Source organism: Nonomuraea sp. NPDC048826 (assembly GCF_043198225.1).
Classification (GTDB): Bacteria; Actinomycetota; Actinomycetes; order Streptosporangiales; family Streptosporangiaceae; genus Nonomuraea.
Map to the genome: position 1 here is coordinate 1088198 of NZ_JBICUQ010000001.1, position 84720 is coordinate 1172917.

General features: G+C 71.2%; 89 protein-coding genes and 1 tRNA gene (1 of these 90 running past the window's edge). 66 read left to right on the plus strand and 24 right to left on the minus strand.

All coding sequences use genetic code 11. The annotated features are described in order from the left end of the window. Positions 1-1460, plus strand: the 3' portion of a protein-coding gene (locus ACGFI7_RS05320) for a glycosyltransferase (protein WP_393399357.1). Its footprint begins 169 nt before the window's first position; the window shows 1460 of its 1629 coding nt (coding positions 170-1629); its start codon lies off the left edge, out of view; the stop codon is at positions 1458-1460. 12 nt (positions 1461-1472) lie between these two features. On the opposite strand, the gene ACGFI7_RS05325 is transcribed toward ACGFI7_RS05320, so the two are convergent. Continuing rightward, positions 1473-2924, minus strand: a complete 1452-nt coding sequence (locus ACGFI7_RS05325; protein ID WP_393399359.1) for a glycosyltransferase — start codon at positions 2922-2924, stop codon at positions 1473-1475. 166 nt (positions 2925-3090) lie between these two features. Between ACGFI7_RS05325 and thrC the strand changes: the two genes are divergently transcribed. From thrC to ACGFI7_RS05435, 22 genes are all read left to right on the plus strand, one after another. After that, on the plus strand, positions 3091-4149 hold the full coding sequence (thrC, locus tag ACGFI7_RS05330; protein ID WP_393399361.1) for a threonine synthase: 1059 nt from the start codon (positions 3091-3093) through the stop codon (positions 4147-4149). 223 nt (positions 4150-4372) lie between these two features. Then, entirely contained in the window at positions 4373-5278 is a 906-nt protein-coding gene (gene thrB, locus ACGFI7_RS05335) for a homoserine kinase (protein WP_393399363.1), read from the plus strand. 457 nt (positions 5279-5735) lie between these two features. Continuing rightward, entirely contained in the window at positions 5736-7745 is a 2010-nt protein-coding gene (rho, locus tag ACGFI7_RS05340) for a transcription termination factor Rho (protein ID WP_393399366.1), read from the plus strand. Positions 7746-7961: 216 nt separating this feature from the next. After that, positions 7962-8180: a 50S ribosomal protein L31 gene (gene rpmE, locus ACGFI7_RS05345; RefSeq protein WP_148033924.1), complete on the plus strand. Its 219-nt coding sequence runs from the start codon at positions 7962-7964 to the stop codon at positions 8178-8180. Positions 8181-8266: 86 nt separating this feature from the next. Beyond that, positions 8267-9319 (plus strand): peptide chain release factor 1, encoded by a 1053-nt coding sequence (prfA, locus tag ACGFI7_RS05350; protein WP_393399368.1) that lies wholly within the window; start codon positions 8267-8269, stop codon positions 9317-9319. Beyond that, positions 9316-10170: a peptide chain release factor N(5)-glutamine methyltransferase gene (gene prmC / locus ACGFI7_RS05355; protein ID WP_393399370.1), complete on the plus strand. Its 855-nt coding sequence runs from the start codon at positions 9316-9318 to the stop codon at positions 10168-10170. The genes prfA and prmC overlap by 4 nt, the downstream gene beginning before the upstream one ends. Positions 10171-10269: 99 nt before the next feature. Beyond that, a complete protein-coding gene (locus ACGFI7_RS05360; RefSeq protein WP_393399372.1) occupies positions 10270-10917 on the plus strand; it encodes an L-threonylcarbamoyladenylate synthase in 648 nt (215 codons plus the stop codon). A gap of 86 nt (positions 10918-11003) precedes the next feature. Then, positions 11004-13292 carry a hypothetical protein gene (locus tag ACGFI7_RS05365; RefSeq protein ID WP_393399375.1) on the plus strand — a complete coding sequence of 763 codons (2289 nt, stop codon included), beginning with the start codon at positions 11004-11006 and terminating at the stop codon, positions 13290-13292. Continuing rightward, positions 13292-13666: a hypothetical protein gene (locus tag ACGFI7_RS05370; protein WP_393399377.1), complete on the plus strand. Its 375-nt coding sequence runs from the start codon at positions 13292-13294 to the stop codon at positions 13664-13666. The genes ACGFI7_RS05365 and ACGFI7_RS05370 overlap by 1 nt, the downstream gene beginning before the upstream one ends. 76 nt (positions 13667-13742) lie before the next feature. Further along, positions 13743-15008: a serine hydroxymethyltransferase gene (glyA, locus tag ACGFI7_RS05375; RefSeq protein WP_393399379.1), complete on the plus strand. Its 1266-nt coding sequence runs from the start codon at positions 13743-13745 to the stop codon at positions 15006-15008. 57 nt (positions 15009-15065) lie between these two features. Then, positions 15066-16355 (plus strand): glycosyltransferase family 4 protein, encoded by a 1290-nt coding sequence (locus tag ACGFI7_RS05380; RefSeq protein WP_393399381.1) that lies wholly within the window; start codon positions 15066-15068, stop codon positions 16353-16355. A 130-nt stretch (positions 16356-16485) separates the two neighbouring features. After that, positions 16486-16908 (plus strand): hypothetical protein, encoded by a 423-nt coding sequence (locus ACGFI7_RS05385; RefSeq protein WP_393399384.1) that lies wholly within the window; start codon positions 16486-16488, stop codon positions 16906-16908. Positions 16909-16972: 64 nt separating this feature from the next. After that, complete coding sequence (locus ACGFI7_RS05390; protein ID WP_187281350.1) at positions 16973-17188, plus strand: AtpZ/AtpI family protein; 216 nt, start codon at positions 16973-16975, stop codon at positions 17186-17188. Positions 17189-17255: 67 nt separating this feature from the next. Next, a complete protein-coding gene (atpB, locus tag ACGFI7_RS05395; protein ID WP_393399387.1) occupies positions 17256-18050 on the plus strand; it encodes a F0F1 ATP synthase subunit A in 795 nt (264 codons plus the stop codon). Between the two features lie 72 nt (positions 18051-18122). Next, positions 18123-18353 carry an ATP synthase F0 subunit C gene (gene atpE, locus ACGFI7_RS05400; RefSeq protein ID WP_148033915.1) on the plus strand — a complete coding sequence of 77 codons (231 nt, stop codon included), beginning with the start codon at positions 18123-18125 and terminating at the stop codon, positions 18351-18353. A 35-nt stretch (positions 18354-18388) separates the two neighbouring features. After that, entirely contained in the window at positions 18389-18946 is a 558-nt protein-coding gene (locus ACGFI7_RS05405; protein ID WP_393399390.1) for a F0F1 ATP synthase subunit B, read from the plus strand. Beyond that, entirely contained in the window at positions 18946-19755 is an 810-nt protein-coding gene (locus tag ACGFI7_RS05410; RefSeq protein ID WP_393399393.1) for a F0F1 ATP synthase subunit delta, read from the plus strand. The genes ACGFI7_RS05405 and ACGFI7_RS05410 overlap by 1 nt, the downstream gene beginning before the upstream one ends. A 23-nt stretch (positions 19756-19778) precedes the next feature. After that, positions 19779-21428, plus strand: coding sequence for a F0F1 ATP synthase subunit alpha (atpA, locus tag ACGFI7_RS05415; protein ID WP_393399395.1), 1650 nt, complete (start codon positions 19779-19781; stop codon positions 21426-21428). A 3-nt stretch (positions 21429-21431) separates the two neighbouring features. Then, positions 21432-22334, plus strand: coding sequence for a F0F1 ATP synthase subunit gamma (locus ACGFI7_RS05420; RefSeq protein ID WP_393399397.1), 903 nt, complete (start codon positions 21432-21434; stop codon positions 22332-22334). 1 nt (position 22335) lies between these two features. Continuing rightward, a complete protein-coding gene (gene atpD, locus ACGFI7_RS05425) occupies positions 22336-23784 on the plus strand; it encodes a F0F1 ATP synthase subunit beta (protein WP_393399399.1) in 1449 nt (482 codons plus the stop codon). Between the two features lie 67 nt (positions 23785-23851). Further along, positions 23852-24253, plus strand: coding sequence for a F0F1 ATP synthase subunit epsilon (locus ACGFI7_RS05430; RefSeq protein ID WP_393399401.1), 402 nt, complete (start codon positions 23852-23854; stop codon positions 24251-24253). A gap of 24 nt (positions 24254-24277) precedes the next feature. Continuing rightward, a complete protein-coding gene (locus ACGFI7_RS05435) occupies positions 24278-24652 on the plus strand; it encodes a DUF2550 domain-containing protein (RefSeq protein WP_393399403.1) in 375 nt (124 codons plus the stop codon). 5 nt (positions 24653-24657) lie between these two features. Here ACGFI7_RS05435 and ACGFI7_RS05440 read toward each other — a convergent pair whose 3' ends face one another. After that, positions 24658-25248 (minus strand): cob(I)yrinic acid a,c-diamide adenosyltransferase, encoded by a 591-nt coding sequence (locus ACGFI7_RS05440; RefSeq protein ID WP_393399405.1) that lies wholly within the window; start codon positions 25246-25248, stop codon positions 24658-24660. A gap of 126 nt (positions 25249-25374) precedes the next feature. Between ACGFI7_RS05440 and ACGFI7_RS05445 the strand changes: the two genes are divergently transcribed. Genes ACGFI7_RS05445 through ACGFI7_RS05460 form a run of 4 tightly spaced genes read left to right on the plus strand, consistent with a single transcriptional unit; the run spans position 25375 to position 28905 of the window. Then, on the plus strand, positions 25375-26271 hold the full coding sequence (locus ACGFI7_RS05445) for an ABC transporter ATP-binding protein (protein ID WP_393399407.1): 897 nt from the start codon (positions 25375-25377) through the stop codon (positions 26269-26271). A gap of 5 nt (positions 26272-26276) precedes the next feature. Then, positions 26277-27377, plus strand: a complete 1101-nt coding sequence (locus ACGFI7_RS05450) for an ABC transporter permease (protein ID WP_393399616.1) — start codon at positions 26277-26279, stop codon at positions 27375-27377. Then, entirely contained in the window at positions 27377-28549 is a 1173-nt protein-coding gene (locus ACGFI7_RS05455; RefSeq protein WP_393399409.1) for a sensor histidine kinase, read from the plus strand. Before ACGFI7_RS05450 ends, ACGFI7_RS05455 begins: the two co-directional genes overlap by 1 nt. A gap of 38 nt (positions 28550-28587) precedes the next feature. Beyond that, positions 28588-28905, plus strand: coding sequence for an STAS domain-containing protein (locus ACGFI7_RS05460; RefSeq protein WP_393399411.1), 318 nt, complete (start codon positions 28588-28590; stop codon positions 28903-28905). 40 nt (positions 28906-28945) lie between these two features. Here ACGFI7_RS05460 and ACGFI7_RS05465 read toward each other — a convergent pair whose 3' ends face one another. The 3 genes from ACGFI7_RS05465 to nucS form a co-directional block, all read right to left on the minus strand. Beyond that, a complete protein-coding gene (locus ACGFI7_RS05465; RefSeq protein ID WP_393399413.1) occupies positions 28946-29485 on the minus strand; it encodes a TetR/AcrR family transcriptional regulator in 540 nt (179 codons plus the stop codon). Between the two features lie 143 nt (positions 29486-29628). After that, positions 29629-31101, minus strand: coding sequence for an aldehyde dehydrogenase family protein (locus ACGFI7_RS05470; RefSeq protein WP_393399416.1), 1473 nt, complete (start codon positions 31099-31101; stop codon positions 29629-29631). A 49-nt stretch (positions 31102-31150) separates the two neighbouring features. Then, positions 31151-31813, minus strand: coding sequence for an endonuclease NucS (gene nucS / locus ACGFI7_RS05475; RefSeq protein ID WP_393399418.1), 663 nt, complete (start codon positions 31811-31813; stop codon positions 31151-31153). Positions 31814-31849: 36 nt separating this feature from the next. Here nucS and ACGFI7_RS05480 point away from each other — a divergent pair, with 36 nt between their 5' ends. The 5 genes from ACGFI7_RS05480 (at position 31850) to ACGFI7_RS05500 (ending at position 35991) form a co-directional block, all read left to right on the plus strand. After that, positions 31850-33298: a 3-hydroxyacyl-CoA dehydrogenase family protein gene (locus ACGFI7_RS05480; protein WP_393399421.1), complete on the plus strand. Its 1449-nt coding sequence runs from the start codon at positions 31850-31852 to the stop codon at positions 33296-33298. Further along, complete coding sequence (locus ACGFI7_RS05485) at positions 33295-33585, plus strand: ATP/GTP-binding protein (RefSeq protein ID WP_393399423.1); 291 nt, start codon at positions 33295-33297, stop codon at positions 33583-33585. The genes ACGFI7_RS05480 and ACGFI7_RS05485 overlap by 4 nt, the downstream gene beginning before the upstream one ends. 27 nt (positions 33586-33612) lie before the next feature. Next, on the plus strand, positions 33613-34317 hold the full coding sequence (locus tag ACGFI7_RS05490; RefSeq protein ID WP_393399426.1) for an alpha/beta hydrolase: 705 nt from the start codon (positions 33613-33615) through the stop codon (positions 34315-34317). A 40-nt stretch (positions 34318-34357) separates the two neighbouring features. Further along, entirely contained in the window at positions 34358-35116 is a 759-nt protein-coding gene (locus tag ACGFI7_RS05495; RefSeq protein WP_393399428.1) for an SDR family NAD(P)-dependent oxidoreductase, read from the plus strand. 80 nt (positions 35117-35196) lie between these two features. Next, positions 35197-35991, plus strand: coding sequence for an alpha/beta fold hydrolase (locus ACGFI7_RS05500; protein ID WP_393399431.1), 795 nt, complete (start codon positions 35197-35199; stop codon positions 35989-35991). Here ACGFI7_RS05500 and ACGFI7_RS05505 read toward each other — a convergent pair. The 3 genes from ACGFI7_RS05505 to mce form a co-directional block, all read right to left on the minus strand. Next, complete coding sequence (locus ACGFI7_RS05505; protein ID WP_393399434.1) at positions 35951-37174, minus strand: AI-2E family transporter; 1224 nt, start codon at positions 37172-37174, stop codon at positions 35951-35953. The genes ACGFI7_RS05500 and ACGFI7_RS05505 overlap by 41 nt on opposite strands. A 119-nt stretch (positions 37175-37293) precedes the next feature. Next, the gene (locus tag ACGFI7_RS05510; protein WP_393399436.1) at positions 37294-38586 is read right to left on the minus strand and encodes a DivIVA domain-containing protein; all 1293 of its coding nucleotides are present in this window, start codon (positions 38584-38586) and stop codon (positions 37294-37296) included. Positions 38587-38778: 192 nt separating this feature from the next. Then, on the minus strand, positions 38779-39201 hold the full coding sequence (mce, locus tag ACGFI7_RS05515) for a methylmalonyl-CoA epimerase (RefSeq protein ID WP_393399439.1): 423 nt from the start codon (positions 39199-39201) through the stop codon (positions 38779-38781). A gap of 84 nt (positions 39202-39285) precedes the next feature. On the opposite strand from mce, the gene ACGFI7_RS05520 reads away from it, so the two are divergent. Beyond that, positions 39286-40476 carry an acetyl-CoA C-acetyltransferase gene (locus tag ACGFI7_RS05520; protein ID WP_393399442.1) on the plus strand — a complete coding sequence of 397 codons (1191 nt, stop codon included), beginning with the start codon at positions 39286-39288 and terminating at the stop codon, positions 40474-40476. A gap of 167 nt (positions 40477-40643) precedes the next feature. Here ACGFI7_RS05520 and ACGFI7_RS05525 read toward each other — a convergent pair whose 3' ends face one another. The 3 genes from ACGFI7_RS05525 to ACGFI7_RS05535 all read right to left on the minus strand — a co-directional run bounded on the left by ACGFI7_RS05525 (position 40644) and on the right by ACGFI7_RS05535 (position 42994). Next, positions 40644-40796: a hypothetical protein gene (locus ACGFI7_RS05525; RefSeq protein WP_393399444.1), complete on the minus strand. Its 153-nt coding sequence runs from the start codon at positions 40794-40796 to the stop codon at positions 40644-40646. A gap of 121 nt (positions 40797-40917) precedes the next feature. After that, the gene (locus ACGFI7_RS05530) at positions 40918-41589 is read right to left on the minus strand and encodes a DUF4230 domain-containing protein (protein ID WP_393399446.1); all 672 of its coding nucleotides are present in this window, start codon (positions 41587-41589) and stop codon (positions 40918-40920) included. 25 nt (positions 41590-41614) lie between these two features. Further along, positions 41615-42994, minus strand: coding sequence for a hypothetical protein (locus ACGFI7_RS05535; RefSeq protein WP_393399448.1), 1380 nt, complete (start codon positions 42992-42994; stop codon positions 41615-41617). A 232-nt stretch (positions 42995-43226) separates the two neighbouring features. Between ACGFI7_RS05535 and ACGFI7_RS05540 the strand changes: the two genes are divergently transcribed. The 5 genes from ACGFI7_RS05540 (at position 43227) to ACGFI7_RS05560 (ending at position 47836) form a co-directional block, all read left to right on the plus strand. Further along, positions 43227-43778, plus strand: coding sequence for a MarR family winged helix-turn-helix transcriptional regulator (locus ACGFI7_RS05540; protein ID WP_393399451.1), 552 nt, complete (start codon positions 43227-43229; stop codon positions 43776-43778). Further along, positions 43762-44694, plus strand: coding sequence for a tetratricopeptide repeat protein (locus ACGFI7_RS05545; protein WP_393399453.1), 933 nt, complete (start codon positions 43762-43764; stop codon positions 44692-44694). The genes ACGFI7_RS05540 and ACGFI7_RS05545 overlap by 17 nt, the downstream gene beginning before the upstream one ends. 9 nt (positions 44695-44703) lie before the next feature. Then, entirely contained in the window at positions 44704-45333 is a 630-nt protein-coding gene (locus ACGFI7_RS05550) for an AAA family ATPase (protein ID WP_393399455.1), read from the plus strand. A 56-nt stretch (positions 45334-45389) separates the two neighbouring features. Next, positions 45390-46799, plus strand: a complete 1410-nt coding sequence (locus ACGFI7_RS05555; RefSeq protein WP_393399457.1) for an NAD-dependent malic enzyme — start codon at positions 45390-45392, stop codon at positions 46797-46799. A 422-nt stretch (positions 46800-47221) separates the two neighbouring features. Continuing rightward, positions 47222-47836 (plus strand): TetR/AcrR family transcriptional regulator, encoded by a 615-nt coding sequence (locus ACGFI7_RS05560; protein WP_393399459.1) that lies wholly within the window; start codon positions 47222-47224, stop codon positions 47834-47836. Between the two features lie 3 nt (positions 47837-47839). Here the strand turns inward: ACGFI7_RS05560 and ACGFI7_RS05565 are convergent, their stop codons facing one another. Then, on the minus strand, positions 47840-48349 hold the full coding sequence (locus tag ACGFI7_RS05565; protein ID WP_393399461.1) for a hypothetical protein: 510 nt from the start codon (positions 48347-48349) through the stop codon (positions 47840-47842). 121 nt (positions 48350-48470) lie between these two features. Between ACGFI7_RS05565 and ACGFI7_RS05570 the strand changes: the two genes are divergently transcribed. After that, positions 48471-49049, plus strand: a complete 579-nt coding sequence (locus ACGFI7_RS05570) for a YqgE/AlgH family protein (protein ID WP_393399464.1) — start codon at positions 48471-48473, stop codon at positions 49047-49049. Here the strand turns inward: ACGFI7_RS05570 and ACGFI7_RS05575 are convergent. Beyond that, on the minus strand, positions 49046-49654 hold the full coding sequence (locus ACGFI7_RS05575; protein ID WP_393399468.1) for a TetR/AcrR family transcriptional regulator: 609 nt from the start codon (positions 49652-49654) through the stop codon (positions 49046-49048). The two genes, ACGFI7_RS05570 and ACGFI7_RS05575, sit on opposite strands and share 4 nt — an antisense overlap. 132 nt (positions 49655-49786) lie before the next feature. Here ACGFI7_RS05575 and ACGFI7_RS05580 point away from each other — a divergent pair, with 132 nt between their 5' ends. From ACGFI7_RS05580 to ACGFI7_RS05615, 8 genes are all read left to right on the plus strand, one after another. Then, positions 49787-51391 carry a DHA2 family efflux MFS transporter permease subunit gene (locus tag ACGFI7_RS05580; protein ID WP_393399470.1) on the plus strand — a complete coding sequence of 535 codons (1605 nt, stop codon included), beginning with the start codon at positions 49787-49789 and terminating at the stop codon, positions 51389-51391. Positions 51392-51479: 88 nt separating this feature from the next. Next, positions 51480-51752: a DUF3039 domain-containing protein gene (locus ACGFI7_RS05585; protein ID WP_393399473.1), complete on the plus strand. Its 273-nt coding sequence runs from the start codon at positions 51480-51482 to the stop codon at positions 51750-51752. Positions 51753-51800: 48 nt separating this feature from the next. Further along, positions 51801-53192 carry an MFS transporter gene (locus tag ACGFI7_RS05590; RefSeq protein WP_393399475.1) on the plus strand — a complete coding sequence of 464 codons (1392 nt, stop codon included), beginning with the start codon at positions 51801-51803 and terminating at the stop codon, positions 53190-53192. Between the two features lie 68 nt (positions 53193-53260). Next, positions 53261-53896 carry a hypothetical protein gene (locus ACGFI7_RS05595; RefSeq protein ID WP_393399477.1) on the plus strand — a complete coding sequence of 212 codons (636 nt, stop codon included), beginning with the start codon at positions 53261-53263 and terminating at the stop codon, positions 53894-53896. 124 nt (positions 53897-54020) lie between these two features. Next, entirely contained in the window at positions 54021-55769 is a 1749-nt protein-coding gene (locus ACGFI7_RS05600; protein WP_393399479.1) for a DEAD/DEAH box helicase, read from the plus strand. 164 nt (positions 55770-55933) lie between these two features. After that, positions 55934-56296: an STAS domain-containing protein gene (locus ACGFI7_RS05605; protein ID WP_393399481.1), complete on the plus strand. Its 363-nt coding sequence runs from the start codon at positions 55934-55936 to the stop codon at positions 56294-56296. Between the two features lie 60 nt (positions 56297-56356). Further along, positions 56357-56953 carry an RNA polymerase sigma factor gene (locus ACGFI7_RS05610; protein ID WP_393399484.1) on the plus strand — a complete coding sequence of 199 codons (597 nt, stop codon included), beginning with the start codon at positions 56357-56359 and terminating at the stop codon, positions 56951-56953. Further along, positions 56946-57764: a hypothetical protein gene (locus tag ACGFI7_RS05615; protein WP_393399486.1), complete on the plus strand. Its 819-nt coding sequence runs from the start codon at positions 56946-56948 to the stop codon at positions 57762-57764. The genes ACGFI7_RS05610 and ACGFI7_RS05615 overlap by 8 nt, the downstream gene beginning before the upstream one ends. Before the next feature lie 61 nt (positions 57765-57825). On the opposite strand, the gene ACGFI7_RS05620 is transcribed toward ACGFI7_RS05615, so the two are convergent. Both ACGFI7_RS05620 and ACGFI7_RS05625 read right to left on the minus strand, forming a co-directional pair. Then, a complete protein-coding gene (locus ACGFI7_RS05620) occupies positions 57826-58395 on the minus strand; it encodes a nicotinamidase (protein ID WP_393399489.1) in 570 nt (189 codons plus the stop codon). Positions 58396-58410: 15 nt separating this feature from the next. Then, a complete protein-coding gene (locus tag ACGFI7_RS05625; protein WP_393399618.1) occupies positions 58411-59694 on the minus strand; it encodes a nicotinate phosphoribosyltransferase in 1284 nt (427 codons plus the stop codon). A 40-nt stretch (positions 59695-59734) separates the two neighbouring features. Here ACGFI7_RS05625 and clpS point away from each other — a divergent pair, with 40 nt between their 5' ends. The 5 genes from clpS (at position 59735) to ACGFI7_RS05650 (ending at position 62362) form a co-directional block, all read left to right on the plus strand. Further along, entirely contained in the window at positions 59735-60034 is a 300-nt protein-coding gene (clpS, locus tag ACGFI7_RS05630; protein ID WP_378525232.1) for an ATP-dependent Clp protease adapter ClpS, read from the plus strand. A 10-nt stretch (positions 60035-60044) separates the two neighbouring features. Beyond that, complete coding sequence (locus tag ACGFI7_RS05635; protein WP_393399492.1) at positions 60045-60569, plus strand: DUF2017 domain-containing protein; 525 nt, start codon at positions 60045-60047, stop codon at positions 60567-60569. 10 nt (positions 60570-60579) lie between these two features. Continuing rightward, entirely contained in the window at positions 60580-60981 is a 402-nt protein-coding gene (locus ACGFI7_RS05640; protein ID WP_393399494.1) for a Mov34/MPN/PAD-1 family protein, read from the plus strand. Positions 60982-61140: 159 nt separating this feature from the next. Next, positions 61141-61413 carry a MoaD/ThiS family protein gene (locus ACGFI7_RS05645; protein WP_393399496.1) on the plus strand — a complete coding sequence of 91 codons (273 nt, stop codon included), beginning with the start codon at positions 61141-61143 and terminating at the stop codon, positions 61411-61413. Between the two features lies 1 nt (position 61414). Beyond that, a complete protein-coding gene (locus tag ACGFI7_RS05650; RefSeq protein WP_393399498.1) occupies positions 61415-62362 on the plus strand; it encodes a PLP-dependent cysteine synthase family protein in 948 nt (315 codons plus the stop codon). Positions 62363-62498: 136 nt separating this feature from the next. Here ACGFI7_RS05650 and ACGFI7_RS05655 read toward each other — a convergent pair whose 3' ends face one another. Together ACGFI7_RS05655 and ACGFI7_RS05660 are read right to left on the minus strand one after the other, a co-directional pair. Continuing rightward, the gene (locus tag ACGFI7_RS05655) at positions 62499-64247 is read right to left on the minus strand and encodes a DUF3352 domain-containing protein (RefSeq protein WP_393399500.1); all 1749 of its coding nucleotides are present in this window, start codon (positions 64245-64247) and stop codon (positions 62499-62501) included. 182 nt (positions 64248-64429) lie between these two features. After that, positions 64430-64756 carry a hypothetical protein gene (locus tag ACGFI7_RS05660; RefSeq protein WP_393399502.1) on the minus strand — a complete coding sequence of 109 codons (327 nt, stop codon included), beginning with the start codon at positions 64754-64756 and terminating at the stop codon, positions 64430-64432. Between the two features lie 109 nt (positions 64757-64865). On the opposite strand from ACGFI7_RS05660, the gene ACGFI7_RS05665 reads away from it, so the two are divergent. The 8 genes from ACGFI7_RS05665 to ACGFI7_RS05700 all read left to right on the plus strand — a co-directional run bounded on the left by ACGFI7_RS05665 (position 64866) and on the right by ACGFI7_RS05700 (position 72681). Continuing rightward, on the plus strand, positions 64866-65657 hold the full coding sequence (locus tag ACGFI7_RS05665) for a thioesterase family protein (protein WP_393399504.1): 792 nt from the start codon (positions 64866-64868) through the stop codon (positions 65655-65657). A gap of 92 nt (positions 65658-65749) precedes the next feature. Then, a complete protein-coding gene (murI, locus tag ACGFI7_RS05670; RefSeq protein WP_393399506.1) occupies positions 65750-66616 on the plus strand; it encodes a glutamate racemase in 867 nt (288 codons plus the stop codon). Beyond that, positions 66570-67322, plus strand: coding sequence for an MBL fold metallo-hydrolase (locus ACGFI7_RS05675; RefSeq protein ID WP_393399508.1), 753 nt, complete (start codon positions 66570-66572; stop codon positions 67320-67322). Before murI ends, ACGFI7_RS05675 begins: the two co-directional genes overlap by 47 nt. A 44-nt stretch (positions 67323-67366) precedes the next feature. Further along, positions 67367-68086, plus strand: a complete 720-nt coding sequence (gene rph, locus ACGFI7_RS05680) for a ribonuclease PH (protein ID WP_393399510.1) — start codon at positions 67367-67369, stop codon at positions 68084-68086. After that, positions 68083-68673 (plus strand): RdgB/HAM1 family non-canonical purine NTP pyrophosphatase, encoded by a 591-nt coding sequence (gene rdgB, locus ACGFI7_RS05685; protein ID WP_393399512.1) that lies wholly within the window; start codon positions 68083-68085, stop codon positions 68671-68673. Before rph ends, rdgB begins: the two co-directional genes overlap by 4 nt. A 47-nt stretch (positions 68674-68720) precedes the next feature. Continuing rightward, positions 68721-70346: a molybdopterin-dependent oxidoreductase gene (locus ACGFI7_RS05690; protein ID WP_393399514.1), complete on the plus strand. Its 1626-nt coding sequence runs from the start codon at positions 68721-68723 to the stop codon at positions 70344-70346. 1151 nt (positions 70347-71497) lie between these two features. Beyond that, positions 71498-72415, plus strand: coding sequence for a toxin glutamine deamidase domain-containing protein (locus tag ACGFI7_RS05695; protein WP_393399517.1), 918 nt, complete (start codon positions 71498-71500; stop codon positions 72413-72415). Beyond that, positions 72412-72681, plus strand: coding sequence for a hypothetical protein (locus ACGFI7_RS05700; RefSeq protein WP_393399520.1), 270 nt, complete (start codon positions 72412-72414; stop codon positions 72679-72681). Before ACGFI7_RS05695 ends, ACGFI7_RS05700 begins: the two co-directional genes overlap by 4 nt. Before the next feature lie 127 nt (positions 72682-72808). On the opposite strand, the gene ACGFI7_RS05705 is transcribed toward ACGFI7_RS05700, so the two are convergent. The 4 genes from ACGFI7_RS05705 to ACGFI7_RS05720 all read right to left on the minus strand — a co-directional run bounded on the left by ACGFI7_RS05705 (position 72809) and on the right by ACGFI7_RS05720 (position 78006). Continuing rightward, the gene (locus ACGFI7_RS05705; protein ID WP_393399523.1) at positions 72809-75289 is read right to left on the minus strand and encodes an ABC transporter permease; all 2481 of its coding nucleotides are present in this window, start codon (positions 75287-75289) and stop codon (positions 72809-72811) included. A gap of 1 nt (position 75290) precedes the next feature. Next, positions 75291-76043, minus strand: coding sequence for an ABC transporter ATP-binding protein (locus ACGFI7_RS05710; protein ID WP_393399526.1), 753 nt, complete (start codon positions 76041-76043; stop codon positions 75291-75293). Between the two features lie 108 nt (positions 76044-76151). Next, a complete protein-coding gene (locus tag ACGFI7_RS05715) occupies positions 76152-76790 on the minus strand; it encodes a response regulator (protein ID WP_393399620.1) in 639 nt (212 codons plus the stop codon). Between the two features lie 40 nt (positions 76791-76830). After that, complete coding sequence (locus tag ACGFI7_RS05720) at positions 76831-78006, minus strand: sensor histidine kinase (protein ID WP_393399529.1); 1176 nt, start codon at positions 78004-78006, stop codon at positions 76831-76833. Positions 78007-78152: 146 nt separating this feature from the next. Between ACGFI7_RS05720 and ACGFI7_RS05725 the strand changes: the two genes are divergently transcribed. Genes ACGFI7_RS05725 through ACGFI7_RS05735 form a run of 3 tightly spaced genes read left to right on the plus strand, consistent with a single transcriptional unit; the run spans position 78153 to position 80888 of the window. Further along, positions 78153-78605, plus strand: coding sequence for a hypothetical protein (locus ACGFI7_RS05725; protein WP_393399531.1), 453 nt, complete (start codon positions 78153-78155; stop codon positions 78603-78605). Positions 78606-78665: 60 nt separating this feature from the next. Next, positions 78666-79874 (plus strand): NAD(P)-dependent oxidoreductase, encoded by a 1209-nt coding sequence (locus tag ACGFI7_RS05730; protein ID WP_393399533.1) that lies wholly within the window; start codon positions 78666-78668, stop codon positions 79872-79874. A gap of 33 nt (positions 79875-79907) precedes the next feature. Further along, a complete protein-coding gene (locus ACGFI7_RS05735) occupies positions 79908-80888 on the plus strand; it encodes an HNH endonuclease (RefSeq protein ID WP_393399536.1) in 981 nt (326 codons plus the stop codon). 4 nt (positions 80889-80892) lie between these two features. Here the strand turns inward: ACGFI7_RS05735 and ACGFI7_RS05740 are convergent. Both ACGFI7_RS05740 and bcp read right to left on the minus strand, forming a co-directional pair. Continuing rightward, positions 80893-80975, minus strand: a tRNA-Leu gene (locus ACGFI7_RS05740). Positions 80976-81057: 82 nt separating this feature from the next. Beyond that, a complete protein-coding gene (gene bcp / locus ACGFI7_RS05745; RefSeq protein WP_393399537.1) occupies positions 81058-81531 on the minus strand; it encodes a thioredoxin-dependent thiol peroxidase in 474 nt (157 codons plus the stop codon). Between the two features lie 111 nt (positions 81532-81642). Here bcp and ACGFI7_RS05750 point away from each other — a divergent pair, with 111 nt between their 5' ends. Next, positions 81643-81972, plus strand: a complete 330-nt coding sequence (locus ACGFI7_RS05750) for a DUF3618 domain-containing protein (RefSeq protein WP_393399540.1) — start codon at positions 81643-81645, stop codon at positions 81970-81972. A gap of 5 nt (positions 81973-81977) precedes the next feature. Here the strand turns inward: ACGFI7_RS05750 and ACGFI7_RS05755 are convergent, their stop codons facing one another. Further along, a complete protein-coding gene (locus ACGFI7_RS05755) occupies positions 81978-83168 on the minus strand; it encodes an amino acid deaminase/aldolase (protein ID WP_393399542.1) in 1191 nt (396 codons plus the stop codon). 138 nt (positions 83169-83306) lie between these two features. On the opposite strand from ACGFI7_RS05755, the gene ACGFI7_RS05760 reads away from it, so the two are divergent. Both ACGFI7_RS05760 and ACGFI7_RS05765 read left to right on the plus strand, forming a co-directional pair. Further along, positions 83307-83906 carry a DUF6286 domain-containing protein gene (locus ACGFI7_RS05760; protein ID WP_393399545.1) on the plus strand — a complete coding sequence of 200 codons (600 nt, stop codon included), beginning with the start codon at positions 83307-83309 and terminating at the stop codon, positions 83904-83906. 142 nt (positions 83907-84048) lie between these two features. After that, positions 84049-84558, plus strand: a complete 510-nt coding sequence (locus ACGFI7_RS05765; protein WP_393399546.1) for a hypothetical protein — start codon at positions 84049-84051, stop codon at positions 84556-84558. Positions 84559-84720 lie beyond the last annotated feature (162 nt).

The following is an 84720-nucleotide window of genomic DNA, read 5'->3' on the forward strand; positions in this document are numbered from 1 at the left end:
TCGTCGACAACGGCAGCACCCCGCCCCTGCGGCTGCCCGCCGACTGCCCGCCGCACACCCGGATGATCCGCTGCGAGGCCCCCGGCCGCGGCAACGCGCGCAACGCCGGGCTGGCCGAGGCCCGGGGCGACGTGATCCACTGGCTCGACTCCGACGTCGTGCCCACCGCCGGCGCGGTCATGGCGCACATGCGCTGGCACCACGCCGCCCCCTACCTCGCTGTCACCGGTTACCTGCGCTTCTCCGAGGCCCCGCTGCCCGAGAAACTGCCCGACGACCTCGAGGCGTACTTCGAACCCGCCGAGCCGCACGCCTGGATCGTCCGGCTGGTCGAGCGGACCGGCGGGCTCACCGACAACCACGAGCGGCCCTTCAGCCTGCACGTCGGCGGCGCCACCTCCGTGAACGCCCGGCTGGTCGAGGCCGCCGGGCCGATGGACGGCGAGCTGATCCTCGGCCAGGACACCGAGATGGGCTACCGCCTCATGCAGGCCGGGGCCGTGTTCGTGCCCGAGCCGGAAGCCCGCGCCTACCACCTCGGCCCCACCATGCGGATGCGCCACAAGGAACGCATCGACCGGGTCAGCTACGCCTTCGTCGGCGACCGCATCCCCGCCTACCGCTGGCTGCGCCGCCATCCCGACCGGCAGTGGAAGATCCCGTACGTGGAGGTCCTGGTCGACGGGACCGCCGGGTACGACTCCGTGCGGGCCACCGTGGACGCGGTGCTCGCGGGCACCGCGCACGACCTGCGGGTGGTGATCGTCGGACCCTGGGACACGCTCGAACGCGACCGCCGCGCCCCCCTCCGGGACCCGAACCTGGAGCTGGTGCTGGTCCACGGGCACTACGAGTTCGAGCCCCGGGTGCGGCTGGCCACCTCCGGCCACGTCGACCCCGCCGTGCCGTACGTGCTGCGGCTGCCGCCCGGCTGGGCGCCCGGCCAGGACTCCGTGGCCGCGCTGCTCGAACGCGCCAGAACCGAAGGGCTCGGGCTGGTCAACGTGCTGCTCGACGAGACGGCCGACGGGGTGGTGTCCGCGCGGCTGGAGCGCACGTCGGCCTTCGCCAGGGCCCGCCTGCTGGCCGGGCCGGAAGAGGACCTCGACGACGTGGTGGACGAGGTGTCCGGCGTCGTCTGGGTGGCCGGCGAGACCTGCGGATTCGCCACCGAACAGCCCGAGCCGCAGGGCCGCCGGAGCGCGTACCGGGCCGGGCTCAAGGCCAAGGAGGAGGCCGAACGCCTGGTCAAGGAGTCGGAGCGGCTGCGTGGCGAGGTGACCAGGTGGCGCGACGAGGCGGGCAAGTGGCGCAAGAGCGCCGTCGAGTACCGCCGGGAGATCGCCGCGCTCCGCAAGGAGGTCGCGGGCCTGCGCCGTGACCTCGCCGCCGCCGACCGCCGCCAGCGCACCCTGCCCGCGGCGCTCTCGGCCAGGGTGAAGCGGGCCCTCCGCAAGTAACGGACCCTCGGCTCAGCCGGGGCGGAGCGCGGACTTCAGGCGGGCCAGGAGGGTCCGGTCCGGGGCCGGGATGGTGACCGGGGCCGGGGCCTGCTCCTTCGGCCTGGGCCAGTAGCGGTCGGGGGCGACGTGACGCACGCCGTGGGTGATGCCGATGACCGCGTCGAGGTCCTCGCCGGGACCGGCCAGCAGGCGGGCGCGGGCGAGCGCCGACGTGCGCTCCAGCCGGGCCTCCCGGCCGTCCGGCAGGTCCACCACCAGGACGCCCGTCAGGTCCTTCTGCACCGTCTCGATCATGCGTTCCAGCGTGGCCCGGTGCAGGGGCACGTCCACCGGCCCCCGGTAGCGGAACGGCGCCGGGGCCGGGGTCGGCGCGGCCTCGTCGATGAGCCGGACCCGGTCGTCGTACCCGAACAGGTCACGCAGCAGCCACAGCTCGAAGCACGGGTCCGACAGCACGGACCGGCGGCCCTCCCGCAGCCGTGACCACGGCCCGACCAGCGTCACCACCACGTCGTGCAGCTTGCCGTCGAGCGCCGCCGACACCGCCTCCCGCACGACCGGCTCCGCGGTGTCGGTGACGTCCAGCACCACCTCCACGTACGGCACCAGCCACCGCCGCCCCCGGTCCTTACGCAGGTCGCGGCGGAGCGGGACGCGGTGCGCGAGGTAGGGCCCGACGGCCCGCACGGCGCGTTCCCGGTCGCGGTGCTGCGCGGGCAGCCCCAGGTGGACGGCCTGCGCTTCCATCTCCGGTACGAAGACCACGCCGTGCATCGCCAGCCGGTAGGCGAACTCGGTGTCCTCGCCCCGCAGCACGTGCGGGTCCAGGCCGCCGACGGCGTGGAAGACCTCGCGCGGCAGGGCGACCGTCGGCCCGGTGCACACGTGGTAGGGGTTGCGGCTCCGGCGCAGCCCGTCGGTCTTGGCGATCGTCGCCTCGGTCGAGCTGGCCACGGCCTTGTCGAGGTCGAACAGCTCGTCCAGACGCCGGGCCTCGAACACCTCGCGGGCGGTGAGCGGCGGCGCCTCGACGAACTTCTTCATGCCGATCGTGACCAGATAGTCGGTCACGTGATGCCAGCGGGCCATCGCCTCGATGTGCTCGCGGCAGGGCACCATGTCGGCGTCCAGGCGCTGGATGATCTCGCCGTCGGCGGCCTTGACGCCGGTGTTGACGGCGTTCGCGATGCCCCAGCCGGAGGCCGGCCGGACGATCCTGGTGTTGTCCGGGCGGAGCTCCGGCAGCTCGATGGGCGGCTCGCTGCCGTCGTCCACGACCAGGACCTCCATGAGGTGGCCCGGGTACGTCTGCGCCGCCAGCGCGGCGAGCGTCAGATCCAGATGAGGCCCGCCGCGGGCGGGTATCACGACGCTCACGGACAGGGCCGGAGACCAGGAGCCGAGCTCGGGCGGCGACACGGCCGAATAGTCGTTCTGCGGCAAAGCAGGACGCGCGTTCATGTGGATGACCCCCTGCGGAGACCCTATCGGGAGATGCTGGGAATTTGCTGAATAATGGACATGTGACGGCGTCTTGTCAGAGCCTTGACAGCTCGGCCCCGAGCGCCTCGCACACCCTGCCCACCCCGTACACTCGGTGCGGAACATCGCAGGTAGGGAGACAGTCATGAGCAGGTCCTGGCGTGGCCTCATCGAGGAGTACCGCGAGCGTCTTCCGGTCACCCCCAAGACGCCCGTCGTCACGCTGCTCGAAGGCGGCACGCCGCTGGTGCCCGCGCACCGCGTCTCCGCCCTGACCGGATGCGAGGTCTACCTCAAGGTCGAGGGCGCCAACCCGACCGGCAGCTTCAAGGACCGCGGCATGACCATGGCCATCAGCAAGGCCGTGGAAGAGGGCGCCAAGGCCGTCATCTGCGCCTCCACCGGCAACACCTCCGCCTCGGCCGCCGCCTACGCCGTCCGCGCCGGTCTCACCTGCGCCGTCCTGGTGCCGCGCGGCAAGATCGCGATGGGCAAGCTGGCCCAGGCGCTCGTCCACGGCGCGACGCTGCTGCAGGTCGAGGGGTCGTTCGACGACTGCCTGGAGATGACCCGCAAGCTGTCGTCCAACTACCCGATCGCGCTGGTCAACTCGGTCAACCCGTTCCGCCTCCAGGGGCAGAAGACCGCCGCCTTCGAGATCGTCGACACGCTCGGCGACGCCCCCGACATCCACTGCATCCCGGTGGGCAACGCCGGCAACATCTCGGCCTACTGGATGGGCTACCAGGAGTACGCCGACGACAAGGTGTCGACCAGGCGGCCGCGCATGTTCGGCTTCCAGGCCAGCGGTGCCGCGCCCATCGTCGACGGCGCCCCCGTGACCCGCCCGCACACCATCGCCACCGCCATCCGCATCGGCAACCCCGCCTCCTGGCAGCTCGCCACGGCCGCCAGGGACGAGTCCGGCGGCCTGATCGACAAGGTGACCGACCGGCAGATCGCGGCCGCCTACAAGCTGCTGGCCCAGGAAGAGGGCGTCTTCGTCGAGCTCGCCTCGGCCGCCAGCGTGGCGGGCCTGCTCCAGGCGCACACCGAGGGCCTCGTCGACCCCGGGCAGCGGATCGTCTGCACGGTCACGGGCAACGGGCTCAAGGACCCCGACTGGGCGATCTCCGGCGCTCCGGCCCCGGTCACCATCCCCATCGACGTCCACGCGGCCGCCTCGGCCCTCAACCTGGCCTGATCCTGGGTGACCCCCGCGTGCGCGGGGAGATCGGGCATGCGGCAGGCTGGGCATCGGCGGTGTCCGAAAGGCGCCGTCTGCGACGGGCGCCGCTCGCACGCGCGGGCTCCTGCGGGGGCCTGGCGGGGACAGGTACGAGGGGCGTGAAAGGCCGTCGCGTTCCGGGGCTCACAGCGTTCACGGGGTTTCCGGGACTCCCGGGTTTCACGGGGAAAGGTGAAGAATGAGAACCGTCGAGGTACGGGTGCCGGCCACGTCCGCCAATCTCGGGCCGGGATTCGACACCCTCGGGCTGGCACTCACGCTGTACGACGACGTCGAGGCCACGGTCACCGACGAGCCGGGCGTGACGGTCGAGATCGAGGGCGAGGGCGCGGGCCAGGTCGACACCGGTGAGGGCCACCTGGTCGTCAAGGCCATGCGCAGGACGTACGACCTGATGGGCGTGACCCAGCCGGTCGGCATCCGGCTGCGGTGCCGCAACCGGATCCCGCACGCGCGGGGGCTCGGCAGCTCGTCCGGGGCCATCTGCGCGGGCATCCTCGCGGCGCGGGCGCTGGCCGGCGTCGAGTTGAGCGACGAGGCGGTGTTCGCGCTCGCCACCGAGATGGAAGGCCACCCCGACAATGTGGCTCCGTGCCTGGCCGGAGGCCTGACCATCGCCTGGAGCGAGCATGACGGCGCACCGCGTATGGTGAAGCTGACACCCGACGCGGCCATCCGTCCTGTCGCGATCGTCCCGCCGACGAGGCTCGACACGGAGACCGCCAGGGGGTTGCTGCCGAAGGACGTGCCCCACAAGGACGCCTCCTTCAACACCGGCCGGGCCGCGCTGCTGATCGCGGCGTTGACCCAGCGGCCGGAGCGGGAGTTTCTGCTCGCCGCCACCGAGGACCGGCTCCACCAGCCCTACCGCGCGCCTGCGATGCGGGAGAGCGCTGATCTGGTAGAACGGCTCCGTGCAGTGGGCGTGCCCGCGGTCGTCTCGGGAGCGGGTCCCACGGTCCTTGCGTTTTCGACCTCGGATCCGCAGGATTTGATCGCGCCAGAAGTGGGTACTGACTGGCACATCCAGCTAATGGACGTCGACCCGATTGGTGCGAACGTTCAGTTCCCCGAGACACGCTGATGCCTCTCTAGACCTTCAGGGAATAGCCGTGTGCGCTGGTGATGTTAGGCTGATAGCCGCACCAGGTGCCCCCTTGTTGGGTGCGTGCTTGTCAGCCACACATCGCTGCATCATGCTTCACGTCGCGAGGCGTGAGCAGCGCGGCTGTCTCCCCGGAATCCGTCGCCTCCGGTTGGCCCACACCCGGTTGGCCCGACGTGAGGCGGCGTCGACGGGGACCTGCGCGTTCGATCACCTCGGCATCTGGTCGTCGGCAGCAATCTGGGGGGTGTCATCCACGCGCCACCGTCCTGTGGCGACCTGGACGAGCCCCTTGCCTAGAGTGGCGACCGTCCCCAGCGGCGGCCGAAGATCGCAAATGTGCACCCCGACCCGGTCTGTCCCGCCGGATCGCAAGCACCTCCGGGACGCCCGGCCGAATGAAGCCGGCGCCCGACCCCTGGGAAGGACCTTTTAGTTGAGCGACACCACCGAACTCCTCTCCGACGCACCAGGCACAACTGCGGCGTCCGGCGACACCCCCACTCGCGCCGCGGCCAAGCCCCGCGCGCGTCGCTCCGGCACCGGCCTGTCCGCCAAGGTGCTGCCCGAGCTGCAGAAGATGGCTGCTGAGCTGGGCATCAGCGGGACCGGGCGGATGCGGAAGAGCCAGCTCATCGCGGCCATCCAGGAGAAGCAGGGTGGCGGTTCCGGAGAAGGCGCGGCGGCCCCGGCCGCCGAGGCGCCCGCCGTGGCGGACGCGACGCCCGCCGTGGAGCGCCCCACCCGGGCGCGCAGGGAACGTTCCCGCGCCAAGGCCGCCGAGGAGCCCGCTCCGCAGGCCGCCGAGCCGGTGGCCGAGACGGTCGCCGTGACCGCTCCCGCCGAGCCCGTCGTGGCCCCGGCCGAGCCCGTCATCGAGCAGCCCGCCGCGGACACCCAGCAGGGCGACCCGCGCGGCGAGCGCGGTGAGAGCCGGCGCGAGCGCCGCAGCCGCGGCGAGCGCCGCGACCGCGGCGGTGACCGTAGCGGTGACCGCGGCGGCAACGACCGCGGTGAGCGCGGCGACCGCGGCGACCGTGGCGAGCGTGGCGGCAACGACCGCAGCAACGACCGTGGCAATGACCGCGGCAACGACCGCGGGGGCGACCAGCGCGCCGCCGACGCGGGCAGCCGCTCCGACCAGCGTGGCAATGACCAGCGCGGTAACGACCAGCGTGGCAACGACCAGCGGGGGAGCGATGGCGACGACGACCGCGGTGGTCGTGGCCGCCGGGGCCGCTTCAGGGAGCGCAACCGCGGCCGCGGCCGTGACCGCTTCGACAGCAGCGAGCCCGTGATCGGCGAGGACGACGTCCTCATCCCGATCGCCGGCATCCTCGACATCCTCGACAACTACGCCTTCGTCAGGACCAGCGGCTACCTGCCGGGCAGCAACGACGTGTACGTCTCGCTCGCCCAGATCCGCCGCAACGGCCTGCGCAAGGGCGACGTCGTCACCGGCGCCGTGCGTCAGCCGCGCGACGGTGAGAGGCGCGAGAAGTTCAACGCCCTGGTCCGCCTCGACACCGTCAACGGCATGGACCCGGAGCAGGCTCGCAACCGGCCCGACTTCAACAAGCTCACGCCGCTCTACCCGCAGGAGCGCCTGCGCCTGGAGACCGAGCCGAACATCCTCACCACGCGGATCATCGACCTCGTCTCCCCGATCGGCAAGGGCCAGCGCGGTCTCATCGTCTCGCCGCCGAAGGCCGGCAAGACGATGGTGCTGCAGGCGATCGCCAACGCGATCACCCGCAACAACCCCGAGTGCCACCTCATGGTCGTGCTCGTGGACGAGCGGCCCGAAGAGGTCACCGACATGCAGCGTTCGGTCAAGGGCGAGGTCATCCACTCGACCTTCGACCGTCCCGCCGAAGATCACACCACGGTCGCGGAGCTGGCGATCGAGCGCGCGAAGCGCCTGGTGGAACTCGGCCATGACGTGGTCGTCCTGCTCGACTCGATCACCCGCCTCGGCCGCGCCTACAACCTGGCGGCCCCGGCGTCCGGGCGCATCCTGTCGGGTGGTGTCGACTCCACGGCCCTCTACCCGCCCAAGCGCTTCTTCGGCGCCGCCCGCAACATCGAGAACGGCGGCTCGCTGACGATCCTCGCCACGGCCCTGGTCGAGACCGGGTCCAAGATGGACGAGGTCATCTTCGAGGAGTTCAAGGGCACCGGCAACATGGAGCTCAAGCTCAACCGGTCCCTGGCCGACAAGCGCATCTTCCCCGCGGTGGACGTCGACGCGTCCGGCACCCGTAAGGAAGAGATCCTCATGGCGCGCGAGGAGCTTCAGGTCGTCTGGAAGCTGCGCCGGGTGCTGCACGCGCTCGACATGCAGCAGGCGCTGGAGCTGCTTCTCGACCGGATGAAGGACACGAAGTCCAACGCGGAGTTCCTGCTCCAGGTCCAGAAGACCACGGTCAACAACGACCGCGACTAGCGGCCGACCACCGGCAGGCGGCGGGGGCGACCCCGCCGCCTGTTCGCGTTCTCGACTCCCGGGCGTCGTCGAGATCGACGGGAATGCCGGGCGGCGCTGGACGGTTGAACGATCTGGCACACTGGTAGCTGACCGATTTTCGCGGTACCGGCTCCCGCCCTCTGCGCTCCGTCGCACTCTTCTGGCGACCCGGCGACCGCACCCGAAAGGACAGCCATGAAGCGCGACATTCATCCTGACTACCACGTGACGCAGGTGACCTGCTCCTGCGGCAACACGTTCACCACCCGCAGCACCGCCAAGAACGGCGTGATCCACGCCGACGTCTGCTCTGCCTGCCACCCGTTCTACACCGGCAAGCAGAAGATCCTCGACACCGGTGGCCGGGTGGCGCGCTTCGAGAAGCGCTTCGGCAAGAAGGCCTCGGGCAAGTAGCTTCACCGACGCCGGCCCGACGCACGACCGTGCGGCGGGCCGGCGTTCTTGGTTCGGACACAGCCCACACGACGAAGGACCCGACGGTGAACCTCGACGAGTTGCTCAAGGAATACTCCGAGCTGGAGCTGCAGCTCGCCGATCCCGCCGTGCACGCCGACCAGTCCAGGGCCCGTACGCTCGGCAAGCGCTACTCCCAGCTGACCCCGATCATCGCCACCTACCGGGAGCTGGAGGCGTCCCGCGACGACCTGACCGCGGCCAAGGAGCTCGGCGGCGAGGACGAGGCGTTCGCGGCCGAGGCGGCGGAGATCGAGGAACGCATCCCCAAGCTGGAGGAGCGGCTCAGACACCTGCTGATCCCGCGTGATCCCAACGATGACAAGGACATCATCATGGAGATCAAGGCGGGCGAGGGCGGTGAGGAGTCCGCGCTGTTCGCCGGCGACCTGCTGCGCATGTATCTCCGCTACGCCGAGCGCATCGGCTGGAAGACCGAGATCATCGACAGCCAGCCGTCCGACCTGGGCGGCTACAAGGACGTCACGGTCGCGATCAAGGCCAAGGGCGACGAGGGCGTGTGGTCCAGGCTCAAGTACGAAGGCGGCGTCCACCGCGTGCAGCGGGTGCCCGTCACCGAGTCGCAGGGCCGCATCCACACGAGCGCCGCCGGCGTGCTGGTCTACCCGGAGGCCGAGGAGGTCGACGTCCAGATCGACCCCAACGACCTGCGCATCGACGTCTACCGCTCCAGCGGCCCCGGCGGGCAGAGCGTCAACACCACCGACTCGGCGGTCCGCATCACCCACCTGCCGACCGGCGTGGTCGTCTCCTGCCAGAACGAGAAGAGCCAGCTCCAGAACAAGGAGTCGGCGCTGCGCATCCTGCGCGCCCGCCTGCTGGCCGTGGCGCAGGAGCAGGCCGAGGCCGCCGCCCAGGCCGAGCGCAAGTCGCAGGTGCGCACCGTCGACCGCTCCGAGCGGATCCGCACCTACAACTTCCCGGAAAACCGCATCTCCGACCACCGCGTCGGCTTCAAGGCGTATAACCTCGACCAGGTTCTCGACGGAGAGCTCAACGCCGTCACCCAATCCCTCATCGACGCCGAGATGGCGGAGAAGCTCGCACAGCACTCATGACATTTCTGATGGACGAGATCGCCCTGGCCACCGCCCGGCTGGCGGAGGCGGGGGTGCCGTCACCCCGCACCGACGCCGAAGAGATCGCGGCGTTCGTCCACGGCGTACGCAGGAGCGAGCTCCACACCGTCAAGGACGCCGACTTCGACGCGCTGTTCTGGGAGGGCGTCGCGCGGCGTGAGGCGCGTGAGCCGCTCCAGCACATCACCGGCCACGCCTACTTCCGCTACCTCGACCTGGCCGTCGGCCCCGGGGTCTTCGTGCCGCGCCCGGAGACCGAGGTGATGGCCGGCTGGGCCATCGAGACGCTGCGCGCGATGGACGTGACCGCGCCGCTCGTCGTCGACCTCGGCACCGGCTCCGGCGCCATCGCGCTGTCCATCGCGCAGGAGGTGGCGCTGTCCGAGGTGCACGCGGTCGAGGTCGACCCCGACGCCTACACCTGGGCCAAGCGCAACATCTCCGAACACGGTCAAGGCCGCACCCACCTGCACCCGGAGGATCTGGCCGAGGCCCTGCCCGAGCTCAACGGCAAGGTCGACCTGGTCATCTCCAACCCGCCCTACATCCCGCCCGGCGCCGTGCCGCGCGACCCCGAGGTGCGCGACTACGACCCGGTCCGTGCCCTCTACGGCACCGGCGACGACGGGCTCGGCGAGGTGCGGGCGGTCGAGCGCACCGCGCGCCGCCTGCTGCGGCCCGGCGGCTGGGTCGCCGTCGAACACGCCGACGAGCAGGGCAGGGCCGTCTACCTGCAGTTCTCCGAAGACAACGGCTGGCGCGACGTACGGCTGCGCCAGGATCTCACCCGCAGAGATCGATTCGTCACCGCAAGGCTCGGCCAGGACTAGGATGCACGCCAGCGACGCTGCCTTCTCCGGACGACGCCGAACCAGGGAAGGAGGAGGCCTCCGACGAACCGCCCGCGGGCGGAGTGAGGCAACGAGACCGTGACCAAGCGTTTTGACTGCAGCGACCTCGACCAGCGGGCGGAGGGCCTCCAGGAGGCGGCCGCCGCCGTCCGGCGCGGCGAGCTCGTCGTGCTGCCGACCGACACGGTGTACGGGATCGGCGCCGACGCCTTCACCCCGGCGGCCGTCACCGCGCTGCTGACGACCAAGGGCCGCGGGCGCGAGATGCCGCCGCCCGTCCTCGTCGGCACCGTACGCGCCGCCAACGCGCTCGTCGAGGACCTCGGACCGTACGGCCAGGACCTGATCGACGCGTTCTGGCCGGGGCCGCTGACCCTCGTCTGCAAGGCCAACCGCGCACTGTCGTGGGACCTCGGCGACACCAAGGGCACGGTCGCGCTGCGCATGCCGCTCCACCCGGTCGCGCTCGACCTGCTCAAGGAGACCGGCCCGATGGCCGTCTCCAGCGCCAACCGCTCGGGCTCGCCGGCCGCCGTCACCGCGGCGGAGGCCGAGGAGCAGCTCGGCGACGCCGTCGCCGTCTACCTCGACGGCGGCAAGACCGCCGACGACACCCCGTCGTCGATCCTCGACCTGACCACCGCCGTGCCCCGCCTGCTGCGCCGCGGCGCCATCCCGGTCGAGAAGCTGCGCGGCATCATCGGGTACGTGGCCACCGACGGCTGACCGATACCGTCTGCTTATCCCGCCTGCGCGGTGGGTGGCGGCGTGCGTACGGTGAGACCCGGAGCAGCGACGTCCGGGAGTGGCCCATGGGCAAGTTCGACGGCATGGATCCGCAGCTGGTCCGTGAGTTGCTGGCGGAGACCAAACGGGCGGCCGTCGACATGCGGGAGACGGAAGGGCGCGTCTCACGGCTGATGTCCAGGGCGGGCCTGTCCCTCCAGACCACCCACCGGCCCGTGCAGATCGCGGATGCGGCGGACCGGATGGTCAAGGACGTCTCCGCCCGCCTGGAGCTGTTGGAGAAGCGAGCCGCCGGCGAGAACCGCCGCACCGACCCACCCACCGACGACACCCGCGACCCCGCCCCCCGCACCGACAACCCGGACAAGGACCGGGACGGTAAGCCGGAGGGTGAGAAGCCCGAGAAGGATCGGCCGGAGGATCGGGACGGTAAGCCGGGTGGTGAGAAGCCCGACGCTGATGCGCGGGATGGGAAGCCGGACGGGGACAAGCCCGACAAGGATCGGGACGGTAAGCCCGAGGGGGAGAAGCCCGATAAGGATCGGCCTGAGGATCGGGACGGTAAGCCGGGTGGTGAGAAGCCCGACGCTGATGCGCGGGATGGGAAGCCGGACGGGGACAAGCCCGATAAGGATCGGGACGGCAAGCCCGAGGGCGAGAAGCCCGAGAAGGATCGGGACGGTAAGCCGGGCGGTGAGAAGCCCGACGCTGATGCGCGGGATGGGAAGCCGGACGGGGACAAGCCCGACAAGGACCGGGACGGCAAGCCCGAGGGCGAGAAGCCCGACAAGGACCGGCCCGAGGATCGGGACGGGAAGTGTGACGAGGACGCCCGGGCTCGTGAGGACAAGCCGGACGCCGACACCCCCGAGAACAAGCCTGAGGGCGACGCGCGTGGTGAGAAGCCCGACGCCGAGGCCCGGGATGAGAAACCGGACGATGATCGGTCCGGGTCGAAGCCTGAGGGGGATGGCGAGCGGGACGGGAAGTGTGACGACGACGCCCGGGCTCGCGAGGACAAGCCGGGGGCGGACAAGCCGGACGCCGACACGCCTGAGAACAAGCCTGACAGCGACGCGCGTGGTGAGAAGCCCGACGCCGAGGCCCGGGATGAGAAGCCGGACGCGAATCAGGAGAAGCCGGACGCCGACCGAGAGACGCCGGACGCCAGGGACCAGGGGAAACCCGACGTGGGGGACCAGGGGACCACGGACGAGGACCGGTCCGCGACCAGGCCGGCCGAGGACGGCAGGCAGGACGGGGTGTGCGACGACCGGCCCGGGACCGAGAAACCCGACGTCGGCGAGCCCCGGGACGGATCCAGCCAGAACGTCGCCGACACCCCGCGCAAGGATCATCCGGACGACATCGAAACCACCAGGCCGCGGGTCGTCGAGGTCGACGGGGTCAAGGTCATCCAGGTGCCCCTCGACCCACCCACCGCGAACGAACTGGAGAACCTGCTCGACAACCTCGACCAGGCCGAGCCCGCCGACATGCCCGTCGTCGACGGCACCCCCGCCGGCGGCACCGCAAATGGCTCCCCGATGGGAAACCCCGCACCTACCGGCGACTCGACGTACGGTGCCCCCGCTGACAACTCCCCGACCGATGGCTCCACGAACAACCCCGCCACCGGCGGCTACGGCGACGCCTCAGGCGGCAATCACGGGAACAGCGCGTCTGCGGGCGGCGACTCCGCGGGTAGCGGCTATGGCAATGGCGGGTCTCCAGGCGGCGACTCTGCGGATGGAGGGGGTACTGGGGGCGCCTGCGACGGTGGGTCCCAGGACACCCGTCCTTCAGGTGAGGGACGCGCCGCCTCCGGCACGCCTGGGACCGGCCAGGATGCCGCCTCGCGAGACACTGGCACCGGTCTGGTGGTTCCGCCTACCCCGGCCCCTGACAACGGCGCCACGACCACTGTGAGTGCCGGTGTCTCACTCCCCGACAGCATGACCTCGTACCGCGACACGCCGTTCCCTGAAGGCCCACGCCCTGATGGGGTGCGTCCGGACGGCGGAGGTGGCGTGGGGGAGGTCTCGTACGGGGATGTACCGCGCTCCGACGGGGTGGGTCCGGGTGTCGTGCGGGATGTGACGTATGGGGAGGGGCCGCGCTCTGATGGCGTGCGTCTGGATGGTGAAGGTCGGGGGCGGGACGGGGATGGGGTGGGGGAGTACGGGGGTGTGGTGGCTCGGGACGGGGTCACGCCCGACGTGGACGAGTTGCGTGCGTTGATCGAGAGGGCCGCTGACGGCGTGTCCGGTGAGCGGCCGGGGCCCGATGGGCCGCCTGGGCAGGTCGAGCCCGAGGGGCCTCGGCGTGGTGACGACGATGGGAGGAGCGCTTGATGTACGTGGATCCGCCCGCGCCGCGTCCTCGCGAGCTGGGCGAGATGCCGCCGTCCACCGCGACGGGTCCGCTCGACGCGGAGCCCCGGGTCTGGGAGTTCAATCCCGAGTACCAACGGCTGGTCACCGCCTGGCAGGAGGCGCTGCCGCTGCTCGACATGCTGACGACCACCGTGGACAAGGTCTACGGCCGGGCGAGGAGCCCGCAGACCTGGGACGCGCCGGTGGGTTCGCGCTATGTGGAGGACATCGGCCAGTGGCGGTCCCGGCTGGCGCTCTACCGGCAGGCGGTGCTGACGGCCATCAGCGACGAGGCGGCCGACACGCCTCGGTGGATCCCCGCTCCCGCCGGGGCGCCGCACGCCTTCTCCTGAGGACTCCTGAAAGGGACCGAGCACCAGCGGCGACGCCAAACTAGGACAAACAGGTACGTCGCCGTACAGTGGGGTCATGGGTGCAGGACCCTTCTACGGCCCGGACTTCGGGATCCTGGAGGAGCGGGACCCGGAGCTGGCCCGCGTGCTGCTCGACGAGGTCGAGCGGGTGCGCGGCGGTGTCCAGCTCATCGCGAGCGAGAACCTCGCCTCGCCCGCCGTGCTGGCGGCGCTCGGTTCGACGTTGAGCAACAAGTACGCGGAGGGCTATCCGGGCAACCGCTACTACGGCGGCTGCGAGGTCGTCGACCGGGCCGAGCGGCTGGCCGTCCGGCGGGCGCGCGAGCTGTTCGGCGCCGACCACGCCAACGTGCAGCCGCATTCGGGCGCGTCCGCGAACCTCGCCGCCTACGCGGCGCTGCTGCAGCCGGGTGATCGGATGCTGGCCATGGCGCTGCCGCACGGCGGCCATCTGACGCACGGCTCGCGGGCCAACTTCTCCGGCCGGTGGTTCGACGTGGCCTCGTACGGGGTGCGGCGCGACACGGAGCTGATCGACTACGACGAGGTCAGGGACCTGGCGCTGCGGCATCGGCCCAAGGTGATCGTGTGCGGCGCGACGGCCTATCCGCGGCTGATCGACTTCGGGGTGTTCCGGGGGATCGCCGACGAGGTGGGGGCGTGGCTGATGGCGGACGTGGCGCACCCGATGGGGCTGATCGCGGGCGGGGCGATCCCGTCGCCCGTCCCGTACGCGGACATCGTCACCTTCACCACCCACAAGACGCTGCGCGGGCCGCGCGGCGGCGGCATCCTGTGCACGGACGAGCTGGCCGCGCGGGTCGACCGGGCGGTGTTCCCGTTCACGCAGGGCGGGCCGATGATGCACGCGGTGGCGGCGAAGGCGGTGGCGTTCGGTGAGGCGCGGCGGCCGGAGTTCGCCGCGTACGCCCGGCAGGTGATCGCCAACGCGCGCGCACTCTGCGCGGCGCTGGCCGCGGCGGGCATGCGCCCGGTCGCCGGCGGCACCGACACCCATCTGGCGCTGATCGACGTGCGCGGGCTCGGCGTCACGGGCGCGGAGGCCGAGCTCCGATGCGCGGCGGCCGGCATCACGCTGAACAGGAACGCGATCCCGTACGATCCCGAGCCGGCCCGGGTGACCTCGGGCGTCCGGGTGGGCACGCCGTGCGTCACCACCCAGGGTCTCGGCCCCCGGGACCTGGAGGAGATCGGCGCGCTGGTGGCGCGCGCGGTGGGCGAGCCGGAGTCGGCGGCGGACGTCCGGGAGAAGGTGCGGGCGCTGTTGGCCATACATCAGCCTTATGCGCCCCAAATATAAGCTGGTCTGTGTCGTTTTCCGGTCACAGATGGCCGGAGCATCCGGGAAACTAGGTTCGTGCGCGAATACCTGTTCATGGCACTCATCGCGGCAGCGGTGACATATCTGCTGGTCCCGCTGGTGCGCCGGTTCGCCATCCGCATCGGCGCCGCCCCCGAGATCCGCGAACGTGACGTGCACACCACGCCCACGCCCCGGCTGGGCGGCCTGGCGATGTACGGCGGCCTGGTCGTCGGGCTGCTGGTGGCCGGTCGGCTGGCCAACACCGGTGAGGCGCTGTCCACCTCCGACGGCGAGCCGGTCGTGGCCCTGATCGTGGCGGGCGGCCTGATCACCGTCACCGGCTTCCTCGACGACTGGTGGGGCATGGACCCCTTCATCAAGCTGGCCGGGCAGATCGCCGCCGCCGGGGTGCTGGTCCATTTCGGCCTGCGGCTGACCTACCTCCCGCTGCCGAAGGACTGGGGCGGCTCCACCAGCCTCGACTACACGCTGAGCACGATCATCACGATCCTCGTCGTGGTGGTGGCGATCAACGCGGTCAACTTCGTCGACGGGCTCGACGGCCTCGCGGCCGGGATCGTCTGCATCGCCGCCATGGCGACCTGGGCCTACTCCATCTATCTCGGCCAGAACATCAGCGGCGACCGCATCACCACGGCCGCGGCCATCTCCGCCGTGCTCATCGGCGCCTGCATCGGCTTCCTGCCGCACAACTTCCATCCGGCCAAGATCTTCATGGGCGACACCGGTGCGATGCTCATCGGGCTGGTGCTGGCCTCGTCGCTCGTCACCGTGATGCCGGTCGACCCGTCGGTCGTCGAGGGCATCAACCGGTTCGGCGTGCTGCTGCCGCTGCTGGTGCCGGCCGCGGTGCTGGTGCTCCCGCTCATCGATCTCATAACGGCCGTGGTCCGCCGCACCTCTTACGGGATGTCGCCGTTCGCGCCCGACCGGGGCCACCTGCACCACCGGTTGATGGACATCGGCCACTCCCACCGCCGGTCCGTGCTGATCATGTACGCCTGGACGTTCCTGTTCGCGTTCGGCATCTTCGCGATGTCCGTGGTCAGCGTGCCGGTCCTGGCGTTCCCCGTGGTGATTCTCCTCGCCATCGGCGTGCTGGTGCTGATGGCCCTGCCGCGCTGGCGTGGCCGGGGCGGCGCGCACGCCTCGAAGGGCAGGCCGTCGAGCGACGACGATGACGACGGCCCGCCGACCGGCCCGATGCCGCCGGTCAGGCCGGAGTTCGAGGCCGGTCGGCGGATGCCGCCGTACGGCCCGACGCAGGAACGGACGGGCACCGAGCCGAAATCGGTCATTCCCCTCTATCCGGGTCGTTCGTGATCGCGAACTAGAAACGGCAGGTAAAAGCGGTCTTCCGTGAGCTTGTGATATCTTTCACGAGCAGGGCCTCCAGACCCGTAGGTTCTGGAGGTAGCAAACGCTCGCTTGATAACTGCCTAATGGAGCACCGATGCAGGCCAACGACGTGCGCGTACTCAAGAGCGCCGCGCTTCCCACCCTCGGGGTCGGAGCGATCGCCCTGATCGCGGCCTTCGTCCTGGCCGGTGGCAAGGGAGCGCTGGGCGCGGCGATCGGCGTGCTCCTGGTGTGCGTCTTCTTCAGCGTCAGCGTGGTGGCCGTGTCGTACGCGGCCCGGGTCTCGCCCCAGCTGATGGCCATCGCCGCGATGGGCAGCTACCTCGTGAAGGTCATCGTCATCATGCTGATGCTGGCCACGTTCGGTGACACCACGCTGTGGAATCCGCAGGCCTTCGCCTGGACCGTGGTGGTCTGCACGATCGTCTGGACGGCCTTCGAGGTCCGCGCCTTCCTCAAGACCAAGATGCTGTACGTCGACCCCGACGCCAAAGTCCCCGGACAGGGCGACCGATGAGCCTGGTAAAACACGGGGTCCGATATGACTAGTCCTCTGCCCGCCTGCTATCGTCAGGGCCGCGATGAGCGAACAGGAACGCCGACCGGAGACAGACGGTCGCGACTTCGCCGACGCCATGTGGTCGGTCCCCAGCTATCTTCTCGCCGGGATGGCGGTCTACGGCGGCATCGGCTGGTTGCTGGACCGCTGGCTCGACCTGTCCGCGTTCTTCCCCATAGGCATCGTCCTGGGGCTGGTGCTGGCCGGCTACGCGGTCTACCGACGGCACGGTCGCTAGCCCCACACCGCGACCGCTTCGCCGAGGAAACTCCTGTGATCCACTACGACGTTGAAGGGAACGCCGCGTGAGTGCGCTGACGGTCCTAGCACCACCCGGTGACCAGTTCCGGGCGCCGACGCCCGACGAGCTGTTCAACCTGGGTCCCATCGCCGGCATTGCCTGGCTGACGAAGCCGGTGCTGCTCGCCATCCTGAGCTCCATCCTGGTGATCGGCTTCTGCTGGGCGGCCTTCGCCAAGCCCAAGCTCGTGCCCAGGGGAGTGCAGAACGTCGCCGAGTACGGCTACATGTTCGTCCGCGACCAGGTCGCCCGGCCCTTCCTGGGCAAGGACGCCGACCGGTGGATGGGCCTGCTCGTCAGCGTCTTCTTCCTGGTGCTGGTCTGGAACATCATGGGTGTCATCCCGTTCATCCAGTTCCCGGTCGCCTCGCACATCGCGTTCCCGTTCGTGCTCGCGATCTCGATCTACATTTTGAAGATCTACCTGGGCGTCAAGCACCAGGGCGGCATCGGCTACTTCAAGAACATGATGTTCCCTCCGGGGCTGCCGAAGCCGATCTACCTGCTGCTGGCCCCGATCGAGTTCCTCTCGAACATGATCATCGCGCCGTTCACGCACGCCGTGCGACTGTTCGCGAACATGTTCGCGGGCCACATGCTGCTCGCCTTCTTCAGCATGGTGGGCTTCTGGTTCCTCATCGAGAAGCTGACCCTGCCGGGCTCGACCATCGGCATCCTCGGTGTGGTGATGACCGTCATCCTCACGGGCTTCGAGATGTTCATCCAGTTCCTGCAGGCATTCCTCTTCGCGATGCTGGCCGCGATGTACATCGGTGGCGCGCTGCACGCGGAGCACTGAGAACCACATACCGGAATATCCATGACCGGTGAGACTCCACTTCACCGGCCGTCCAGTAAAGGAATAAGAGCAATGGGTCTTCTCGCTGAGGTCTCCGGCAACGTCACCGCCATCGGTTACGGTCTCGCCGCCATCGGCCCCGGCATCGGCGTCGGCATCATCTTCGGTCAGGGCGTGCAGGCCATCGCGCGTCAGCCCGAGGCCTACGGCCTGATCCGCCAGAACATGCTCCTCGGCTTCGTCCTCACCGAGGCCCTCGCCCTGATCGGTCTGGTCGCGCCGTTCATCTTCCAGGCTCTCTGACGACCAGAAGAATCCCCTGACGAAAGGCTGCATCCATGAACTTGGCAGCTACGCTCCACGCGGTGGTGGCTGAGGAGGGCGCCAACCCTCTTCTTCCGCACACTTACGAGCTCATCGTCGGTATCTTCGCGTTCCTGGTCGTCGTCGGCGTCGTCGGTAAGATCCTCGTCCCCCGCGTCCAGAAGACGCTGGCCGAGCGGACCGACGCCATCGAGGGCGGCATCAAGAGGGCGGAAGAAGCCCAGGCCCAGGCCCAGGCTCTGCAGCAGCAGTACGCCGAGCAGCTCGAAGAGGCGCGGCGCGAGGCGGGCCGGCTCCGCGAGGAGGCTCGCGAGCAGGCCGCGCAGATCAAGGCGGAGCTCCGCGAGGAGGCGCAGGCCGAGGCCCGTCGTCTCGTCGAGGCCGCGCACGCCCAGATCGAGGCCGACCGCCAGGCGGCGTTCGCCCAGCTCCGCACCGAGGTCGGCCGCCTGTCGACCGATCTGGCCGGCCGCATCGTCGGCGAGTCGCTGGAGGACGAGGCCCGGCAGAGCCGCATCGTCGACCGGTTCCTCGACGAGCTGGAGAGCTCCAACGCGCAGGCGGTGCGCTAATGCGTGGCTTGAGCAGGACGTCTCTCGCAGAGGTCGAGGAGCGCTTCAACGCGGTCGCCGGCAGCGCCGACCTCGGCACGCTCTCCGACGAGCTGTTCGAGATCGCGGACCTGCTCGACCGTGAGCACGGCCTGCGCCGGGCGCTCTCCGACCCGGCCAGGCCCGCCGAGCAGAAGGCGCAGACCGTGCGCGTGCTGCTCGAGGGCAAGGTCAGCGAGGCGGCGGTCGCCACCACCGAGGCGGCGGTCTCGGCCCGGTGGTCGCGCGTCGGCGACCTGGCCGATGTGCTGGAGCGGCTCGGCGTGATCGCCGCCGCCGCCGAGGCGGAGAGCCGGCGACGGCTCGGCGACGTGGAGGACGAGCTCTTCCGCTTCGGCCGCATCGTCGCCGCCACCCCGGAGCTGCGCCGCGCGCTCAGTGACGCGGCGGCCCCCCAGGAAGGCAAGCGCGAGCTGCTGCGGTCCCTGCTCGACGGCAAGGTCGCACAGAGCTCGTTGCGGCTCATCAACCAGGTCGTGACACATCCACGAGGACGTAGCCTGGAATCAGGGCTTGAGGAGTTCGGCCGCCTGGTGGCTCAGCAGAGCCAGCGCCTGGTCGCCGTGGTCCGCAGCGCGGTCGAGCTGACCGAGGAGCAGAAGCAGCGCCTCAGCGCGTGGCTGCGTTCCTCCTATGGCCGTGACGTGCACCTGAACGTCGAGGTGGACAAGCGAGTGCTCGGTGGTTTCTCGGTCCGCATCGGCGACGAGATCATCGACACCACCATTGTGGGACGAATCGAAGAAGTCCGCCGCCGGTTGGCCGGCTAGGCGAATAGGGAGACAGAGTAGAGATGGCGGAGCTTACGATCCGGCCGGACGAGATCCGGGACGCGCTTGAGCGCTTCGTCCAGGCGTACGAACCGGAAGGCGCCGCGCGCGAGGAGATCGGGACCGTCGTCGACGCCGGCGACGGCATTGCCCATGTCTCCGGCCTTCCCTCGGCGATGGCGAACGAGCTGCTCGAGTTCGAGAACGGCACGCGCGGCCTGGCACTGAACCTCGACCCTCGTGAGATCGGTGTCGTTATCCTCGGCGAGTTCGCCGGCATCGAGGAGGGCCAGACGGTCCGCCGGACGGGCGAGGTCCTGTCCGTGCCCGTCGGCGACAACTTCCTCGGCCGCGTCGTCGACCCCCTGGGCAAGCCGCTCGACGGCAAGGGCACGATCGAGCACGAGGCGCTGCGCGCCCTGGAGCTGCAGGCCCCGTCGGTCGTCCAGCGGCAGCCCGTGAAGGAGCCGCTGCAGACCGGCATCAAGGCGATCGACGCCATGACCCCGATCGGCCGCGGCCAGCGTCAGCTGATCATCGGCGACCGTGGCACCGGCAAGACCGCGATCGCCGTCGACACCATCCTCAACCAGCGTGAGGGCTGGCTGTCGGGCGATCCGGAGCGCCAGGTGCGCTGCGTCTACGTCGCCGTCGGCCAGAAGGGCTCGACGATCGCGCAGGTGCGGTCCCGCCTGGAGGAGGCGGGCGCGTTGGAGTACACGACCATCGTCGCCGCCCCGGCCTCCGACCCCGCGGGTTACAAGTACATCGCCCCCTACGCCGGTTCGGCCATCGGCCAGCACTGGATGTACCAGGGCAAGCACGTCCTCATCATCTTCGACGACCTCACCAAGCAGGCCGACGCCTACCGCGCCGTCTCGCTGCTGCTGCGCCGCCCGCCGGGCCGCGAGGCGTTCCCCGGTGACGTCTTCTACCTCCACTCCCGCCTGCTGGAGCGCTGCGCCAAGCTCTCCAACGACATGGGCGCGGGCTCGATGACCGGTCTGCCGATCATCGAGACCAAGGGCAACGACGTGTCGGCGTTCATCCCGACCAACGTCATCTCCATCACCGACGGCCAGTGCTTCCTGGAGACCGACCTGTTCAACGCGGGCGTCCGCCCCGCGATCAACGTCGGTATCTCCGTCTCCCGAGTCGGCGGTTCCGCCCAGGTCAAGGCCATGCGCAAGGTGGCCGGCACGCTCAAGCTCTCCCTGTCGCAGTACCGCGACCTGGAGGCGTTCGCGGCCTTCGCCTCCGACCTCGACGCCGCCTCCCGGGCCCAGCTCGACCGCGGTCAGCGTCTGGTCGAGCTGCTCAAGCAGCCTCAGTACTCGCCGTTCCCGGTCGAGCGTCAGGTGGTGTCGGTGTGGGCCGGCACGACCGGTGAGCTCGACGAGGTGCCGGTCGAGGACGTCCGCCGCTTCGAGACGGAGTTCCTCGACTACCTCGCCTCCTCGCACAAGGGCGTCTTCGACGGCATCCGCGAGACCAAGGAGCTGCCGGACGACGCGGTGACCGCTCTCAAGGACGCCATCACGGAGTTCAAGAAGGGCTTCACCACCTCCTCGGGCGAGCTGCTGGTGAAGGACGAGCCGGTGGCGCCGCTCGGCGCCGACGAGGTCGGCCAGGAGAAGATCAAGAAGGTCGTCCGGCCGGCGGAGAAGAAGTAGGCCATGGGTGCCCAGCTAAGGCTGCTGCGGCGGCGGATCAACTCGGTCAAGTCGACCGCGAAGATCACGCGCGCCCAGGAGCTCATCGCCTCCTCACGGATCGTGCGGGCGCAGATGCGGATGCAGGCGGCGCTGCCGTACGAGCGTGAGATCACTCGCGCCGTCACCGGCGTCGTCAGCAACGCGGCCAGCGTCGACCATCCGCTGACCGTGGCGAAGGAGAACCCCGCCAAGGCGGGCGTCCTCATCGTCACCAGCGACAGCGGGTTCTGCGGCGGCTTCAACGCCAACGTGCTGCGCGAGGCCGAGGCCCTGCGCGGGCTCATCGAGGGCCGCGGGATGGAGTACGTCCCGTTCGTCAGCGGGACCAAGGGTGTCACCTGGCACTCCTTCCGCCAGCGCGAGATGGGCGGTCAGTGGACCGGTTTCTCCCGGAACCCGACCTACGCCGACGCCAAGGAGATCGCGACCACGCTGATCGACTCCTTCAAGGACGACAACGGGATCGACGAGATCCACATCGTCTCGACCCAGTTCGTCTCGATGCTCACGCAGAACGTCGTGGTCAGGCGGATCCTGCCGCTGGAGGTCGAGGAGACCGAGGCGACGGAATCCACCGCGATCCCGCCGTACTTCGAGTTCGAGCCGACCGCGGGCGACGTGCTGGAGACGCTGCTGCCGCGCTACGTGGAGTCGCGCATCTTCACCGCGCTGCTGCAGTCCGCGGCCTCCGAGGAGGCCGCGCGGCGGCGCGCGATGAAGTCCGCGACCGACAACGCCAACGAGCTGATGCGGATTCTCACCCAGCAGATGAACCAGGCTCGCCAGGCCGAGATCACCCAGGAAATCAGCGAGATCGTCGGTGGCGCCAACGCGCTCGCTGACGCCGCAGCGGGGAAAGAGTGAAATGACTGCAGAGGCTGTTGAAACTGTAGAAACCCCCGCGGCCGGCACTGGCCGCGTGGCACGTGTCACCGGCGCCGTCGTCGACGTGGAGTTCTCCGTCGAGACGATGCCCGACATCTATAACGCGCTCAAGGTCGACGTGACCCTCGGCGGCGAGACCAGGACCCTGACCCTCGAGGTCGCCCAGCACCTGGGTGACAACCTCGTCCGGGCCATCTCCATGCAGCCCACCGACGGCCTGGTCCGCGGCCAGGCCGTCGTCGACACCGGCGCCCCGATCTCGGTGCCCGTCGGCGACGTCGTCAAGGGCCACGTGTGGAACGCGCTGGGCGAGACGCTCGACGTGCCCACCTCGTCGCTGAAGATCGAGGAGCGGTGGGGCATCCACCGTCCGTCCCCGCCCTTCGACCAGCTCGAGTCGCGCACCGAGCTGCTGGTCACCGGCATCAAGGTCATCGACCTGCTCACCCCGTACGTGCAGGGTGGCAAGATCGGTCTGTTCGGCGGCGCGGGCGTCGGCAAGACCGTTCTGATCCAGGAGATGATCCGCCGCGTCGCCCGTAACTTCGGTGGCACCTCGTGCTTCGCCGGCGTGGGCGAGCGCACCCGTGAGGGCAACGACCTCTGGCTGGAGATGGAGGAGGCGGACGTCCTCAAGGACACCGCGCTCGTCTTCGGTCAGATGGACGAGCCGCCGGGCACCCGGCTGCGCGTCGCGCTCTCGGCCCTGACGATGGCGGAGTACTTCCGCGACGTGCAGAAGCAGGACGTGCTTCTGTTCATCGACAACATCTTCCGCTTCACGCAGGCCGGTTCCGAGGTCTCCACCCTGCTCGGCCGCATGCCGTCCGCGGTGGGCTACCAGCCGACGCTGGCCGACGAGATGGGCGTGCTCCAGGAGCGCATCACCTCGACGCGTGGTCACTCGATCACCTCCATGCAGGCGATCTACGTCCCCGCGGACGACATCACCGACCCGGCCCCGCACAACGCGTTCGCGCACCTCGACGCGCAGACCGTTCTGTCGCGGCCGATCTCGGAGAAGGGCATCTACCCCGCGGTGGACCCGCTCGACTCCTCCTCCCGGATCCTCGACCCGCAGATCGTCGGCGAGGAGCACTACCGGGTGGCTCAGGAGACCAAGCGGATCCTGCAGAAGTACCGCGAGCTCCAGGACATCATCGCCATCCTCGGTATCGACGAGCTTTCCGAGGAGGACAAGGTCACCGTCCAGCGGGCCCGTCGCATCGAGCGCTTCCTGTCGCACCCGATGTACGCGGCCGAGGCCTTCACCGGCCAGCCGGGCGAGACCGTGCCGCTGGACGAGACCATCGCCTCCTTCAAGGGGCTGTGCGCGGGCGAGTACGACCACCTGCCCGAGCAGGCGTTCTTCATGGTCGGTGGCATCGACCAGGCCGTGGCCAAGGCCAAGGAACTCGAGCGCCGCTAAATCGCCCCTATGGTGGTGGCGCGGCGGCCGGCCGTGCCACCACCTGATCGGAAAGGAACCTACACAAGTGGCGAAGCTACGCGTAGGGGTTGTCTCACCCGAGCGTGAGATCTGGTCGGGCGAGGCCGACATGGTGATTGCCAAGACCGTGGACGGCGAGATCGGTATCATGCCGCAACACGCACCTGTGCTCGGCGTCCTCGTCGAGGGCGGCGTGCTGCGTGTGAAGCGGGAGGGCGAGAGCGACCTGGTCGCCGCGGTCCACGGGGGCTTCATCTCCGTGGCCGACGACGAGGTTTCGGTGCTCGCCGAGGTGGCCGAGCTCGGTTCCGAGGTCGACGTCGCGGCGGCCCGTGACGCTCTCGACCGGGCCCAGGCCTCGATCGAGGCCAACCAGGAAGACGCCGACGCGGCGCTCGAGGCCAAGCGGGCTCGGGCACGGCTGCGTGCGGCCGGCGAAGAGGTCTGACTTACACGAGCCTTGGGGGCGGCAATGGTGGCAACGTTGGTCGTTTGTGCGCTGCTGGCCGCCGTCCTGAGCGCGCGGGTCTTTCTGGTGGCCCGCCGCGGCAACGTACCCTGCCGCCTGCGGGCGGGAGACCGGGGCTGGCGTGCCGGAGTGGCTCGTTACGCCGACGGGGAACTCCACTGGATTCCCCTCTGGGATGTGCGACTGAGGCCGCGTCACGCGATCGCGAGGCGCGGCCTCGTCGTTTCCCGGCGCAGGGAGCTCGACAACGGCCTGTACGCGGTCGACTGCTCGGGCTCGACCAGCGACATCTCGCTGGCGATGAGCGCCGACGCGCTGACCGGTTTCCTGGCCTGGCTGGAGTCGGCGCCGCCGAGCGCCTATCTCGACGTCGCCTGACCCCGTTAGCGGGTGCCGCCCGGCTTCCAGAGGATCTCGTCGCCGTCGTGGGCGATCCGGCACAGGATGAAGAGCAGGTCCGACAGCCGGTTGAGGTAGGTGGCGGTGAGCGGGTTCATGTCATCGTGCTCGCCCAGGGCCTCCCAGGTGGTCCGCTCGGCCCGGCGGACGGTCACCCGAGCCAGGTGCAGCGCCGCGGTGGCGGGGTCGCCGCCCGGCAGGATGAAGCTGCGCAGCGGCTTGAGCCGCTCGTTGAACAGGTCGCACTGCTCTTCCAGCCAGTCGATGTAGGACTGCTCGACCCGTAGCGGCGGGAACTCGGGGTTGGCGGTCACCGGGCTGGACAGGTCGGCGCCGAGGTCGAACAGCTCGTTCTGGACGCGCCGCAGCACCGCGACGAGGTCGTCCGGCAGGGTGTCGTGCGACAGGGCCAGCCCGAGATGGGCGTTGGCCTCCTCCACGTCGGCGTAGGCGGCCAGCCGTGAGTCGGTCTTCGACGTCCGGCTCATGTCGCCGAGTGTGGTGGTGCCGTCGTCCCCGGTGCGGGTGTAGATCCGGGAGAGAACGACCGGTTTGTCGTTGTCTGGGCGCGTCATGGCTTCAGCGTAATGACAAATGTCATCGAGAACGGACGCGTACCGCATCCCAGGCCGCTGATTTCCGCGACTACCTGGGCCGTCGCGGCTGCGCCACCATCGAGACATGACGAAGGAGAGGACCTGATGCTCGAGATCAGCGGACTGCGCAAACGCTTCGCCGGCGCCCCGGGGATGCCTGAGGGCAAGCAGGCCCTGGACGGGATCGGCTTCGCCGTCCGCCCTGGGGAGATGTTCGGTTTCGTGGGCGCCAACGGCGCCGGCAAGTCGACGACCATGCGGATCGTGATGGGGGTGCTCAAGCCCGACACCGGCACGGTGACCTGGCGCGGCGCGCCTGTGACGTACGCCGACCGGCAGCGCTTCGGCTACATGCCGGAGGAGCGCGGGCTCTACCAGAAGATGCGGGCCGGTGAGCAGATCGAGTACTTCGGCCGGCTGCGCGGGCTGAGCCGGGACCGGGCGCGGAAGTCGTCCGAGGAACTGCTGGAGCGGCTCGGGCTGACCGAGCGCAGGGACTCCAGCGTGGAGTCGCTTTCGCTGGGCAACCAGCAGCGCGTGCAGCTCGCCGTGGCGCTGGTGCACGACCCGGAGCTGTTGATCCTGGACGAGCCGTTCTCCGGCCTCGACCCGATCGCCGTCGAGGCGCTGGCCACGGTGCTGCAGGAGCGGTGCCGGGGCGGCGTCCCGGTCATCTTCTCCAGCCACCAGCTCGAGTTGGTGGAGCGGCTCTGCGACTCCGTGGGCATCGTCTCCGCGGGCCGGATGATGGCCAGCGGCACGGTCAGCGACCTGCGCGCCGCCGCGGGCGGCTCGCTGCGGGTCGTGGTCCGCGACCCGGCTCCCGGGTGGGCGGACGGCCTGCAGGGAGAGGTGAGCGTGCAGGGCAACCGGCACGTGCTGGTCACCGAGCACGGCGACGACCAGGAGATCCTGCGCCGGGCCGTCAAGGCGGGCCATGTCGAGCACTTCGGGGTCGAGCAGCCGACCCTCACCGAGATCTTCAAGGAGGCCGTGGCGTGAACGAGATGATGCTGATCGCGCGACGGGAGATCGTCACGCAGATCCGTACCCGGGCTTTCACCATCAGCCTGCTGGTCACCATCGTGGTGGTGGCGGCCCTGGCGTTCGCGCCCAAGGTGTTCGACCGCCCCGACGCGTACACGCTCGGCACCGTGAACTCGCAGCAGCTGCCGCTGGAGGCGGCGCTGCCGGACGCGAGTTTCGAGTGGCGCAGCTTCCCCGACGAGGCGGCGGCCACGAAGGCCGTGCTGGACGGGGACGTGGACGCGGCGCTGATCGACGGCAGCAAGGTGATCTCCGACGGGGAGATCGAGACCGAGCTGGGCATGATCATGCAGAGCACGCACCGTGAGGTGAAGCTGGGCGCCGCCGGGGTGCGGATCGAGCCGCTGCGGATGGAGTCCGTCGGCGCGGACACCCGCTACGAGGCCGCCCGGACGGGCATCGCCGTGGTGCTGGTCCTGGTGCTCTTCATGCTCATCCTGGGCCAGGTCATGATGGTGGCCATGGGCGTGGTGGAGGAGAAGGGCAGCCGGATCGTGGAGATCCTGCTCAGCTCGGTGCGTCCGTGGCAACTGCTCGGCGGAAAGATCATCGGGCTGGGGGTGCTCGGCCTGATCAACCTCGGCTCGATCCTCGTGGTCGGCATCCTGGCCTCGCTCCTCTCCGGGTTCGCCGCCGACTTCCCGCCCGGCATGGTCGGCATCGTCGCCGGGGTGCTCCTCTGGTTCGTGCTCGGCTACGCGTTCTTCGCCACGCTGGGCGCCGCGCTGGCGTCGCTGGTGTCGCGCCAGGAGGAGGTCGGCAACGTGATGTCGCCGATGACCATGCTCATCATGGCGGCCTACTTCGTGGCCTTCTACGCCACCACCGACCCGACCGGCACCGTCGCCACCATCGTCTCCTACATCCCGCCGTTCTCCTCGATGGTGATGCCGGTGCGGATGGCGGCCACCGAGGTCCCCCTGTGGCAGGTCGGGGCCTCCGTCGCGCTGATGGTGCTCGCGGTGCTGGGCACGCTGTCCTTCGGGGCCAAGGTGTACGAGCGCGCGGTGCTGCGCACCGGGGCCAGGGTGAAGCTCGGTCAAGTGCTGCGCGCCAAGTAATGGACGCGATCGAACGGGTGCGTCGCAAGACCTGGCGGATGCTGGCGACTTTCGCGGTCATCCTGTGGCTGTTCGTCGGCTTCCGCCTCGTCATGTGGACACTCAACCGGCAGCCGCTCCCGTGGCCGCGCTGGGTGCCCGCGCTCATCCTGATCGCCTGCTTCACCTGGCTCTACCTGCGGATCTGCACGGCCATGATCGAGCACCGGTATCCGACGCGTGAGGTGGTGGCGGCCGGCGCGCTGGCCGTCCTGGCGGCGCTGATCGGCGGGGCGGACCCGATGTCGTTCGGCATGGCGCTGGTCGCGTGGCTGTCGGTGGCCTCGCTCGGGGTACGGCCCCGGCTCGCCGTCTACCTGGCGGCCGGGACGTTCGTGACGGGCGTCGGGCTGGGTTTCCTCACCTACCTGATCGACCCGACCGTCCTGTTGTCCGGAGAGTGGAGCGCGAACCGGAACCTGCTGTTCCTGGGCATCACGTACGGCGTCCTGTGCGCGGCCTACCCGCCCGCCAACCGGGTGTGGATGTGGATGCTGGAGCTGACCATCCGGGCGCACGAGGGCAAGGAGGCGCACACCCGGCTGGCGCTGGCCGAGGAGCGGCTGCGCTTCTCAAGAGACCTGCACGACCTCGTGGGGCACCGGCTGTCCGCGATCGCGGTCAAGACCGGGCTCGCGGTCCGGCTGGCGGACACCGACTCCGACGCCGCCAAGGCGCAGATGGCCGAGGTCAACGAGCTCACCAGGAAGGCCCTGCGCGAGCTGCGGCAGGCCGTGCGCGGCTACCGCGAGCTTGACTTGACGGCTGAGCTGAATAGCGTGAAAGAGGTCCTCGAGGCGGCCGGCATCGACTGCCGCTTCCATCTGCCCTACCGCGACCTGCCCGGTGAGGTGGCGGCCGTCTTCGCCTACGTGGTCCGCGAGGCCGCGACGAACGTGCTCAAGCACAGCACGGCCACCTACTGCGACATCCTCATGCGGGTCATCGACGACCGGGCCGAGCTGCGGGTACGCAACGACGGCGCCGGGCCGCGCGACGGCGACGACGCCGGGAGCGGGCTGCCCGGGCTGGGCGAGCGCGTGGCGGCCGTGGGCGGCGTGCTGACAGCCGCGCCCGACGGCGACGGGGAGTTTCTGCTCACGGCGGTCGTGTCTCTGCCTGTACGTGGGTAGGGGAGATATGTCGGGGTTATCCCCAGTAAGGAGGTGGCATGCGCGTCCGGGGCAATCTGAAGGGGCAGGTGGTGCGGATCGGCAGCCGGCTCGACGCGGGCACGTCGGCGGGAGTGCGGGAGCGCCTGCACGAGGCGGTCCAGTCCGGCGCCGGCGACCTGATCCTCGACCTGTCCGAACTCGAGATGATCGACGCCACCGGTCTGGGCGTGCTCGTGGGCACCCACCGGTTCGCGCTCGACGCCGAACGCCGGGTGGTGCTGCGCGCGGTCCCCCCGCGGATCATGCGGATCCTGGCGGTGACCCGGCTGAACCGGGTCCTCCACGTCGAAGCGCAGACCGCCGCGGTGGCGTAATTCCTTTCCACCGGTATTTGGAAACAATTGCGGGCGGCCGTTATGGGGCCAGAGCCCTGAGGAAGAGATGCACGGCCACGCCGACGAGTTCATCGAGCTCCGGCGGTTCCTTGGCCATCAGCCATTCGATGAGCAGCTCCTGGAGGCCGCCTATTACACCGAGCGCCACCAGGTGCCGATTCACCCCCGGCGCCTGCGGGAAATCGGCCCATGCCTCCTCCACGAGCCGCGCGAAGGAGTCGATGGCCCGTTGCCGCGACACCATCAGGACGTCGCCGGATCTCCGCACCTCCACATGCATGATGCGGGCCCGGCGCCAGTCGGCGGTGGCGAACTCGATATATGCCCGGATTCCGGCCCGGACCCGGCCGTCGAGCGTGTTGGGCGCCTCCTGCAGGGCCTTCGACACCACCGCCAGGCTTTCCTCGACGCAGCGTTCGTGCAACGCCTGTAAGAGTTCCTCGCGACCGCCGAAACATTCGTAGAAGGCGCGGTTGGAGATCCGCGCCTCTGAGCACAGCCTTTCGATCGTCGTGGCCGCGAAACCAGGTTTCGCGTAGAGCGTGTAGGCGGCTGTCATCAGCCGCTCGCGTCTGTCTGCCAGCCTTTGTGCCGCTGACATTCCCCGGTAAGACCGGTTCACATTCCACCCGTCCAACATGATCGTGGCCCCCGAGCACACAATTATGGATGGATGATCGGAATGTGGAAAGGGCAGACAGATTACCTCTTACGTCGTCCGTGCAAGAACGTGACAACTTTGATCAGCCGCTCAAGCTCGTCCGGCTGACGGGAGAACGAGGTCAGCCGCATTCCCGGCACCGCGAAGCGCTGACGCGAGATCGACTTGGCGCGGGCGAACTCGCGCAGCCCGTCGGCGCCGTGGATGCGCCCGAACCCGGAGTCGCCCGTACCGCCGAACGGCAGGGAGGCCACGCCGGCGAACGAGATGACCGAGTTGACGGACGCCATCCCGGTACGCAGCGCCCGGGCCAGCGCCATCGCCCGGCGCTTGTTCCCGGAGAACACCGTGCCCGCGAGCCCGTAGGTCGTGTCGTTGGCCAGCTCCAGCGCCTCCTGCGCGTCCTTGGTGCGGCGCACGGTGATCGTCGGCCCGAACGTCTCCTCGCGCACCGCGGGGGAGTCCTCCGGCACGTCCTCCAGGATCACCGGGTCCACGTACGGGGGCCGCACCGAGTCGGGGCCGCCCGTGATCGTCCGGCCTGACTTGGTCGCGTCGTCGATGTGCCGCTTGATGATGTCGAGCTGCCCCGGCATCGTGATCGGCCCGTAGTGCTCGCCCGCCTTCACCGTGGCGGCCCGCTCCGAGAGCTTCCGCATGAACGGCTCGTACACCGCGTCGACCACGTACACCCGCTCCACGCCCACGCACGTCTGGCCGGCGTTCGACAGGGCGCCCCAGAGGCACGCGTCGACCGCGGCCTCGACGTCGGCGTCGGCGTCGACGATGAACGCGTCCTTGCCGCCGCACTCCGCCACCATCGGCGTGAGGTTCTCCGCGCAGGCCGCCATGACCCGCTTGGCCGTCGCGGTCGAACCGGTGAAGGCGATCTTCTTGACCCGGGGGTCACGCGCCAGGAACGCGCCCGTCTCGCCCAGCCCGGTCACCGTCTGGAACACCGGGTGCTCCGGCACCGCCTCCGCGAACAGCTCCGCCAGCCGCACGCCCACCCCGGGGGTGAACTCGCTCGGCTTGAACACCACGGCGTTGCCCGCCGCGAGCGCGTACGCGATGGACCCCATGGGGGTGAACACCGGGTAGTTCCACGGCCCGATGACCCCGACCACGCCCAGCGGGAGGTACTCCACGGAGGCCGCCATGTTGGCGCCGATCATTCCGCCGGAGACCCGGCGCGGCCCGAGCACCTTGCGCGCGTTGCGGGCGGCCCAGTCGATGTGCGTGATCGCCAGCACGATCTCCAAGGTGGCGTCCGCGACCGGTTTGCCCGTCTCCTCGTGCACCAGCGCGGCAAGCTCGCGCAGCTCGCGCGTGACCACGGCCTTGTAGTCGAGCAGCCTGCGCCTGCGGCCCGCGTGTCCCAGCTCCTCCCACCAGGCGGAGGCCTCCTGGGCCCGGCCGACGGCCTCGCGCACGGCCTCGGCGTCCTGCTTCTGGTGACTCCCGACGACCGTGCCGGTCGCCGGGTTGAGGGAATCGAATGTGAGCGTCGTCATGACGCCAAGATAGAACGGTAAGGCCTCGCTTACTAGATTGCCGCAGGGCTCAGAAGAGCGTCGGGTTCTCCGGCTCGATGCCGCGCAGGGCGTGGTAGTCGAGCGTGACGCACTCGATGCCGCGGTCGGCCGCCAGCACCCGGGCCTGCGGTTTGATCTCCTGCGCGGCGAACACCCCGCGCACCGGGGCCAGCAGCGGGTCGCGGTTGAGCAGCTCCAGGTAGCGGGTGAGCTGCTCGACGCCGTCGATCTCGCCCCGGCGCTTGATCTCGACCGCGACGGTGGCGCTCTTGGCGTCGCGGCACAGGATGTCGACCGGGCCGATGGCCGTCATGTATTCGCGCCGGATCAGGGTGTAGCCCTCGCCCAGGGTCGTGATGTGCTCGGCGAGCAGCTCCTGCAGGTGGGCCTCCACGCCGTCCTTGATGAGCCCGGGATCGACGCCCAGCTCGTGGGAGGAGTCGTGCAGGATCTCGGCCATCGTCAGCACGAGCTTCTCGCCGGTCTTGCCGTGGGTGACGGTCCAGGTCTCGCCGTCCTCCTTGAGCTTGCACGGCGGGTTCATCCAGTTGAGCGGCTTGAAGGCGCGGTCGTCGGCGTGGATCGACACGCTGCCGTCGGCCTTGATGAGCACGAGCCTGGGCGCCATCGGCAGATGTGCCGTGAGCCGTCCGATGTAGTCGACGCTGCAACGCGCGATGACCAGCCGCATGAGAGTCCACCCTAGCGGCTCTGTAAAACTACGAGCATGGCCTTTGAAATGGTGGGAGTGGTCGGACTCGGCACGATGGGCGCCGGGATCGCGGAAGTGTTCGCCCGGGGCGGGCTGCGGGTCATCGGGGTGGAGGCCGACGCCGACGCGCTCGCCCGCGGCCGGGGTCACCTGGAGAAATCGACCCAGCGCGCGGTCGACCGGGGCAAGCTGGCGGCCGCCGACCGCGACGCGGTGCTCGGCCGGATCACGCTCACCACCGCCAGGGAGGACCTGCGCGAGGCCGACCTGGTGGTCGAGGCCATCCCCGAGGTGCTCGGCTACAAGACGGCCCTGATGCGCGACCTCGACGGCATCTGCAAGCCGGAGACGGTGCTGGCCACCAACACCTCCTCGCTGTCGGTCACCGCGATCGCCGCCGCCACCGGCAGGCCCGGCCGGGTCGTGGGCCTCCACTTCTTCAACCCGGCCCCGGTCATGCGGCTGGCCGAGGTGGTCCACACCGTCGTGACCGACCCGGACGTGGTGCCGGCGATGCGCGAGCTGGCCGAACGGCTCGGCAAGACGGCGGTGGTCGTCGGCGACCGCGCCGGGTTCGTGGTGAACCGCCTGCTGCTGCCCTACCTGAACCACGCCGCCGTGCTGATGGAGCAGGGCGTGGCCGGGCGCGACGACATCGACGCCGCCATGCGCCACGGCGCGGGGCTGCCGATGGGCCCGTTCCAGCTGCTCGACCTGATCGGGCTCGACACCGCGTACGAGATCATGGGCGTGCTGTTCGACGAGACGCGCGACCGGCGCCACGCGCCGGCGCCGGTGCTGCGCGAGCTGGTCTCGGCGCGGCTACTGGGCCGCAAGAGCGGGCGCGGCTTCTACGGCGCCGAGACCCGGCCGCACGAGCCGCCCAAGTCCTCGGTGATCACGTTCGACGTGGCCGGGCCGGGAGCCGAGGAGCTGGCCGAGCGGCTGCGCACGGCCGGGTTCAAGTCGTCCGGGGAGCCCGACGTGCTGCTCCGGCTGGCCGACCGGCCGGTGGTCGAGCACGCCGTCCAGCTCCGCGACCCGGGCCGGCTGGTCGGCGTCCATCTCGTGGGCGACCAGGTGGCCGAGATCGTCTCCACCGTCCTCACCTCCCGGGAGGCGGCCTGCGCCGCCGCCGACCTGACGAAGGTGATCGGGCTGACGCCGGTGGCCTGCAAGGACCGGGCCGGGTTCGTGGTGGACGCGCTGCTCTACCCGTACCTCAACGACGCCGTGCGGATGTACGAGTCCGGCTACGCCTCGATCGACGAGATCGACGCGGCCATGCGGCTCGGCTGCGGCTACCCGGCGGGGCCGTTCGCCACGATCGAGTCCGTCGGCCTCGACACGGTCCGCGACGGGCTGCGTGCCCTGTACGCGGAGTACCGCGAGCCGGCCTTCGCCCCCGCGCCGCTGCTCGACCAGCTCGTCACCGCGGGCGTGCGCGCCTTCCCGCGGCCATGAGCCCGCGCCGCGCCCGGCGCAAGGAGCCCACCCGCCCCGCCGCCTTCCCGCGCAGCACCGATCGGGTGGAGGAGTGGCCCGACGGGGCGTGGAAGGTCCGCTCGCTCACCGGTCAGACGTCGACCAAGGACTACCGCTGTCCCGGCTGCGACCAGGAGATCCGGGGCGGTCAGCCGCATCTGGTCACCTGGCCCGACTGGCCGGGCGGCGAGGAGGAACGCCGCCACTGGCATCCGGTGTGCTGGCGCAAGAGACTGGATCGCGGCCCCGGCCGCAGCCGCTATTGACCCCCTACGGATGGACGAAGGAGCGACGTGGAGATTCGCGCGGCGACGGTGCTGCCCGCCCGGCGTGAGCCGATCGAGCTGCACACCGGCGACGGCCTGACCCTGGTCGGTGAGCTGGCCCTGCCCGAGGACCGGCCGCCGGTGGCGACCCTGGTGACGCTGCACCCGCTGCCGACCCACGGCGGCTTCATGGACAGCCACCTCTACAAGAAGGCCGCCAACCGGCTGCCGGCGCTGGCCGACCTGGCGGTGCTGCGCTTCAACACCCGCGGCACCTCCTCCGAGCGCGGCACCTCCGAGGGCGCGTTCGACGGCGGCGCGGACGAGCGGTTCGACGTGGCGGCCGCGCTGGAGTACGCCGAGTTCCACGACCTGCCGCGGATCTGGGTGGTCGGCTGGTCGTTCGGCAGCGAGCTGGCGCTCAAGTGGGCGCACGACCCGGTGGTGGAAGGCGCCATCCTGCTGTCGCCGCCGCTGCACCGGGCCAACGAGAACGACCTCGACGCCTGGGCCAGGTTCGGCCGGCCGCTGATCGCGCTGGTGCCGGAGTTCGACGACTACCTGCGCCCCGACGAGGCCGAGCGACGCTTCGCGCGGGTGCCCCAGGCCGAGGTGGTCGGCGTCGAGGGCGCCAAGCACCTGTGGGTGGGCGAGCCGTACGTGCGCATCGTGCTCAACGAGATCGTCCGCCGCATCGTCCCCGACCGTCACCCCCTCCCCACGGAGATCTGACCGCCATAGAATTCCGTTCGGTCAGTACGGAGGAGGCATCGTGGGCGCGTTCGCTCTAGACGGCAAGAAGGCCCTGGTCACCGGGGCGTCCAAGGGCATCGGCCGGGCCATCGCGCTCGCGTACGCCGAGGCCGGCGCCGACGTGGCGCTGACGGCGCGCTCGGCCGACGCGCTGGAGACGCTGGCCGGGGAGATCCGCGCGCTCGGCCGGGAGGCCGTGGTCATCCCCGCCGACCTGACCGACCGGGACGCCGCCGCCGCGACCGTGCACGAGGCCGTCTCCGGGCTCGGCCACCTCGACGTCGTGGTCAACAACGCGGGCGGGTCCAACTTCCTGGTCGAGTTCAAGGACCTGCGGCTGACCGGCTGGGACAAGATCATGCGGCTCAACCTCGACTCGGCCATGGCCGTCTGCCACGCCGCCGCGCCTCACCTGCTCGGCCGCGGCAGCGGATCCGTGATCAACATCGCCTCCGCGGCCGCGCTCGGCGCGCCCTTCCTGGCCCCGTACGCGGCCGCCAAGGCCGGCCTGGTGGCCCTGACCAAGACGCTCGCCCTGGAATGGGCGGCAGCAGGCGTGCGGGTCAACGCCCTGTGCCCGGGATGGACCGCCACCGACCTCAACCGCAACCTCTGGGACGACGGCGACGACGGCCAGGCGACGGTGGCCAACGTGCCGATGCGCCGCTGGGGCACGGTCGAGGAGATCGCCCAGCCCGCCGTGTTCCTGGCCGCCGACGCCTCCGCCTACATGACCGGGCAGATGCTGATCGTCGACGGCGGCCTCACCACCGCTTGACGACCAGGACGGGCCATTGGCCGCATATCGGCATGGATCGTGGAGTGATTGTCGCGCGGAACCGGGTTACCGTGAGGTCCGTGCAGCTCTACACGAGAACATCCGGGAGCGGGCTCCCGGTCGTACTGCTCCACGCGTTCCCGCTCTCGTCGGCCATGTGGCTGGCCCAGCGGGAGGGTCTGGCCAGGGCGTGCCGGGTCATCACCCCCGACCTGCGCGGCTTCGGCGGATCGCGGCTCGGCGACGACGAGCCGTCGATCGACCTCATGGCCGACGACGTCGCCAGGATGCTCGACGAGGAGGGCGTCGACCGCGCGGTCGTCGGCGGCCTGTCGATGGGCGGCTACGTGACCATGGCGTTCTGCCGGCGCCACCCCGACCGGGTGCTGGGCGTCATCCTGGCCGGCACCAAGGCGAGCCCCGACGCAGAGCCGGCCCGCGACAACCGCGAGCGCATCGCCAGGGCCGTGCTCGCCGACGGCAGCGACGTGCTGGTCAAGGAGGTGCTCCCGGCCCTGATCGGGACCACCACCAAGCAGCGCAGGGCCATGGTGTTCGGTCGGGTCAAGGGCCTGGTGCAGTCGGCGCCGCCCAAGGCGGTGGCCTGGGCGCAGCGCGCGATGGCCGCCCGGCCCGACTCCTTCGACACGCTGGCCGCGCTCAAGGTGCCCGCGCTGGTGCTGGTCGGCGACGAGGACGAGCTGGCCCCGCCGACGGACGCCCAGGCCATGGCCGGGGCGCTGCCCGAAGGGCGGCTGGAGGTCATCGCCAAGGCCGGTCATCTGGTCGCCGTCGAGCAGCCGGAGGCGTTCAACGCGGCCGTGGAGCGCTTCCTCAGCTCTGAGCTTGCCGGGGTATCACGATCTCCCGGATGATCAGGGCGATCGCGGCCGCCACCGGGATGGCCAGCAGCGCGCCCACGATGCCCAGCAGGGCCCCGCCCACCAGCGCGGCGATCACCGTCACCGCCGGGGTCACGTCGACCGAGCGCTTCATCACCCTGGGATAGATCACGTAGTTCTCGATCTGCTGGTAGACCACGAAGAAGATCGCGCAGGCGATGCCCGCGGGCACCGACCCGAGCAGCGCCACGCCGGTCACCACCACGGCCCCGATCGTGGCGCCCACCAGCGGGATCAGGTCGGTCAAGGCCACCACGAGGGCGAGCGCGAGCGCGTACTCGACCCCCACGATCGACAGGAAGATCCACGTCAGCACGCCGGCCACGACCGAGATGAGGATGTTGCCGGCGACGTAGCCGCCGATGCCGCCCAGGATCTCCTCGGCGAGCGCCCCGGTGCGGTCGCGGCGCGAGGCGGGCACCAGCTTGAGCAGGTAGGCCTTGATCGTGTGCAGCGAACCGAGGAAGTAGAGCATGAGCACGAGCAGCGTGATCGTGGTGAACAGGCCGTCGAGCACCACCAGCCCCGCGCCCACCACCCCGGTGGCCAGCGACGGGCCGAGGGTGCTCGTGACGAACGAGGCCAGCTGCGGCAGGATCTGGTAGTCGGCGTCGAGCTCGCGCAGCGTCGGATGGCTGCTCAGCTCCCTGACGTAGCCGGGCACGGCCGCCACGAAGTCGGCCAGCTGCTGGCTCACCGGCGGCACCACGGCCAGGCCGAACAGCACGAACATCACGATCACGGCCGCGAACACGGACGTGATCGCCCACCGCCTGGCCAGGCCGCGCCGCTGCAGCGCCTCCACCGCCGGGTTGAGCCCGACGGCCAGGAACATCGCCACCACGATCATGATGATCACGCTCAGCGAGCTGACGACCATCTGGGCGAGCGCGATGGCGGTCAGCACCCCGAGGCCGCCGGTCAGCCCGAACAGGAACGGTCCGCGGACCAGCGGCTTGCCGGGCAGCCCGTACGCGCCGAGAGGGATCCCCGTCGCCGTCCCGTCGGCCCGCGCGGCCCCGCCGGCGTGCCCGTCGCCGTTTCCGCTGCCGTTTCCGTCGACGAGCGTGGCGCCGCTCTGGGGGGCCTCGGCGCCGGTCGGAGTGGCGGGGTCCGGCGAGGGGGCGGCTCCGGTGGAGTCGGCTGCTGCGGTCACGAAATCTCCTGCACAAGGGGGGCGCACAACGAGAGAGAGCCTAGCGACCTCGGTCGCCAGGCTCTCTCGTCATGCGATGAATCCCCGTGTAGGTAGCCCGATCTCTCGGGGCGGCCGGCCTACTCCTGCCACCACTCGGCGTCGTCGTCGGCCTTGCTCTCGGCCTTGGCGGGCGCGGGAGTCGGGACCGGGGACGGGCGGTCGTCGACCGCGGCGGCGATGGCCGGCTTCGGCGGGGCCGCGGTGACGGCGGGCTCGGGGTCGAGGCCCGGAAGGGCGGCGCCGCCGAGCAGCTGACGCAGCTGCGCCAGGTGGCTGGTGATGCTGTCGCGCTGGCGGGTCAGCTCGTCGACCTGGCGCTGCATCGAGGTGCGGGTGCGCTCGGCTTCGTTCTTCGCCTCGGTGACGATGGTCTCGGCGCTGCTCTTGGCCTCCGAGACGATCTGCTCGGAGTTCTTGCGGGCGTTGGCGACCAGCTGCTTGGCGTGCAGGTCGGCCTCGCGGCGGGTCTGCTCGGCCTGCTGGGTCGCCTTGGTGGCCCGGGACTCGGCGGTGGCGGCGCGCTGCTCGGCCTCGGCCACCAGCTTCTGGGTCGCGGCCTGGGTGGCGGCGTGGCGCTCGGCCTCCTGGCGCTCCGCCTCCTCGCGCCGGGCGGCGAGCTGGATCTCGAACTCTGCCTCGTCCTGCGCCCGCTTCGCCTCGGACTCCTCCAGCACCCGCTGAGCCTGCGCGCGCATCTCGTCGGCCTGCCGCTTGGCGGTGGTCAGCACCTCGTCGCGCTCGCGCTTGGTCGAGGCGCGCAGCTGGGCCACCTCGCGCTCGGTGGTGGTGCGCAGCTTGGCGATCTCGCGCTCGGCGTCGGCGCGCTTCTCGGCGACCTCGTGGTCGGCGGTGGCGCGGAGCTTGGCCACCTCCCGCTCGGTGGTCGCGGTCAGCTCGTCGGCCTCGCGGCGGGCGGTCGAGCGGATCTCCTCGGCGTCGCGCTCGGCACTCGTGCGCATCTCTTCGCTCTCGCGCGTCGCCTGCGCCCGCTTCTCGGCCGCCTCGGCCTCCGCGGCGGCGCGCAGGTCGGCCGCCTCGACCTTGGCCGCGGCCTTGATCTCGTTGGCCTCGGACCTGGCCGCCTGGACCAGCTCGGTGGCCTGCTCCTCGGCCAGGCGCAGGAGCTGCTCGATGCGCGCGCCCAGACCGGAGTAAGTGGGCCGCTCCTGCTCCTGCAGCTGGCGCTGGGAGTCGGACAGCTCTCGCTGCAAGGAAGTGGCCTGCTCGCGAGCCTGGCGCAATTCGGCGTCGAGCTGCTTCAGGTGATCGTGGACCTGATGCCGGTCGTAACCTCGGAGCACCACGTCGAACTCGCGGGCCGGTGCGTCTTCGAAGAAATTGTTGAGCTGGGCGTCGATGTCGGACTGCATGGAGGCTCGATCCTGGGTTGTCGAGACGGCTACACGGGCCGGACGGGGGGTTCGGGGCATCCGAGCCTGGAGCCTGTGCCTCGCGGCAGGCTCCATGTCCGGTGGAAGGCCAGCGTACTCCGCCGATGCCGAGTACGAAGCCCCGTCCGGGTTTCTGCGTGACTAGTTACTAATGAACGTTTTTTGCGTTAGCTAGCTCTTGGCCGCTTGCACCAACTCGGTGAGCATTCCTCCCACGTCCTTGGGGTGCAGAAATGCGATCTGCGAGCCCATAGAGCCGTGCCGGGGGCGCTCGTCGAGGAGCCGCACACCCTTGTCGCCGATCTTAGTCATCGCCTCGGCGACATCCGGGACGCCGAACGCGACGTGGTGGACTCCCTCACCCTTCTTGGCGAGATATTTCCCCACCGGCGAATCGGGAGAGAGTGGCTCCAGCAGCTGGATGTAGGAGCCGCCGCCGTCGGCGTCGGCGATGCGCAGCATGGCCTCCTTCACACCCTGCTCCTCGTTGACCTCCCTGGCCACCACCTCAAGCTCGAAGAGCCCGGAGAAGAGCGCGATCTTCTCCTCGAGGTCGTGGCACGCGATGCCGATGTGGTCGATACGCATGAACATGTGTGGGCCACCTCCATAGCGAACACCCTGCTACCGCTAGGTATGGTGTCAAAGAGCTCCCCTCGTGTGCACAGGAGGCCCCGCATGTCTGGTTCCGTGATCGTCGCCGGAGCGCGTACGCCCATCGGCAAGTTGCTCGGCTCGCTGTCCGGCCTGAAAGCGGTCGACCTGGGCGGCATCGCGATCAAGGCCGCGCTGGAACGTGCCGGAGTGGCCCCCGAGGCCGTCGAGTACGTGATCATGGGTCAGGTGCTGCAGGCCGGCGCGGGTCAGCTTCCGGCCCGCCAGGCGGCGGTCAAGGCGGGCATCCCCATGACGGTCCCGTCCATCCTGATCAACAAGGTGTGCCTGTCGGGCCTGGACGCCATCGCCCTGGCCGACCAGCTGATCCGCGCGGGCGAGTTCGACATCGTGGTCGCGGGCGGCATGGAGTCGATGACCAACGCCCCGCACCTGCTGCCGGGTCTGCGCAAGGGCGTCAAGTACGGGAGCTCCGAAGTCGTCGACTCGATGGCCCACGACGGCCTGTTCTGCGCCTTCGACCAGTGCGCGATGGGCGAGTCGACCGAGCGCTACAACGCGCGGCTGGGCATCGGCCGCGAGGAGCAGGACGCGGTGTCGGCCCGCTCGCACCAGCTCGCCGCCGCGGCGGCGAAGAACGGCGCGTTCGAGTCGGAGATCGTGCCGGTCGAGATCCCGCAGCGCCGGGGTGAGCCGCTGGTGGTCAAGGACGACGAGGGCGTCCGCGGTGACACGACCGAGGAGACGCTGGCCAGGCTGCGGCCGGCGTTCGCGGCCGACGGCACCATCACGGCCGGTTCCGCGTCGCAGATCTCCGACGGCGCCTGCGCGGTCGTGGTCATGTCCAAGGCCAAGGCCGAGGAACTGGGCCTGGAGTGGCTGGCGGAGATCGGCCGTCACGGCAACGTCGCCGGCCCCGACTCCTCCCTCCAGTCGCAGCCGTCCAACGCCATCAAGCAGGCGCTGGCCAAGCAGAAGCTGACCCCGCAGGACCTGGACCTGGTGGAGATCAACGAGGCGTTCGCCAGCGTGGTGATCCAGTCGGTCAAGGAGCTGGGCGTGCCGATGGACATCGTCAACGTCAACGGCGGCGGCATCGCGCTCGGCCACCCGATCGGCGCGTCCGGCGCCCGCATCGTGCTCACGCTCGCCCACGAGCTGAAGCGGCGCGGCGGCGGCGTCGGCGCCGCCGGCCTGTGCGGCGGCGGCGGCCAGGGCGACGCCCTCATCATCACCGTGCCGAAGAGCTCCTAGTCACCGAGGAGCTCCCGGTCACCTAGGGAGCTCCTGGCTCCAGAAACGCCCGCGGCGCGCCCGCTCCCCGAACCCAGGGGGAGTGGGCGCGCCGCATGAGGTGTGTCGTCAAGGGGGGAGGTGCGCCCGGCCGCGAGGGAGGATGCGGCCGGGCGTTCGTGGACGGGTCATGCGGCACGCATCCGGGCGAAGATCGAGCGGTGCCGGCGCTCGGGCCTGGCCGCCCTGGCCGCCTCGCGGGCCCGCCGGTGCTCGGCGGCCTGCTGGCGAAGCTCGTGCGCCCGGTGCTGCATGACGGTGTATTCGAACTCGGCGTTCATGAGAGTGCTCCTCGTCGTCTCTTCCTTGCACTCTCAAGACTCGTCCTAAGGCCCGCCCCGGCACATCGGACGGATGCCCTATCTCCGGAGCTGAGTCGTCCTGAGTCCCCGCCTAAGGCCCCTAGGGTCTCGTACCGGACGTGACCGTGACCTTGGTGAAGCCCAGCGACTTGAGCATGCCCTCCAGCATGCTCCGGGTGTTGGCCTCGGCCCTGGCCCGCAGGTCGCTGGCGGCGGCCGCCTCGGCGATCTTGCGTTCGGCGAGCACGTACAGCTCCCGCTGGTCGGCGGGGGAGCCGGACAGGAAGTCCTCCACCCGGTCCAGCAGGCCGCGCTGCTGGGCGAAGACGTAGGAACGCTCGTTGTCGAGATTGGGCTTCTCCAACTGGGCGGGCGGGAGGGTGACGGTGACCGCGGTGCGGTCCTCCGACACCGTGATCGCGTCACCGGCCAGCCCGGAGAAGTCGACGTAGGCGTCCACGCCGCCCGCGCCGACGAAGAGGGTGCGGGAGCCCTTGACCGCGTCGGGCAGGAAGTTGGCGTCCTTCTCCAGGTCCACCACGACCTGGAAGCTGCCGGTCGCGGCCTCGAAGCGGCTCAGGTCCTTGATGGACTGGAGCAGCACCGGCTGACTGCGGTCGACGGTCTGCTCGCCCATGGGGTTGAGCCAGGACCAGACCAGCCGCCCGGCCACCACCAGCAGGACCGCCACGACCAGCAGCCCTACGAGATATCGCCACCTGCGGCGCCGGTGCGGAGTGACCGCGGGGGGCGCCGTCTGCGAAGTCGTCATGTCCCCTTGACTACCCCTGGTTGGATCACCTGTGCCAGCTATGAGGTGACATCTCCGGTCCCCAGTTCGGGGAGGGATGCCGGCTCGGGTCGGGATAGACGGGATAGACCTGCGGGGCGCTCTCCTGGTGCACCTGCGTGGCGACCGGGGTGGCGGCCTGCGGAGGCGTGCCCGCGGGGCCGCCGCCGAAGTGGGTGGCCGACAGCTTGCACGCCTGGAAGTCGCTGAAGAACATGCGCAGCCACTCGCGGCGCTGGTGCTCGTTCAGCCCTGAGAACCAGGCGGCGGCGTACTCGTGCTCCAGCAGCGGCCCGCCGGGCAGCGGCTCGCCGCGCAGCCAGGCCGTCACGATCTCCCGGTAGCCGTCGGCGGGGCTGCCGGGGCACCGGGCGGCCAGCGCGTCGACGTACTCGTGCGCGGCCGACTCGGCGAACCCCGCCGACAGGTCGGGCAGGTGGATCGGCGCCAGCCCGTGCGACGGCGTGAGCGGGGCGTCCAGCGGCCGCTGCTCCACCCGGGTGAACGCGGCCGGGGTCTCGGCCAGCCGGGAGGCGACCTCGGTGAAGGCGGCGCCCAGCTCGGTGAGACCGGCCCGCATGCCAGGGTGGACGCAGACCGTGATGGGCCACTCCTGGCAGCTGTAGGCGATCTCCTGGGCCGCCGCCGGCCGCGGCTCGCCGAGCACCCGCGCCACCCCCGTGACGGCCGCGAGCGTGGCCAGCAGCGCGAAGGCCAGCACCAGGGCCTGCCGGGTGACCAGCGCCGCCCAGCCCAGCAGCAGCGCGCCGGTGACACCGAGCAGCCAGATGATCTGGTTGACGAAGACGGCCCCGCTCAACCCCTGGAACAGGTCGTACGGCTCGCCCGTGCCGGGCGCCAGCCGGTCGGCCCAGCCGGCGCCGTCGGCGAGCCAGCTGAACAGCGCGTAGCAGGTCAGCCCCGCCAGCGGCGCGGTCGGCGCGTACGGCAGCACCCAGCCGGCCACCCACCCGATCACCGAGTAGAGCGCCAGCCCCGCCATGCCCATGCCCAGACCCGTGAGGCTGAGCCGGCCCGCCTGTTCGGTCAGCAGCGTCTTGACGGCCAGCACCAGCACGGTGGCGGCGAACGAGCCCAGCACCACCAGCACGATCGCCAGCGGCGCCTTCAGCGCCCGCCACGTCGTCAGCGGCCGGTCGCGCGCGGCCCGGCGCTTGCGCAGCGCCACCCAGGCGGCGAAGGCGGCGGCGACCGGCCCCGTCAGCCTCAGCGAGCCGATGACGGCCGCCACGATGTTCTCCCAGGCGTCCACGCCCGGAATCAGGACGCTCCACGCCGCGACCAGGCCGAGCGCCAGCAGCACGGCCACCGTGACGGCCGCGCCCTGTCTCAGCTCCTCGCGTGAAACGCCCCCGTGCTCACGCACGCGTCATCCCCATGACGTTCATCAAGCACCCCCCGTGCCCGTCGGCGACAGGTGGGAGCGGTAAGCCCGGCCGGGTCCCCACACGGCTGATGGACTTGGCCCCCCGTCACCATTCGATGCGAGAACCATAACTGAGCGTGATGAAGGACGCCCGGATTCTTGGTCAAGCGGGGAATGTGATTGCGCTCCGTAAGCAGACGAATCTGGACGAGGGGCGCGCTAACGTATCTGCGTGTCGCAGCCCAAGCCGCTCAACCTGCCGTTCGACCCGATCGACCGGGCCGCGGAGACCTGGCGCGTCCACTTCGGCGCCTCGTCCGCGATGGCCGCGGTCACCTCGATCATGAGAGCGCACCAGATCCTCCTGTCCCAGCTCGACTCGTTGCTGAAGCCGTACGACCTGACCTTCGCCCGCTACGAGGCCCTGGTGCTGCTGACCTTCAGCAAGACCGGGGCGCTGCCGCTGTGGAAGATCGGCGAGCGGCTGATGGTCCACCCGACCAGCGTCACCAACACCATCGACCGGCTGGAGCGATCCGGCCTGGTGCGCCGCATGCCCAACCCGCGCGACGGGCGCGGCGTGCTGGCGGAGATCACCCAGGCCGGGCGCGACGTCGTACGGCGCGCCACGGACGATCTCATGGCCGCCGAGTTCGGGCTGGAGATGTACGCCGAGAGCGAGCTTGGCCGGATGTTCGACCTGCTGCGCACGCTGCGGGTGGCGGCGGGTGACTTCTCGGCCCCCACGATGGGGCAAGATGAGGAGCATGGCGGACTTCTCTAGGCCCGGGTCGCTCTACGGAGCGGTGGATCTGGGCGCGCGCAAGCAGGCTTTCGAGGCGCAGGCCCGGCGGGAGGCCGGTGGTCCCCAGGCGGCCTCATCGGCCTCGGTCGTCGACGTGACCGAGGAGACGTTCACGACCGACGTCATCGACCGCTCGATGAGCGTCCCCGTCGTGCTCGACCTGTGGTCGCCCCGGGCGCCCGGCAGTGCCCAGCTGAGCCCGGTGCTGGAGAAGGTGGTCGGCGACCTGGGCGGCAAGGCCGTGCTCGCCAAGGTCAACGTCGACGCCAGCCCGCAGATCGCGCAGGCGCTGCGCGTGCAGGCCGTGCCGACCGTGCTCGCGATCTTCCAGGGGCAGGCCGTCACCGGTTTCCAGCAGGTGCTGCCCGAGCAGGAGGTGCGCCGCTGGCTCGACGAGCTGATGGCCGCCGTCGAGCAGTTCTACCAGGCCAACCCGGGCGCGCGGCCGCCGGCCGAGGGACCGGGCGAGCCGGAGGGCCCGCCCGCCGACCCCGACCTGGTCGCCGCCGAGCAGGCCATCGACCAGGGTGACCTCGACGCCGCCGAGGCGGCCTACGCGCGGCTGCTGGCCCGCGTGCCCGCCGACGAGGACGCCAAGATGGGCCTGGCCGGCGTCAAGCTGATCAAGCGGACCGCCGGCGCCGACCCGGCCGACGTGCAGCGCCGCCTTCAGGACCCCGCCGACATCGACGCGCACCTGCTCGCCGCCGACCTGGAGATGCTGTCGGGCTCCGTCGACCAGGCGTTCGAGCGCATCATCGGCGTGGTCAAGCGCACCTCGGGCGACGATCGCGACAAGGCCCGCGTCCACCTGCTGGGCCTGTTCGAGACCCTGCCCGCCGAGGATCCGTCCCTGGCGAAGGCGCGTAGAGCTTTGGCGAGCGCGCTGTTCTAACCTGAGAGTGTGCACGTCGTCACCCTTTCGGCGACCTACGGCACCTCCGGCCATGAGATCGGGCCCGCGGTCGCCGAGCGGTTGGGCGTGCCCTTCGTCGACCGGGCGATCGCCGGCGCCGTCGCCGAGGAGCTGGGGTGCTCCCTTGAGGAGGCGCTGGCCTACGACGACCGGGCCGAGAGCGGTCTCGGCTGGCTGCTGTCCGGGGCGATGCGGCTGCCGACGGTCACGTTCGGCGGCGTCGACATGTACGTCCCGGGCACGCTGCCGCACGCGCCCGAGGAGTTCGTCCGGCGCACCGAGCGGGTGCTCCGCGAGACCGCGCGCGCCCAGGGCGGAGTCTTCCTGGGCCGGGCGGGGGCGATCGTGCTCGCCGAGCTGCCCGGCGCCCTCCATGTGCGGCTCGACGCCCCGCTGGAGCGGCGGGTCCGGGAGGCGGCCAGGCTGCGCGGCACCACCGAGCGCGAGGCCCGCAAGGTCATCGACGACAACGACCGCGCCCGGTCCGCCTACGTCCGCCACTTCTACCGCGCGGACCCGGCCGATCCCCGCCACTATCACCTGCTGATTGACAGCACCGCGATCCCGGTCGCGGCATGCGTCGACATGATCGTCACGGCGGCCGAGGCGCTCGCTTGACCCGAACACCCCTAACATGGGAGCACTTCATGGTCAGGCGCGAAGGAGCGATTGACGTGGCGACCGTCCCGAGTGTGTCGTACTCCATCACCGTGCGGCTGGAGGTTCCGGCAGGCGGCAAGGCCGTCAGCCAGCTCACCCACGCCGTAGAGTCGGCCGGGGGGGTCGTGACCGCCCTCGACGTCACCAACGCCGGCCACGAGAAGCTCCGCATCGACGTCACCTGCGCCGCCCGCGACACCGACCACGCCCAGGCCATCGTCGACCAGCTCGAGGCCGTCGAGAGCGTGGTCATCCACAAGGTCTCCGACCGCACCTTCCTCATGCACCTCGGCGGCAAGATCGAGATGCAGTCGAAGGTGCCGCTGCGCAACCGTGACGAGCTCTCCATGGCCTACACGCCGGGCGTGGCGCGGGTGTCCATGGCGATCGCCCGCAACAAGGAAGACGCCCGCCGCCTGACCATCAAGCGCAACACCGTCGCCGTCGTCACCGACGGCTCGGCGGTGCTCGGGCTGGGCAACATCGGGCCGGAGGCGGCGCTGCCGGTGATGGAAGGCAAGGCGGCGCTGTTCAAGCGGTTCGCCGGCATCGACGCCTGGCCCATCTGCCTCGACACCCAGGACGTCGACGAGATCGTCCGGGCCGTCCAGCTCATCGCCCCCGGCTTCGGCGGCATCAACCTCGAAGACATCGGCGCGCCGCGCTGCTTCGAGGTGGAGCGGCGGCTGCGCGAGCTGCTCGACATCCCGGTCTTCCACGACGACCAGCACGGCACCGCCATCTGCGTGCTGGCCGCGCTGACCAACGCGCTGCGGGTGGTCGACAAGAAACTCGAGGACGTCCGCATCACGATGGCGGGCGCGGGTGCGGCGGGCAACGCCGTGCTGCGGCTGCTGATGGCGGCCGGCGCGCGCAACATGATCGTCTGCGACTACCGCGGCGCCGTCCACCGGGGCCGCGACGACCTCGACGACTCGCTGCGCTGGATCGCCGAGCACACCAACGCCGAGGGCTACTCCGGCGACCTGCGCGGCGCGGTGAAGGGCGCCGACGTCTTCGTGGGCGTGTCCGCCCCCGGCATCCTCAACGGCGCCGACATCGCCTCGATGGCGCCGGGCGCGGTGGTGTTCGCGCTGGCCAACCCTGAGCCCGAGGTCTCGCCCGACGACGCCCGCGAGCACTGCGCGGTGGTGGCCACCGGGCGCTCCGACTACCCCAACCAGATCAACAACGTGCTGGCGTTCCCCGGCGTCTTCCGCGGTCTGCTCGACGCGCAGGCCACCGTGGTCACCCAGGAGATGCTGCTGGCCGCCGCCGGCGCGCTCGCGGCCGTGGTGACGCCGGAGGAGCTGGGGCCCAACTACATCATCCCGAGCGTCTTCCACCCGGACGTGGCGGGCGCCGTGGCGGCGGCGGTCCGCGAGTCCGCGGGCGGCCGCGCCCGCGGCTTCACCGAGGCCTGACGGGCGGCCGGGTCCGCCCGGCCCGACGCCCGGCGTGACCGCGTGCACCGGGCCCCTCGACGGGCTCCACGGACGGGTCCCGATGGGTCCGGATGGGCGCACCGCGGGGGTCCTCGACGGGTCCACGGCGATTCGTGGGTGGGTTCACGGTGGTTCCTCGGCGGGTTCCCGACAGACCCACCCCGCTGGTCCCGACGGAGCAACGACGGGATCCTCGGCGCGTCTACAGCAGGTCCTCTCACGGGTTCCCGGTGGTGCAGGGCGGGTGGGCGAGGCGTCTGCAGCGGGTCCCCGACGGGTCCGCAGGGGGTCCACGGCGGTGCTCGGACACGTCCCTCCTGCTCGCCGGGTTTGGAGCGTTCTTAGAATGCGGTCACACCTCCGCCCGTGACCGTGGCGACGGAGAACGTAAGGGAGACCAGATGGAGGCAGGGCCCCGCTTAGCGGGAACGGTCCGTCCTGGCGGCCGTACGGCGAAGGTCCGTACGGCGGTGCTCCAGGCCACGCAGGACGAGCTGGTCGAACGGGGCTTCCACCGGCTGACCATGGACCAGGTGGCCAGCCGGGCGGGCATCGGCAAGACGACCATCTACCGGCGCTGGGGCACCCGCGCCCGCCTGGTCACCGACCTGATGCGGGAGCTGGCGGCGCGGTCCTTCCCGCCGCCGGGCACGGGTTCGGTCGAGGACGTGCTCATGGCGAACGCCCGGTCCGTGCTGGCGGCGATCACCGACCCGTACTTCGGGGCCACGCTCCAGGCCGTCATCGCCGCGGCGACCTCCGACGAGGAGGCGGCGGGCGCGCTGCACGCCTTCTACGACCGGCGCATCGCCGAGTGGGCCAAGGTGGTGGAGGCCGCGGTCGAGGGTGGCGAGCTGCCGCCGGGCACCGACGGGGCCGAGCTCATCCGTGCCGTCTCCGCGCCGCTCTACTACCACCTGATGATCCTCCGGCAGCCGGTGGACGAGGCGATGGCCGCCCGATCGGTCGCCCGCGCGCTGATCGCCGCCAGGGCGGGCGCGTTCGTGGCCGTCTGACGCTCAGCGCTCGAACGGGGAGCGGGAACGCGGCCAGATCGACCCGTACCACCACACGACCCCGCCGGTGAGGACGAGCCCGCCCGCCGTCGCGAGCTTGGCGATCAGGTCGAGGGGCGGGCCGGTCATCGGCAGCCGGCGGCCCCACGGGCAGTCGTTGCGCGCCCGGCTGGAGTCGATCAGGGTGTCGGGCCCCGACCCGCTCACCGAGTAAGCCTCGATCTCCACGGTGCTGCCGCGGCGCACCTTCACCGTACGGGTGACCGCCTTCCTGGCCGGGATGGAGCCGGAGGACACGGTCGCGGAGTCGGCGCGCAGGTCGAAGCGGGTGAGCTGGCGGGTCTGGTTGCGCAGGGTGACCCGTACGGTGTTGGTCCGGCAGCCGATCCGGTCCACCGACATCGTGAACGGGTCGCCGGAGTCGTGGTGGGGCCATGCCCACGCGGCCGCCGGCAGGGCGAGGGCCGCGCCGGCGGGCAGTGCGGCGAGGGCGAGGCGGGCGCGCATGCGCATGGCTGCTCCAGCACTTCGGAACGTAGCGATTATTCGTCCGCATCGTGCCCGAATCACTACGTTCCGTAACATCCGGCGGCTACAGGCGCGAGAACACTGGTTCCTCCTTCATGATGGAGGTATGGCGGAAGCGATCTACGTCGGCGGGTTGTTGGTGGCGACGCCGCTTCTCGACGACCCCAACTTCCGGCGTAGCGTCGTGCTCATCCTCGAACACGACCACGACGGCGGCACGCTCGGCGTGGTTCTCAACCGGCCGAGCGAGATCTCGGTGACCCAGGTGCTGCCGGTGTGGGACCCTCTGGTGACCGGGCCGCCGGTGCTCTTCGAGGGCGGGCCGGTGCAGACCGACAGCGCGCTCGCGCTGGCCGCCGTGCCGAGCGGGGCGGAGCCGCTGGGCTGGCGCAGGCTCCACGCGGGCACCGCGGCCGTGTCCCGGCTGGGCACCGTCGACCTGGACGCGCCGCCCGAGATCCTCCAGGACCAGATCGCGCAGATGCGCATCTTCGCCGGCTACGCGGGCTGGACCACGGGCCAGCTGGAGAGCGAGATCGCCGAGGGCGCCTGGTACGTCGTCGACTCCGAGGCGGGTGACACCTTCCACGCCGATCCCGGCTCGCTCTGGCGGCACGTGCTGCGGCGGCAGAGGGGTGAGCTGGCGTTCGTGGCGACCTGCCCGGACGACCCGACGATGAACTAGGCGTCCCAGCCGGGGCGCAGCGAGCGCTCCACGAACTGGAGCGTCTCCTCCATGCGCCGGACGATCTGCTGCAGGTCGGGCGGGTCGGAGGGGCAGGAGAAGCCGACCCGCATGGCGGCCATCACGAAGGTGACGACGAGGTGGGGGACCGGGCTCTCGCCCGGGTCCATGCCGCCGCGGGCGGCGATGGTCTCGACCAGGTGACGCTCGGTCTCGATGGCCCGGGCGAAGGTGCTGTTCGCCAGGTGGGGGTTGGCGTCGAGAAGCTGTCGCACCTTGAGGAATCGCTCGGTGTCCTCCTGCGTTGAGGACTCCAGGGTGCGCAGGAGCGCGCGCAGGGCGTGGGTCATGGAGGCGAACGGCGGCTCGTCCGCCGGCCGTTCGGCGAGAGCCTCCAGCATGGTCTCCTCGGCCTGGTCGTGGAACCAGAACACCAGGTGGTCCTTGCCGGTGAAGTAGCGGAAGAAGGTGCGTGGGGAGACGTCGACCGCCCCTGCTATCTGGTCGACCGTCGTCGAGTCGTACCCCTGCTCGAGGAAGAGGCCGAGCGCGGCGTCCAGGAGAGCGAGCCGCGTCTTCTCCTTCTTGCGCTCCCGCAGACCCATGCCTGTTACCCCTTCGCCATCCACATGTCACAGTCTGCCATATGTCAGCTGTAGGCGAATCGAATTGGTTTGTCATCTGACAGTCTCTGCCACTAATGTGCCTGAGGCTTAAGAGACTATTGAGGGGGATTCATGGCAGATGCGAAGACGGTGGCCGCGCCGTCGTCGCCGCCGGGCGGGACCGGGGCTCGCGGCAATCCGTGGCTGGTGCTGCTGGCAGTGAGCCTCGGCGTCATCATGGTGATGCTCGACGGCACAGTGGTCGGCATCGCCAATCCGGTCATTCAGGCCGACCTGGGCGCGACCCTGGCCGAGCTGCAGTGGGTGACCAGCGGCTACCTGCTGGCCCTCGCGGTGTTCCTGATCACCGCGGGCAAGCTGGGCGACCTGTTCGGGCACAAGCGCGTCTTCCTCATCGGCGTCGGCGGCTTCGCCGTCACGTCGGTGGGCATCGGCTTCAGCGCGGAGCTGGCCGACATCATCCCCGGCGTCGAGCCGGCCACCGCCCTGATCGGCCTGCGCGTGCTGCAGGGCCTGTTCGGCGCGCTGCTCCAGCCTGCCGCGCTGGCGCTGCTGCGCGAGGCCTTCCCCGGTGACAAGCTCAAGCAGGCGATGGGCGCGTGGGGTGCGATCATCGGCCTGTCCAGCGCCGCCGGCCCGATCGTGGGCGGCGTGCTCGTGGAGAACGTGAGCTGGGAGTCGGTCTTCTTCATCAACGCCCCGGTGGGCATCCTCGCCCTCGTGCTCGGCGCGCTGCTCATCAAGAAGAGCCCGATCAAGGTGATGAACAAGATCGACTGGGGCGGCGTCGTGCTGCTGTCCGGCGCCATGTTCGCGCTGGTCTGGTCGATCATCAAGGCGCCCGAGTGGGGCTGGACCGACTCCACCACGCTCATCTTCCTGGGCGCGTTCGTGGTGCTCACCGGCGCCTTCGTCTTCTGGCAGAGCCTGGCCAAGCAGCCGCTGGTGCCGCTGTCGCTGTTCGCCAACCGGTCGATCTCCATCGGCACCCTGCTGATGATGATGGTCGCTTTCGCGATGTTCGGCGCCATGTTCTTCCTGGGCTTCTTCTTCCAGGGCACGCACGGGCTGACCCCGCTGGAGGCGGGCATCCGGATGCTGCCCATGAGCGCCGGCATGATCGTCGCCTCGCCGCTGGCGGGCGTCCTGCTCGGCAAGCTGGGGCCGCGCCTCACCATGTCGGCGGGCCTGGTGGTGACCGCGGGCGCCATGTTCCTGATGTCCCAGCTGACCATCGACGCCTCGTTCCTGCAGACCTCGATCCCGTTCGTGGTGCTGGCGTTCGGCATGTCGCCGGTCTTCGTGGGCGCCACCGAGATCATCGTCGGCAACGCCCCCGAGGGGCTCACCGGTGTGGCCGGCGGCCTGCAGCAGTCGGCCATGCAGGTCGGCGGCGCGCTCGGCACCGCCATCCTGGGCGCCGTCATGGCCGGCCAGATCTCCGCCAAGCTGCCCGGCTACCTCGGCCCGGCGGCTCAGACGATCCCGGCCGACCAGATGGCGCAGCTGGAGGCGGCGGCCTCGTTCGGCGGGCTCCCCGCCGGCACCCCTGAGCAGATCGCCCAGGTGGTGGGCCCGGCCGTCAAGAGCGCCTTCATGGACGGCATGCACACGGCCTTCCTGGTGAGCACCTGCATCGCCCTGGTGACGGCGGTGCTGGCCCTGTTCGTCAAGGCCGGCCGCAAGACGGCCGACGCCCCCGTGCACGTCGGCTGAGTCAGCAGCAGTACGGCCCCCGTCCGGCACCGGGCGGGGGCCGCACCGTTCTTCTGGGGCGCACCTCGGCGGGCATAGACTCGGTGAGGTGAGCACGAAGATCCTTCCAGAGCAAGAAACCCGTCCGAAGACGTCACACGGCGACGGTGACCACGAACGGTTCGCCCACTACGCCGACAAGCACAAGATCACCGAGTCGATGGTGACGGGCACGCCGATCCGCGCCCTGTGCGGCAAGGTGTGGGTGCCCAGCCGCGACCCGAAGAAGTACCCCGTCTGCCCGGAGTGCAAGGAGATCTACGAGGGTCTCCCGTCCGGCGGCGGCGAGGGCGACGGCAAAGGCGGCGGGAAGGGCGAGTAATCGCCGCCCGGCACCTGTCCTGCGGCGACGCTTGCATACGATGTCCGGGTGACAGCACCGAAAGCACTCGACGCACCTCACGATGCCCCGCGCATCTTCGGCCCGGCATACCGCACGGCGACCTTCGGCATCCTGCTGGTCGTCACGCTGGTCGCCTTCGAGGGCATGTCGGTCAGTGTCATCATGCCGCAGGTCTCCAAGGACCTGAGGGCCCTGGACCTCTACGGGGTCAGCTTCTCCGCCTTCTTCATCGCCAGCCTCTTCGCCAACGTCGTCGCGGGCCTGTGGGCCGACCGGCGCGGCTACGCGCTGCCGTTCCTCGTCGGCCTGGGGCTGTTCGTGGCCGGCATGGCGCTGGCCGGTTCGGCGACCGGCAAGGAGATGTTCCTCGTGGCGCGGGCCGTGCAGGGGCTGGGCGCCGGTCCGACGGTCGTGGCGCTCTACGTCATGATCGCCCGGGTCTACCCGCAGGACGTGCGGCCCCGGGTGTTCGCGGCACTGTCGGCCGCGTGGGTGCTGCCGTCGATGATCGGCCCGTCCGTGGCGGGGTTCGTCGCGCAGTTCGACTGGCGCTGGGTGTTCTACGGCATCATCCCGCTGGTCGTGCCCGCCCTGCTCATGCTCGCGCCCTCGCTCAAGCGGCCGGTCGGCGACCACGAGCCCGCCACCGGCCCGCGCTCGCGCCCGACAGCCATGACGGTGGCCGCCACCGCGACCGCCGTCGGCAGCGGCGTGCTGCTGTACGGGGTCGAGATGCTGGACGAGACGCCGCTGGTCAGCGCCCTGTGGTGCGTGCTCGGGCTGGGGGCTCTCGGATACGGTCTGGCCAAGCTGCTGCCGACGGCCGCGCTCCGGTTCGGCCGGGGGCTGCCCACGACCGTCATGATGCGCGGGCTGTTCTCCGCCGCGTTCTTCGGGGTCAACGGCTTCATCCCGCTCGCCCTGACCGACGTCAAGGGGTTCTCCGTCACCGCGGCGGGCATCGCGCTGACCACCGGGGCGCTCGGCTGGTCGACCGGCTCGTACCTGCAGAGCAGGCGCGTGATCGAGCCGCACCGCAGGATCAGGACGGGCGCGGCGTGCGTGACCGCCGGCATCCTGCTCGCCGTCGTGGCGGTCGTGCCGGGGGTCACCGGCTGGGTCGCGGTGCCGGCCTGGATCGTCGCCGGGTTCGGCATGGGGCTGGCGATGGCCACCATCAACGTGACCGCGCTCCGGCAGTCGCCGGTCAACGAGCAGGGCGCCAACAGCGCCGCGCTGTCGGTGACCGACATGCTCGGCGCGGCGCTCGCGCTCGGCGTCGGCGGCGCGCTGTCGAACCTCATCGGTCACGCCCCCGACCAGATCGCGGTGGGGTTCGCGGTGATCTGCGGGCTGATGGCGCTGATCGGGCTCGCGACCGTCTTCCTCGCGGCCCGGGTGGCCGACCCGGCAACCTGATCCGTCCCTCCTGTCACACCGGCCACGGATCGCCGGACCCGCGGCGTCCGCGATGGTAGGACAGCGGCATGGAGCCCGACGACCGCGTCCGGACGCGCTGGGACGCGCTGCCGCCGTCCGCGCGCATGTACGGCACCCCCGCCAGTCCTGGCCGCCGGCTGCCGGGGCGCGCCCTGAGACGGGCGGCCTGGCCGGTGCTGGCGGTGGCGGTCGCGGCGGGACTGGTGGCGGCGCTCGCCTTCGCGGTGCCGCGCCTGCTGCCGACCGGCGGCGGCATCACGCCGCTCACCGACACGCTGGCCGGGGTGCGGCTGGAGTTGCCGCCCGGCTGGGAGGACGGCAAGGTGGCGCCGGTCACCGGGTTCACCGGCGTCGCCAGGAACCAGGGCGGCGGCGTGATCATGACCCGGCCGCTGCCGGGCCCGATCGCCGACCCGGGCAAGAGCGTCAAGGACGCCGTCGCCCATTACGCGGGGCTCCTGCTGCAGGGGGACCGGGTGCAGGTGGTCGACGACCGCCCGGTCGCCCGGGGCCACACCAGGGCGGTGCGCGCCCAGTACGACGACGTGGTGAACCGGCCCGCGTACCTGCGTGTGACCCTTGTCACCCACGGCGGGGGAGCGGCGCTCGTCCTCGGGCTGCTGCACCCCGAGGAGAAGACCGCCAGGCAGGCGCTGGACGCGGTCATGGCGAGTGCCGGGTGAGACCGATAGCACGCATGGGGCCGTTTGGCCAGAATCGACGGTGCACGGCACGTCTTGTCAGTGGGCCGGTTTACTCTTGGGACACTGTGAGAGAGCGAAGCACACGAACCCCAGAGGTGATGCGGTGAGCACCTTCGCCGCATCCCACCTGTCGCCTTCCTATCCCGACCGCGCCGCGTGGGGCACCGCGCCCAAACTGCGCGCCTGGCAGCAGGAGGCGCTGGACCTCTACTTCCGGCGAGAGCCGCGTGACTTCCTCACCGTGGCGACGCCGGGCGCCGGCAAGACGACCTTCGCCCTGCGCATCGCCAGCGAGCTGCTGTCGCGCGGGCTGATCCGGTCGATCACCATCGTCACCCCGACGGAGCACCTCAAGCGCCAGTGGGCCGACGCCGCCGGCAAGGTCGGCATCAGCATCGACCCCGAGTTCAAGAACAGCCAGGGCGCCACCAGCCGCGACTACACCGGGGTCGCCGTGACCTACGCCCAGGTCGCCATGCACCCCGCTCTCCACCGCGCCCGCACCGAGGCACGCAAGACGCTGGTCATCTTCGACGAGATCCACCACGCGGGCGACGCCAAGTCCTGGGGCGACGGCGTGCGCGAGGCGTTCGAGCCGGCCGCCCGGCGGCTGCAGCTCACCGGCACCCCGTTCCGCTCCGACGACAACCCGATCCCGTTCGTCACGTACGAGGAAGACGCCGAGGGCCTCAAGCGCAGCCGCGCCGACTACTCCTACGGCTACGGCCCCGCGCTCGCCGACAACGTCGTGCGGCCGGTCATCTTCCTCGCCTACTCCGGCGAGATGAGGTGGCGCACCCGCGCCGGCGACGAGCTGGCCGCGACCCTCGGCACCCCGCTCACCAAGGACCAGCTCTCCCAGGCCTGGCGGGCCGCGCTCGACCCGAAGGGCGACTGGATCCGCCAGGTCATGCAGGCCGCCGACCGCCGGCTGACCGAGGTCCGCCGGCACGTCCCCGACGCGGGCGGCCTGGTGATCGCCACCGACCACGAGACGGCCCGCGCCTACGCCCGCCACCTGCGCGCCATCGCCGGTGAGGGGGCCACCGTGGTGCTCTCCGACGACCCCGGCGCGTCCAAGAAGATCAAGCAGTTCGCCGCGTCCGGCGACCGCTGGCTGGTCGCGGTCCGCATGGTCTCCGAAGGCGTCGACATCCCCCGGCTGTGCGTGGGCGTCTACGCCACCTCGACCTCCACCCCGCTGTTCTTCGCCCAGGCCGTGGGCCGCTTCGTGCGCGCCCGCAAGCGCGGCGAGACCGCCTCGGTGTTCCTGCCCTCGGTGCCCACCCTCATGGGGCTGGCCAACGAGATGGAGACCGAGCGCGACCACGTGCTCAACCGCCGCCCGCCCGAGGAGGGCCTCGACGACAGCCTCCTGGAGGACGCCAACCGCAAGAAGGACACCCCCGACGTCCTGGGCGACGAGCTCCCGTTCGAGACCATGGAGACCTCGGCGACCTTCGACCGGGTGCTCTTCGACGGCGGCGAGTTCGGCACCGGCGCCGAGGTCGGTTCCGCCGAGGAGGAGGACTTCCTCGGCCTGCCCGGCCTGCTGGAGCCCGACCAGGTGGCCACGCTGCTCCGCAAGCGCCAGTCCGACCAGCAGGCGGCCAAGCGCAAGCAGCCCGCCGAGCCGCAAGACACCCTGGCCCCGCACGAGCGCATCGCCGAGCTGCGGCGCGAGCTCAACGGCCTGGTCGGCGCCTGGAACCACCGCACCGGCCAGCCGCACGGCGTGATCCACGCGGAGCTGCGCCGGGCCTGCGGCGGGCCGCCGATCGCGCAGGCGACCGCCGAGCAGATCCAGGAGCGCATCGACCTCATCCGGCGCTGGGCCACCCAGCGCAAGTAAGGCGGCTTTCGGATCGGTGCCACCGGAGATCGTGATGCTCCGTAACCCTATGCGTTTGGCAACAGAGCAGTAGCCTTCCGTTAGAAGGGCGGCCGAATCGGCAACACTTCCCGATGGGCTGCCTTACGGAGATCCAGAGGGACGTGCTCATGTCGCCTGAGGCCATGGGAAGATCGATGCTGGTCGTCTCGTCCGGCCTCTTCGCCAACACGGTCGTCATCCGGCTGAGCGGCGAGATCGACGCGTACGGGCTGGCGCCGCTCCGCGATCACCTGACGCGCGTGTGGGAGCTGTCGCCCACGCCTTACCTGATCCTCGACATGCACGACGTCGGCTTCTGCGACTCGATGGGCATGAACGAGCTCCTCGACATCATGCACCGGTGCGAGGAACGCGAGACCCGGCTGCTGCTGGGCGGCGTGCAGGGCGTGATGTCCCGTGTGCTGTCCATCACCGGGCTGCGCAACGCCTTCGAGGTCTTCGACACCCTGGACGAGGCGTTGCGCCACGCCACCCTGCGATCCTGAGAACCCATTCCCGTCCATCGGGTGAAAAGGGATGACACATCCGATGGAAAGGGGGCGAGTTTGATCACGGACACAGCACGCGTGTCCACGGACGCCGAGGTGATCGAGCAGTCCTGGCAGGATCCGGCCGCGTTCTCGACGTTGTTCGACCGGCACGCTCTCGCCTTGCACCGCTACGTCACCCGGCGGCTGGGAGACTCGCTCGCCGACGACATCGTCGCGGAGGCGTTCCTGGCCGCCTTCCGGCGGCGTGACCGTTACGACGTGCGGCACACCGACGCCCGTCCTTGGTTGTACGGGATCGCCGCCAACCTCATCGGCAAGCACCACCGTACCGAGAGCAGGTCCTACCAGGCGCTGGCCAGGACCGGCGTGGACGACGTGGTGGAGAGCTACGCCGACCGGGTGGACGCCCGGGTGTCCGCGTCGGCGGCGCAGCGCGACCTCGCCCGGGCCCTGGCCGAGCTGTCCCCCGACGAGCGTGACGTGCTGCTGATGACCGCGTGGGCCGACCTCAGCTACGAGGAGGTGGCCCAGGCGCTCGAGATCCCGGTGGGGACCGTCAGGTCCCGGCTGCACCGGGCCAGGAAGAAGACCCGCGCCGCCCTGGGCGGGATGGATCCGACCGACATCGACGAGGAGACTCACCATGGATGACCTGCAGTTGCTTCAGCAGATGCGCGCCGACGCGCCGGCCCCGGACGAGCGCCGGCTGGCCGAGATGCGCGCCGCGCTCAGCGAGGAGATCACGGTGCTCGGCCTGACCGCCGGCGCCCCGCCCCGTGAGGCACTCGCCGCGGGCGCGCTCGCCACCCAGGGCGCCACCCGGGGCACCGCCGCCCGGAGGGTGCCGCGGCTGGTCAAGCTGGGCGCCGCGCTGTCGGGGGTCGCGGCGGCCGCCCTGGTGGCGCTCGTGGTCAACGGCGGGGCGGCCCCGGCGTTCGCCGTCACCTCACAGGCCGACGGCTCGGTCAAGGTGTCCATCTCCGAGTTCCGCGACCCGGCGGACCTGGAGGCGGCACTGGCCGACAAGGGCGTCAACGCCGCGGTCGACTACCTGCCGGAGGGCCAGACCTGCCAGGGGCGGCGGGGCGAGCCCGCCGAGTCCGCGGGCAGGATGGAGTCCAGCATGCGGGCCGAGGACGGCGGCGTGGTCTTCACCATCACCAAGGGCGCCGTCGGCAGCGGCGAGACGCTGATCCTGGCCGTCTCCGGCGGCGGGTCCGGCAAGGCGCCCTCCGCCATGCAGCTCTCGATCGTCAAGGGCGAGGTGGCGGAGTGCGTGCCGGTCGCGCTGCCCGACCCCCGCGGGCCCGGCGAGCGCGAGGACGGCGTCAAGGTCAACGAGCGCTTCGAGCAGGGCGACCCGAAGGGCGGGACGGATCACGCGCCCCGGAAGGACACCGGCGGCTTCGACGAGCGCACGGACGACGACGGCTCGAAGAGCCTCGACGACAGCGGCTCCTGACGCCGCACCCTCACCCGGCGGTCCCGTCCCGGGCCGCCGGGTCCTTCACGCCCGCCGTGACCTAGCGGACGATCGCGGCGCCGTGGAGGGTGGCGCCGGCGGCGTCGAGCTCGGCCACGGCGGCGTCCGTCGTCTGCCGGGACACCCCGGCCGTGAGGTCGAGGAGGACGCGGACCGCGAGACCGTGCTTGACGGCGTCGAGCGCGGTGGCGCGGACGCAGTGGTCGGTGGCGATGCCGACGACGTCGACCTCGCGCACGCCGCGCTCCCGCAGCCACTCGGCCAGCGGCACCCCGTCACCCGAGGCGCCCTCGAAGCCGCTGTAGGCCGCCTCGCGGGCGCCCTTGCTGAAGACCTCCTCCACCGACGACACGTCGAACGCCGGATGGAAGTCGGCGCCGGGCGTGCCGGCGACGCAGTGGGCGGGCCAGGAGGTGACGAAGTCGGGCTCGTCGGCGAAGTGGGCCCCCGGGTCGACATGGTGGTCGCGGGTGGCCACCACGTGGTCGTAGCCGTGGTCGGCCACGTGCCGCGTGATCGCGGCCGCGACCTCGGAGCCGCCCGCCACGGGGAGGCTGCCTCCCTCGCAGAAGTCGTTCTGCACATCGACGATGATCAGCGCCGTACCCATAGGGGCCACGATACGTCAGGCGAACTCGGTCGGGATCGCCGCGTACCCCCGGGCGAGGTGGAGCGCGTCCTGCGGCAGCCGGCCGAGGGACTCGGCGTGCCGCGCCCGCGCCTCGGAGAGCGGCTCGCGGCCGACGATCTCGCCCTCGCGGACCAGCTCCGTCAGCAGCGGCACGCTGCCCTCCGGCACTCCCCAGGACGTGCTGACCAGCTCCGTCTCGTAGTGGCCCGACTCGTCGAGCACGCGGTAGGCGTGCTTGAGCCCGCCCCGCGACGGCTTGCCCACCGACCGCTTGGCGACCGGCTCCAGCTTGCCGGTCCTGGTCTCGCGGGCCACCAGCTTGTAGACCAGCGCGGCGGTGGGCACGCCCGAGCCGGTCACCAGGGAGGTGCCGACGCCGTAGCCGTCGACGGGGGCGGCGGCCAGCGCGGCGATCGCGTACTCGTCCAGGTCGGAGGTGACCAGGATGCGGGTGTGGAAGGCGCCGAGGGCGTCGAGCTGCTCGCGGACCTCCTGGGCGGCGGCGGCGAGGTCGCCGGAGTCGATGCGGACCGCGCCCAGCTTGTCGCCGGCCAGTTCGACGGCGGTGCGCACGGCCTCGGGCACGTCGTAGGTGTCGACGAGGAGCGTGGTGCCGGGGCCGAGGGAGGCGATCTGGGCCTCGAACGCGGCCCGCTCGGAGTCGTGCAGGAGGGTGAAGGCGTGCGCGGCCGTGCCGGCCGTGGGGATCCCGTACAGCCGCCCGGCCTGGAGGTTGGAGGTGGAGGCGAACCCGGCGAGGTAGGCGGCTCTGGCGGCGGCCACGGCGGCCTGCTCGTGGGTGCGGCGCGAGCCCATCTCGATGATCGGCCGTTTGCCGGCCGCGTTCACCATCCGGGAGGCGGCGGAGGCGATCGCGCAGTCGTGGTTCAGCACCGAGAGGATGAGGGTCTCGAGCAGCACGGCCTCGGCGAACGTGCCCTCGACGATCATGATGGGGGAGGCGGGGAAGTAGACGTCGCCCTCGCGGTAGCCGTGGATGCTGCCGGAGAACCGGTAGTCGGCGAGGAAGGCCAGGGTCGCCTCGTCGACCGCGTTGCGCTCTCGGAGAAAAGTGAGTTCGTCTGCACCGAACCGGAAGTGTTCCAGTTCGTCGAGGACACGTCCGGTCCCGGCGACCACCCCGTAGCGGCGCCCCCCTGGCAGGTGGCGCGCGAACACCTCGAAAACCGCCCGCCGGTGCGCCGCCCCGCTCCGCAAGGCCGCCTGGAGCATTGTCAGCTCATAGTGATCTGTGAGCAACGCCGTGCTCATGGTCATCGTCACGAGTCGAAGACTACGGCCCACATAGGGCAGACTCATGGATGTGGGTAGCACCGCTCCAATCACCGTCGAGCGTCCTTCGCAGGACGTCCGGCCCGATCTGCCGTGGGTGACGATCGTCTGGAACGACCCGGTCAACCTCATGTCCTACGTGACCTACGTCTTCCAGACCGTCTTCGGCTACACCCGGGAGAAGGCCGAGAAGCTGATGATGGACGTTCACCACAAGGGCAAGGCCGTCGTGTCCAGCGGCACCCGCGAGGAGATGGAACGCGACGTGCAGATCCTCCACTCCTACGGCCTGTGGGCGACGGTCCAGCCGGATTCGGTCAAGTGAGGCGGCGCCGGTGAGCTCGGGGTTCTCTTCCGGACGCGGCGGCGTCGTCGTCGCGAGGTTCGAGGCCGCGGAGGTCTCGATCCTGCGTTCGCTCGTCTCGATGGTGCTCGGGCTGGTCTCGCCCGGCGAGACCAGCGACGACCCGCTGGAGCGGGCGCTGGGCATCGGCGACGGCGAGGCGCCGTCCGACCCGGTGCTGGCCCGGCTGTTCCCCTCGGCCTACGAGGACGAGAAGGAGTCGACGGAGTTCCGCCGCTACACCGAGGCGACGCTCCGCGACGGCAAGCGCTCCGACGCCCAGACCCTGCTCGACACCGCCGTGCCCGGCCGCGTGGAGCTCAGCCCCGAGCAGGCGCAGGCGTGGATGCGCGCGCTCAACGACGTGCGGCTCACGCTCGGCACCCGCCTGGAGGTGACCGAGGAGATCCACGAGGAGCTCGAGTCGATGTCCGAGGACGACCCGCGCTATCCGGCGTTCGTCACCTACGACTGGCTCACCTACCTGCAAGACAGCCTGGTTCGCGCGCTCTGGTAACTTCCGCAGCATGCTGACCATCTCGCAGGAACTCGTGGACAAGATCGTCGCCCATGCCCGGGCCGACCACCCCGACGAGGCGTGCGGCGTGATCGCGGGGCGTGACGGGGTGCCGGAGCGGTTCATCCCGATGGAGAACGCCGAGCGTTCGCCCACGTTCTACCGGTTCGACTCGATGGAGCAGTTCCGCGTCTGGCGTGAGATGGACGACCGTGACGAGGAACCGGTGGTGATCTACCACTCCCACACCGCCACCGAGGCGTACCCGTCGCGGACTGACGTCTCGTACGCGTCCGAGCCGAACGCCCACTACGTCCTGGTGTCGACCAGGGACGAGAACGAGATCGAGTTCCGCTCCTACCGCATCGTGGACGGTGAAATCTCGGAGGAAGAGGTAAGGTTCGTCCCATGATGGGCGGGCCTGTGCAGAGTTTTCTCTTCGCGCACACTCCTGCCGTCCTCCTGTACGACTGTCGTCGCCGCTGACCAGGAAACCCGAGCAGGAATCCCCAGCCAGCCGTCGGCGTTGCATGCCGATGGGACGACGACCAGATCGAGGAGACTGACAGCGATGGCCATCGAGGTCCGCATTCCGACCATCCTGCGTAACTACACCGACGGCGCCAAGGCCGTCAGCGCCGAGGGCGCCACCCTGGACGAGCTGATCGCCAACCTGGAGTCCCGCCACCCCGGCATCAAGGACCGCCTCGTCGACGACAACGGCCTGCGCCGGTTCGTCAACGTCTACCTGAACGACGAGGACGTGCGCTTCCTCGGCGGACTCGGCACCGCGGTCTCCGACGGCGACACGGTGACCGTCCTCCCGGCCGTCGCCGGCGGGTGACATGCGGTTCGACTCGCTGACCGACTCGGTCGGCCGGACGCCCATGGTGGGGCTGCCGCGGCTCTCCCCGTCCCCGGACGTGCGCGTCTGGGCCAAGCTGGAGGACCGCAACCCCACCGGCTCCGTCAAGGACCGCCCAGCCCTGTGGATGGTCGAGCAGGCGGAGAAGGACGGCCTGCTCACCCCCGGCTGCACGATCCTGGAGCCGACGAGCGGCAACACCGGCATCTCGCTGGCCATGGCGGCCAAGCTCAAGGGCTACCGGCTGGTGTGCGTCATGCCGGAGAACACCTCCGAGGAGCGCCGCCAGCTGCTGCGCATGTGGGGCGCGGAGATCATCTCCTCGCCCGCCGCGGGCGGCTCCAACGAGGCCGTGCGGGTGGCCAAGGGCCTGGCCGAGTCCCACCCCGACTGGGTCATGCTCTACCAGTACGGCAACCCCGCCAACTGGCGCTCCCACTACGAGACGACCGGGCCGGAGATCCTCGAGGACCTGCCCACCGTGACCCACTTCGTGGCGGGCCTGGGCACCACGGGGACCCTCATGGGCGTCGGCCGCTTCCTCCGCGAGCGCGTCCCCGACGTGCAGATCGTGGCCGCCGAGCCGCGCTACGGCGAGCTGGTGTACGGGCTGCGCAACGTGGACGAGGGGTTCATCCCCGAGCTGTACGACGAGTCGGTGCTGACCACGCGGTTCTCCGTCGGCTCGGCCGACGCGCTGCGCCGCACCCGCGAGCTGCTGTCGTCGGAGGGCATCTTCGCCGGCGTGTCCACCGGCGCCGCCCTGCACGCCGCGCTGGGCGTCGCGGCCAAGGCCGTCAAGGCGGGCGTGCGGGCCGACGTGGTGTTCGTGGTCGCCGACGGCGGCTGGAAGTACCTCTCGACCGGCGCGTACGAAGGCACGCTCGACGAGGCCGAGCAGCGGCTGGAAGGCCAGCTCTGGGCCTGAGCGCGCGGAAGGGGCGGCCGGCGCGCGCCGGCCGCCCCTTCGCGTCCCATCAGTCGAACGGTCCCGTCAGTTGAACAGCCCTTGTCAGGTGAACGGTCCCGTCAGTTGAACAGCCCTTGTCAGGTGAACGGTCCCGTCAGTTGAACAGCAGCCGCAGGGAGAACGTCACTTCCGTGTCGGTCTGCTTGCCGCTGAGACCGACGGCCCGCAGCACCTGCACGTTCGCCTTCTCCTCGCCCTGGAGGTTCGACAGGTAGAGCTTCTCCACCTTGTCCAGGTCGACGAACAGGCCGTACGTGGCCTCGCCCGCGTCCGGGATGGCGGTCTGGAAGGTCTCGCTCTCACCGAGCGTGCCCTCCTCGGAGAGCTTCTTGGCGTACTCGTCGGTGGTCGCCACGGTGAACACGCCGTCGCCGGCCACCTTGGCGATCTGCACCTGCTGGCCCTGGGCGGTCAGGGCCTGCTGCACCCGGTCCAGGATGGCCTGGGCCTTGGCTGGGTCGGTGGCGATCCGCACGCCGGCCTTGAACTGCTGGGTGTCGAGGCCCTCGCTGTCGACCGCGAGGGTCAGGTTCTGGCCCAGCATGGTGGCCAGGTCGTCGGGCATCTTGAGCCCGAACTGGGTCTGCGCCTGCTGCAGGAACGACTGGAACTCGGGGGAGGCCGCCGCCGACTTCTGGAGTTCGGCCCACTGCTTGGTGACGACCTTGTCCATGCCGGAGATCGAGAACGCGCCCGCGGTCGAGCCGGGCAGCGAGGCCAGGTTGGCGACGGGCACGTCCTCGCCGGCGGTCAGGTTCTCGCCGCCGCGCAGCTGGCCGGCCAGCTCCACGTACGCGCCGTCGAACCGCAGCGCGCCGGTGAACCGGGCGTTCTTGACCTGCTCGACCACCTTCTTCTGCTCGGCGGTCAGGGCGTCGCCGGACAGCTCGGTGAGCTTGCCCATGTGCGCCCAGAACGACAGCACGCCCTGCTCGCCGATCGCGCTCAGGTCGTCGCCGAACTCGGCGTTGTCGGCCAGCGTGGTCTCCGCCTTGGCGTACTTGTCGGCGAGCTCCTGGGTCTGCGTGACGATCGCGTAGTCCTCGCGGAAGGCCACGCCGTACTTGCTCTTCCCCATGAGCTTGGCGATGCCGGCCTTGGCGGCCTCCTCGTCCTTGACCTGGACCGCCATGGCGACGTCGGGCTCCTCGCCGCCGCCGGGCAGCACGCCGAACCCGACCCGGCTCCCGAGCCACGGGTCGATGTCCTTGGCGAAGTCGACGTCCTTGAGGTCGTTCTCGTTCTCCTTGAGCGAGTCGAAGAACGCCTTGCGCGGGTCGTCGCCCTGGAACGTGTCCTTGGTGGCGGTGAACTTCTGCGCGATCTGGAACAGGGCCACCTTCTGGTTGGCGGCGGGGTCGAGGTCGAGCCGGGCGTAGGCGATGGTGTCGGCGGGCAGCACGTCGTGCGGCTGCGTGCCGCCGCCGCCCAGGAACGACCCGACTGCCCAGGCGCCGCCGCCGAACAGCACCACGGCGACGGCCGCCGCGATGGCGATCACCCAGCCCTTGCGGCCCTTGCTCGGCGGCTCGCCGCCTCCCGGGCCCTGACCCTGCCAGCCCAGCTGCTCCTGCGCCCCGTAGCCCTGCTGCTGGCCGTATCCCTGCTGCTGTCCGTACTGGGCCTGCCCGTACTGCGGCTGGCCGTACTGCTGCTGGCCGTACTGCTGTTGCTGCTGCTGGCCGTACTGCTGCTGGTCGTAGCCGGGCTGGCCGCCGTAAGGGGTCTGCTGACCAGAGCTGGTCTGCCCGTACTGCTGCTGCTGACCGTACTGGGGCTGCTGGCCGTACGGGGCCTGCTGCTGGTACGGCTGCTGCGGCGGGTACGGCTGGCCGTGAGACATCGGCGTGGTCGGCGGGTTATCGGGCTGGTCCTGATTCCACCGATACGCTGTCGTACGGTCAGGATCCTGCCCAGGAGGGGGATTATTCGCAGACATCACTCAACTCACAGTGTGGACATTTGAAACACAGAGAAAGTAGCTGATGTTGCTAGACCGCCGCTTGCAATGTGCTGAAGTGTGCTTCAGGCCCGGCTGAGCTCCCGGCGCAGCGCCCCGAGATGCACTTCTCCGCCGCCGTACTCCTGGACGGCGGTCCACGGCACGAACGTGCATCCCGCGTAGACCATCCGGCTCGCCATCCGCGCCATCCAGGGCGCCCGCCCCGGCCGGTCGCGGGTGAGGCCGAGCAGCAGGGGAGCGCGGCGGGCCGAGACCACCAGCCCGTAGACCGTGTTGGCCTGGCGCAGCTCGCCCCTGTTCTTGATCACGCGGATGTCGACGACGTGGCCGACCCAGATCCCGTTGGCGTCCCAGACGGACTGCCCGATGAGTTCGGTGACGCTTGCCATGATCGAACCGTCTCAAGGTCATCACGTTTTCGCAGGTAGGCGCGCTGATGTCGGGATGCCGTACAGTATGACGTACTAGAATATAGTTCCGTATTTGAGGCAGGACCGGATGACCAAGTTCGACGAGGCCACGCAGGCGATCCGGGTCGACGAGACCACCTACGACGTCTGTCTCGACACCGGCTACCAGATCGGCGGCCCGCTCAACGGCGGCTACCTGATGGCGGTGATCCTGCGGGCGGTGGTCGACGAGTCGCCGTTCGCGCACCCGGTGAGCACCAGCGCGCAGTTCCTCAAGGCGCCCGTGCCCGGACCGGCGACGGTGCGGGTGGAGCGGATCAAGAGCGGCAGGACCGCCGCGTTCTCCCGCGCGACCCTCGTCCAGGACGGCGTCGCGCAGATCGAGACCTTGGTCACCACCGCCACGCTGACGAACGCCGACCCCGTCTACGCCGCCGGACCCGAGCACGTCCTGCCGCCCGTCGAGGAGTGCGTCAAGCTGCCCGACCCCAAACCCGAGTCGGGCATGAACATGAACGCCCAGGTGGAGCTGGTATTCGACCCGCCCACCATCGGCTGGCTCACCGGCGCGTCCACCGGCAGGCCCGAGTCGCGCGCCTACTTCCGGATGGCCGAACCGCAGGACCCCGACCCGTTCGTGCTGGCCGTGGCCGTGGACGCGCTGCCGCCCGTGGTGTTCTCCGCGGGCCTGCGCGGCTGGGCCCCCACCGTCGAGCTGACCTGGCACCTGCGCGCGCTGCCCGCCCCCGGCTGGCTCACCGTGGTGGCCGGCGGCCGGCTCATCGCCGACGGATGGTTCGACGAGGAGGCCGAGGTGTGGGACTCGACGGGCCGCCTGGTCGCCCAGTCGCGCCAGCTGGCACGAGTGGGGCGCGGGTGACGCGCGCGCTCTGAAACGGTTCCGGGGGTGACACGCGCGCTGTGAGCATTCTTACGCAGTGAAGACAACGCAGGTCGCCTACGCTCTGAAGGGTGCCGGACGCGAGCATTGGGATCTTCGACAGCGGAGTCGGCGGCCTGACGGTCGCCCGGGCGATCATCGACCAGCTCCCCCACGAGTCCATCACCTACGTGGCCGACACGGCCCGCCAGCCGTACGGGCCCAAACGCATCGCCGAGGTGCGGGCCTACGCCCTGGAGGTGATGGACCACCTCGTCGGCGACGGCGTCAAGATGCTCGTGATCGCCTGCAACAGCGCCAGCGCCGCCGTGCTCCGCGACGCCCGCGAGCGCTACGACGTGCCCGTCGTCGAGGTGATCCAGCCCGCCACCCGGCGGGCGGTGCGCGCCACGCGCAACGGCAGGGTCGGCGTGATCGCCACCCGGGCCACGATCGAGTCGATGGCCTACCACGACGCCTTCACCGCCGCTCCCGACGTACGACTCACCGGCGTGGCCGCCCCGCGCCTGGTGCAGTACGTCGAACGCGGCGAGACGATGAGCGAGCAGCTCATCGAGGCCGTCACCGGCTACCTGGAGCCCATCCAGGAGGCCGGATGCGACACGCTCATCCTCGGCTGCACCCACTACCCGCTGCTCACCGGCGCGATCTCCTACGTCGCGGGCGACGGGGTCACGCTGGTGTCCAGCGCGGACGAGACGGCCAAGGACGTCTACCGCGTCCTGCACGACCGCGGCCTGGCGGCCGGCAGCGAGGCCACCCCCCGGCACCGCTTCCGCGCCACCGGCGACTCCACGCTCTTCGCCCGGCTCGGACGCCGCTTCCTGGGCCCGGAGATCGACGCGGTCGAAGTCGCTCCTGTGGGGGGTACCACCGTCAAGGGAGGCCCGCATGAAAGTGACCATCATCGGCTGTTCGGGAAGCTTTCCAGGCCCTGACAGCCCCGCGTCCTGCTACCTCGTCGAGGCGGAGGGCTTCCGGCTGCTGCTCGACTTCGGCAGCGGGGCCCTGGGGGTGCTCCAGCGGCACATCGGCCTGTACGACGTCGACGCGGTCTGCCTGTCCCACCTGCACGCCGACCACTGCCTCGACCTGTGCGGCTACCACGTGGCACGCACCTACGGCCCCGGCGCCCCCTACCCCCGGGTGCCCGTCCACGCGCCCGCCGACGCGCCGCGCCGGCTCGCCGCCGCCTACGGCATGCCGGACGAGCCGGGCCTGGAGACCGCCTTCGACTTCGCCGGGCTCGCCCCCGGCACGATCGAGGTCGGCCCGTTCACGCTGACCTCGGCCCACGTCAACCATCCTGTGGAGGCGTACGGGTTCCGCGTCGAGCACGCCGGGCGCAGCGTCGTCTACTCCGGCGACACCGGCGAGTGCGCCGAGCTCGTCAAGCTGGCCGCCGACGCCGACCTGCTGCTGTGCGAGGCGTCGCTGCTGGACAAGCCCGACCTGCCCACCGGGCTCCACCTGTCCGGACGCCAGGCGGCCGAGCACGGCGCCAAGGCCGGGGTGGGGCGGCTCGTGCTCACCCACCTCGTCCCGTGGCATTCCCAGGGCGCCGTGCTGGACGACGCCACCAGGGGAGGCTTCACCGGGCCGATCGAACTGGCCCGCAGCGGCGCCGTCTACGACCTGGGATGAGCCGCGGGTCCTGAGGCGCGCGACGCGGAGATAGGGTGATCTGCATGTCGCGACAGGATGGCCGAAACCCCGACCAGCTCCGCCCCGTCACCATCACCAGAAACTGGCTCTCCCACGCGGAAGGGTCCGTGCTGGTGGAGTTCGGCCAGACGCGCGTGCTGTGCGCCGCGTCCGTCCAGGACAGCGTGCCGCGCTGGCGGCGCGGCAGCGGCGAGGGCTGGGTGACGGGCGAGTACGCGATGCTCCCGCGCGCCACCAACACCCGCAACGACCGCGAGTCCGTACGCGGCAAGATCGGCGGCCGCACCCACGAGATCTCCCGGCTGATCGGCCGCTCGCTGCGCGCCTGCGTCGACTACAAGGCCCTGGGCGAAAACTCGATCCTGCTCGACTGCGACGTGCTGCAGGCCGACGGCGGCACCCGCACCGCCGCCATCACCGGCGCCTACGTCGCGCTCGCCGACGCGATCGCCTGGATGCGCGAGCGCAAGATGTGCCCCGGCGACCCGCTCATCGGCTCGGTGTCCGCGGTCTCCGTGGGCGTCGTCGGCTCGGTCCCCCTGCTCGACCTCTGCTACGTCGAGGACGTCGCCGCCGAGACCGACATGAACGTCGTCATGACCGGCGAGGGCAGCTTCGTCGAGGTCCAGGGCACCGCCGAGGGCGCGCCGTTCGACCGCGAGGTGCTCGACCGGCTGCTCGACCTCGCCGTCTCCGGATGCGAGGAGCTCACCCTGATCCAGCAGGAGGCGCTGTCCGCATGAGGATCCTGCTCGCCACCCGCAACACCGGGAAGATCGCCGAGCTGCGGCGCATCCTCACCGGGTTCGACGTCGTGGGGCTCGAGGAGTTCCCCGAGATCGGCGACGTGGCCGAGACCGGCGTCACCTTCGAGGACAACGCCCTGCTCAAGGCCCACGAGGTGGCCAGGCAGTCGGGCCTGCCCTCGGTGGCCGACGACTCCGGGCTCTGCGTCGACGTGCTCAACGGCATGCCCGGCGTCTTCTCCGCCCGCTGGTCCGGCCGGCACGGCGACGACCGGGCCAACCTCGACCTGGTGCTCGCCCAGCTGTCCGACGTGCCCGACGACAAGCTCACCGCCCACTTCACCTGCGTGGCCGCGCTCGCGCTGCCCTCCGGCGAGTCCAGGGTGGCCGAGGGCGTGCTGCCCGGAAAGCTGATCCGCACCCCGCGCGGCTCCGGCGGCTTCGGCTACGACCCGATCTTCGTGCCCGACGGCGACACCCGCACCACCGCCGAGATGACCGCCGAAGAGAAGGACGCCATCAGCCACCGTGGCCGCGCCTTCCGCCTCCTCGCGCCGGTCGTCCGCGAACTGCTCGCCCCGTAACCACCGCGTAAGAACCCGCGAGCGCGGGGCGGCGTAGCGTCAGAGGTGTGCAGAGGAATGTGGCCGCGCCCGCCTGGGCGGGCGCGCTGGCAGGCATCGTGGCGGGCGCCGTGGCGCTCGGCGTCGCGCAGCTCGGCGCGGGGCTGGTCGGGGCCGGGTCGTTCCCGGTCGTGGCCGTGGGCGACTGGGTGGTCGACCTGTCGCCGGCGCCGCTGAAGGAGTTCGCGATCCGGACGTTCGGCGAGAACGACAAGAACGTCCTCGTCGGCGGCGTGCTCGTGGTGCTCACCCTGATCGCCGCCGGCATCGGCGTGGCCGCCCGGCGCCGCCCGGTCCACGGGACGGCAGGGCTCGCGCTCTTCGGCGTCGTCGGCGTGGCGGCGGTGCTCACCAGGCCCGGCGCCGGGTTCGCCGACGCGCTGCCGACCCTGGCGGGGGTGGCGGCCGGGGTATGGACCCTGTCCTGGCTCCTCCGTCGCGCCACCCCGGCTGAGGACGCCGGGCCCGAGGACGCCGGATTCGGGGACGCCAGATCCGGGGGCGCTGTTTCCGACGACGGGACGATCGAGCGGCCCGCGGTCATGCGGGCGCCCGGGGTGCCGTACGCGTTCGACCGGAGGCGGCTGATCACCGGGGCCGCCGGTGGCGTGGTGGCCGCCGGGGCCGCCACCTTCCTGGGCCGTGCGCTCACCGGGGCCCGCGCCGTCGACGCGGCCCGGGTCGACGTGACCATCCCCGCCGCCGCCCGCCCGGCCGCGCCGCTCCCCGCCGGGGCCGACCTCAAGATCAACGGGCTGTCCCCGTTCGTCACCCCGAACGCCGACTTCTACCGCGTCGACACCGCGCTCATCGTCCCCCAGGTCGACCCCCGGGCCTGGACCCTGCGCGTGCACGGCCTCGTCGACCGGCCGATCGAGATCACGTACGACGACCTGCTCAGGCGCCCGCTCACCGAGGCCGACATCACCCTCACCTGCGTCTCCAACGAGGTCGGCGGTCCTTACGTGGGCAACGCGCGCTGGCTCGGCGCGCGGATGGCCGACGTGCTGCGCGAGGCCGGGCTCCGTCCCGAGGCCGACATGCTGTTGTCCACCTCCGACGACGGCTTCACCTGCGGCACCCCGCTGGACGTGATCATGGACGGCAGGGACGCCCTGTTCGCCGTGGCCATGAACGGTGAGGCGCTCCCGGTGGACCACGGCTTCCCGGTGCGGCAGGTGGTGCCGGGGTTGTACGGGTACGTCTCGGCCACCAAGTGGGTGGTGGACGTCAAGGTGACCAGGTTCGACACCGACGAGGCGTACTGGACCCCACGCGGCTGGGCGGCCAAGGGGCCCATCAAGACGCAGTCCCGCATCGACGTCCCCCGGGCCGGGGCGAAGGTGGCGGCGGGCCCCACCACGATCGCCGGCGTCGCCTGGGCCCAGCACACCGGCGTCGACGCCGTGGAGGTGCGGGTCGACCGGGGCGCCTGGCGGCAGGCCAGGCTCGCCCAGGTGCCCGGACCCGACACCTGGCGGCAGTGGGCGCTCGACTGGGACGCCACGCCGGGCGACCACACGATCGAGGTACGGGCCACGGACGCGGCCGGGCGCACCCAGACCGACCAGCTCGCTCCGGTGGCCCCCGACGGCGCCACCGGCTGGCACACGATCGACGTCCGCGTCTCCTGACCACGGCTCGATCGCCCGCCCTTGGGGGTGTTTGCCCTGGTAGGGCGCCTAGTCCTGGCCGAGAATCTTCCTGACTTTCGCCCCTCCGTCACGGTGCACGCCCCTACGATCGGTCGTCGAGCACTGACAGGAGGCAGGACGTGTCCCGCGACCGCAAGTCCAGCGTCCGGTGGGTCCTACCCGAGGGGCAGTACAACCCCGTGGTCGCCGATGGGGTGCGGTGGCTCGACTACGAAGACGCCACCACCCCCGGCCCGCCCGACTCCGATCCGACCGACCCCAACCCATCCGACACCGTCCCCGGCCAGGCAGGGCCCCAAGGCCCCTGGCCGCCGGACCCGATCACAGACCACCCCGTCGGACCGGCGGGCTGGAATCCCGATGCCCGGGGCGCCGGCGCTCCGGCGGGGCCGAGTGCCGACCCGCGTAGCTCTGGCGGCCCGGCGGGGTGGGACCCCGGCGCCCGACACGATGGCACTCCGCTGGGCTCTTTTGGCTCGGCGGGATGGGACGCGGGTGCCCGAGACGACGGCACCTCGCGGAACTCTGATGGCTCGGCGAGCTGGAGTCCCGGTGCCCGAGCCGATGGCGCTCCGGCGGGGCCGAGCTCCGACCGGGGCCAGGCGGGGTGGGACCCCGGTGCCCGGGGTGACGGCGAGCCGGCCGGGTGGTCGCCCGGGTCCTGGCCCTTCGGTGCTCCGGCGCGGAACGGCGTCACGTCTCCCGGCGTTCCGGAGAGCCGGGAAGGCGATGGGCACGCCGCCCCGCCTCCACGGGACGGCCAGGTCACCGGGAGCTCGACCCGATGGGGCGATCTGGGCCCCGAAGGTCCGCCCATCGGAGGTCCCGTCCGGCGGAACCCGGCGGGCGAGCCCGGCCGGCCGTCACCACGCGGCGAGCACTGGACCGGCCCGAACAACGACACGACACCCGGCACGGACGCCCGGGACGAATCCCCGACGGCCAACACCTACAAACCCGGCCCCCGAGCAGCAGCGGGGCCCGCCCAGGGCACGGGGTCGAACGGCGCGGCGGGGTACGCGGGCGGCCCGCAGGGAACTCCGGGGGCCACCGCCTACGGACTCGGGCCCGCCACCCGAGGAGAGGCGGGGTCCGCGCAGAGCGCAAACCCGAGCGGCGCCGCGAGGGCCGTGCAGGGGGTCGAGGGGCCCGGCGGTGAGGGTGACCCGTGGGGGAGCGGCGGGCTCGGGGTGCTGGGTGCTCTGGGGCTGACCGCCGGCACCTCCGGTCCCGGGTGGCCGGGGAACGCGACTCCTGACGGGACGGAGGACGACGGGGCAAGGCCCCATGAGCCGTGGGATCGGCATGCCTCCGGCCCCGTCGGCTTCCCCCTGGGCAAGCGCCAGGAGACCACGCCGCTCGCGCAGGCCGACCGGTCGTCGGACCGTTCCGGCGCGGACGCGGGCGTCAGGCGGGGGGTCGCTGAGTACGACTGGTTCGACTGGCCGCACCGGCCGCCGCCGCTCGCCGAGAGCAGGTCGTACGGGACGCCTGGCGGGCTGGCCCGGCCGGACCCGCAGGTGGAGCAGGACCTGGCGATGGCGGTGGAGCCGGGCACGAGGTTCCCCGACCCGCGCGGCACCTGGGTGCGGCTGATCAACGGCGGCGGCCCCGCCGACGACCCGTTCCGGGCCTCGAACGCCGCCGACTGCGCGCTGGCCGTGCTGTCCACCTGGCACGGGGAGCCCGCCGCCGCCGCGCCGAGGACGCCCGAGTACGACGCGATCGGCCGGCCCCGGCTCACCGGCGAGACGGGGAGCACCGCACGCATGGAACGCTGGGCGGGCCAGCGCTTCCAGTACGCCGGGCAAGGACGGCACGCGTACCCGATGCTGGCCCACCGCCTGCGCGAGGCCGGGCACGGCGCGTCCGCGATCATCGTGGTCCGCTGGCCGGCCGGGGGGTCGCACGCCTGGAACGCGGTCAACTATCAGGACGAGGTGATCTGGATCGACGCCCAGCGGGGCCACATGGCCGTCGAACCCCTCTACACCACGGTGACCGGGGTGTTCTGCGTCATCCTCGACAGGCAGGGGCAGCCGCGATGAACCTCGACCAGGCCAGGGCGGTGGCGGAGGAGTACTTCAACGGGGTGCGCCCGGAGGCGGAGGCGCTGCCGGTGGGGATCTACGGGTTCGGCGACGGGTTCGTGGCGTGGGCGCGGGAGCCGGAGCCCGACGATCCGGCCCGGCTCCCGGACACGGTCGGCGGCGGCTGCATCGTGATCGACAAGTCCTCGGGCGAGGTGGTCGCCCGGCCGCTCCTGGATCCGGAGTCGGTCGCCGACCTCTGGCCGGGACGCCATCCTCGCTGAGAGCCGAGAAGGGCCGGGCGTCGCCCCCATGGACGCCCGGCCTCGGGCACGCCGGGTGAAGGCTCGGCGTGCGGCAGGGTTACCTCTATCCGGATTTAGGCACGTATAACTGATTTATCCGGATTCTTCAGCCCGCGGCCAGCGACTCCACGATCGACGTCCTGGCCGCGCGCCGGCCCGGCAGCACCGCGGCCACCACGCCCGCCACCCCCGAAAGCACCACGAACAGCCCGATCTGCCACGGCGTCACGGTGAACACCGCCCCTTCCAGCATCGCGCGCATCGCCGCCCAGCCGAACACCAGGCCGAGCGCCACCCCGACCACCGCGCCGATCAGCCCGAGCACCAGCGCCTCGATCGACAGCATCCGCCGCAGCTGCGGCCGGGTCAGCCCGAGCGCCCGCAGCAACGCCGACTCCGCGGTGCGTTCGTGCACCGAAAGGGAGAGCGTGTTGGCGATGCCGAGCAGCGAGATGAGGATCGACAGCCCGAGCAGCCCGGTGACGATCATCAACAGCATGTCGAGCGTCTCGTCGAACTCCCCGCGTACCTCGGTCGAGCTCTCCACCTGAACCGTCGGGTGCGCGGCCGCAGCCGCCTCCACGACGGCCCGCGCCCGCTCGGGGGCCACGCCGTCGGCGGCGTCGACCAGCACCCGGCTGTCGGGCACGGCGCCGAACAGCTCGTCGAACTGCCCCGGGGCCACGGCCAGCGTCGGCAGCGGCGAATCCTCGTCGACGACCGCCACCACTGTCAGCGGCACCGCCTCGGCCCCCTTGCCGACCCGTACCGTGTCGCCGACCCCCACGCGCAGGTCAGCGGCGGCGTCCGCGGCCACCGCCATCTGTCCCGGGGCCAGCTCGGGCAGCGCGCCGGAGACCAGCTTCGGGCTGATCGGACCCTCGTACGTGCCGACCCGGACGCGGATGTCGCCCACCACGGAGGCGGTGTCGCGGACCCGCAGCACGGCGGCCAGCTCCGGCCGGTCCTTCAGCTCCTCGCCGACCGACCGCGGGATGCCGCCCTCACGGCCCTGCGGGACGAGCAGGTAGTCGATGGGGAACTGCTCGTCCAGCTTCTCCGTGACCGTCGTCCGGGTGGACGCGGTGACCACCGAGATCAGCGTCATCAACGTGACGCCGATGGTCAGCGCCACCGTCGTGGTCGCCGCCCGCCCGGGGTTGCGGCCCGCGTTGTCCACCGCCAGCCGCCCCGGCACCCCGAACAGCCTGGCGGGGATCCACCCGAGCACCGCGCTCAACGGCCTGACCAGCACCGGCCCCAGGATCAGCACGCCCAGGAAGGTCAGCACGCCGCCCGCCATCACCACGAGCAGCGAGACCTGGCCTGGATCCAGCATCAGCGCCCCGGCGGCCCCCGCGCCCAGCCCCGCCGGCAGCAGGAGCGCGGCGGAGATCACCCGCGGCGCGCCGGCGCGGAACGCCGGCTCCTCCACCCGCGTGCGCAGCGCCGCCACCGGCGCGACCCGGGTGGCGGTCCGCGCGGGCAGCACCGCCGCGCCGAGCGTGACGGCCAGGCCCACGCCCAGACCGACGGCCACCGTCGCCGGCGACAGCGCGAGCGCCGCCTCGGTCGGCAGCGGCGCGTCGAGCGCGCCCAGCACCGCCAGCGCGAGCGCGGCCAGCCCGTACCCGGCCGCGAGCCCCGCCGCCGACGCCACCAGGGCCACCACGGCCGACTCGATCAGCACCGAGCCGAACACCTGCCCCCGCGTCGCCCCGATGCAGCGCAGCAGCGCCATCTCGCGGGTGCGCTGCGCCACGAGGATGGCGAAGGTGTTGTAGATGACCAGCCCGGCCACGAACATCGACACCACGCCGAACATGAGCAGCCCGACCGTGAGCGTGCGCATCTCCAGCCCGGCCTGCCGGGCCAGGTCGGCGGCCAGTTCGTCGCCGGTCAGCACCTTGAGCCCGCTCGCGGCCGCCGCCACGGCCGGCTTGAGCGCCGCCGGGTCGTCGCCGGCGACGTCGATCTCCGCGAAGCCCTCGACACCGGTCATCAGCCGCGCCGTGCCCGGGGTGAACCCGACCGCGCCGGTGTACGCGAGCTCCTGGTCCAGGCCCGGATCCATGAGCCCGACCAGCTTGAACACGTGCGCGCGCCCCCGGCTGTCGAGCACCCTGATCGAGTCGCCGGCCTTGAAGCCCTCGGCCCTGGCCGTGTTCTCGTCGAGCACCGCGGCCCGGTCGTCGGAACCGGGGCCGGTGCCGCTGACGATCGAGGTACGGTCCAGCGCCCCGGAGACGATCGACACGGCCATGGTCGGCACCCCGCCGACCGCCTTGCCGTCCTTGCCCAGCAGCGGCGCGCTCGCCCGTACCAGGCCCTGGGCCTCGCGCACGCCGGGCACCGCCCGCACCCGATCCAGCACCTCCGGCCGGATCCGCCCCTCCGGGCCCTCGGGCAGGACGGCGACCGCGACCTTGCCGGCGTCGGCCGTCACCCGCTCGGCGAACCCGGCCTGGACGGTGTCGTTCAACACGAACGTGCCCGCGATGAACGCCACCCCCAGCATGATCGCCAGAGACGTGAGCAGCAGCCGGAGCCGGTGCGCGCGCAGCCCGGCGCGAGCCGTCTTCAGCACCTCACGCCTCCAGCTTCATCAGCGTGTCCAGCACCGTCTGCGGCGTCGGCGCGGACAGCTCGTCCACCAGCCGGCCGTCACGCAGGAACACCACCCGGTCGGCGTACGAGGCCGCCGTCGGGTCATGCGTCACCATGACGATCGTCTGCCCCAGCTCACGTACGGACGTGCGCAGGAACGACAGCACCTCAGCGCCGCTGCGCGAGTCGAGGTTGCCCGTCGGCTCGTCCGCGAAGATCACCCGCGGCTCGCTGATCAGCGCCCTGGCCACCGCCACCCGCTGCTGCTGACCCCCGGACAGCTCCGCCGGCCGATGCCCGAGCCGGTCACGCAGGCCCACCGTGTCGATCACCCGGTCGTACAGAGCCTGGTCCGGCTTGCGGCCGGCGATCTGCAGCGGCAGCAGGATGTTCTCCTCGGCCGTCAGCGTGGGCAGCAGGTTGAATGCCTGGAAGACGAAGCCGATGCGCTCCCTGCGCAGCAGCGTGAGCTGCTTGTCGCCGAGCCCGGTCAGCTCCACGTCGCCGACGTGCACGGTGCCGGAGGTGGCTGTGTCCAGCCCGGCCAGGCAGTGCATCAGCGTGGACTTGCCCGAGCCCGACGGGCCCATGATGGCGGTGAAGGCGCCGGTGGCGAACGCCACGTCCACCTCGCGCAGCGCGTGCACCCGGGCGTCGCCCGCGCCGTACACCTTGGTCAGGGCCTGGGCCACCACGGCCGGAGTGGCATGGCGCCGGGTCTCCGTGAAAGTCACGTTCACTCCTCGTCAGGGACTCACGAACGCGACTCACGCTAGGGCCGGAAATCTCCGCATCCCTGGGCCCTGAGGAGGGACTTCTCCTACGCCTTCAGATGACCCCCATCAGCCGTTCAGCCGATGCGACGGCACGATCAGGCCCGCCTCGTACGCGTACACCACCACCTGCGCCCGGTCCCGCAGCCCCAGCTTGGCCAGCACCCGCCCCAGATGCGTCTTGACCGTCGCCTCCGCCACCTCAAGCTCGGCCGCGATCTCCAGGTTGGCCCGGCCCCGCGCCACCATGAGCAGCACCTCGCGCTCGCGCGGCGTCAGCTCCGCCGTCGCGGCCGGCGGCTCCGACGGCAGGTGGACGGCGAACCGGTCGAGCATCCGCTTCAGCGTGCGCGGCGACACCACCGCGTCACCGGCGTGCACCGACCGGATCGCGCTCACCAGCTCGGCCGGGGGCACGTCCTTCAGCAGGAACCCCGAGGCGCCCGCCTTGACGGCCGCGAACGCGTACTCGTCCAGGTCGAACGTCGTCAGGATGAGCACCTTCGGCCCATGGATGTGACCGATCGCCTCCACGCCGTCCATGCGCGGCATGCGCACGTCCATGAGCACCACGTCCACCTCGACGGACCGCAGCAGCTCCACCGCCCGCACCCCGTCGCCCGCCTCGGCCACCACCTCGATGTCGGGCTGCGCGCCCAGCACCATCCGGAACCCGGCCCGCAGCAGCTCCTGGTCGTCGACCAGCATCACCCGGATCGCCCGGTCCGCCCCATCCACCCGAACCTCCCTAAGCCGCCTTGACCCGCGGCACCGGCAGCCTGGCCAGCACCTCGAACCCGCCACCCGGCCGCGGCCCCGCCGTGACCCGCCCGCCGTACATGCCGACCCGCTCCCGCATCCCCACCAGCCCGTGGCCGCCGGAGGCGAGCGGGGCCGCGGCGCCCCGGCCGTCGTCGGTCACCCGCACCACCAGCTCCGGGCCACGGCACTGGAGCTCCACCAGGGCACGCGCCCGCGGGCCGCCGTGCTTGAGCGCGTTCGTCAGCGCCTCCTGCACGATGCGGTAGACCGCGAGCTGCACGCCCTCCGGCAGCTCGCCCGGAGCGCCGGTCACCCGCAGCCGCGCCGGCACACCCGCCCCGCGCACCAGATCCTCCAGCTGCGCCAGGCCCGGCTGCGGCGTGTAGTCGGTGTCGCCCGCGCCCTCCTCCTCGCGGAGCACGCCCACCAGCCTGCGCATCTCCGCCAGCGCCTCCCTGCCGGTACGGGAGATCGTCCGCATCGCCAGCCGGGCCTGCTCCGGGTCGGAGTCGATCGCGTACCCCGCCCCGTCGGCCTGCACCACCATGACGCTCACATGGTGGGCCACCACGTCGTGCAACTCCCTGGCGATCCGCGTCCGCTCGGCCGCGGCGGCCATCCTGGCCCGCTGGTCACGTTCCTGCTCGGCCCGCCTGGCCCGCTCCTCCAGCCCCTCCAGGTAGCGCCGGCGGGTGCTCGCGTACAGCCCCGCCAGCCAGACGGTCACCACGAGGATCGAACCGGTCGTGAACATGCCCGGCGTCGGCGTGTCCCACCGCACCAGCGCCAGGAACACCCCCAGCTCGGCCACCAGCAACGCCGCCAGCGCCCACCGGAACGCCCTTCGCGAGGCCACCGACCAGAGCGCCACCAGCACCGCCAGATTGGCCGGCAGCACGTCCACGCCCGCCACCCACTGGCCGAAGCTCACCAGCGCGACCCCGGCGAACGCCGCCACCGGCCGCCGCCACCACACCAGCAACGGCGCCAGCAGCGCCGCCGTCAGCCCGGCATAGCCCGGCAGGAAACCACCCAGCGCCGAAGGCTCGTGGTAGACGTACGGAACCATCGGCAGCAGACACAGCACCACCAGAGGCGCCACCCGCAGGGCGTCCACCAGCTTCCCTCGGCGCGCCGACCACGCCCTCACCCTGCCGAACACAACCTCACGATACGGACGCCGCACCGTGCCCGGGTCAGCCTTGAGACGGAAGTGCGTGTACGACCCAGGTCTTACACCACGCTTACGGCTCCTGCGGCACTCTTGTATCCGGGAGCGCCCCACGGGGCGAGTAAAGGGAGATCGTGATGGCGGATCATGATCGCGACGCCGGGTCGCGCGGCGGACAAGAACCGCGCGACCCGAGCCGGCGAGAGACCGAGATCCTCAGTTCCGGCCCCTTCCGCGACGGCAGGACCGCCGCCCACCCCACGCCCTACGACGACTACGGGCCAGGCCCGTACGCGGGACCCGGCTGGGATCCGCTGCCCCCGCCGCCCACGCGCTCCGACTTCCACCGCCGCAGGAGCACCCAGATCATCGGCGCCGGCATCGTCGGCCTCGTCGCCGGCGCCTTCATCGGCGGCGGCGCCGTCGCCCTGGCCGGCGACCTCTGGAACCGGCCCGAACCATCGGCCTCCTGGAACCCGCCCCAGCGCGACCAGTACCGCGGCCCCGAACGCCTCAACGGGCGCAGCTGCTACCTGACCGAGGGCCGGATCACCTGTGACCTCGCCCCCGCCCCGACGCACACCGGCTGACCGGGTTCTCCGGCACGGCACACGGGAATGAACCCCGGGCAGTCGAACCCCGGGGACACCATGCCGACACACCAGCCCACCCACCACCACAACCCCACCCCCTCACCCGGCGTACGCGTCACGTCCGGTCCTGTTTCCCAGGCGCCCACCCCACCCGTCGGGTCCGGGGAGCCCGCCGAGACCTCCACGCCACCCACGTCCGGGGAACTTGCCGCTTCCGAGACCCCCACCCCGCCCGCCCAGAAGTCCGCCCCCGGCGAACCCGTCGGGTCCGGGGAGCCCGCCGAGACCTCCACGCCACCCACGTCCGGGGAACTTGCCGCTTCCGAGACCCCCACTCCACTAGCCGAGGCCACCTCGCGCGGGCCGATCGTCGCTCTCGTGCCCTCCCCGCACGGGGTCGAGGCGCTGGCGGCCGTGGACGGGGTCACCCCGCTGCTGTACGACGTGCGCGCCGCACCACCGGAAGGCGCCGAGGCGGCCGAGGTCATGGTGATCCCCTCCCGCCCGGTGGACCGCGTCCTCGCCCTCATCGACCGGCTCCCCGCGCTCCGCCTTGTGCAGACCCTCAGCGCCGGCACCGACACCTGGACCGGCCGCCTGCCCGCGCACGTCACCCTGTCGAACGCGCGCGGCGCCCACGGCCCCGCCGTCGCCGAGTGGGCCGCCGCCACCCTGCTGGCCGTCGCCCGCGACCTGCCCGCCTTCGCCGCCGACCAGGCCGCCGCCCGCTGGAACCCGCACGTCGCCGAGTCGCTCTGGGACCGGCGCGTGCTCATCCTCGGCGCCGGCGACCTCGGCACGCAGCTCCGCGCCCGCCTGGAGCCGTTCGGCCCGCGCATCACGATGATGGCCCGCCGAGCCCGCCCCGGCGTCGTCCCCATGTCCGACCTCCCGGAGGTCCTGCCCACCCAGGACGTGGTCGCCCTCATGGTGCCCCTCACCCCCGACACCCACCACCTGGCCGACAAGGACTTCCTCGCCGCCATGAAGGACGGCGCCATCCTCCTCAACGCCGCCCGCGGCCCCGTCGTCGACACCCAGGCCCTGCTCGCCGAGACCCGCACCGGCCGCCTGCGCGCCATCCTCGACGTCACCGACCCCGAACCTCTCCCGCCGGACCACCCCCTCTGGCACGCCCCGGGCGTCCTCATCACCCCGCACGTGGCCGGCGACGTCCCCCAGTCCGACACCCGCGCCTGGCAGGTGGCGGCCGACCAGATAGCCCAGTACGCCCGAGGAGAACAACCGGCCAACACCGTCACCTGATCGTTTGTCGGTCGCCGTCACTACGCTTCCCCCATGTCGAACGGCGGGATCGACCCCGAAGAGCTGGCTCTGTGCGTCCGCCGGGCCCGGTCCGTCACCGAGGTGCTCGCGTTGCTCGGCCGACGCGACTCCGGCGGCGGCAGGGCGAGCATGCGCCGGACGATCGACCGGCTCGGGCTCGACACCTCACACTTCCGCCGGACCCCGGCCCACACCTACACGCCCGAAGCACTAGCGGCGGCGGTGGCGGCCTCAGTGAGCGTCTACGGCGTTCTCGACCGCCTGGGCGTGCCGCGCAGCGGTGGCGCCCACGCGCACATCAGCCGGCGCATCAAGGCGGCCGGGCTCGACACCTCTCACTTCGGCGGCGGTCCTCCGGCCCCGCTTCCTGACCTGCCCGATCCGCACGCCCTGGCCGAGGCTGCGGCGGGCGCCACGAGCATGCGGGAGATCCTGCGCCGGCTCGGGCTGCCCGAACGCGGCGCGGTGCGTGACGAGATCCGCCGACGGCTCGGCGCGGCCGGCATCCCGGCGCCCGCCGGTCACCGGCGCCTCGCGCTCAGCGCCGCGGCGGTCAGGGAGGCCGTCGCGGCCAGCCGGTCGGTCGCGGAGGTGATCCGCCGCCTGGGCCTGCCGGTCGACGAGACGAACCGGCGCCGGGTGCTGCGGTGCGTCGGCCGTCACGGCATCGACATCTCCCACTTCACTCGGCGATCAACGCCGCCACCGGCCTCCCGGAGCGATCCTTCGGCTGTCCTGGTGCGCCGTCTGCCGGGCTCGGGGCGCGTCCGCGGCTCCCTGCTCCGCCGCGTGCTCCGCGAGCTCGGGGTGCCGGCGGAGTGCGCACGGTGTGGTACGGGCGAGACGTGGCAGGGCGCCCCGCTGACGCTGGAGGTGGATCACGTGAACGGCGACCCGCTCGACAACCGGCGGGAGAATCTCAGGTTGCTCTGCCCGAACTGTCACACGCAGACGCCGACGTATGCAGGGCGAAATCGCGGTGCGCGGCGATGAGGGGTGCGGGCGGGGGGACTCGAACCCCCACAGTGTCTCCACCAACAGGACCTAAACCTGCCGCGTATGCCATTTCGCCACGCCCGCGCATCCCCGCCGGAGCGGGCTTTCGATATTTTAGCGCTCTGCCAGGCGCCGGAAGCCTCGTTTCCGGCGCCTGGCAGGGGCGTCAGGAAAGCCCGAGTTTCTTTTTCAGGCCGGCGACGTGGCCGGTGGCCTTCACGTTGTAGAGGGCCTGCTCGATCTTGCCGTCGGGGTCGATGACGAAGGTGGAGCGGATGACGCCCATCATCTCCTTCCCGTAGAGCTTCTTCAGCCCGTACGCCCCGTACGCCTGGTGGATCTCCAGCTCCGGGTCCGACAGGAGCGGGAAGGTCAGGGCGTCGCGTTCGGCGAACTTGGCCAGCTTGGCGGGTTTGTCCTTGGAGACGCCCAGGACGACGAACCCCTCGGCGGTGAGCTGGGCGAGGTTGTCGCGGAAGTCGCAGGCCTGTTTGGTGCAGCCGGGGGTCATGGCGGCGGGGTAGAAGTAGAGGATCACCCGCTTGCCGCGATGGTCGGCGAGGGTGACGGTGCCGCCGTCGGCGGTGGGCAGCGTGAACTCGGGCGCGGCGTCGCCGGGCGCGAGCTTGGATTCGGTCATGAGGTCCTCCCGTGGTTCTCCGGAAAACCTACCGGCCGGCCTACCGTGCCGTCCGGGGCGATGACCTGACAGACTGATCGTCACGAGCAGGCGGGAGCCGGAAGGAGAGTCATGGCTGACACCGATCCTGATGAGCTGGAGCGGCGGATCGCGCGGACGCGCGCGGAGTTGGCGCAGACGGTGGACGCCATCGCCGACCGGGTGAGCCCGAAGCGGGTCGCCGAGCGCACGGTGGCGGATGTGAAGAGCAGGGCGGGTCACCTGGTGGCGCAGGTGAGCGACGCGCTGGGCATGTCGCCGCGGCCGGTGGAGCTGGGGCAGGACCCGGAGCGGCTGTGGGACGACGAGCGGCCGGATCTCGCGCCGGTGTTGATCGGGGTGGGCGCGGTGCTGGTGCTGGGGGCGGCCGTGGTGTTGTGGCGGCGGCGCAGGCGGCGGTAGGGGGTTCAGAGGAACGTCATGCCTTCGCCGCGGTAGGTCGGCGCCGTTCCCACGACGGTGTCGCCGTCGACGAGGTGGAGGGTGTCGAAGCGCTCGCACAGCTCGCCGGCCTTGGCGTGCCTGAACCAGACGCGGTCGCCGATGCGCAGGTCCTCCGCGGCCTGGCCGGTGAGAGGAGTCTGCACTTCGCCGGCGCCTTCGTCGGGGCTGTAGCGCAGTCCGGCGGGCAGGTAGGGCTGGGGCACGCGGCCGTGTCCGGCGGGGCCTGAGGCGATGTAGCCGCCGCCGAGCACGGTGACCGTGCCCGGCGCGGGGCGGCGCACGACGGGGAGTGCGAACATCGCGGCGGGGCGGCCGGTGAAGCCGCGGTAGAAGTCGAAGAGCCGGGGGTGGAAGAGGCCGGATCCGGCGGCGACCTCGGTGACGGCCTTCTCGCGTACGGTGCGTTCGATGGAACCGGTGCCGCCGCCGTTGACGAACTCGAGGTCGGCGACCTGGCGGACGGCGTTGACGATGCGGCCGCGGCGCAGCACGAGCTCTCGGGCCGACAGGGTCTGCATGAGGCGTACGGCGCGGCCGTACAGGGCGCTCGGCGGGGCGTCGCCGACGCCCGCGATCTGCGCCTCGTACGCGAGCAGGCCGGTCAGCCGGTAGCCGGGGCGTTTGGCGATGTCGGCGGCGAGTTCGGCGGCCTGGGCGGTGTCGCGGACGGGGGAGCGGAGCGCGCCGGCCCTGAACCGACCGCCGAGGGTGACGAATCCGGCGTCGATGTCGAGGCAGAGTTTGATCTCGTGGCGGGGGCGGACGCCGGCCAGGGCGTGGTCCATGTAGGCGAGGTGTTCGGCGGAGTCGACGGTGACGGTGATCTGCCGGGCGGCGGTGGCGTCGGCGGCGAGTTCGGCGAGGGCCTGACGGTCGGCGGTGGGGTACGCGACGACGATGTCGGTGCAGCCCTGGGAGGCCAGCCAGAGCGCTTCGGGCAGGGTGAACGCCAGCAGGCCCTGGAAGCCGTCGATGGCGAGCACCTGGTCCAGGAGGGGGCGTGACCTGATGGACTTGGTGGCCACCCGGATCGGCTTGCCGGCGGCGCGGCGCACCATGCTCTCGGCGTTGGCGCGCAGCGCGGCCAGGTCGAGGATCGCGAACGGTGGTTCTAGCGAGGCGGTGGCCCGGTCGTAGCGCTGGCGGTCGTCCATACCGGCAGCGTAACGGCATAACCGGCGGATGAACATGAGGGTGATTCGCGTTGATCGCCCGGCCCGTAATGATCGTGCAAACGGGCGGCGGGGACGCGGTCGAGCGGGAGTCTTCCCCGTGTACCTCTGGTGGGTGTGATGACCACGCTGCAGCAGCTCCTGCCCGGCACCGCCGTCGCCGTCCGCGACTCCCCGATCCGCAGGTCCCGGCGGGTGCTCAGACCCGCCCGCACGCCCGCCGCGGTGATCGTGGCCGTGCTGCTGACCGCCGGGCTCGGGCTGGCGGCGGCGGAGATCGTCGCGGGCCTGTGGGGCCGGCGGCTCGGTCTGGTGCCGGTGGACGAGGTCGTCGCGCTGGCGTCCGCGACGTCGTGGGGTGAGCTGGCGGCGCCCGCTCTGGGGGTGGCGTTCGCGGGCGCGGTGCTGATCCTGCTGGCGGTGCTGCCGGGCCGGTGCAGGCTCGTCCCGGTGGAGACCACGGATCCGCTGATCGTCATCGGCATCACCCGTTCAGGTCTGCGCCGTACGCTGCGGGCGGTCGCGCGGCAGGCCGAGGGGGTGGGCCGGGCCAAGGTACGGCTGCGCCGGCGGCGCATCGAGGTCACCGTGGTGACGGGCCCCGAGTCGTCGGGCGCGATGCTCCGGCAGGTGGGCACCGCGGTGGGGGACCGGCTGGCCGGGGTGGGCACGCTCGGCACAGGCGAGGTCGTGGTGCGGCTGCGCAGGAAAGGGCTGTGATGCGGCGGTACGGCGGAACCCGCGCGGCGTGCGGGAGGGGCTGTAGTGCGGCAGTACGGCGGAACCGGCTTGGGGCGCGGGAAGGGGCTGTGATGCGGCGGTACGGCGGAAGTCGCGTCGGGCTGTGCGGGAGGGGGCTGTGATGCGGCAGTACCGGGGCAATCGGGTGGGGCTGGCCGTGGTGGGTGTGGTGTTGCTGGGCGTCGGGGGTTACGCCTGGTTGCGCGGTCAGGGGCATCTCGGCAGGCTGTCGCCGCGGGCCAGGGTGCTGCCGGAGCGCACCGCCGACGCCGTGAGCGGGCATCCGTGGGCGCTGTGGCTGGTGGCGCTGGTGCTGGTGGCGCTCGCGCTGCTGACGCTCCGGTGGCTGCTGCTGAGCCTGGGCTGGGGCCGGTTCGGGGCGCGGTCCGGCACGGGCACGGCGATGCTCTGCGTGGGCCTGAAGGACGTGGACGGCCTGGCGCGGGCGGGGGTGCGGGTGCTGGGCGACCTGAACGGCGCGGCGCGGCTGCGGATCTCGCTGTCCTGCCCGGCGGAGACGGACGTGGGCGCGGTCGTGGGCAAGCTGGACCGGGAGATCGTCGGCCGCATCCGGCGCGAGGTACGCGACGACGAGCTGGGCGCGGTCGTCCGCATCCACGTCCGCCGCTAGACATCGCACTATGTCTCATTAAGTGATGCTTAAGGCCTATTCACGCTGAATTCCCGGCTGTACTTGTTTTTATGCAGTTTGGTGCAGCGGGATGTGATGGCATTTCTCGGTGTGTTCGGTGATGCCATCCTTTTGGCCGGGCATTGGGATAATCTGGGGGAC

What these genes read in the sequence shown, in the direction of transcription:
- clpS (WP_378525232.1), top strand. Translation starts at nt 59,735, where the DNA reads ATGGATGTGGGTAGCACCGCTCCAATCACCGTCGAGCGTCCTTCGCAG.
- ACGFI7_RS05675 (WP_393399508.1), top strand. Translation starts at nt 66,570, where the DNA reads ATGAAAGTGACCATCATCGGCTGTTCGGGAAGCTTTCCAGGCCCTGAC.
- ACGFI7_RS05605 (WP_393399481.1), top strand. Translation starts at nt 55,934, where the DNA reads ATGGGAAGATCGATGCTGGTCGTCTCGTCCGGCCTCTTCGCCAACACG.
- ACGFI7_RS05730 (WP_393399533.1), top strand. Translation starts at nt 78,666, where the DNA reads ATGCCGACACACCAGCCCACCCACCACCACAACCCCACCCCCTCACCC.
- ACGFI7_RS05510 (WP_393399436.1), bottom strand. Translation starts at nt 38,586, where the DNA reads ATGCAGTCCGACATCGACGCCCAGCTCAACAATTTCTTCGAAGACGCA.
- ACGFI7_RS05420 (WP_393399397.1), top strand. Translation starts at nt 21,432, where the DNA reads ATGGGTGCCCAGCTAAGGCTGCTGCGGCGGCGGATCAACTCGGTCAAG.
- rdgB (WP_393399512.1), top strand. Translation starts at nt 68,083, where the DNA reads ATGAGGATCCTGCTCGCCACCCGCAACACCGGGAAGATCGCCGAGCTG.
- ACGFI7_RS05575 (WP_393399468.1), bottom strand. Translation starts at nt 49,654, where the DNA reads ATGGGTCTGCGGGAGCGCAAGAAGGAGAAGACGCGGCTCGCTCTCCTG.
- ACGFI7_RS05570 (WP_393399464.1), top strand. Translation starts at nt 48,471, where the DNA reads ATGGCGGAAGCGATCTACGTCGGCGGGTTGTTGGTGGCGACGCCGCTT.
- atpE (WP_148033915.1), top strand. Translation starts at nt 18,123, where the DNA reads ATGGGTCTTCTCGCTGAGGTCTCCGGCAACGTCACCGCCATCGGTTAC.
- ACGFI7_RS05410 (WP_393399393.1), top strand. Translation starts at nt 18,946, where the DNA reads ATGCGTGGCTTGAGCAGGACGTCTCTCGCAGAGGTCGAGGAGCGCTTC.
- ACGFI7_RS05440 (WP_393399405.1), bottom strand. Translation starts at nt 25,248, where the DNA reads ATGACGCGCCCAGACAACGACAAACCGGTCGTTCTCTCCCGGATCTAC.
- ACGFI7_RS05445 (WP_393399407.1), top strand. Translation starts at nt 25,375, where the DNA reads ATGCTCGAGATCAGCGGACTGCGCAAACGCTTCGCCGGCGCCCCGGGG.
- ACGFI7_RS05650 (WP_393399498.1), top strand. Translation starts at nt 61,415, where the DNA reads ATGCGGTTCGACTCGCTGACCGACTCGGTCGGCCGGACGCCCATGGTG.
- ACGFI7_RS05750 (WP_393399540.1), top strand. Translation starts at nt 81,643, where the DNA reads ATGGCTGACACCGATCCTGATGAGCTGGAGCGGCGGATCGCGCGGACG.
- thrC (WP_393399361.1), top strand. Translation starts at nt 3,091, where the DNA reads ATGAGCAGGTCCTGGCGTGGCCTCATCGAGGAGTACCGCGAGCGTCTT.
- nucS (WP_393399418.1), bottom strand. Translation starts at nt 31,813, where the DNA reads ATGCGGCTGGTCATCGCGCGTTGCAGCGTCGACTACATCGGACGGCTC.
- rpmE (WP_148033924.1), top strand. Translation starts at nt 7,962, where the DNA reads ATGAAGCGCGACATTCATCCTGACTACCACGTGACGCAGGTGACCTGC.
- ACGFI7_RS05365 (WP_393399375.1), top strand. Translation starts at nt 11,004, where the DNA reads ATGGGCAAGTTCGACGGCATGGATCCGCAGCTGGTCCGTGAGTTGCTG.
- ACGFI7_RS05385 (WP_393399384.1), top strand. Translation starts at nt 16,486, where the DNA reads ATGCAGGCCAACGACGTGCGCGTACTCAAGAGCGCCGCGCTTCCCACC.
- ACGFI7_RS05325 (WP_393399359.1), bottom strand. Translation starts at nt 2,924, where the DNA reads ATGAACGCGCGTCCTGCTTTGCCGCAGAACGACTATTCGGCCGTGTCG.
- ACGFI7_RS05470 (WP_393399416.1), bottom strand. Translation starts at nt 31,101, where the DNA reads ATGACGACGCTCACATTCGATTCCCTCAACCCGGCGACCGGCACGGTC.
- ACGFI7_RS05725 (WP_393399531.1), top strand. Translation starts at nt 78,153, where the DNA reads ATGGCGGATCATGATCGCGACGCCGGGTCGCGCGGCGGACAAGAACCG.
- ACGFI7_RS05565 (WP_393399461.1), bottom strand. Translation starts at nt 48,349, where the DNA reads ATGCGCATGCGCGCCCGCCTCGCCCTCGCCGCACTGCCCGCCGGCGCG.
- ACGFI7_RS05370 (WP_393399377.1), top strand. Translation starts at nt 13,292, where the DNA reads ATGTACGTGGATCCGCCCGCGCCGCGTCCTCGCGAGCTGGGCGAGATG.
- ACGFI7_RS05525 (WP_393399444.1), bottom strand. Translation starts at nt 40,796, where the DNA reads ATGAACGCCGAGTTCGAATACACCGTCATGCAGCACCGGGCGCACGAG.
- ACGFI7_RS05465 (WP_393399413.1), bottom strand. Translation starts at nt 29,485, where the DNA reads ATGACAGCCGCCTACACGCTCTACGCGAAACCTGGTTTCGCGGCCACG.
- ACGFI7_RS05640 (WP_393399494.1), top strand. Translation starts at nt 60,580, where the DNA reads ATGCTGACCATCTCGCAGGAACTCGTGGACAAGATCGTCGCCCATGCC.
- ACGFI7_RS05765 (WP_393399546.1), top strand. Translation starts at nt 84,049, where the DNA reads ATGCGGCAGTACCGGGGCAATCGGGTGGGGCTGGCCGTGGTGGGTGTG.
- glyA (WP_393399379.1), top strand. Translation starts at nt 13,743, where the DNA reads ATGGGTGCAGGACCCTTCTACGGCCCGGACTTCGGGATCCTGGAGGAG.
- rph (WP_393399510.1), top strand. Translation starts at nt 67,367, where the DNA reads ATGTCGCGACAGGATGGCCGAAACCCCGACCAGCTCCGCCCCGTCACC.
- mce (WP_393399439.1), bottom strand. Translation starts at nt 39,201, where the DNA reads ATGTTCATGCGTATCGACCACATCGGCATCGCGTGCCACGACCTCGAG.
- ACGFI7_RS05615 (WP_393399486.1), top strand. Translation starts at nt 56,946, where the DNA reads ATGGATGACCTGCAGTTGCTTCAGCAGATGCGCGCCGACGCGCCGGCC.
- ACGFI7_RS05645 (WP_393399496.1), top strand. Translation starts at nt 61,141, where the DNA reads ATGGCCATCGAGGTCCGCATTCCGACCATCCTGCGTAACTACACCGAC.
- atpA (WP_393399395.1), top strand. Translation starts at nt 19,779, where the DNA reads ATGGCGGAGCTTACGATCCGGCCGGACGAGATCCGGGACGCGCTTGAG.
- ACGFI7_RS05595 (WP_393399477.1), top strand. Translation starts at nt 53,261, where the DNA reads ATGGAGCCCGACGACCGCGTCCGGACGCGCTGGGACGCGCTGCCGCCG.
- ACGFI7_RS05655 (WP_393399500.1), bottom strand. Translation starts at nt 64,247, where the DNA reads ATGTCTCACGGCCAGCCGTACCCGCCGCAGCAGCCGTACCAGCAGCAG.
- ACGFI7_RS05435 (WP_393399403.1), top strand. Translation starts at nt 24,278, where the DNA reads ATGGTGGCAACGTTGGTCGTTTGTGCGCTGCTGGCCGCCGTCCTGAGC.
- ACGFI7_RS05660 (WP_393399502.1), bottom strand. Translation starts at nt 64,756, where the DNA reads ATGGCAAGCGTCACCGAACTCATCGGGCAGTCCGTCTGGGACGCCAAC.
- thrB (WP_393399363.1), top strand. Translation starts at nt 4,373, where the DNA reads ATGAGAACCGTCGAGGTACGGGTGCCGGCCACGTCCGCCAATCTCGGG.
- prmC (WP_393399370.1), top strand. Translation starts at nt 9,316, where the DNA reads ATGACATTTCTGATGGACGAGATCGCCCTGGCCACCGCCCGGCTGGCG.
- ACGFI7_RS05755 (WP_393399542.1), bottom strand. Translation starts at nt 83,168, where the DNA reads ATGGACGACCGCCAGCGCTACGACCGGGCCACCGCCTCGCTAGAACCA.
- ACGFI7_RS05580 (WP_393399470.1), top strand. Translation starts at nt 49,787, where the DNA reads ATGGCAGATGCGAAGACGGTGGCCGCGCCGTCGTCGCCGCCGGGCGGG.
- ACGFI7_RS05700 (WP_393399520.1), top strand. Translation starts at nt 72,412, where the DNA reads ATGAACCTCGACCAGGCCAGGGCGGTGGCGGAGGAGTACTTCAACGGG.
- ACGFI7_RS05625 (WP_393399618.1), bottom strand. Translation starts at nt 59,694, where the DNA reads ATGACCATGAGCACGGCGTTGCTCACAGATCACTATGAGCTGACAATG.
- ACGFI7_RS05390 (WP_187281350.1), top strand. Translation starts at nt 16,973, where the DNA reads ATGAGCGAACAGGAACGCCGACCGGAGACAGACGGTCGCGACTTCGCC.
- ACGFI7_RS05405 (WP_393399390.1), top strand. Translation starts at nt 18,389, where the DNA reads ATGAACTTGGCAGCTACGCTCCACGCGGTGGTGGCTGAGGAGGGCGCC.
- ACGFI7_RS05455 (WP_393399409.1), top strand. Translation starts at nt 27,377, where the DNA reads ATGGACGCGATCGAACGGGTGCGTCGCAAGACCTGGCGGATGCTGGCG.
- ACGFI7_RS05760 (WP_393399545.1), top strand. Translation starts at nt 83,307, where the DNA reads ATGACCACGCTGCAGCAGCTCCTGCCCGGCACCGCCGTCGCCGTCCGC.
- ACGFI7_RS05480 (WP_393399421.1), top strand. Translation starts at nt 31,850, where the DNA reads ATGGCCTTTGAAATGGTGGGAGTGGTCGGACTCGGCACGATGGGCGCC.
- ACGFI7_RS05450 (WP_393399616.1), top strand. Translation starts at nt 26,277, where the DNA reads ATGATGCTGATCGCGCGACGGGAGATCGTCACGCAGATCCGTACCCGG.
- ACGFI7_RS05560 (WP_393399459.1), top strand. Translation starts at nt 47,222, where the DNA reads ATGGAGGCAGGGCCCCGCTTAGCGGGAACGGTCCGTCCTGGCGGCCGT.
- ACGFI7_RS05735 (WP_393399536.1), top strand. Translation starts at nt 79,908, where the DNA reads ATGTCGAACGGCGGGATCGACCCCGAAGAGCTGGCTCTGTGCGTCCGC.
- ACGFI7_RS05665 (WP_393399504.1), top strand. Translation starts at nt 64,866, where the DNA reads ATGACCAAGTTCGACGAGGCCACGCAGGCGATCCGGGTCGACGAGACC.
- ACGFI7_RS05545 (WP_393399453.1), top strand. Translation starts at nt 43,762, where the DNA reads ATGGCGGACTTCTCTAGGCCCGGGTCGCTCTACGGAGCGGTGGATCTG.
- ACGFI7_RS05485 (WP_393399423.1), top strand. Translation starts at nt 33,295, where the DNA reads ATGAGCCCGCGCCGCGCCCGGCGCAAGGAGCCCACCCGCCCCGCCGCC.
- ACGFI7_RS05520 (WP_393399442.1), top strand. Translation starts at nt 39,286, where the DNA reads ATGTCTGGTTCCGTGATCGTCGCCGGAGCGCGTACGCCCATCGGCAAG.
- ACGFI7_RS05715 (WP_393399620.1), bottom strand. Translation starts at nt 76,790, where the DNA reads ATGCTGGTCGACGACCAGGAGCTGCTGCGGGCCGGGTTCCGGATGGTG.
- ACGFI7_RS05530 (WP_393399446.1), bottom strand. Translation starts at nt 41,589, where the DNA reads ATGACGACTTCGCAGACGGCGCCCCCCGCGGTCACTCCGCACCGGCGC.
- ACGFI7_RS05460 (WP_393399411.1), top strand. Translation starts at nt 28,588, where the DNA reads ATGCGCGTCCGGGGCAATCTGAAGGGGCAGGTGGTGCGGATCGGCAGC.
- ACGFI7_RS05620 (WP_393399489.1), bottom strand. Translation starts at nt 58,395, where the DNA reads ATGGGTACGGCGCTGATCATCGTCGATGTGCAGAACGACTTCTGCGAG.
- bcp (WP_393399537.1), bottom strand. Translation starts at nt 81,531, where the DNA reads ATGACCGAATCCAAGCTCGCGCCCGGCGACGCCGCGCCCGAGTTCACG.
- atpD (WP_393399399.1), top strand. Translation starts at nt 22,336, where the DNA reads ATGACTGCAGAGGCTGTTGAAACTGTAGAAACCCCCGCGGCCGGCACT.